Origin of the sequence: Phycicoccus jejuensis (assembly GCF_000720925.1) — a bacterium.
GTDB classification, from domain to species: Bacteria; Actinomycetota; Actinomycetes; order Actinomycetales; family Dermatophilaceae; genus Phycicoccus; species Phycicoccus jejuensis.
In genome coordinates, this window is the sequence record NZ_JOEE01000007.1 from 169,363 (window position 1) to 265,345 (window position 95,983).

Below are 95,983 nucleotides of genomic sequence, written 5' to 3' on the forward strand. Positions count from 1 at the left end.
CCGCCGAGAGACCGACCCGGAAGCCGGCCTCCGCCGTCACCTCCCGCTCGTAGCCGACGACGGCGACGCGCAGACCGCCACCGGCGCTGGAGCACAGGAGAGTCCGCTCGGGCGCCGCCCCGTCGGCGAGCGCGGCGCGGACGGCGTCGACCCCGTCCATGACGTCGGTGGCGACGGTCGTCGGGTGCGACGCGCGCCCGCGGACCTCGCCGTCGTCACCGACGAGCAACGCCTTCGTGAAGGTCGACCCGACGTCGACGCACAGGACCGCACCCACGCCCCGAGACCCTAGTGGCCGGGTCCGCCGCCGGGCGCACCTCCCCCGGTCGGCTGCGTCGTCGTGTCGACCGGGGCGGTGAGCGCGACCGTGTAGCCGCTGCTCGTGTCGCCGGAGACGGTGCCGAGCTGGTGCACGCCGCCGTCGTCGCCGAACACGTTGTCGCTCGTCAGCGAGATCTGCGCCAGGTTGCTCACCGACTGCTCGTACCCGCTCGTCGCGTAGACGGTGTCGCAGGTGGACTTCGGCAGGGCGACCTGCGAGGTGGCGATGGCGTTCGTGCTGTCGGTGATGCTCGCCTCGTCCGGGTACACCTCGAAGTGGATGTGCGGCCAGCGGCCCGAGTAGCAGGCCGGGAAGACGCTCGTGAACTCGACGACGCCGGAGTCGTCGGTCACCTGGACGCCGCGCAGGTAGTTCTCCTGCGTCACGCCGTCGGAGTACATCGAGTAGCGGCCCTGGCTGTCGCAGTGCCAGACGTAGACCGCGGCGCCGGTCATCGGGCCACCTCCGCCGGCGACGTCGAGGATGGTGAGCCGCAACGTCATCGGCACGCCCTCGGCCGTCGTCGTCGAGGTGCCGAAGCTGCTGCGGATGTCGGAGCGGACCACCCCGCTCTGCTCGAGGACGTCGGCCCCGTTGGAGCCGTCGCCCGGGTAGGGGCCGGCCGTCTCGTCGGGGATCTCGGTGAGCGACGTGTCGGCGGCGTCGCTCGCGGTGGCGGACGCCGTGGCGCTCGCGGATGCGGTCGCGGAACCCGTCGCCGTCGAGCCGCTCGACGACGTCGACGCGCCGCACGCCGCGAGCGCGGTGCCGGCGGCCCCGATGCCGAGGACGGCGAGCATCCGGCGGCGGTCGAGCAGCGTGCCGAGGTCGAAGGCGAGCCCCTGGTCGACGACCTCGTCGTCGGGGCGGGGCAGCGGGCGGCCCTCGTAGGTGGGCTGGTCGTCGGTGCGGGTCATCGGTCTACCTCCGGGTCGGTGTCGTCCCGACGACCGTAGGAAGCCTGCCGAGCCATCCGGTGTGCGTCCGCTGTCCGCCTCCTGTGACCGCCTCCGACCCGTCGAGAGAGGAGGACACGCCGTGCGGCTCGGGGCGCGCACGGCGTGTCCTGTTCACTCGACGGGTGGTGCTCCGCCGGCGGGGCGGGTCAGGTGAGGCGGTCGAGCGCCTGGCGCAGGTCGGCGACGAGGTCCTCGACGTCCTCGATGCCGACGGACAGGCGGATGAGGTCGGCCGGCACCTCGAGCTCGGTGCCCGCGACCGACGCGTGCGTCATCCGACCGGGGTGCTCGATGAGGGACTCGACGCCGCCGAGCGACTCGCCGAGGGTCCACAGCTGCGTCTCGCCGCAGACCTTGGCCGCGACGTCCTCGCCGCCCTTGACGCGGAAGGCGACCATGCCGCCGAACCGCTTCATCTGGCGGCGCGCGACGTCGTGGTTCGGGTGGTCGGGCAGGCCCGGGTAGTGCACGGACGCCACGCCGGGGTGGCTCTGGAGGAAGTCGACGACGGCCTCGGCGTTGTCGCAGTGACGTTCCATGCGGACTGCCAGCGTCTTGAGGCCGCGCAGCACCAGCCACGCGTCGAACGGGCCGGCGACGGCGCCCATCGAGTTCTGGTGGAACGCGACCCGCTCGGCCACCGACTCGCCGTCGCGCGTCGTGGCGCCCGGCGCGACGACGACGGCGCCGCCGACGACGTCGCTGTGGCCGCCGGCGTACTTGGTCGTCGAGTGCACGACGACGTCCGCGCCGAGCGCGATGGGGTTCTGCAGGTACGGCGACGCGAAGGTGTTGTCGACGACGAGCAGCGCACCGGCCTCGTGGGCGACCGCCGCGATCGCCTCGATGTCGGCGATGCCGAGCAGCGGGTTGGTCGGCGTCTCGACCCACACCATCCGCGTCTCCGGGCGCATCGCGGCCCGCACAGACTCGACGTCGGCGACCTTCGCGATGGAGTGGTCGACACCCCAGGCGCGGACGACCTTGTTGAACAGCCGGTAGGTGCCGCCGTACGCGTCGGACGGGACGACGACGTGGTCGCCCGGCGCGAGCAGCGCGCGCAGCACGGTGTCCTCGCCAGCGAGGCCGCTGGCGAACGCGAAGCCGCGCTCACCACCCTCCAGCGCGGCGACGCACTCCTCGAGCGCGGCGCGCGTCGGGTTGGCCGAGCGCGAGTACTCGTAGCCGCCGCGCAGGCCGCCGACGCCGTCCTGCTTGTAGGTGCTCACCTGGTGGATGGGCGGCACGACGGCGCCGGTCAGCGGGTCCGGCTCCTGCCCGGCGTGGATGGCGCGGGAGGAGAAGCCGAGGTTCTCGGAAGTCATCCTCCGAGCGTAGGGGCCGCCGGGGGTCCGTCGGCACCGCGGGGTGCGGTCATCCCCGGCCGAGGTGGCGCTGCCAGGCGCGCAGCCGGCCGCTCGGGCGGAAGCCCATCGCGCGGTTGACGGCGAGCATGTGCGCGTTCTCCTCGGCGTTCCACGTCCGGACGACGCGCACCTCGGGCAGCGCCTCGGCGAGCGCGCGCAGGTTGGCCAGCTTGAGCGCCATCCCCAGCCCGTGGCCGCGGTGCTCGCGGGTGACGAGCGTGTCGTGCTGGAAGGCGAGGTGCGGCGTCCCCTCGGGCAGCTGGATGCTCGTGTAGCCGACGAGCCGGCCGGTGCCGAGGTCGCGGACGAAGGTCGACACGACCCGGCGGCCCATGGCCCGGGTGCGCTCGTCCTCACCGCGGACGCGCTCCTCGTCCCACTCCTCCTCGTCGAGCTCGAGGTCGCCGAGCGGCGCGTCGGTCGACATCCGGCGGGCGAGGAACGCGCGGTCGGCGAGGTCGGCCTCGGGCATCGCGTCGACGTGGGTCTCGAGGCGGTAGCCGTCGGCCACGACCTGCTCGGGCACCTCGGCCTGGTGCACCGCGAGGTCGGAGCGCAGCACGGTCTGCGCGGACCCGAAGCCGTGCCGCTCGACCCATCCGGCGAACGGGTCGTCGTCGGTGTCGGCGCCCCACTGGGTCTCGGCGTGCAGCGTGGTGCGGCCCAGGTCGCGCGCCTGCTCCTCGACCCAGTGCAGCAGCGTGTCGCCGACCCCGCGGCGGCGGTGCGCCGGCAGCACGGCGACGAACACCTGCGCGGTCGACTCGTTGTCGAGCAGCGGGGCGATGACACCCGCGGCCCCCACGGGCTCGTCGCCGTCGACGGCGAGCACCTGGAGGCGACGCTTGGACGCCGAGCCCTCGAGCCCGCGCAGCTCCTCGGCGCTCCAGGCGTCGTGGTCCTCGCCCTGCTCGTCGCGGGCGACGTCCTCGAGCACACGGGCCCAGGCGTCGAAGCGGGCGCGGGCGGCGAGGTCGGTGTCGAGTCCGGAGACCGGGACGAGGGAGATCACGCGGAACACCGTGCCATCCCCGGCGGTTGGACCACACATGCTTTTCGGTTCGAGTGCGAAGACCACCCTCCCCACCCGCGAGGAGGCCCTGCCGGGCCGCGAGCACCGGATCTTCCCGGTGCCCACGACCCACGAGGTGCTCGGCACCCCCCTGGAGGGTCCGTGGCCCGACGGCACCGAGGTGCTGTACGTGGCGATGGGCTGCTTCTGGGGCGTCGAGCGCATCTTCTGGAAGCTGCCCGGCGTCGTGACGACGGCGGCCGGCTACATGGGCGGCTTCACGCCCAACCCGACGTACGAGGAGACCTGCACCGGCCGGACCGGGCACGCCGAGGCCGTCCTCGTCGCCTACGACCCCACCGTCACCTCCCCCGAGCTGCTGCTCAAGGCGTTCTGGGAGAACCACGACCCGACGCAGGGCAACCGGCAGTACAACGACGTCGGGACCGCCTACCGCTCGGCCATCTTCACGACGACCCCCGGCCAGGCCGCGGCCGCCGAGGCGACGCGCGAGGCGTTCCAGGGCGAGCTGACCAAGGTCGGGCGCGGCACCATCACGACGACGATCGCGACCGCCGAGCAGGCCGGCCCGTTCTACTACGCCGAGGACTACCACCAGCAGTACCTCCACAAGAACCCCGGCGGCTACTGCAACCACGGCCCGAACGGCCTGACCTGCCCCGTCGGCGTCGCCAACCTCCCGGCCCAGACGGACGTCGCGCCGCCGCGCGGCTGACCCCCTCCGGACCGTCCGACGAGGCCCCCTCCCGCCCGAGAGGGGGCCTCGTGTCGTCGTCCGGCCCCTCGCCGACCCCGATAACCCTGCACGTGCGGGGTTATCGCTGTCCGAACACCTTCCCGGTCACGAGAAGCCCGCACGTGCGGGGTTATCGCTGTCCGAACACCTTCCCGATCACGAAAGGCCTGCACGTGCGGGGTTATCGATGTCCGAAATCCCAGCCGACCTCGAAAAGCCCGCACGTGCGGGGTTATCGATGTCCGCGCGCGGTCCAGACCACGAAAAGCCCGCACGTGCGGGGTTGTCTCGTCAGGCGCTGCGGAGGTGACGCGGCCCGAAGTAGCGCCGCCACTCGTCGGACCGGGCCGTGACGCGTTCGCCACGCTCGGACAGGACCGTGGCCACGCGTTGCACGGTGGTCTCCGGCTCGACCCACAACCCGGGAGACGTCACGACGACCATACGCCACCCCCAGCCGTCGAACTCCTCGCGACGACGGATGTCCCCCGCCCACTGCTGGTCGTCCTCGGCGTGCTGGCGACCGTCGTACTCGACGCTGACCTTGCGTCGCCGATACCCCATGTCGGCGCGACGCATCAGGGTCCCGTCGGCGTCGTGGAAGCGCAGGTCCGTCTCGGGCTCCGGGAGTCCCGCGAGCGTCAGCAGCATCCTCGTCCGTGACTCGGGCGCCGAGTCGACACCCACCCGGACCAGTGCGGCGGCGCGCCGGGCGAGGCGCCGGTACCGGCCGATGGACGCGGCTGCGGACACGAGCGCGTCCGGAGTCGTCACTCCGGCGTGCACCAGGCTGTCGCCGAGGACGACGAGCTCGACGACGTCGAGGTCCTCGGCGCAGTCGAGGAACGTGCGCTCCGGTGTCGTGACCCGCAGGCCGTGGCGGGTCGTGATGCCCGAGCGGTCCGATGAGACGCGGGAGTCGACGCCGTCGACGTCCATGCGGCCCCACTCGAGCAGCCGGCGCGCCTGCGCCGAGCAGCCCGGACCGCCGCCCCTCGCCCGCGAACGCGCCTCCCGAGCCGCCGTCCGCTGGACGGCATCCGGTCGGAGCGTCGTCACGTGCGTCTGCCAGTCGTCGGGAGCGACGCCACCCCACAGCGCAGCCGCCGTGTGCCGCGAGACGACGGTCGCCGCCGGCGCGACGAGCATCGCTGCCTGCGCGCGGACGCGGGCGTCGACCGGGGCCTTGGCGTCCACGTAGACGCCGTGCACGAGGCGTCGGAAGCGCGGGCCCCGGAGCGATGCCTCGGTCGCGACGCCGCGCTCCATCGCCTCGACGCCCAGGAACGGGCGGGAGGTGTCGAGCGGCTGGTCGGTCACGGAACCGAGCCTGCCCTCATCCGGGCGCACGGCGTTCGCGTCATCCACAGGCCCGGCATCCCGCACGTGCGGGGATATCGCTGTCCTAACCCCCAGCCAACCTCGAAAAGCCCGCACGTGCGGGGTCATCGCTGTCGCGAGACCTTCCGGACCTCAAAAAGCCCGCACATGCGGGGTTATCGCTGTCCGAAGACCCAGCCAACCTCGACAAGCCCGCACGTGCGGGGTCATCGCTGCCTGGCCGGGAGATGCTTCCGCGCCCGGGCACGCAGGAGGCCCCCCGCTCCCTGTCCAGCGGGGGGCCTCGTCCGTGCGGGCGACCGGGGTCAGCGCACGGCGGGCTCCGGCTCCCTGCGAGCCGGGGCGTCGGTGGTGCCGCTCGTCTCCGACGCGCCGGCCGGGGTGGTCCGAGCCTCCGCGCTGGACTGCGACATCGTGTCGAGGAGCTCGTGGCCGGCGTGCTCGGCGCTCTCGGCCGGCGTCTCCGCGTGGTTGCTGTCGCGCAGCGGGAGAGCCTTGATGGCGAGCGTCGCGAGCAGCACGAGCGCGACGATCGGGAGACCGATGAGGAAGACCTCGTGCAGCTGGTCCGCGAGCCCCTGGCGCACGGCGGTCGCGACGGCCGGCGGCAGCTGCGAGAGCGCGGCCGGGTCGAGCACCGAGCCGGCGCTGGCGGCGCCCTCCGGCATCGAGGCCGCGGCCCCGGCCGGGAGGTGGGAGGCGATGGCGCCGCCCAGACCGCTCGTCAGCACGGTGCCGAACACCGCGATGCCGACCGTCGACCCGACGTTGCGGAAGAACTGGCTCGACGCGGTCGCGACCCCGAGGTCACGCTTCTCGGAGGCGTTCTGCACGACGAGCGTGTACTGCTGCATCGCCATCCCGATGCCGATGCCGAGCACGACCATGGCCAGCGTCAGCTGCGTCTGGCTCGACTCGAAGGTGAGGCGGGTGAGCAGCCAGATGCCGGCGCCCATGATGACGACCCCGGCGGCCATGAACGGCTTGTAGACACCGGTCCGCGTGATGACCAGGCCCGTGAGGATGCCCATGACGATGAGGCCGACCATGAGCGGCGCGAGGATGAGACCGGAGTTCGTCGCGTCGACCCCGAGCACGCCCTGCGCGAAGACGGGGATGTAGATGATCGAGCCGAACATCACCATGGCCAGGCCGAAGCTCGCGATGTTGGCCGCGGTGAACACACGCGACCGGAAGAGGCGCAGCGGGATGACGGGCTCCTCGGCGCGGCTCTCGGCGAACACGAAGGCCACGAGCCCGAGGACGCCGACCACGTAGAGGCCGATGATGGTCGCCGAGCCCCACGGGTACGAGGTGCCGCCCCACGAGGTGGCGAGCAGGACCGCGGTGAGCCCGACGGCGAGCGTGGCGATGCCCCAGCTGTCGACCTTCGCCTCACGGCGCTCGTGCGGCAGGTGGAGGAAGCGCAGGATGAAGCCGGTCGCGACGACACCGATCGGGATGCCTGCGAAGAACAGCCAGCGCCAGCCCCAGTGGTCGGTGATGAACCCGCCGGCGAGCGGGCCGGCGACCGAGGTGACACCGAAGACGGCGCCCATCAGGCCCTGGTACTTGCCGCGCTGACGCGGCGGGATGATGTCGCCGATGATGGTCTGCGACAGCGGCATCACGGTGCCCATGCCGAGGCCCTGGATGGCGCGCGCGGCGACAAGCACCCAGAACGACTGGGCGAAGCCGGCCACGAGCGAGCCGACCATGAAGACGACGAGGCCGGCGATGTAGAAGCCGCGGCGGCCGTAGAGGTCGGAGAACTTGCCGACGATCGGGACGGTGATCGCCGAGACGAGGAGGGCGGCGGTGGCGACCCAGCTGTAGTGGTCCATCCCGCCGAGCTCGGAGACGATGCGCGGCATCGCGGGCCCGACGATCGTCTGGCTCACGGAGGCGACGAGCATCCCGAGCATCAGGCCGACGAACACCCGCCGGGAGGCGGGGCTCAGCTTGTACGGCTGGGGAGCCGTGGTGGTCGCGGTGGTCATGCAGTGGTCCTCTCGCGGTCGGCCGCCTCGGGGGCGGGGTGGGCAGGGCCCGCGACGCTGCGGACGGGGTGGTCGTGGTCCCTCGCGACGCGCGCGAGGGAGGTCTGGAGGCGGCCGAGCAGGTCGGCCAGGGTGCGGCGGTCGGACTCGTCCCAGTCCTCGAGGGCGATGGCGACGAGCTCCTCGCGGCGGCGGCGCTCCTGGAGCAGCACCTCGCGGCCGGCGTCAGTGAGGCCGACGAGCTGGGCCCGGCCGTCGTCGGGGTCCGGGGTGCGCTCGAGAAAGCCGCGGTCGACGAGCGCGCTGACGCGTCGGCTCGTCGTCGACTGGTCGAGGCCGACGGCGTCGGCGAGGGCGCACGCGCGCCCGGGGCCGCGCTTCGCGGTGAGGGCCAGGAGGGTGTACTCGGAACGGGTCACCGGCCCCTCGACGACGTGGGCCCGGCTGAGGAGTCCGAACATCGCCGAGAGGTGCTCGGTGACGAGCGGGTCGGCGGTTGCTTGCATGACACAAGCATATGCCTGTTCTTGCAGAGTGTGCAAATTTGCTCGTCGTGCACACCGGGCATACTTGGGGGCATGGCACCGGGTTCCGCGACCGCCGAGGCGACCCCCTCCCTGCGCGACCGCAAGAAGGAGGCGACGCGCCAGCGGCTGCACACCGCGGCCGTCCGCCTCGCGCTCGCCCACGGCGTGCAGGAGGTGACGGTCGAGCAGATCGCGGCCGAGGCCGACGTCTCGCCGCGCACCTTCTTCAACTACTTCCCGACCAAGGAGGCGGCGCTCGTCGGCGCCGACCCCGCGCGCACCGAGCAGCTGCGGCAGGCGGTGCTCGCGCGCCCGGCGGACGAGTCGCTGCCGCAGGCGCTGCGGGCGGTCCTCACCGAGCACGTGCGCGGGTTCGAGGACGAGCCGGAGCTCTGGCGGATGCGCAGCGAGCTCGCCGCCCGGGTGCCCGAGCTCGAGGCGCGCATCGCCGGGGCGGGGCACCGCCTCGAGAGCGCGCTCGTCGAGGCCGCACACGAGCGCGCCGGCACCGACGCCGCCGACGACCTCGCGACCGGGCTCGCCGCCCGCACGGCGATGGCCGCGCTGCGCGCCGCGTTCCACCAGCACCGGGCGGCCGGCTCGACGGGCTCGCTCCTGCAGCGTCTCGAGACCGCGTTCGACGCCGTCGGCCTGCGCTGACCTCTGCTTTCCACGAACGCGTGTGAAATCGCCGGGGGTCCCCGGCGGGTTCACACGCGTTCGCGGGTGGCGACGCGGGTCAGAGGGCGGCGGCGACCTCCGTGCCCTGCCGGATGGCGCGCTTCGCGTCGAGCTCGGCGGCGACGTCCGCTCCCCCGACGACGTGGACCCGCACACCCCGCTCCTCGAGCTCGTCGGCCAGCGTGCGCACCGAGTCCTGCCCGGTGCAGACGACGAGCGTGTCGCAGGGGATGACGCGACGCTGCGAGCCGTCGTCGCCGAGCCGCACGTGCAGCCCCTCGTCGTCGATGCGCTCGTACTCGACGACGCCCGTCACCTGCTCGACCCCCTTGGCGCGCAACGACGCCCGATGCACCCAGCCCGTGGTCTTGCCGAGCCCCCGGCCGATGGGCGTGGCCTTGCGCTGGAGGAGCACGACCTCCCGCGGGCTGGCCTCCGGCCGCGGTCGCTCGACCCCGCCGCGGGTGCGCTCGGGGTCGCCGACGCCCCACTCCGCCCGCCACGCGTCGACGTCGAGCGAGGGCGAGCGGTCGGTCGTCAGGAACTCGCACACGTCGACCCCGACCCCACCGGCACCGATCACCGCGACCCGCTGACCGGCGACCCGCTCGCCGCGCACCAGCCGGTCGTAGGTGACGACCGAGGGGTGGTCGATGCCCGGGATGTCGGGCAGCCGGGGCGTGACCCCGGTCGCCACCACGACGTCGTCGACGCCGGCCGCGGCGAGCGCGGCGGCGCCGGCCCACGTCGAGAGGCGCACCGTCACGCCGAGCACCTCGAGGCGCCGCGTGAAGTAGCGGATCGTCTCGGAGAACTCCTCCTTGCCGGGGATGCGCATCGCGATGTCGAACTGGCCGCCGAGGTGGTCGCGCCCCTCGAGCAGCTCGACCTCGTGGCCGCGCTCGGCCGCGGTGACGGCGGCGGCCATCCCCGCCGGACCGCCACCGACGACGACGACCTTGCGGCGCACCGGCGCCCGGCCGATGACGAGCTCGGTCTCGCGGCCCGCGCGCGGGTTGAGCAGACAGGTGGCGCGCTGCTTGGCGAACGTGTGGTCGAGGCACGCCTGGTTGCAGGCGATGCACGTGTTGATCTCGTCGGCGCGCCCCTGCGCCGCCTTGCGCACGAACTGCGGGTCGGCGAGGAACGGGCGGGCCATCGAGACGAGGTCGGCGCCGCCGGCGAGGACGCGCTCGGCGACCTCCGGGGTGTTGATGCGGTTGGTCGCGACGACCGGGATGCCCACGTGCGCGCGCAGCCGGGCCGCGTGGTCGGCGAAGGCCGCGCGGGGCACCGAGGTGACGATGGTCGGCACCCGCGCCTCGTGCCAGCCGATGCCGAGGTTGAGGATGCTCGCGCCGGCCGCCTCGACCTCGCGGGCCAGGGCCGTCACCTCGTCCCACGTCTGGCCCTCCTCGACGAGGTCGAGCACCGAGATCCGGTAGACGAGGAGGAAGTCCGGGCCGGCGGCCTCGCGCACCGCGCGGACGACCTCGACGGCGAACCGCCGGCGGTTCTCGGCGCTGCCGCCCCACCGGTCGGTGCGCCGGTTGGTGCGCGGCGCGAGGAACTGGTTGATCAGGTACCCCTCGGACCCCATCACCTCGACGCCGTCGTACCCGGCCTCACGGGCCAGCCGCGCCGACCGCGCGAAGGCGCGGACCTGTCGGCGGACTCCCCTGTCGGACAACGCCCTCGGGCGAAACTTGCTGATCGGGCTCTTGACCGCCGACGGCGCGACGCACCACGGCGTGAACGCGTACCGGCCGGCGTGCAGCAGCTGGAGGGCGATGCGCCCGCCGGCCGCGTGGACGGCGTCCGTCACGAGGCGGTGGCGCGCCACCTCACGGCGGCTGCTCAGCTTCGAGGCGCCGGGGTAGAGCGTCCCCTCGAGGTTCGGGGCGAAGCCGCCGGTGACGATGAGCGACGCACCGCCCTCGGCCCGCTCCGCGAGGTAGGCGGCGAGCTTCGGGAAGTCCTTGGCCCGGTCTTCGAGCCCGGTGTGCATCGACCCCATGACGACCCGGTTGGGTAGCGTCACGTGGCCGAGGTCGAGCGGGGCGAGCAGGTGGGGGTAGTCGCTCATCGGGCCTTCCTCGTCGGGCGCCGGCAGCGACCGGGCCGCGACGGACGGCCGTCGGGTCAGTGCCGGCGGCGCCACCAGCGGCGCCTCGGGCGAGCCTCCCCCGTTGTTACCGGCGGGTCAACCTGCACCGGCTGTGAGGATGCTCGCAGCGCCCGCCACTGCTCGACGACGTCGTCGACGTCGACCGTCGGGGCCAGCAGCGGGGGCATCCGCGGGTCCGGCGGGCGCAGCCGGTCGCGGCGCACCCGCCGGTTGAAGTCCTCGAGCACGGTCCGGACCGACTCCTCGGTGTGCAGCTCCAGCAGCGAGCCGGGGAAGGTCGCGGCCTCCTTGCGGAGGGCGACGGCGGGCGGCAGCGCACCGGTGAAGTCGAGGTCCTCGCGCTCGGCGAGCTGCCGCACCCACCACATCGGGTCGTCGGTGTGCTCCAGGCGCAGCGGCTTGCCCGCGCCCGGAAGGTCGTCGAACTCGCCGCGCTCCTGGGCCTCCCGGATGGCGCGCTCGACCGGTGACTCGTACCGGGGCCGGTCCGCCATGCCCCCAGTCTCACCCGTGACGGGTCGGAGGAGCCCGTCAGTCGGCGAGGAAGGAGAGCAGGTCGGCCCGGGTCAGCACGCCGACCGGCTTGCCGTCCTCGACGACGAGCACCGCGTCCGAGCCCTCGAGCTCGTGCCGCGCGGTGCTGACCGGCTCGCCGGCGCCGACGAGCGGCAGGCCCGCGCTCATGTGCTTCTCGACCGGGTCGGCGAGGTGCGCCGAGCCGGTGAACAGCGCTTCGAGCAGCGCGCGCTCGGACACCGCGCCCGCGACCTCGCCGGAGACGACCGGCGGCTCGGCCTTGACGACCGGCATCTGCGAGACGCCGTACTCGCGCAGGATCTCGATGGCGTCGCGCAGCGTCTCGTTCGGGTGCGTGTGCACGAGCGCGGGCAGGTCGCCCGCCTTGGCGTGCAGCACGTCGCCGACGGTGCGCTGGTTCTCGGCCCTCATGAAGCCGTAGGAGGCCATCCAGTCGTCGTTGAAGATCTTCGAGAGGTAGCCGCGGCCGGAGTCCGGCAGGAGGACGACGACGACCGCGTCGTCCGGCAGCTCGCGGGCCACGCGCAGCGCGGCGACGACGGCCATCCCGCAGGAGCCGCCGACGAGCAGGCCCTCCTCGCGGGCCAGGCGGCGGGTCATCTCGAAGGAGTCGGCGTCCGAGACGGCCTCGACCCGGTCGACCTGGTCGGGGTCGTAGGCGCTCGGCCAGAAGTCCTCGCCGACGCCCTCGACGAGGTACGGACGGCCCGAGCCGCCGCTGTACACCGAGCCCTCGGGGTCGGCGGCGACGACCTGGACACGGCCGCTCGCGCGGTCGGCCGACACCTCGCGCAGGTAGCGGCCGGCGCCGCTGATCGTGCCGCCGGTGCCGGCGCCGGTCACGAAGTGGGTGATCTCGCCGTCGGTGTCGCGCCAGATCTCCGGGCCCGTGCTCTCGTAGTGCGAGAGGGGGCCGTTGGGGTTGGAGTACTGGTCCGGCTTCCAGGCCTTCGGCGTCTCGCGGACGAGCCGGTCCGAGACGGAGTAGTACGAGTCCGGGTGGTCCGGCGCGACCGCCGTCGGGCAGACCACGACCTCCGCGCCGTACGCGCGCAGCACGTTGCGCTTGTCCTCGGAGACCTTGTCCGGGCAGACGAAGATGCAGGTGTAGCCCTTGCGCTGGGCGACCAGCGCGAGCCCGACCCCCGTGTTGCCGGACGTCGGCTCGACGATGACGCCGCCCGGCTGGAGCTCGCCGGAGGCCTCGGCGGCCTCGACCATCTTCAGCGCGATGCGGTCCTTCACCGACCCGCCCGGGTTGAGGTACTCCACCTTGGCCAGGACGGTCGCCCCGATGCCCTCGGTCACGGAGTTGAGCTTGACGAGGGGGGTGTCCCCGACGAGGTCTGCGATGTGCTCGGCGTACTTCACGCCCGCCATCCTGTCACGGTCCGGGCGGGCACCCCCGCGCGCCGACGAGCGGAGGGTCAGCCGCGCCCGAGGCGGTCGACGAACCGCGCCGCGTCGACGACGACCCGCTCGACGGTCCCCGCGGCGAGGATGCGCCCCGCGGCGTCGTGGGCCTGCACCGCGAAGCGCAGCCGGCGGCCGTCGTGGCCGACGACCTCGGCCCGCACCGTCACCTGCTCCCCCACCGCGCTCGGAGCGCTGTGCTCGAGCTCGACCCGGGTGCCGACGCTCGTCGCGCCTGGCCCGAGGACGTCGGCCACCGCCGCCACCGTCGCCGCCTCGAGCCAGGCGAGCAGCCGCGGCGTGCCGAGGACGGGGAGGTCGCCGGACCCCACCGACCGGGCGGTGTCACCCGGTGCGACCGTGCGGGTCTCCTCGGCCGTCCGTCCGCTCCAAGTGTCCATCCGTCCACGGTAGGGGCGCGGCCGGGGGCATCCGGCCCGAGGTGTCGGCCGCCGGGGCTACGGTGGACGTCCACCCCGGCAGGAGGATCGATGGGCCGCGCACGCAGGGCTCGCAGGATCGCCGCCACCGCCGCGTACGGCGGGGGCGGCCTCGCCGCGGCCGGAGCCGCCCTCGGTGCGCTCGGCTGGGGCGTCATCAAGACCGAGGCGGCCATCGCGCGCCGCCTCATCGGCCGCCCGTTCGACACCTCGCCCGACGACGACGGCGTCTACGGCGCCGGGCACGGCACGCCGTGGGAGATCGTCGTCCTCGGCGACTCCTCGGCCGCCGGGATGGGCGCCGACGAGCCCCACGAGACCGTCGGGGCGATCGTCGCCAACGGCGTCGCGGCCCTGACGGGTCGCCCGGTCCGGCTGACCAACCGGGCCGTCGTCGGGGCGGAGTCCAGCGACCTCGAGCGCCAGCTGGCCAACGCCCTCGAGGACGTGATGCGGCCCGACGTCGTCCTCGTCATGGTCGGCGCCAACGACGTGACCCACCGGATCGAGCGCGCCGCCGCCGTCCGTCACCTCGAGCAGACGGTCCGGCGCATCCGGGCCCTGGGCTGCGAGGTCGTCGTCGGCACCTGCCCCGACCTCGGGACCATCGAGCCGATCCAGCAGCCGCTGCGCACCCTCATGCGGCGGTGGTCGCGCGACCTCGCCGCCGCCCAGACCGTCGCGGTCGTCGAGGCCGGCGGCCGCACCGTCTCGCTCGGCGACCTGCTCGGGCCGGAGTTCCGCGCCCGGCCCCGCGAGATGTTCAGCGCCGACCAGTTCCACCCCTCGGCGGCCGGCTACGCCCGCGCCGCCGCCGTGCTGCTGCCGAGCGTCTGCGCCGCCCTGCGCGTCTGGGGCGAGGACACGGGCGACCGCGCCCCCGAGCCGCGCCGCGGCGAGGGCGTCAACCCGGTGGCCGTCGCCGCCGGCCAGGCCGTGCGTGAGGCGGGCACCGAGGTGTCGCCGACCGAGATCGCCGGCCAGGACCGAGGCCCCCGCGGGCGGTGGGCGGTGCTCCTGCGCCGCCGTCCCGGAGGCGCTCCCCCGGCCGGGGGCCCTGCCGTCACCGGGGCCGACGAGGGCGCGAGCACCGCCGGCTGAGCCGCGGGGCGCGCGCCTCAGTCGTCGCCGACGATGGCGTCGAGCTCGACCTCGACGAGCCAGCGCTCGTCGATGAGCCCCGCCACGCGAACCATCGTGCTGGCCGGCCGGATGTCGCCGAAGATCTCGCCGTGCACGGCCGAGACGGCGTCGACGACGTCGAGGTCGGTCACGTAGTGCCGGGTGCGGACGACGTCCTCCGGCCGCCCGCCGAGCTCGGCGAGCGCGCCGAGCGCGATCTCCCAGCAGCGGCGGGTCTGCTGGCCGGCGTCCTTGCTGACCTGGCCGTTCTCACCGATCGGTGCCGTGCCGGAGACGGCGACGTGGTTCCCGACGCGGACGGCGCGGGCGAACCCGACGGTCGCTTCGTACGGAGACCCGGAGGATGCCCGGCTGCGCGAGGTGCCCATGGGGCCATCATGTCCCTCCGCGCCCGGATGCACGACCCCTCGCGGGCGCGCCCGACGAGACCCACCCCACGTGCCGTCCCGGTTCCCTCCTCCCGGGTCGCGGCCTAGGCTGGTGCGACCCGTGGTGAGCGCTCGCTCACCTCGCGAGGTGGGCCCGTGGCCCGCCCGTCGACCACCGCCAGGAGGACCCCGTGACCGAGGCCGTCATCGTCGCCACCGCCCGCACCCCGATCGGGCGCGCCTTCAAGGGCTCCCTGCGCGAGGTCCGGCCCGACGACCTGTCGGCGCAGGTCGTCCACGGCCTCCTCGAGCAGCTGCCCGGGCTCGACCCGACCACCCTCGACGACCTGTACTGGGGCTGCGCCGACCCCAGCGGCAAGGCCGGCAACAACATGGCGCGCGTCATCGGCGTCCTCGCCGGACTCGACGGCCTGCCCGGCGCCACCGTCAACCGCTTCTGCGCCAGCTCGACCCAGACGATGCGGATGGCCTTCCACGCGGTCAGGGCCGGCGAGGGCGACGCCTTCGTCGTCGGCGGCGTCGAGTCGGTCTCGACCAACGCGGCCTTCCGCGGCGCCGGCGAGTCCGACCCCGACGCGCTCAACCCGGTCTTCGCCGAGGCGATGGAGCGCTCCGCCGAGACGGCCGCCGCCAACACGACCTGGTCCGACCCGCGTGAGCAGGGCCTCCTGCCCGACGTCTACCTCGCGATGGGCCAGACCGCCGAGAACGTCGCGACGCTGCGCGGTGTCTCGCGTCAGCGCCAGGACGAGTGGGGCGTCACGAGCCAGAACCGGGCCGAGAAGGCGATCGCCGACGGCTTCTTCGCCCGCGAGATCCTCCCCGTCACGCTCGCCGACGGCACGGTCGTCTCCACCGACGACGGCCCGCGCGCCGGCGTGACGCTGGAGGGCGTGCAGGGGCTGCAGCCGGTCTTCCGCGAGAACGGCACCGTCACCGCGGGCAACTGCTGCCCGCTCAACGACGGCGCGTCCGGTGTCGTCGTCATGAGCGACACCCGCGCCAAGGAGCTCGGCCTGACCCCGCTCGCCCGCATTGTCTCGACCGGGGTCTCGGCGCTCTCCCCCGAGATCATGGGCCTCGGCCCGGTCGAGGCCTCGCGCCAGGCGCTCGCCCGCGCCGGCATGACCATCGACGACATGGACCTCTACGAGATCAACGAGGCCTTCGCCGCCCAGGTGCTGCCCAGCGCCGACGACCTCGGGATGGACCTCGACAAGCTCAACGTCCACGGCGGGGCCATCGCCCTCGGGCACCCCTTCGGCTCCACCGGCACCCGGATCATGACGACGCTCCTCAACGGGCTGCAGGCCCGTGACGGCCAGTTCGGCCTCGAGACGATGTGCGTCGGCGGCGGCCAGGGCATGGCCATCGTCGTCGAGCGCCTCTCCTGACGCCCGTCACCCCCGACTGGTTGCGCATCCGCCACCTCGGGACCTCCTCGGAGGCCTCCCGCAGGTGGCGGATGCGCAGTGAGTGGGTGCGCGTGGGCCGGGTCAGGGGAGGGCGCGGCGGAGGGCGACCAGCCGCTCGGTGACGTCGGCGGCCGCCTCCGGCCCGCCGGCTGCGACAGCGTCCCACGCGAGCACGGCCAGCTGATCGGGCAGTGCGGCCGGGCCGAGGTCCGGCAGCGGGACGCCGGGCGCCGTCAGGCCCGCGAGGTGCTCGGCGAGGGCGCGCAGGGCACTGCTCTGCTCCTGCGCCGTGGCCAGCGGCAGCTGCGCCCACCGACGCCGGATGCGCTCGAGCTCGGTGCGCGCCGGGCCGTCGAGGACGTCCGGGGACGACGACGCCGGGGCGGCGTGGGCCACCCCGGCGTCGTCGGTGCTGGGTCCGGTCAGTTGCGGAGCCGACCGAGAAGCCGGAGGAACTCGAGGTAGAGCCAGACGAGCGTGACGACGAGGCCGTGCGCGAGGAGCCACGAGTACTTCTGCGGGGCGCCGGTGCGGATGGCGTACTCGATGGAGTCGAAGTCGAGCGCGAGCATCGTCGCTGCGAGGCCGACGGCGAACAGGGAGATGCCGATGCCGAGCATCCCGCTGCCTCCGATGCCGAAGGGCTGACCGGAGATGAGCGCGTACGCCAGGTTGATGAATCCGAAGATCACGTACCCGAAGACCATCATCGTCACGATGCGGCGGAACTTGGCGGTGACCTTGATCAGGCCGGTCTTGTAGGCCAGGAACATGCCGGCGAAGGTCGCCAGGGTGGCCAGCACGGCCTGCGCGACGATGCCTTGGAAGGCCGGGGTGCCCGGGTCGTCGAAGGCGCCGGAGTAGGTCTGGCTGATCGCCCCGACGAAGAGGCCCTCGAACACCGCGTACGTGACGATGAGCGGGACGCTGAGCGTCTTCTTGACCGCGATGGCGATGCCCAGGCCCAGGATGGCGACCAAGCCGATGCCCCAGGCCGCGAGGCCGAGGACCTGGCTCGTCGCCGAGAGGTACCAGCCGACGGCACCGGTCACGAGGACGATGGCGAAGAGGCTCAGCGTCTTCATGACGACGTCGTCCATCGTCACGGCGCGCTCGGTGCCGGGGCGCATCGCCGACGGCGCGTTGTACATGTCCTGCAGCTGCTGGGGGCTCATCGGGTCGGCCTGCTGCGGGGCGGGGGTGGACCGGAAGCCGGCGTACCCGTTGCGGGCGTCCTGCTCCATCCGGTTGAAGGCCGGGTTGTTGGCCATCGTTCCTCCGTGCTGGTCGTGGCGGTGGGGGTCACCGTCGTTCGTACAGCCTAGACGTGCGAGCCCGTTGCTGAGTTCCCGCTGAGACCGCGTCGCACCCCTCCCCGCGAACGTGTGTGAAGAACATCGCCCCGCCGACGTTCTTCACACACATTCGGGGGAAGAGATCAGGGGCGCTGCGCACCCCCGACGGGAACCGTCGCCCTCACTCCGTTCGGGCTCCTCCCGACTCCCTGCGGGGGCGCTGCGCGCCCCCGACGGGAACCGTCGCCCTCAGGCTACGGGGGCGGGCACACCGTAGCGCGCCGGCCAGGTCGGCCGGCGCAGGCCTCAGGCGTCGCGCCCGAGGGCCGGGCCGGCGAGGACGGCCGCGACGGCCACCCCGGCGGGCAGCGCGACCGTGCTCAGGCCGAGGGTCGTGAACGCCTCCGGCCCGCCCGCGACGAGCCAGACGACGGCCGGCGCGAGGAGGACCGCGGCGGCCAGCAGCATCAGCACGCCCACCGCGCTCCCCCGGAGCGCGGCCGGCGCGGTGTCGCGCCGCAGCGACCCCGCGAGGATGACGCAGCCGACGACCCCGACGAGCCCGACGACCGCCCCCGCGAGCACGACGGGCAGCTGCGAGGTCGGGACGACGAACCCGAGCACCACGAGCGCCAGGGCGAGCAGCCCGGACAGCCCCGCCATGAGCCGCACGAGGAGCAGGTGCGTCGGCGGCCCCGTCCGCTCGTCCGCCTCGGCACCCATGGGCCGGGAGCCTGCCACAGCGGACGGCCCGCGTCAGGCGTCCGCGACCGACAGGGCGATGCCGTCGAGGATGTCGTGCTCGCTCGTGACCACCCGCACGCCCGGCGACCGGTCGGCGAGCCGGGCGAGCACCTCGTCCCAGACGAGTGCGCCGGCGCCGATGACGTCGACCCGGCCGGGGTGCATGTACGGCAGCGCGGCCCGCTCGGCCCGCGGCATCGCGAGGAGGGCCGCGCACGAGGCGCGGTGGCCGGCGAGCGGGACCTCGGCGAGGTGGATGGCGTCGCGGTCGTAGCCGCCGAGCCCGAGTGCGTGGGCGGTGACGGTCGTGATGGAGCCCGCCAGGCCGACGACCGCGGCGAGGCCGTGCAGGTCGACGGCCTCCTCGGCGGCGTCGAGCGCGGCCCGGACGTCGCGGCGCGCGGCGTCGGTCTGTTCGAGGGTCGGCGGGTCGCCGGCCAGGTGGCGCTCCGTCATCCGGACGCAACCGACGTCGACCGACCGCCCGGCCTCGACGTCGTCGGTGCCGCGGACCAGCTCGGTGGAGCCGCCGCCGAGGTCGACGACGAGGTAGGGCCCGGGGATGCCGAGCCGGCGCAGGTCGCCGGTGGCCCCGGTGAAGGACAGCCGCGCCTCCACCTCTCCGGCGACGACCTCGGGCGTGACGTCGAGGTCGCCGAAGGCGTCGCGCACCCCGGCGACGAACTCGTCGGCGTTGCGGGCGTCGCGCGAGGCGGAGGTGGCGACGAACCGCACGCGCTCCGCCCCCAGCTCGCGGCAGGTCGCGGCGTAGCCGGCCGCCGCGGCGAGCGTGCGCTCCATGGCCTCCGGCGCGATGACGCCGGTCCGGTCGATGCCCTGGCCGAGCCGCACGACCTCCATCCGGCGGACGACGTCGGTCAGGAGCCCGTCGTCACCGACGTCGGCGACGAGCAGGCGGATCGAGTTGGTGCCGCAGTCGACGGCGGCGACCCGACGGGTCACGCGCGCTCCCCCGCGGCGGCGTCCGCGGCGCAGGAGCCACGCTCCCACCAGGGGTCGAGCAGGTCGAGGGCCTCGTCGCCGAGCGGGTTGACGCCCGGGCCGGCGGCCAGCGAGTGGGCGACGAGGACGTGGAGGCACTTGACGCGCGTCGGCATCCCGCCGGCGGAGATGCCGGCCACCTCCGGCACGTCACCGAGCTCGGCGCGGCGCGCGAGGTAGTCGGCGTGCGCGGCCTCGTAGCCGGCGCGCAGGTCGTCGTCGGTGCCGAGGCGCTCGGTCATCTCGCGCATGACGCCCTGGCTCTCGAGCGTGGAGATCGCGCCGGTGAGCCGGGGGCAGGTGGCGTAGAACGAGGTCGGGAACGGCGTGCCGTCGGGCAGGCGCGGCTCGGTGCGCACGACGTCGGGCTCGCCGCACGGGCAGCGGTGGCCGACGGCGGCGACCCCACGGGCCGTGCGGCCGAGCTGGCGGGAGACGGCGTCGAGGTCCTCCTGCGCGACGGGCGGCAGGTCGGGGCTCGCGGTCATCGCCGGGCCCCGGGGGCGTCGGCGGTGCGGACGGACTGCCACACGCCGTCGTACCAGGGCAGAGCCGGGGTGGCCTCTCCCGCACCGGGACCCGTGGTCGCGGGGCCGGTGTCCTTCGTCGCCTCGGGGTCGAGGACGGTGTAGGCGCGCTCACCGGGGCGGACGAACTTCAGCCGCTGCCGGGCCTGCTGCTCGACGTAGGCCGGGTCCTCCCACCGCTGGCGCTCCTCGCGCAGCGACGCGACGTCGGCCTCCTGGCTGCTGACCTTGTCGCGCAGCGCGGCGATCTGCCCCTGCTGGTGCAGCCACGCGGCGACCGAGGAGGTGAGCAGCACGACGAGGAAGATGGCGATGCTCGCGAGCACCGCCGTGCGCCGCACCATCCGGTTCGACATCGCCCCGCCGACCTGGCCGCGCCAGCCGGTCGGGGTGCGCCGCACCACCTTCGCCGTCGTCGTGCCGGTGGTCGAGGGCCGCGGTGAGGCGGACGCCGACCGGGTGGACGAGCGCGTCGAGGACCGGGCGGAGCCGGCCTTCGACGCCGGGCGCGCCGCGGACCCGCGTCGCGGCGGGCGCGACGCGGGTCCGGTGCTGCGGCTGGTGGCCATCGGCCTGGTTCCTCCGGCTCGGCTCAGCCCTGGCGGGCGGCGAAGCGCGGGAAGGCGCCCGCGCCGGCGTAGACCGCGGCGTCGTCGAGCTCCTCCTCGATGCGCAGGAGCTGGTTGTACTTCGCGACGCGCTCGGACCGGGCCGGGGCGCCGGTCTTGATCTGGCCGCAGTTCGTCGCGACCGCGAGGTCGGCGATCGTCACGTCCTCGGTCTCGCCCGAGCGGTGGCTCATCATGCAGCGGTAGCCGTTGCGGTGCGCGAGGTCGACGGCGTCGAGGGTCTCGGTCAGCGAGCCGATCTGGTTGACCTTGACCAGGAGCGCGTTGGCGGTGCCGGTCTCGATGCCGCGGGCGAGGCGCTCGGGGTTGGTGACGAAGAGGTCGTCGCCGACGATCTGCACCTGGGTGCCGAGGCGGTCGGTCATCGCCTTCCAGCCCTCCCAGTCGTCCTCGTTGAGCGGGTCCTCGATGGACACGAGCGGGTAGGAGGCGACGAGGTCGGCGTAGTAGTCGACCATCTCGTCAGCGCTCTTCGTGCCGCCCTCGAAGGTGTAGGAGCCGTCGTCGTAGAACTCGGACGCGGCGACGTCGAGCGCCAGCGCGATCTGCTCGCCCGGGGTGTAGCCGGCCTTCTCGATCGCCTCGAGGATGAGGTCGAGCGCGGCGCGGTTGGACTCGAGGTTCGGCGCGAAGCCGCCCTCGTCGCCGAGACCGGTCGCGAGGCCCTTCTCCTTGAGCACCGACTTGAGCGCGTGGTAGACCTCCGCGCCCCAGCGCAGTGCCTCGCGGAAGGACTCGGCGCCGATCGGCGCGATCATGAACTCCTGGATGTCGACGTTGGAGTCCGCGTGGCTGCCGCCGTTGAGGATGTTCATCATCGGCACCGGCAGGACGTGCGCGTTCGGGCCGCCGACGTAGCGGAAGAGCGGCAGGTCGGCCGAGTCGGCGGCGGCGCGGGCCACGGCGAGCGAGACGCCGAGGATGGCGTTGGCGCCGACCTTCTCCTTGTTCGCGCTGCCGTCGATGGCGAGCATCTCGGCGTCGACGAGTCGCTGCTCGCTCGCCTCGAAGCCGAGGAGCTTCGGGCCGAGCTCGTCGATGACCGCGTCGACGGCCTTCTCGACGCCCTTGCCGCCGTAGCGACCCTTGTCGCCGTCACGGCGCTCGACGGCCTCGAAGGCGCCGGTCGACGCGCCGCTGGGGACCGCCGCGCGGGCGACGGTGCCGTCGTCGAGGGCGACCTCGACCTCGACGGTGGGGTTGCCGCGCGAGTCGAGGATCTCGCGCGCGCCTACTGCCTCGATGCTGGCCACAGGAACTCCTGGGGAGAAGGGGACACGTTTCCTGCCGAGCCTAGCCGGGGCGGAGCGGGTCGGCCGGGACCGACCCGCTCCCCGGACGCCCCGGGACGGCGGCCTCGAGCACGTGCGTCAGCCGACGCCCACGGCGTGCTCCGCCACGACGCGCGCGGCCATCTCGCGCAGGTCGGTCGGGCGCCGGCCGAGCAGCCGCTCGGTGTCGGCGAGCTGCGCCGGCGTGGCGACGACGGCCATCCGGCGGATGACCCGCATCGACGAGCGCCAGTCCTCGAGCCGGTGGCCGGTCAGGTGCGCGCGCAGGGCCCGGTCGAGGGCCTCGTCGTCGTCCCCGCGGTAGGCGACCGGGTGGCCGAGCGCCTCGGACCAGATCCGGGCGCACTCCGGACCCGTGAGCGAGCGCGGACCGACGACCGCGTGGGTGCCGGACGGGAACTCGGGGTCGAGGAGGATGCGCGCGGCCACCTCACCGAGGTCGCGCAGGTCGACCCGGTTGAGGCCCTTCGGGTGGGCCGGGTGGACGTGCTCGCCGGCGCGCAGCACGTCGAGGAGGACCTCGTCGTTCTGCATGAAGTTGGACGGGACGAGGACGACGGGGGTGGTCGCCGAGCGCTCGACCCGGCGCGCGAGCGCGAGCTTGCCGCGGTAGCGGGGCAGCAGCACGCCGTACAGGCGGCGCAGCAGCCACCCGTGCAGGGCGGTGCGACCGACGGCGTGGACCCCGGCGAAGACCAGCCGCGTCCCCGCGGCCTCGCACGCCTCGACGACCGTGGTCGTCAGCGCGACCTCGTCGGGCTCGTGCGGCGAGACGTGGAAGACGACGTCGGCGCCGGCGACGGCCCGGCGCACCGACGCGGCGTCGCGCAGGTCGCCCACGACGACCTCGACGCCCTCGCGGGAGCCCAGGCGGGCGGGGTCACGGACGAGGACCGCGGGGGTGGCGCCGCGCTCGCGCAGCGCCCGGACGACCTCCCGGCCCACGAGGCCGGTGGCGCCGATGACGAGGACGCGGCGCCCGGAGGGGACCGGGCGGCTGGAGGTGGTGGGCACGAGGGCTCCTTCTGGTGGTCGACGGGGTGTCGGGTCGACCCTCGTCGGCCCCGCTTGGGCGGCCCTTGCGGCGTCGCGGACCCACCGCCCAAGCCGCACCCAAGCGCAGCCGTCGACGGTGGTCGCACCACCACGACAGCGGGGCCCGACCCCCGACCACGAGGAGAGAGCGATGTCCACCACCACGACGACCACCCGGGGCCAGCTGGACCTGCCCGGCCAGACCCACGTCGCCGACGGTCCGCTGGACCACACCGGCATGTACGTGATGCACCACGCCTTCCGCCGGGACCTCGCCGCCTTCGCGTCGGCCGCCCACCGGACCCCCGTCGGCGAGACCGCCGTCTGGGAGGCGCTCGTCGCGCGCTGGGGTCGGTTCGCCTCGACCCTGCACCACCACCACACCGCCGAGGACGAGCTGTACTGGCCGGTCCTCGCCGGCGCGGTCGCAGAGCGCGGCACGCCGGCGGACGCGGCCGAGGTCCGCGCGATGAGCGAGGAGCACGAGGGCATCGACCCGCTCATCTCCGCGTGCGCCGACGCCTTCCGGGCGATGGCCGACCACCCGTGCGACGCCCACCGTCACGCGGTCGAGATCCGGGTCGCGGGCCTGCGCGAGGTGCTCGACGCGCACCTCCGGCACGAGGAGACCGTCGTCCTGCCGCTCGTGCAGCGGGTCATGACGCCGGCGGAGTTCGACGGCGTCGAGAAGGCCATCGGCCGGTCGTACAAGGCCGGCGACATCGGCTTCGTCGTCGGCTGGGCGCTGCACCGGCTCCCGCAGGAGGGCAGGGACCGGATGTTCGCGATGGCCGGGCCCGCGTACCGGGTGCTGCACCTCGTCGTGCGCCGCCGGTTCGAACGGCGCGAGGCGACGGCGTTCCGGTACGCCGAGGGCTGACCGGTCCGGCGCGGACGGGTCCGCTCGGGGTCAGAACCCGAGCCGGGCCCGCTCACCGGTCAGCATCCGCGTGTACGCGCTCATCCCCCAGCGGTCGGCCATGAGCTCGGCCCGGTCCGCGAGCCGCGCCGCCTCCTCCGTCTCGCCCAGCACCGCGAGCCCCAGGGCGAGGTAGCCGTCGACCGGCCCGTTGACGAGCGAGATCCCGGTCAGGGCCATCGTGCCCTCGGACGGGCGCAGCGCGTCGACGGCCTCACGCGCCAGGCGGGGGTCCCGCAGTCGCGCCGCGACCAGCACGTGGGCAGCGGCCTCGGCGGTGTGCCACCAGCGGTTGCGGAACGGCGGCATCGGGACCCGCTCGAGCTCGCTGCGGAGCGCGTCCTCACGGTCGACGAGGGCCAGGAGGTGGAGCATCGCCCACCGCCCGAGGTCGAACGGCTCGGCGACGAACTCGGCGTAGAGCGGGTCGACGAGCTGGTCGGCCACCCCCGGCCGCCACGTGGCGGTGCTGTAGAGGATCCCGAACTCGTTCTGCTCGAGCGCAGGCGTCGCGAGACCGTCCTGCATCGAGCGCATGGCCGCGGCGTGCGCGTCCGCCGCGGCGTCCTCGTCCCGCAGCGTCGCGAGCGAGAAGCGGACGAAGTGCAGGACGTACTCGACGTAGGCGAGCCGCCGGCGACGGGCGATCCGGTCCGCGGCCTTCGACCCGGCCACCCATCCGTCGAGGTCGCCGTGCTCGATCGCGGTGCCGGCCCGGGTCAGGTGGGCGAGCGCCTCGGCCGCGGCGTCCTCGCCACCCGCGGCGGCGGCGAGCTCCTCGTCCGCCAGCCGGGTGCGACGGGCGAGCTCGGTGGGTCGCCAGAGCGCGATCCAGCCGGCGTGCGCGGCCCACGCGAGCAGTGGCCGGTCGCCGAGACGCCGCGCCATCGCGGTCCCCTCGTCGACGAGGGCGTCCACCTCCGGCTCGCTCCCCCAGCGGTAGTACAGCTGCACGGCGAGCGCCAGCATGAGGACGCAGCGGGCCGGGGAGTCCTGCTCCCCCGAGGCCGCGAGCGCCGCGCGCAGGTCGTCGAGGAGGTCCTCGTCCACCTCGCCCATCTCCTGCGGCGTCCACACCGAGTAGCGGGTGAGCTCGGAGGCCGCGCGGGCCACGCGCTCCGGGTCCTCGGCCGCACGGGCCAGGGCCACCGCCTCGACGACGGCCTCGACGACTCGGCGCCACCGCCCCGAGTGGGCCGCCGCCTCGGAGTAGGCGAGCAGCAGGTCGTAGCGCTCCTCCCGCGTGCCGGCGGGGTCGAGGGCGTGGGCGTCGAGCGCGGAACGGTAGAGGTCGGTGGCCTCGACGTTGGCGAACAGGCGACGCGCGCGCTGGGCCGCACCCTCGGCGGCACGCCACGCGCGCGGTGCGTGGACGGGCCCCGCGGCGAGCCAGTGGTGCGCGAGGTCGAAGTCGCGCTGGGCCGCCGGCACCGCGGCGTCCGCCACGCTCGCGAGCGCGTGGGCGATGCGCGCGTGGGTGCGCGCCACCCCCGCCGTGGTCGCGGTGGCGAGGACGGCGTCCCGGGTGAGGGCGTGCTCGAACGCCAGGGACCCGTCGTCCCGGTGGTGCACGATCCCGGCCTCCTCCGCGGGCTCGAGGAGCTCGGCGACCCGGGCTGGGTCCCACCCGCCGACGTGCGCGAGCAGGAGCGGGGAGTGCGCCCGCCCGAGCGCCGCGGACACGAGCAGGACCTCGCGCGTGTCCTCGGGCAGGTCCGCCAGGCGACGCGCGACGACCACCTGCACCGACTCCGGGACCTCGCCCCGCCAGCCGCCGGGGGCGGCGGCGAGCCGCGCGAGCTCGACGAGGAAGAACGGGTTGCCGCCGGTCCGGGCGCACCAGTCGTCGACCTCCACGGCGGACGGCGCCCGGTCGGCCCCGGACACCGCCGCCACGAGCTCGCGGGCCTGCGCCGGGGCGAGGCCGACCGGCTCCAGCGTCCGGCCGCCGTGCCGGGCCAGGGCCGCGCCGAGGTCGGCGAGCGCCCCCACGGGTGCGGGCCGGCTGCGGCGGGTCAGGACGAGGGCGACGTGGTCCCCCGGGCGCAGCGAGGTGACGAGGTGCGCCAGGGCACGGAGGGTGCGCGTGTCGGCCCAGTGCAGGTCCTCGACCACGAGGAGCACCGGGTCGTCGCGCGACCGCCGCCGCACCGCCTGCGCCAGGGCGTCCTGGACGGCGAAGGCCCGGGCGGCGCCGTCGCCGTCGTCGCCACCGGTGTCGACCAGGTCCTCGGGCGGGTCGATGCCGAGGCCCTCGAGGAGGGCGAACCAGGGCCAGAAGGGCGGCGCGCCGTCGTCCTGCGAGCAGCGGCCGACGGCCGACACCATCCCCCGGTCGTGGGCCTGGTCGACGACGTCGTCGACGAGGCGCGTCTTGCCGGCCCCCGGGTCGCCGACCACGAGGAGGTGCCCGGGGCTCCCTGCGGCCGCGGCGGAGAGGAGGTCGACGAGGGCCGCCCGTTCGCGCTCGCGCCCCACGAGCGGCCAGCCGGCGAGGGCGACGGCCGGAGCCGGCCCGGGAGCGTCGGTGGCCGCCCGCTCCCGGGCGGCCGGCCGGTCGGGCGCCGGCCCGGCAGCGGGTGCGAGCCACCGGCCGAGCGCCGGGTCCTGGCGCAGCACCGCCGCCTCCAGGGCCCGCACCTCCGTCCCGGGGTCGAGGCCGAGGTCCTCGGCGAGCCGCCGCCGGTACCCGCGCAGCGCCTCCAGCCCCTCCGCCTGCCGACCGGTGCGGACCAGCGCGAGCGCGCGGAGGCAGTGGCTGCGCTCGCGCAGCGGGTGACGGGACACGGCCTGCTCGGCGGCCGCGAGCACCGCGGCGTGCTCCCCGAGCGCCAGCAGCCCGAGCGCGGTGTCCTCCTCCGCCGTCGCGCGCAGCTCGTCGAGGGCGCCCCGGTCCGCCAGCACGTCGGGGTGGTCGCCGAGGTCGGCGTACGCCGTGCCCGTCCACGTCCGCAGGGCCGCTTCGAGGGCCTCGACGTGCTCACCCACCTCGTCGCGCGTCGGCCAGCCGTCGTCCGGGCCGGTGGTCAGCTGCGACCACAGCGGCGCGAGCGCCGCGTGCCGCGCGCGCACCTCGCGGGCGAAGACCACGGCGTCGACCCGGTCGGAGTCGAGCGCGAGCCGGTACCCGGCATCGCTCGTCACGAGCACCGTCGGCCGGGCACGCGGGGCCAGGTCGGGCTCGAGGACGCGCCGCAGGCCGCTGATGTACGAGTGGAGGGTCCCGAGCGCCCCCGCCGGAGCCCGTCCCCCCCACACGAGGTCGACCAGCCGGTCGGCGCTCGTCGTCGCACCGGGTGAGAGCGCGAGGGCGGCGAGGATGCTGCGCGGCCGGCGCGCGGCGAGGACCACCGGCCCGTCACCGGCGTCGACGGCCGTGCTCCCCAGCACCCGCACCCTCACGGGCGTCACCCTAGCCAGCGGGCCCGCAGGTCAGAAGGGGTGCGAGGGCGAGTCCGCGCAGGACGTCGCGCGCGGTCGTCGGGGCCCGCCCTCAGGCGGTCGCAGCGTACGCGACGGCGATCGCGGTGCCGACGCGGGCGTTGTGGCGCACCAGCGCGAGGTTGGTCTCGAGGGAGCGGCCGTCGGAGAGCTCGACGAGCCGGCCGAGGAGGAAGGGCGTGATGTCCTTGCCGGTCACGCCCTGCTCGGCGCACTCGGCGAGGGCCCGGGCGATGACGTCGTCGATGTCCTCGTGGGACATCTCGTGCTCCGCCGGCACCGGGTTGGCGATGGAGATCCCGACGCCGAGCCCCAGCCCGAAGGAGGCGTGCATCAGCTCGGCGACCTGCTCGGGGGTGTCCACCCGCATCGGGACGGGCAGGCCGCTGGTGCGCGAGAAGAAGGAGGGGAACTCGTCGGTGCCGAAGCCGACGACGGGCACACCGAGGGTCTCGAGGACCTCGAGGGTGCGGCCGATGTCGAGGATCGACTTGACGCCGGCGGAGATGACGGCGACCTCGGTGCGCGAGAGCTCGGTGAGGTCGGCGGAGACGTCCATCGAGGTCTCGGCGCCCTGGTGGACGCCACCGAGGCCGCCGGTGACGAAGGTGCGGATGCCCGCGAGCGCCGCGATGCGCATCGTGCTGGCGACCGTCGTGGCGCCGTGCACGCCCGTGGCGAGGACGTGCGGGATGTCGCGGACGCTCACCTTGCGGATGCCGCCGTCGGCCCCGAACATCTCGAGCTCGTCGTCGGAGAGGCCGACGGTCGGGCGGCCGGCGATGACGGCGATGGTCGCCGGGACCGCTCCCCCGTCGCGGACGATCTGCTCGACCTCGCGGGCCATCGCGACGTTGGCCGGGTAGGGCATCCCGTGGCTGATGATCGTCGACTCGAGCGCGACGACCGGGCGGCCGGCGGCGAGGGCCTCGCGGACCTCGGGGGCGAGCGAGAGCATCGGGTGCGGGGTGGTGGTCATGCGGAGAGCTCCTCGGTGGGCGGTGCGTCGGGGGTCAGGTGGGCGGCGACGAGCGCCGGGGTGAGGTCGGCCCGGACGGTGTCCGGGGAGGCACAGGTGAGAGCGGCGACGACCTGGCCGAAGCGCGCGGCCTCGACGACGTCGGCGCCGCCGAGGAGCGCGTGGACGTAGCCGGCGGTCATCGCGTCCCCGGCGCCGGTGACGTCCTCGACGGTGGTCGGGGGCGCGGCGACGAGGACCACACGAGCCGGCCGGCCGGGGCGGGCGACCGAGAGGAGGCTGCCGTGCATCCCGCGCCGGACCCAGACGTGCTCGACACCGCGGTGGTGCAGCTCGGCCGCAGCGGCCGCGACGGAGGCCGGGTCGGGGTCGACGGGGCGGCGAAGCATCGCGGCGAGCTCGTCGACGTTGGGGGTGACGGTGTGGACCGGGACCGAACCGTCGAGGGCCGGGGCGGCGTCCGCGGCCTTGGCGACGCTGACGGTCTCGACGACGGCCGGGACGCCGGCGCTCGCGGCCGTCGTCAGGACCCAGCGCAGGACGTCGGCGTGGAGGTTGCAGTCGAGGACGAGGCGGTCGACCCCGCCGAGCAGGCCGGGCACGACGGCGAGGTCGGCGACGGTCAGCTCGTCGGTGGCGCGCATGTCGGCGACGGCGACGAGGAGGTCGCCGTCGTCACCGAGGACGGCCGTGTAGGAGCCGGTCGGGAACGGCGAGGTGACGACGTGCCGGCAGTCGACCCCGGCCGCCTCCGTACGGGCGACGACCGTGCGGCCCTGGAGGTCGTCACCGACCGGGGCGACGAGCATCGTCGGGCTGCCGAGCCGGGCGAGGCTCTCGGCGATGTTGCGGCCGACCCCGCCGACCGTGGCGGTGGAGGTGCCAGGGTTGCTCGTGCCGAGGACCGCGGGGACGCGGGTGCGGACCTTGGCGTCGAGGACGGCGCCGCCGACGACGAGGACGGAGGAGGCCTCGGGACGCAGGAGGTAGCCCCGGCCGAGGAGGACGCCCTTGCGGGTGAGGTTGCTCAGGTGCACCGAGACGGCGGCGCGGGTGGAGCCGAGGCGCTCGGCGAGCGCGGCGGCGTCGAGGAGCGGGTCGGTGCGCAGCAGCGCGACGATCTCGCGCTCACGCTCGGTCAGTCCCATACTTGCAGACCTTAAGCGCCCTTGGACTTCCGAAGCAAGTCGCCGTCCGATGTGTGTACTCCCGAAATCCATGCGCCGCGGAAGGAATCCCTTGCGCCCCGCAAGGAATCCCTTCCGGGACGGGAGCGAACCCTTGCGACCTGGAAGGGAGACCTTGCGCCGCGGAAGGGAGACCTTGTGAGCGGCAAGGACCGCTCGTCCTGCCGAGGTCGGATCGCCGCGCCGGGCTCGGATCGCCGCGCCGGGCTCGGATCGCCGTGCCGCGGCCCTGCCGCCCTGCCGCCGTGGCGTGTCACCCCGGCACGGCGAGGACGCACCGGCCCCGCATCATCGACCCGGCCCACGCTCAACTCCTTGCGGTGCGGAAGGGAAACCTTGCGGTACGGAAGGGAAACCTTGCGGTGCGGAAGGGAAACCTTGCGTCGCGTGACCAGCGGCGAGCCGCGTCGCGGGGGCGGCGGGATCCGGCTGCGCGCGAGCCCCCACGCGACCCGTGGCGCCAGCAGACTGTCCCGAACCACAACCCCCGGAGGTCGTCGTGCTCCCATCCGTCCGCAGGCTCGTCGCGACGCTCGGCCTGGTCACCGGCCTCGTCGCCTCACCCCTCGCCCTCGCCCCGGCGAGCGCCGCCACGACCACCCACCGCGTGGGGACGTTCAACATGTGCGGCTACGGCAGCACGGGCGGCTGCGGGGGCACGACCGCCCAGCGGGTGGAGTGGATGGCGCAGCAGTTCGTCTCCGACCGCCTCGCCGTCCTCACGCTCAACGAGGTGTGCTCGCCGGTGCCCGACGCCCTGCGGGCGCGCCTGGCCCAGCTCGGCGTCACCGTCCACACCGTGTTCCAGCAGACGTTCCCGGCGAAGCACGGCCGCTGCGGCGGCGCCGCCAGCGGCAACGCCCTGGTCTCGCGCAGCAGCCTCTGGTCGGTGCGCCGCGTGACGTTCACCGCGCAGGTCCCCAACGCCGTCGAGCTCCGCGGCGTGCTCTGCGCGCGGACCGCGCTCGGTGGCCCCACCGAGGTCTGCACCGCGCACCTGCTGCCCGGCGCGAAGAAGGCGGCCCTGCGCCAGCGGCAGATCGCCGAGACCCTGAGCGCCGCGACCGCCCCCGGACGGCCCGTCGTCCTCGCGGGCGACATCAACGACGTGCCGTCGGCGACGATGCTGGACCCGCTCTACCAGCCGCGCTACGGCGCGGGGTCGCGCGGCAGCTTCGTCGAGCCGTCCTCCACGCGGTCGGGCGCCCCCTGCCGCTGCGGCCCGGCCACGCGGGGCACCGCCAAGATCGACTACGTCTTCGGCAGCGCGGCCACCTTCTCCCCCGGCGCCGCCGCCACGCGGGACTCGCCCTGGTCGGACCACAACCTCCTGTGGGCCGACCTCATCCGGGGCTGACCGCGCCGCCCGCCAGCCGTCGCAACGCGGCGCGGGCCCGCTCCTCCGCCGCGGCGACGTCCGCCAGGGCCGCGTCCAGCGCGGCCGCGTCGTCGGGGTCGAGCGCCAACCCGCGTCGTCGCGCCCGCGCCCGGACCTTCGACGCGGCGAGATCGACCGGCAGCGTCGACGGGAGGCCGTGCCCCAGGTCGCTCGCGTCGCCTCCCCCGGTCGCCCCCTTCTCGACCGCCTTGATGCGCTCCCACTGCTGCTCGACCTGCTCGGGTGTCGTCGCGTCACCGTCGGCGAACACGTGGGGATGGCGCCGCACGAGCTTCTCGACGAGCAGGCCGGCGACCGTGTCGACGTCGAAGCCGTCCTCCCCGGCGTCCTCGGCGACCCGGGCGTGGAAGACGACCTGGAGCAGCACGTCGCCGAGCTCCTCCGCGAGCGCCCTCGGGTCCCCCGACCCGATGGCCTCGAGGACCTCGTGGGTCTCCTCGACGAGGTAGGGAGCGAGGCTCTCGTGCGTCTGCTCGGCGTCCCACGGGCACCCGCCCGGGGAGCGCAGCCGGTCCATCGCCGCGACGACGTCGAGGAGCCGCCCGCCCTGCACGTCCCACGAGCCGACGACGAGCTCGACCTCGGGCGGGGTCTCGAGCCGCGACACCTCGGAGGCGAGCGCGTCCGACAGACCGGGGTCCCCGTCGGAGGACCCGAGCCAGACGACGACGGCCTCGCCCGCCCGGTCGACGAGCAGCCGGGCCAGGGCGGCCGGCGGGTGGTCGCCCACCTCGAGCACCGCCAGCCCTGCCTCGGTCATGGCCTCGGCCAGCGGCTCGTCGGCGGACCGGGCGAGCAGGACGTCGGCCGCCGACACCGCGACCCACGCCGGGTGCGAGAGCAGCCCGGGGGCGACCCGCGGCGAGGTGAGGACGAGGCCGAGCCGGCCGGTGCTCACTGCTGCGGGGTGGTGACCGTCTTGATCCAGTCCGGCGTGCTCGTCGCCAGACCGGCGGTGCTCTGGACGGCGTCCCACTCGGTGAGCTTCGAGGCGTCGAACGCGCCGTAGCGCGGGTTGACGTCGACCTCCAGCTTCGTCAGCGCCTCGGTCGGGACCGACGCGCCGGACTGCGCGAGCTGCTGGATGGCCAGCTGCGCGCGCAGGACCTCGAGCGTCTCGTCGGCCGGCGCCTCGCCGTCGTAGGTGTCCTGCTGCTGGTACGCCGTACGGGCGAGCGACTCCGACACGGGCGCCCCCTGCTGCGCGATCTCGTCGAGGTAGACCGGGGCCCCGATGAGGCGGCCGAGCACCTGGTCGCCCGTGAGGTTGGCCCCCGGGAAGGTCTTGTTGATCTGGGCCTGGGCGACCTGGACCTCGTTCTCGGTGATGACGCGGCCGTCGACCGTGGCGGCGCGGCCGGCCTCGGTCGTCCCGCAGCCGGCGGTGACGAGCGCGGCGCCGAGGGCGAGCGCCGCAGCGACGCGGCGAACCGGAGTGGTCACGAGGGGTCCTTTCATCGGGTCATCCCCGGGCGGGGGCGGTCGCGGCCTGGGCGGCCTGACCGACATTGTCCATGACGACCGCCCGGATGACCTGGCTGGCCCAGTCGAGCACGGCCTGGTCGCGCAGCGGGCGCCCTCCGACGACGGCGGTCTTGGGTGCCGGGACGAGCACGGAGCCCGTCGCGGCCTTGAGGATCGACTTCGGGTAGAGGCGGTTGAGCCGCAGCTGCTGGCTCTCGCGCAGCTCGACCGGGCCGAAGCGCACGTGCTGGCCCTGCACCGAGATGTCGGCGATGCCGGCGGCGCGCGCGACGGTGCGCAGCCGGGCGACCTCGAGGAGGTTGCGCACGGGCTCCGGCACCGGGCCGTAGCGGTCGACGAGCTCGCCCTCGATCTCGGCGAGCTGCTGCTCGTCGACGACGGCCGCGAGCTTCTTGTACATCTCGAGGCGCAGGCGCTCGTGCGGGACGTAGTCGTGCGGCAGGTGGGCGTCGACCGGCAGCTCGATCTTGATCTCGGCCGGCGCCTCCTCGCCCTCGCCGCGGAAGGACGCGACGGCCTCGCCGACGAGCCGGACGTAGAGGTCGAACCCGACGCCCGCGATGTGGCCGGACTGCTCGCCGCCGAGGAGGTTGCCCGCGCCGCGGATCTCGAGGTCCTTCATCGCGACCTGCATGCCGGACCCGAGGTCGGTGTTGCTCGCGATGGTCTGGAGCCGGTCGAGCGCGGTCTCGGTGAGCGGCGTCTCGGGCGGGTAGAGGAAGTAGGAGTAGGCCCGCTCGCGACCACGGCCGACGCGACCGCGCAGCTGGTGCAGCTGGCTGAGGCCGAGCCGGTCGGCGCGCTCGACGATGAGGGTGTTCGCGTTGCTGATGTCGAGCCCGGTCTCGACGATCGTCGTGCAGACGAGGACGTCGAACCGCTTCTCCCAGAAGTCGACCACGACCTGCTCGAGCTTCTGCTCACCCATCTTCCCGTGCGCCGTGGCGACCCGGGCCTCGGGCACGAGCTCGCGGATGCGAGCGGCCGCCTTCTCGATCGTCGACACCTTGTTGTGGACGAGGAAGACCTGGCCCTCGCGCAGCAGCTCGCGCCGGATCGCCGCGGTGACCGTCTTCTCGTCGTACGCACCGACGTACGTGAGGACGGGGTGCCGCTCCTCGGGGGGCGTGGCGAGGGTGGACATCTCGCGGATGCCGGTGACCGCCATCTCGAGCGTGCGCGGGATCGGCGTCGCGGACATCGCGAGGACGTCGACGGACGTCCGCAGCGCCTTGAGCTGCTCCTTGTGCTCGACGCCGAAGCGCTGTTCCTCGTCGACGACGACGAGCCCGAGGTCCTTGAAGCGCACCTCCTTCGAGAGGAGGCGGTGGGTGCCGATGACGAGGTCGACGGACCCGTCGGCGAGCCCGGCGAGCACGGCCCTGGCGTCGGCGTCGGTCTGGAAGCGCGACAGGGCCTTGACGACGACCGGGAAGCCGGCGTACCGCTCGGCGAAGGTGTTGAGGTGCTGCTGGACGAGCAGCGTCGTCGGGCAGAGCACGGCGACCTGCTTGCCGTCCTGGACCGCCTTGAACGCGGCGCGGACCGCGATCTCGGTCTTGCCGTAGCCGACGTCGCCGCAGACGAGGCGGTCCATCGGGACCTCCCGCTCCATGTCGGCCTTGACCTCGTCGATCGTCACGAGCTGGTCGGGCGTCTCGACGTGCGCGAAGGCATCCTCGAGCTCGCGCTGCCACGGGGTGTCGGGACCGAACGCGTGCCCCTTGGACGCCATGCGCGCCGAGTAGAGGCGGATGAGCTCGGCGGCGATCTGCTTGACGTAGCGGCGCGCCCGACCCTTGGTCTGCTGCCAGTCGGAGCCACCCATCTTGTTGAGCGTGGGCTGCTCGCCGCCGACGTAGCGGGTGACCTGGTCGAGCTGGTCGGTCGGCACGTAGAGGCGGTCGGCCGGCTGGCCGCGCTTGGACGCCGCGTACTCGAGGACGAGGTACTCGCGGGTGGCGCCCTGCACGGTGCGCTGCACCATCTCGACGAAGCGACCGACGCCGTGCTGCTCGTGGACGACGAAGTCGCCGGGGCGCAGCTGGAGGGGGTCGACCTGGTTGCGCCGCTTGGACGGCATCCGGCGCATGTCCTTGGTCGAGGTGCCCGACCCGGCCGCGGCCCCGGTGAGGTCGGCCTCCGTGACGACGGCGAGGCGCTCGGCGGCCACGAGGAACCCGGAGCCGACGCAGCCGGTGGTCACCGAGACCAGGCCCGGCTCGAGCTCGGCCTCCGGCGAGGTGCGCGCACGGACCTCGTGCTCGCCGAGCACCTCGGTGACGCGCTTGGCGAGGCCGGCGCCCTCGGTGACGACGAGGACCGACCAGCCGTCACCGGTCAGCCGGGCCAGCTCGGCGACGGCGTCCTCGGTGCTGCCGCGGAACGTGGGCGACACGGCCAGGCCGAGCTCGACGGTGTCGTCGTCCTCGTCGCCGCTGAACGGCGTGAGGTCGAGCCACCGCACGCCGAGCTCGCGGGCCTGCTCGCGCAGGTCGGCGAGGCTGCGGAAGGACGCCGTGCCGAGCACGGACTCGAGGTCGATGGGGACGGCGCTGCCGCCGGCCGCGTTGGCCCAGCCGGCCTGGAGGAACTCCTCGCTCGTCGCGACGAGGTCGTGGGCCCGGGTGCGCACGCGCTCGGGGTCGCACGCGGCGACGACGGCGTCGGCGGGCAGGACCTCGAGGAGGGTCTCCATCCCGTCGACGAGGGCCGGCGCGAGCGACTCCATGCCCTCGACGGCGATGCCGTTGGCGAGCTTGTCGAGGAGGTCGGCGACCCCGGGCAGCTGGTCGGCCAGCGCCGCGGCCCGCTCGCGCACGGACGGGGTGAGGAGCAGCTCGCGGCACGGCGGCGCCCACAGGCCGTGCTCGGCGACCTCGAGGGAGCGCTGGTCGGCGACCTTGAACCAGCGGATCTCCTCGACCGTGTCGCCCCAGAACTCGACCCGCAGGGGGTGCTCCTCGGTGGGCGGGAAGACGTCGAGGATGCCGCCGCGGACGGCGAACTCGCCGCGCCGCTCGACGAGGTCGACACGGGCGTAGGCGGCCGCCGCGAGGTCCTCGACGACCTGCTCGAGCGGCACCTCCTGCCCGGCGGAGAGCGACACGGGGCGCAGCTCGCCGAGACCCTTGGAGATCGGCTGCAGCACGGCCCGGACGGGGGCCACGACGACCGCGAGCCGCCCGTGCGTGGTGTCCTCGGCCTCGGGGTGCGCGAGCCGGCGCAGGACCGAGAGCCGCTGGCCGACGGTGTCGCTGCGCGGGCTCAGCCGCTCGTGCGGCAGGGTCTCCCAGGACGGGAAGAGGCCGACGGCGTCGGCGCCGAGCGTCGAGGCGAGCGCGGTGGCGAGGTCCTCGGCCTCGCGCCCGGTGGCGGTGACGGCGAGGACCGGCGCGCCCGAGGGCCGGGGCGCGAGGGCGGCGAGGACCGCGTGGCGGGCGCCGGGCGGGGCCGAGGCCGTGACCTCGGCGGACGGCGCGGCGAGGGCGTCGGAGAGTCGGGCGAGGGGCGCGAGGGCGGCCAGCCGGGCACGCAGCGGGATGAGCGGGGGCATGTCGGTCTCAGGTTAGCCGGGGGCACCGACGGTCGTGACGCCCGTGGCGGCGGCTCAGCCGGGGACGCGAACCCGCTCGACGCGGCGGTCCTCGACCGTCCTCCCCGTCCCTCCGTCGTCGAGCAGCAGCATCGCCGACACCATCGTCGCGAGGAGGAAGAGCCCGAAGAAGAAGCCGCCGATGACGTCGGTCAGCCAGTGCTCCTGGTTGTACATCCGGGCGTAGGCCTGCACGGTCTCGAGCAGCGCCACGAGGGCCGCGCCCGCCGCCCACCAGCGCCGGCTCGTGGTCTCGGTCCACCGCAGGGCCAGGACGACGACCAGGCCGTAGACGACGATGACGCGGGCACAGCCGCCGGACGGGTAGGAGCCCAGCGTCGTCGGGGGGTGCCCGCGGTCGACGACGAGCTTGAGGAGCTCCTGGACGTTCTTCTCCAGCAGGTACCCGACCGGGAGGACGACGAGGGGGACCCACCACCGGCGCCGTCGCCACAGCACGGCGAGGACGAGCGCCGCGACGACGGTGAGGACCTGCGTCTGCTGGAGCCCGCCCACGTTGGTCAGCACCAGCCAGATGGAGTCCCAGGTGGCGTCGCGGCCGGCCGCGAACCACTCGAAGGTCGGGTGGTCGACGTAGGGCTCGATCGCCTGGAAGCCCTCGCCGAGCACCCACAGGACGAAGGTCATGGCGCCGCCGCCGAGGAAGACGGCCGCCGCGAAGGCGCCCACGCGCCCGAGCTGTGCGACGAGGACGTCGCCGACGGCCCGTGCCCGTGCCAGCACCGACCTGACCCAGCCCGGTGCGGTGGTGCGGTCGGCCCGCAGGACGAGGAGGGCGCCGGCGCCCACGACCAGCACCAGCGCGACGACTCCGACGAGCATTGTCCCCTTCACCCGCCCATCATGGCCGACCGGACCCCTCCGGCGGGAGCCTTTCCCGCAGGCCGGTCGGTGCCCCGTCGGGCACCGTCCCGGAGCACGTCCGGCCGGTCGGCACCAGCACCGCCGGACCGAAACCTGACCGAATTCTGAGTCCGCCGCCGGGGAATTGTTTCCCTTGGCGGCTCGAGCCACGTACCGTCACCGAAGTCCGCGCGTCCACTCCCTGCCAGAGACGCCGGCGCGGACGCGTGCCAACCCCTGCTCGTCGGTCGCTGCCCTCCCGGTGCCCGACCATGGCCGCGGCGTCACAGGAGCACCTGACCATGCCCACCTCTGTCACCAGCCCCCGCCACGCCCGACCCCGGCGCCGCCGCGGCCTCACGACCCTCGCCCTCGGCTCGGCCCTCGCGACCACCGTCGCGCTCGCCCCGGCCGACGCCGCGTCCGCCCGCCCCCTGGGCGACACGGCCCAGGCCACCACCACCGCCGCGGCGGCCGCCAGCCCGCTGTTCTTCGGCGGGGCCGGCGATGTCACGACCCTGACCAAGATGTCCGGCCAGACCGTGGCCACCCACTCCTACGGCAACTTCCAGGGCGGGGTCCCGACCGGACGGATGGTCACGGTCAACGCCAACGGCCTCCCGTGGCGCTCGGTCACCGCGGCCGCCCCCGGCAGCGCCCTGCACAACGACATGATCCGCTGGGCCAAGACGATCAAGGCGCGCGGCGGCACCATCCTCGTGGCCTTCGGCCACGAGCCCGAGGTCTCGGCGAAGATCAAGCAGGGGACGGCGGCCGAGTACCGCGCCGCCTACCGCAAGGTCGTCGACCTCTTCCGCGCGCAGGGCGTCACCAACGTCAAGTGGGTCTACCAGGCGACCGCGTGGTCCTACCGCGTCAAGAGCACGGACCGGATCGCGGCCGTCAACTGGTACCCCGGCGACGCCTACGTCGACGTCATCGGCGGCGACGCCTACAACTGGTACACCTGCGGCGAGGGCCGCAGCCGCGACGTGCCGCTGTCGACCATCGCCAGCGGGGTCCTCTCCTTCGCGAAGGCCCACGGCAAGAAGGCGGCCCTGCCCGAGTTCGCCGCGCACTCCACGGTCAACCGCAGCGCCTGGCTGTCGGCCGGCTACTCGTGGATGAAGAGCAACAGCGCGTACTTCGTCGCGGCGTTCTACTTCAACCGCCCGCCGACCAACGCCAGCAACAACGACTGCGCCTGGTCCCTCAAGACCAGCTCCGAGTACTCGTCGTACAAGTCCATCGTCGCCGACGGGTGGACGACCTCCTGACGCAGCGGCGATGACCACCGACGGGGTGGGCGGACGTCTCGACGTCCGCCCGCCCCGTCGTCGTCGGGGCCCACGCCCGCGCGTCAGGACGCGAAGGTCACGTCCCAGCAGCCCTTGGCGCTGCCGGTGGTCGCTGTGATGCGCCAGTCGCCGGCCGACGGGACGGTCAGCTGCACGAGGTGGTACTTGAAGCGGTCGGCGGTCTCGGTGGTGGAGCTCTTGACGGTGACGGCCCCGGAGCCGTCGCGCTGCGCGAGGGTGACCGACAGCGTCGCCTTCTCGTCGGACACGTCGGCCGGGATGACGTAGAGCGGTAACGCCGAGGTGGGGGACGCCGTGAACGCCGCCCGGGCGTCGGCGAAGTTGCCCGCGGCCAGCTCTCCCGAGCGCACGTCCCGCTGCGTGCCCACGGCCACGCAGCCGGCCTTGCTCGAACCGGGGAGCCGTTGCAGGGCACTGTCCTGGCGACCGGGTCGGTCGGCGGCCTCGCTCGGGGGTGCGGTCGCCGCCGAGGGGATCTCGTCCGGCGTGGTCGGTGCCGCGGAGGAGGGGCTCGCCGAGGAGGTCGACGTGGCCGTCCCGGAGCTCGGGGCCGCGGTGGGCGTGGCGTCGCCGCCGCCCCCCGACGTGCAGGCGCCCGTGGCGAGGACGACGCACACGGCGGGGACGCCCCACCAGGCCCTGCGGCGAGCGTGACGGACAGACGCGTTCATGATCGACCTCCGGACCCCGGCCGGCCGGTTGCCGGCTCCCTGCGCAGGACCCTGGCCCAACTCTAGGTCCTCCCCCCGACCGGCACCCCGAACTCGACACAACCCGGGCAAACGCCCCGGCGGACGCTCCGCACTGCCACACTGGGCCGTCGTCCGTTGCCGCAGTGAGGAGTACAGGGTGCTCGAGGGGTCCAGGTTCGTGTTCGTGGGGGGCCTGCACCGCAGCGGTACGACACCCCTCGCCCGTCTGCTCGCCCGCCACCCCGAGATCGCGGGCATCTCCGACAGCGGGGTCAGCGAGGACGAGGGGGTCCACCTCCAGGACGTCTACCCGCCGATCCGCGCCCACGGGGGGATGGGTCGCTTCGCGAACGACCCGCGCGCGCACCTCACCGAGTCCTCGCCCCTGGTCTCGTCGGAGAACGCGCAGCGCCTCGTCGACGCGTGGTCGCCCCACTGGGACCTCTCGCGTCGGCTGCTCCTGGAGAAGTCGCCCGGCAACCTCGTCATGGGACGGTTCCTCCAGGCGCTGTTCCCGGGGAGCGCCCTCGTCGTGGTCGTCCGGCACCCCGTCGTGGCCTCGCTCGCGCTCGAGAAGTGGAACCCGTGGCCGGTCTCGCGCAGCGGGCGCCGGCACTCGACCCTGCCGGACCTCGTCGGGCACTGGGTGCGGGCCCACGAGCTCCTCCTCGAGGACGCGCCCCACCACGAGCGCCTGCTCGTCCTGCGCTACGAGGACCTCGTGGCCGACGCCGAGGCCCGTCTCACCGACGTCGCCCGGCTCCTCGGGCTCGACACGCCCCTGCCGGCGGACGGCATCCGGGCGGGTGCGAGCGACCGCTACGCCCAGACCTGGGACGCGATGCGCACCGGCTCGCCCCTGGCCCGCCTCCGTCGCCGACAGGTGGAGGAGCGGTGGGGTGACGCCGTGGCCGCGTGGGGCTACTCCCTCGACGACCTCGGCGCGGTCGGTCCGCGCGAGTCGCTCCCGGCCGTCGTCCGCTGACGACGGCCGTCCTCCCCCGACCCGCGGCTCCCTCTCCGACGGCCCGCACGCCGCTGCGGCGCCGCATGATCCGCGCCCGGACGTGCGGACGGGGCCGGCTCCCGCAGGAGCCGACCCCGTCCGGTCGATCCGGTGGCCTCAGCCCGCCGGGTGGAGCACGACCGTCCAGAGGGCGGTCTTGTCGCTCGTGGAGTTGCTCGTGGCGGTGTTCCCGCCGACCTGACCGGCCGTGACCGGCCCGCCGGAGTCGGCGACCAGGACGCTGAACCGGGTACCCCCGGTGGCCTCGGTCTGCTCGAGCCTCGAGGTGACCGACGTCGGGAGCACCCAGTCGGTCGTGGTCGCGGACTTGTCGGACCAGTAGCTGACCACCCAGTCACCCGCCTGCGCCGTCGTCGTCGGCGTCGTGTGGGTGCTCGTCCCCGAGTCCCCGGTACGAACCGCGACCGGGAGGGCGCCGCCGACGTTGCGGTAGACCGCGACCGAGAGGTTGCCCAGGCGGAACCCGGTCGAGTCGTCGACCCGCACGGCCTTGCCCGCGTCGCCCGCCTCGGCCTGCTTGCGCCAGAGCGTCGAGCGGATGGTGCCGTTGACGAAGGTGTCGACCTGCGTCCAGCCGGTGACCCCGGTCGGCCCCGTCCACGTGACGGAGGACGGCGTGGTCAGCCACAGGAGCATCGTGTCGCCGACCTGGGTGGTCGCCGGCACGGTGGCCGCCTTGAACTTCGCCGCGCCCGCCGCGGAGCTGGCCGCCCCGACGAAGGACGCCGGGTTGGTCGGCGCCGGCACGGTGGCCGTGACCGACTTGGTGACGGTGTTGCTCCCGCCACGGTCGTCGGTGACGGTGAGCCCCACCGAGTAGGTGCCGCTCGCGACGTACTGGTGGCTCGGCGAGGCGGTCGTCGCCGTCCCGCCGTCCCCGAAGGTCCAGGCGTAGGACGCGATGGTGCCGTCCGGGTCGGAGGACCCGGTGCCGTCGAAGACGCACGTCCCGTCGGTGCACGACGAGGTGAACGACGCCGTGGGCAGGACGTTGGCCGGCTGGGCCGCGACGGTGACGCTGCGCGTCGTCGTCCCGGTGGCGCCCTGGTTGTCCGTCACGGTGAGGGTGACCGTGTAGGTCCCCGCCGCCGCGTAGGTGTACGACGGGTTCTGCGACGTCGACGTGCCGCCGTCACCGAAGGACCAGGAGTAGCCCGTGACCGTCCCGTCCGTGTCCGTCCCGGTGCCCGCGAAGCCGCAGGCGAGGAAGGTGCACGAGGGCGTGCCGATCGAGGCCGTCGGACGCTCGTTCGCCGGCGGGCCGCCGTAGAGGAACAGCGAGCGGTTGCGCCAGTCGACCCCGTCGACGCCGGCGCCGCTGACCTTGGTCGGCGACCCCGAGACGGCCGAGCCGTCGAACGGCACCGAGTAGAGCGCGCCGTCCGTCGAGCTGGCGTAGTAGAGCTTGCCACCGCTCACGAACATCCCGTCGGCGGCGGCGAACCCGACGCTCGAGGTGACCGTGCGCACGCGCTCGTCCATGATGCCGCTGTCCGGCGAGAACCACCGGGCGTACAGGGTGTTGTCGTTCTTCAGCGTGTAGTACATCCAGCCGGCCGAGTAGGTCATGCCGGTCACGCTGTTGAGCTGGCCGTACAGCGAGGGCACCGCACCGTTGTAGGTGCCACCCAGGTTGTTGTCGACGTCCTTCCACTTCGGGTCGTTGTACGGGTTGACCGTGACGTCGGCGCCGAAGGTCGTGCCGTCGAACGTCCGGCGGTGGAGGAACCCGTCCGTCGAGCCGTAGAACAGCGTCGAGCCGACCATGAACGCGCCGCGGGTCGAGGCCCAGGGCACGCCACCCGTGGGCTCGGTGCGGGGAGCCCCGCTCGTGCCCGTCGTGGTGAGCGGGACCGAGGCAAGCCCGTCGGTCGGGGGCGTCGGGGTGACGTCCGTGCGGATGATCTCGATGCCGTTGACGAGCGGGTTCTCGACGACGTGCGAGAAGTCGATGTTCACCGTGCCGTCGGAGACCTCGTCGAAGGCCTTCATCGTGCCCTTCTGGTCACCGACGCTCGCGACGATGTCGAAGTTGCTCAGCACCTGGGTGCCGTCGAGGGCCACGTTGAACGAGCGCTTGCCCGCCGTGTTCGTGCACGAGCAGCGGTTGGCGAAGTAGAGCCGCACCTGGATCGGTGTGCCCGCGGCGACCGGGAAGGCCCACTGCATCGCGGGGCTGTCGTTGGGCGACCAGCGCTCGCTGTCGAAGATGGCACCCGGCGTGGAGGCCGGGACCGTGGCGTCGACGGTGCGGTTGCTGTCCCAGCCCGCCGCGTTGCTGTTGCTGTTGCGGAAGGTGCTGGCGCCGCTGTCGTCGGTCCAGTCGGGGCCGGTGTCGGAGGACGGGACGCTGCCACCACCGGCGTTGACGCGGTAGAGGACGTTCGTCGAGCCTCCGGTCGAGCCGCCGAGGAAGACCCGGCCCGGCAGCGAGCCGGTCGCGGTCGTGTGCAGCTGCGTCCTGCCGTAGGGGAAGAACACGATGCGCGGACGCTTGTACTGCCGGTTGCCGACCCAGATCGAGTTGGACCCCATGTAGATGCCCTCGGGCGTGGCGAGCAGCGCGTAGACCGCGACGCCGGCGGGGTTGCGGCCCGGGTTCCACGACAGCGGACGGCCGCTGATCGGGTCGAGGGCGACGATGCCGGGGCGTGGGACGGCGCCCGGACCGGCGTAGTCGACGCCGGTCGGGTTGTTGGCCCAGCGCTGGTGACCGCCGACGAAGACCGCGTTCGTCGTGATCGCGTTCTCCCAGTTGGTGTCACCGCCGGACTCCGACACCCAGGTGGGCTGGGCGTCCGTGGAGGCGGTGTCGGTCTCGAAGCGGCTGGCCGCGTCGCAGAGGGTGCCGCGCACGCCGCCGCCGGTGCCGCTGACGACGAAGAAGGAGTAGTCGGGCGAGAACGAGACGTCGCGCACCCAGCTGTCGAAGGCCCAGTTGAAGCACTGGTCGCTCAGCCGGTTGGTGTTCCAGGCGGTGCGCACGGCCGCGGTCGCGCCGAGGTCGACCTGCACGATCTGGTCGCGCAGGAGCCCGTCGGCGTACTTGAAGTTGCCGACCGCCACCATCCGCGAGCCGTCCGCCGTGACGTCGAGCGCGACAACGCCGGTCCACCCCTGGGCCCCCGACCCGGTGTCGTTGTGGTGCCCCGTGAGCTGGACGTTCATGTACGGGTCGATGGCGCCGTTGGACAGGGCCAGGCTCGCGAGCCCGGCGTGGTCCTTGGCCGCCACCTTCGTGAAGGTCCCACCGATGTACACGCGGTTGCCGCGCACGACGATGTCGTTGACGAAGCCGAAGTTGTTGGTCGGCGGGTTCCACGACGCGACGGCCTGCCCGGTCGTCAGGTCGAGGAGGGCGATGTCGCGGCGGGTCGCCCCGCCGGCGCTCGTGAAGTCGCCGCCGACGAAGACCGTCGTGGCCGTCGGGCCCGGGTGCACGGCGTAGACCGGCCCGTTGACGTTGAAGTTCACCGGGCTGAGCGCCCCGGTGGACTGGTTGAACGCGGCGACGTTTGAGCGGGCGACCCCACCGATCGTCGTGAACGTCCCTCCGATGACCATCGTGGACCCGACCTTGGCGATCGAGCGCACGTCACCGTCGTCGACCGACGGGGTGGCCGTGGAGGGCACCTCGTCGACCATCGCGGAGGCCGTGGGCGGAGGGGCGGAGGGCACGGTCGCCGAGGCAGCCGGCGCGGACGTCACGAGTCCGGCCAGCACCAAGGACGCGATGCCCACGAAGGCCCCGATGGGGTTACCTTTCATGGAGTTCTCCCTGCACTGCTCCACGCGCAGCGGCGAGCCGCTGAAAGGTCCCCTGCAGACCCCGCGCCCCCGAATGGTGACACGCCCCCCGGCATTCGGGAAGCAGAATGCGTCAATTCGGTCACGGTTGCGTGTCGGGCAGCTCTCAGGGTCCGCACCGGTCACGCCGCACCGAGGTCGCTGGCCTACGCTCGGCGGACGACTCCGGGACCGGCGGGATGGAGACCTTCATGCGGGGCAGGGCGTTCCTGGCCGTCGTCGCGCTGCTCGCGGTGGCGTCCCTCGGCGGCTGCCGCCTGCCGTGGCAGTGCCCGCTCGGCGACGACGGACGTCCGAGCTGCGGGGGCGTCGTCCTCGGCACGACGACCGAGCGGCCCGAGAACGCGCTGCTCGCCGCCGCCGACGACTACGCCGGCCGGCCCTTCGGCATGGTCTACCGCTTCCACGAGATCGACGAGGCCTTCCCCACGGACGAGGAGCGGGCGATCGTGGCCTCCGGGCGGTTGCTGCACCTGTCGGTCGACACGCGTACCGGCAGCTCCCGCGAGGACCTCTCGTGGTCCGCGGTGGCCGAGGGGCGGCACGACGCCGAGCTCGAGGCGCAGGGACGGGCCATCGCGGCGCTGCGCGCGCCGGTCCTCGTCACCTACGAGCACGAGATGGACCAGGCGTCCAAGGCGGCCCTCGGCGGCCCCGAGGACTTCGTCGCGGCGTGGCGGCACGTCCACGACGTCTACGAGCGCGCCGGGGCCAGCAACGTCGTCTGGGTCTGGGTCGCCTCCGGGACGGTCCCCACCCTGGAGCGGGCCAGCCGCATGTGGCCGGGCAACGACGTCGTCGACTGGATCAGCTGGGACGTCTACAACCCGGCCGGGTGCCGCGCGGACCGGCTCTCGACGGACCGCCACGTGTCCTTCGAGGAGTCCTTCTCGGTGTTCGACGACTGGTTGCGCCAGAACGGCCCCGGCCTCGGCATCGACGTCACCAAGCCGAAGATGGTCAGCGAGACCGGCAGCGTCGTGTACCCCGACGACCCGGCCCTGACCGCCCGCTGGTACGCCGAGATGCCGGACGTGCTGCGCCGCCACCCGGACGTCGTGGCGGTCGGCCTGTGGGACCACACCGGCATCGCGAGCTGCGACTACCGCTTCAGCGCGGTCCCCGCCCTCCGGCCCGCCATCCGCGCCCTCGCCGCCTCCGACGTGTTCGCCGACCTCGACGTCCGACCCGTCCGCTGACTCAGCGGCGCCGCCGGGAGCGCAGCGCGGACGCCAGCTCGGTGAGGCCCAGGCGGCGCCGGAGGACGGCGCAGCCGGCCACGTACAGCACCCCGGCGACGAGCAGCCCGACGCCGAACGCCGCGAGGTCGTCGCCTATGAGGACACGGACGGCCGCCAGGGGCGCCCCGGCCGCCACGAGACCGAGCAGGGCCGCGGTCACCGTGGGCGCGCCGAACGGGTGCAGGCGCAGGGCCGAGGTGACCTGGGCGAGGGCGAGCAGGTTGCGCAGCACGATCGCGGCCGCCCACCCGACGGCGGCCCCGACGATGCCGTACCGCGGGATGAGCACGACGTCGAGACCGATCTGGACCCCCAGGCCGAGCAGGGTGTTGACAAGGGTCCACGTCGTCCGTCCGGACATCGTGAGCACCACCTCGACCATCCCGAGGAGCGAGGAGAGCATGAGCGAGACCGCGAGGATCACCACGACGCTCGCGCCGGCGTCGTAGTCGCCGCCGAAGATGTGGACGACCGTCGTCGAGAAGGCCGCGAGGGCGAGGTAGAGCGGCCAGGTCATCAGCACCAGCCACGCGGTGGAGGACCGGTACAGCTCGCCCACCGCGTCGCGGTCGTCGACGGCGAGGTGCTCCGCGAAGCGCGGCTGCGCCGCGAGCGTGACCGCCTGGCTGCCCATCTGCCCGGCGACGACGAAGCGCGTGGCCGCCGCGTAGACGGCGGCCGGGACGGCGCCGGCCAGGGCGGCGACGAGGACGATGTCGAGGCGCTGCATCGCCATCTGCGCCACCGCCATGATGGCGCGCGGCCACGTGAACGACCAGAACTCGCGCCCCCGCCGCCCGCTGTCGCCGGGCCGCGCCGTGCGCGAGAGCAGCCGGAGGGCCCACACCGTGCCGATGGCGGCCGTGACGACGTAGCTCGCCGCCCAGCCCCCCACCGCCCCGGAGGGACCGAGGGTCAGGGTCGCGAGCGCGACGAGGGCCAGCTGCGCCACCGGCCGGACCACCAGCGTGACGACGGCCGTCGGGCGCATCGTCCCGAGGCCGCGCGTGGCGGAGACCGCGAGGTTCTCGACCGAGGCGACGAGGAGGAAGGGGGCGAGGACGCGGACGGCCGTCGCCGTCGCCTCGGGCTGGTCGTCGCTGATCAGCCGCCCGACCGCGGGGGCCGCGACGACGAACGCGACCGAGAGCACGAGCGTCCAGGCGAGGACGGGGACGGCGGCGGCCCTCAGGTGGGCGTGCACGTCGCCCGGTCGGCCGAGCGCCCGCACGCGGGAGAGGAAGTACACCAGCCCCGTGTTCGTGCCGAGCTGGGCCACGGTGACCACGACGAGGAAGCCCGAGGTGGTGGCGAAGAAGACACCGGCCTCGGTCTGGGGCAGCGCCCGGGCCACGACGACGGTCAGGGCGAAGCCGACGACGGCGTTGACGACGGCACCCGCCAGGTTGGCGGCGCCGCCGCGGGCCACGCCGGCCGCGCCCCTGCCGGTGGCGGCGACGGGGACGTCGGCGGCGTCGTCGGGCGCGAGGTCCACCGGCGAGGTGCCGACGTCCTTACCGGCCACCGGGCCACCGTCCGGCGGTGAGTCCGGCGAGCGAGGGCTCGAGCCACTCCTCGAGCCGCGAGAGCCGCGTCTGGTGGTCGCCGGTCTCGAGGTACCCGAGGGCCAGCTCGACGAGGTAGAGGGCGAGGACGAGCGCGGGGTCCGCCGGCGACCAGGGCGCGAGCAGCCCGTCGGCCTCGCGCTCGAGCTCGGCGACGGCGGCGCGAGGGTGCACGCCGCAGACGACGACGAGCTCCTGCAGGCGGTGGTGGAGGAGGTCGCTGCCGGCCGGCACCGGACCCCCGTGACCCTCCCAGTCCCACACCGCGAGCCTGCCGTCGGCCGGCGCCATGTTCCAGGGGGCGAAGTCGCCGTGCCACGACGCCCACGGGACCGGGGTCCCGTCGGCCCCGGCCGCCATCCGGGCCAGGGTGCGGTCGAGCACCTGCCCCGGACCGGACGCGGGGAGCCGGCGCACCCGGTCCACGAGGTCGCTCCAGGGCCCCTGCGCTCCCACGGGCGACCGGACGGTGTCGTCGAGCCCGGCCAGCTCGACCGCCGCGGCGGACACCAGCGACGGCGTCACCCTCCCGCGGCCGCCCACCGGGGACTGCACGAGCACCGACAGACCCTCCCACCCCTCGTGGGCGAGCACCGTGGGCACCACCAGGTGGTGCACCTCGACCCGCCCGAGCCGCCCGAGGACGGCTGCCTCGTGGTCGACGAGGGCACGGGTCGTGGCGTCGACGCCGACCTTGGCGAACGCCAGCGTCGAGCCGTCGTCGCCGAGCACCCGCAGGACGGGCTTCTGCAGCGCGCGGACGCGCCCCACGCCCATCGCGAGGGTCACCGGCCGGCCGAGGACCTCCTCGAGGAGGATGTCGAGGGCCGGCGCTCCCGGTCGGGGCGCCACGACGAGGTGCGGCAGCAGGCCGAGCAGGCCGCTGCGGGCGGCGCGGCCGAGGAGCGACACCGCCACGCCCCGGGCACCGCCACCGCCGAGGCCGGACACCACGGCGCCGGCGACCGCGCGGTTCCGGGTCGGGACGAGCAGCCGCGGGTCGGCCGCCCGGGGGACGAGCGCCCACGCGCGGGCGTCGGCGTGCCGTGGCCGCCGGCCGACCGTGACCGAGGCGCCGGGGTACATGGACCCGACGACCCCGCGGACGTACTCCAGGCCCGGACGGCCGGCCCGCGGGCCGGCCGTCGTGGGATGCCGTGCGGCAGAGCTGCTCACGCGCCGCCCTTGGCCACCCGCAGGTCCTCGGACCCGGCGACGGGAGCGGTGTCCTCGACCTGCTTGGCGACGACCGGAGCCTCGTGCTCGCGCCGCGCGTACTGGACGCTGACGAGCCCGAGGACGGAGATACCGAGGTGGCCGACGCGGCGCACCGTCCGGCGGACGTCGTCACGCAGCGAGCGACGGTCGGCGGCCACGAGGACCACCCCCGTGGAGGCCAGGGCCAGCTCGTTGGTCTCGGAGAGGCTGATGACGGGCGCGGCCACGACGACGTACTCGTGCCGGGCGGCCAGGTGGTCCAGCACCTCGCGCAGGCGGTTGCTCGCCAGCTGCTCGCGGATCGACCGACCGACGGAGCCGCCCGTGACGACGTGGTAGCCGCCCCAGGCCTCGGCGACCGGGACGCGGACGGGACCGCTGTCGGCGATGGCGTCGGCGAGCCCGTAGCCGCCCTCCACGCCCGTCAGCTCCTCGATCGACCCGTCGGCGAGCGTCGCGTCGACGAGGCAGACCGAGTGGCCGCTCACCGCGATGCTCGTCGCGAGGTTGACCGCGACGCGGTGGCCGGCCCGCTCGAGGGTCTCGTCGAGACCGGCGACGACGACGACCGCGGGGGCCGGCGCCTGGGCGAAGAGCGAGGCACGGACGCCGCGGTAGGCGTCGGCCAGGGCCCCGCCGTCCTTGGTGACGATGCCCTGGTTGCCGTTGCCGAGCCCGGCGGGGACCAGCCCCATGACGGACAGCGACTCGACGTCGGCGTCGGCGGCCGAGCGGATGTGGTCATCGGTGCGCTCGCGCCAGATGGCGAGACCGAGGCCCAGCACGAGGCCGAGGAGCACGGCGACGACGACGAGGAGGACGACCGGCAGGCCGTCCTTCGCCGTGGCCAGGGACGCGGGCGTGACGACCGTACCCGGGGCGACGGGCGTCGCCTCGAGCGTCCCGATCTGGTCCTGCAGCGTGGCGAGGCGGTTGGTGTAGAGCTGCACCTGGGCGACGGCCTCCGCGGAGGGGTCCGTGCCGCCCGCCGAGGCGGCGGCCTTCTTCAGCCCCGCCGAGGCGGTGTCGGACTGCTGCTTGAGCAGGTCGAGCTGGCCGGTCACGTTGGACTCCGCCTGGTTGCGGCGGTACTGCAGGAGGGCGTCGGCGTAGGCCGACGCGAAGCGCTGCGCCGTGCGCGGCGAGTCCCCGGTGTACTCGATGCGCACGATCTGGGTGTTCGGCGGCACCGACACCTCGACCTCGGACGCGGCGGCCTCGATCTTCTCGCGCATCGCCACGGCGACGATGTCCGCGACCGGCGGGGACTTCACGAGCCCGGCCTCGGTCTGCATCGCGACGTTGATCTGGTCACCGCTGCGGGAGGAGTCGGTGGTCAGCGCGTTGCCCGGCGTCGGGTTGAGCAGGACGTCGGTGGTCGACGTGTAGGCGACCGGCAGCCGCAGGACGACGAGCGCCCCGAGGGCACCGACGAGGAGCGCCGTGAGCACGATCGTGCGCCAGCGGTTCCTCATCGCGTCGGCCAGCAGGCCGAGTCTCACTTCTTCGGTGGGAAGGGACTCCACTGGAGTTCCTTTCTGTTGGGAGTGATGGCTGCGCGGACCCGGGCACCCCAGCCCGGGCGACGGCGCTGGAGCAGGACGACCCCGACGACGTCGAGGTTGCTCCGACGGAGGCGGGCGACGCGTCGTCGCAGCCGTCCGAGGCGGGTGGAGGACGTGGCGACGACGATGACGTCGTCGTCGCTGCCGAGGCGGTGGACCGACTCCCGGCGCCGGTTCTGGTGGGCGTACCCGTCGAGGAGCTCGGCGACGAGGAGGGCCCGTGGGTCCTCCCCGACGGCGAGGACGGTGGCCGGCGAGTGCAGGCGGACGGCGTCGACGGCCGCGGCCCACGCGAGCTCGTGGTCGACGTAGGTGCGGCCGTCGGCGGTGACCGACCGGTCGGGCAGGGTCGCGAGGAGCGGGACCTCGGCGGCTCCGGACAGGTCGCGGACCCGGGCGATCCGGGCGCCCACGAGACCGCGCACCCGCGCGAGGAGCAGGCCGACGAGCAGCCCCGCGAACAGCCCGGTCCCGGCGGACACGACCATGGCGTCGCGTGACACGCTGACGCTGGGCGGACGCACCACCGTCCCGGCCTCGAGGGGCATGACGGCGGCGCGGGCTCCCTGGCCGGCGGCGCGGCCGGCCTTGTCGAGGAGGACTCCCCGCGTCTCGTCGAGCACGCGGAGGGTGGTGCGGTCGCCGGCGTCCTTGAGCTGGTCGAGCGAGCCGTCGACCGTGCTGATGGCCGCGATGCCCGAGGTGTACCGCGCGTCGAACTGCGCCACGGCGTCCTTGCGCTCGTCCTCGAGCAGGGCCCCCCGCAGGCGCAGGACGGTGTCGCCCGCCGCGTCGATGGCGGCGAGGGCGGCGCCGGGCTCGCTGCCGGCGTAGCGCAGGTTGAGGATGCGCGAGTTGGGGTCGGCGGAGACGTAGAGGTCGTCCGGGTCGATGGGGTGCTCGGCCGCGGCCGCCATCGCCGTCGTCACCTGGGTGTCCCTCGCCAGCTGGGCGAGCGTGTCGAGGGTGGCCTCGCGGCCGACGTCGGCGAGCTCGGACTCGCGGGGCACGACGATGCTCACCGTCGCCACCGACTGCGGGCCCTGCGCGAGCTGGTAGGCGACCCCGCCACCCAGCCCGGCGACGGAGGCCAGGACGAGCAGGAGGGCGTGGCGCCGGACGAGGCCGACGTAGCCGCCGAGGGTGTACTCGTCGTCCGGGCGCAGGCGGCTCGCGGCGCGCCGCCGCTCGTCGTCCGCACGCCAGATGAGGCCGACGGCGATGAGCGCGGCCACGGTCGAGATCCCGATCGAGTCGTAGAAGGGCAGGGTGACGGCCTGCGCCACCAGCACGCACACCCCGAGCGTCGCGGTGCGCGAGGGCAGCCGGAGCCCGCGCAGCAGCCACAGCCCGAGGAAGGACAGGTAGAAGACGAGCCCGACGACGCCCTGCGAGTACACGACGAGCCAGACCTGCCCCTGCGTCCCCAGCGCGGGCGGCGTGCACAGGGGACAGCTCGGCGAGGTCCCTCCCGCGATCGAGTAGAACGAGCTCACGGCGTCGCGGGTCGACCCGAAGCCGATGACCGGGGACCCCTCGACGACGCTCTCGACAGTGAGCGTCGCGAGCGTGGCCCGCCCGTCGTTGCTCGTCGGGTTGTCGAACCGGGACTGGACGAGCGCCCCGAGCGGGCTGAAGAGCACGACGCCGGCCAGCACGGTGACCGCCGCCGCGAGCGCCACGACGGAGCGCAGCCGGCCGTGCGCCGCCGAGCGCAGCGCCACGGTCGCGGCCATCGCGACCACCGCGATCCACATCCCGCGGTTGAGCGACAGCACACCGGGCACCGTCGCGAGCGCGAGGACGGGCAGCGCGAGGCGGCGGCGCCACCCGGCGTCGGGGCCGAACCAGGCGTGGAGGAAGAACGGGAGGAAGCAGGCGAAGTTCAGTCCCCAGATGTTGGCGTAGCTGAACGGCGCGCTCGGCCGGGGGTGGGACGTGACCGCCTGCGCGTAGTCCTGCACGACCTCCGGGTGGACGAGGAACTCGATGAACTGGACCTGCGTGAGACCACGCGGCAGGGCCATCTCGAGGACCGACGGGAACGCGAGCTGGGGCAGGAGGATCCCGAGCCAGCCCCCGGCCACGATCGTGAGGAACATCGCGGCGCCGGCCCGGGCGATGCGCGTCGTGGTCAGGTGCTCCCGGACGGCCCCGATGTAGACGAGGACGACCGTGGCGGAGGCGTACCACCCGAAGCGGTAGGCCCAGGAGAGGTAGCGGCCCATCGACGTCTCCGGCACGGTGTGCGGCGCCACGACCTGCAGGACGATGACCCCGGCCACCACCCAGAGGAGGAAGAGCAGCCACGTGCCCGTGCCCCGGGGGACGCGCAGCCGGCGCATCCGCACCATCTCGAGGACCATGACGACGGCGAAGACGTGGCCGACGAAGCTGCTGATGCCGAGCACCCACCACAGGGGGAAGCCCACGAGCATCCAGACGAGGGGCCACCCCGGGCGCAGGGCTCCGGACCGACGGACCGCCGGAGCGGTCGCCGGCGCGGGCAGCGGCGGGCGGAGTGCGCGGAGTGGGGTGACCGTCACGGCCGGCGGCCTCCGCCCCAGGAGGAGGTCCACCGACGCAGGATGACACGAACCGGGGCCCCGCGTCCGACGGTCTTGACTACAGTGGCGCAGCCGGAGGCGGCCCGACCGGGGCGAGCCCCGGACGACGACGAGGAGCGGCCGCGATGCAGCCGAACGGCGCAGGGGACGACGCCACGCAGTGGCCCGACGTGGGCGTGGTGCTCGCGACGCACAACCGCCCGCAGCTGATGCGCGAGGCCCTCGCCTCGATCCTCGGGCAGGACTACCCCGGCCGGATCCGCGTCCAGCTCGTCTACGACCGGAGCGAGCCCGAGACCGAGCTCGAGTCGGCGGAGCCGGGGCGCGAGGTCGCGGTGACCGTCAACCACCGCACGCCGGGACTCGCCGGCGCGCGCAACACCGGCGTGCTGGCGCTGGACACCGAGCTCGTCGCGTTCTGCGACGACGACGACGTCTGGCTGGAGGGCAAGCTCCGCCGGCAGGTCGAGCTCCTGGTGGGCTCTGCCGGAGCCGAGTTCGTGACCACGGCCATGCGCGTGGACTACGGCGACCGCAGCACGGTGCGCCTCGCGGAGCGCGACGTCATCACGGTGGGCGACATGGCCCGCTCGCGGATGGCGATGCTGCACTCGTCGTCGTTCGTCTTCCGACGGGACGCCATGCTCGACCGCTTCGGGCTCGTCGACGAGACCCTCCCCCGCAGCATGGCCGAGGACTGGGACCTGCTGCTGCGCGCGGCGCGCAGCGCGCCGATCGTCCACGTCGACGAGCCGCTCGTGGGCATCCGCTGGGGTGCCAGCTCCTACTTCAACGACGCGTGGCGCGACAAGAACGAGGCCCACACGTGGCTGCTCGCGAACCACCCGGAGATCGAGGCCGACACGATCGGCGCCGGGCTGCAGTACGGCAAGCTCGCCTTCGGCCACGCGGTCCTCGGCGAGCGGCGCGAGGCGCTGCGCTGGACGTGGCGCTGCGCCCGTCGCAACCCCCGCGAGCGTCGATGGGTCCTGGCGCTGCTCGTCTGCGCGGGCGTCTCGGGCGAGTGGATCCAGCGCGAGCTGAACCGCCGCGGCCACGGCGTCTGAGCCCCGGCCGCACGACGCGGGCGTCACCGCTGCCCGTCCCGACTGGTCGTCGTCGCGGCGTCGACCAGGAGCCGGACGGGCGCGGTGATGTCCTCGATGTCCCGGATCTCCGTCTCGGACAGGCGTCGACGCCACGACGTGGCCGCCTCGGCCGGCGAGCGGTCGAAGTTGTGGAGCTTGGTCGCCGCCTGCTCCGTCGCCCCCTCGCGCCCGAGCTCGGCGTCGACGGCGGCGCTCCACCCGAGCCCCAGCTCGTCGAAGAGCCGCGCGCAGGCGTCCCGGTCGGTGGCGAGGTCCTCGTGCGCCACGACGAGAGTGCCCGGCGCGCGTGACAGGTCGGCGACGGCCATCGCGTAGAGCGCCGACCAGAACCAGCCCATCGCCACCGCGCCGTCGAGGGCCGCACCCGCCGGCAGGTGCGGGACCTCGGGGTCGGAGGCGTCCCGCGTGGCGCGGTAGCGCTCGACGACGGGCCGGATCTCCTCGACGTCGGGCAGCCATCCCATGCGGCGGTAGCTGACGAGCATCGCGCCGGGGTGCCGGTGGATGACGACCGGCCGGGCCCCGGTCACCCGGTGGACCGCCGGCACGGAGAGGACCGCGAAGGGGTCCTTGACGACGAGCGTGCTCCACGGGAGGGGGGCCGCCCAGCGACGCACCCCGTAGCGGCTGTAGACCATCGGGGTCGTCGCCGTGTAGGCCCGCCGCAGCGCCCGGGCCTGCGCGGCGGTCGGCTCCTCCAGGCGCGTCCAGCCGTCGACGGTGCGCCCGAGGGCGTACTGCCGGCGCCCGCGCGTGTTCATCGGCTCGCGGCCGGCGAGCGCCCCGTTGGTCGAGAGCGCGAGGAGGCGCGCCAGCCACGTCGTCCCCGAGCGGGGCATCCCCGTGACGAGGACGGGACGAGCGGTCATCCGGGGGCGCGGCACCGGCCCATTGTGGGGCCGCCGGGTCTCGACGGTGTCCATCGCTCAGCCCTGGAGGACGAACGGACGAGGGGCGGCCGCCCTCCGCACACCGGCGGCGGACGCGGCGACGAGGTCGTGCTCGTCGAGGTCGGCCACCTCGCGACCGAGGGCGATGCCGCGCTCGTCGAGGTGGCGGCCGATCAGCTGCTGGTGGTCGTCGACGTGCTCGCCGTGCGAGGCACGGCGCGGGAGCAGGACGGGGACCCGCCCCGCGTCGAGGGCCACGAGCGCGGACCCGACACCGGCGTGCGCGACGACGAGGTCCGCCTCGCGGACGGCCTGGCGCAGCTCGGGTGCCGGCACGCGGTCGCGGCCCGCGATGCCGAGCCCGGTCACGTCGGTGGCCCCGGTCTGCCAGAGCACCTCGACGTCCGGGGCGCACACCCTGGGGAGCAGCGCGTCGAGCCGCTCGACGGCGCGCCGGAACCCGTAGGTGCGCATCGTCCCGAGGGTGACGACGACCTTCGACGGGGAGCGCTGCGGACGGTCGTCCGCGCGCTCGAAGCCGTCGAAGAGCGACCCCCCGTAGGTCCAGCGCCCCGAGGCGCCCCCCGGGTACTGGGTGTAGAGCCGCACCCCCGGGACCCGCTCGAGCACGCGACCCGTGGTGCTCGGGGCCTCGGCCCGCGCGGCGCTCTCGATGTAGTGGCACGGCAGGCCCCGTACCCGGGCCGCGGCGAAGAACGGCACGGCGACACCCGCCCCCGTCGACAGCACCTGCGCGTACCGGCCACGGCGCACCAGCGCCAGCGCGTCCTTGGTCACCCGGGCCGCCGCGAGGTAGCCGCGCGGCGGCACGTGCTCGACGTGGTGGACGCGCTCACCCTCGAGGAGGGTGCGGGACTGGTCGTCGTCGAACGTCACCCACTCGCAGTCGGCGGGGGTGAGGCCGAGCCGCTCGCGCAGCCGCATCATCTCCTCCAGGTGACCGCCGGTGGACGCCACGAGGAGGACCGGGAGCGACCCGCCGGGCCGGACGGACGGGGAGCCCGACGAGGTCACCGACGCCAGCCCGGGGTCCGCCCGAGCAGCCGTTCGAGGGCCTCGTCGTGCGGGACGAAGTGGGCGTCGAGGCGGGCCCGGACGTGCTCGGGCATCGGCTTGCTCGGCCGGGCGTTGTGCTGCTCGAAGCGGGGAGGCTGCCACGCGTCGAGACCGAGGAAGTCCGTCACGCGGCGGTACTCGTCGGCGGGGGCCGCGAAGAACGACTCGCTGTCGAGCACGTGGAGGCGGTCGGCCGGGACGTGCTCGAGGACCCGCTCCAGCTGCTCGGCGTACTGGCTGCGCCGGCGGTAGGCCTGGTGGCGGTGCGCGTGGCTCTCGTAGGTGACGTCGGCGGCCATCCGCTCGAGCTCGCCCTCCAGCCGCTCGTCCTCGAGGTCGAGGGCGCGCTCGAAGGAGGTCTCGGTCTCGAAGCCGCGGGCGAGCTCGTGCTTGTACGCCGAGAAGGCACGCTCGGCCGGGTCGCGCAGCATCGCGACCAGCTTGACGTCGGGCAGGTCCCGTACCAGCCGCTCGATCGCGAAGGGGTGGAACATGTAGTAGGTGCACGCCTCGAAGGCCTGCGGGGCACCGTGGCCCTGCGTGCGCAGCCGCGCGAGGCGCTCGACCGGGAAGTGCCCCCGGTACCAGTCGAGGTCACGGTCGTAGTGCAGCGAGAAGTAGTCGACCCCCTTCTCCACACCGGGCCGGAACACCTGGGGGTGCTCGGTCAGGTGCTTGAAGATCGTCGTCGTGCCGCACCGCTGCCCCCCGATGACCACGAAGGAGGGCAGCATCCGCAGCCCGGGGGTGGCCTGACCGAGCCTGGCGTACGACGTGCGCGCCAGACCGTGCAGCGGGGTGGGGACGCGCTCGCGCAAGGACATGCTCATCGGCCCCCCACCGCCTCGGCGGTCGTGCCTGTCGACGCGGTCATGGGTGTCTCCTCGGGGTCTTGCGGGTGGTGGGCCGGCGCACGCTTGCGGCCGGCGGGTCAGTATGCGCCGCTGCCCCGGACGACCGCCTTGACCGTCCGCAGGAGGATCTGGCCGTCGAGCGCGAGCGACCAGTTGTCGACGTACCAGAGGTCCAGGCGGACGGAGTCGACCCACGAGAGGTCGCTGCGGCCCGACACCTGCCACAGACCGGTCATGCCGGGGCGGACGCGGAGGCGGCGCACGGCGTCGCTCTCGTAGCGGTCGACCTCGTCGCGCAGCGGCGGGCGCGGACCGACGAGCGACATCTCGCCGCGGACGACGTTGATCAGCTGCGGCAGCTCGTCGAAGGAGAAGCGGCGCAGCACGGCGCCGACCTTCGTGACCCGGGGGTCGGTGCGCATCTTGAACAGGACGCCGTTGCCGTCGCTCTGCATCTCCAGGCCGGCGAGGTGCCGGTCGGCGTCGACGACCATCGTGCGGAACTTGTACATCGAGAAGACGCGGCCGCCCTCGCCGACGCGCTCCTGACGGAACAGCGCGGGGCCGGAGGAGTCACGACGCACCATCACCCCGAGGGTGATGAGCACCGGCGAGAGCGCGAGGAGGGCCAGGGCGCCGAGGATGCGGTCGGCGGCCAGCTTGGTCGTGTAGCGCCAGCCGCTCTGGACCGGACGCTCGACGTGGAGCATGGGCAGACCCGCCGCACGGCGCATCGTGAGGCGCGGGCCGGCGACCTCGACGACGCCGGGGGCGACGAGGAGGTCGACGTCGCGCTGCTCGAGGGCCCAGCCGAGGCGCCGCAGCGCGTGCCCGGACATCGTCGGGCTGCTCGCGACGGCGACGGCGCTCGCGCCGAGACGGTCGACGACGCTCAGGGCGTCGGCCTCGGTGCCGAGCACCTTGACGCCCGGGTCGTGCCGCAGCGCGTGGTCCTGGGGGTCCGGGACGCAGACGCCGAGGACCTTCATCCCCGTGGTCGTCGGGTCCTGCTCGATGCGGTGCGCGACCTCGAGCGCCGCCCGGGCGTCGCCGACGACGACGGTCGGCCGGAGGTTGCGCCCCGCGAGCCGGGCCCGGACCAGCCGGCGCCGCAGGGCGTGCCGCCCGGCGAGCGTCGTCACGGTCATCACCGGGACGGAGAGGAAGAGCGTCCCCCGGGAGAACTCCAGCTGGAGGGCGAAGGACGCGAAGGCCACGAGGGCCACGAGCCCCACCGCCGACCGCGTCACCGCGCGGTACTCCTCGGTGCCCGCCCCGATGTAGCGCGCGGCGTAGGCACCGTTGTGCGCCAGGACGACCAGCCAGGCGAGCGCGACGACGACGAGCGTCAGCTGTCCGGACTCCACCTGCCCCGGGATCGTCTGCGCGGACCCGAAGACCGCGTTGCGCCCCAGGATGCCGACGACGACGGCGACGACCGCCGCCAGCGCATCGACCGCGACGACCGCGCGTCGGTAGCGCTTCTCCCAGGCGGCCAGACCGGCCCTGACCTGGGCGTGGCCGAAAGAGGCCAGATCAATGTGCGGGACGCGCGTCGGTGACACCGAGGAACGTCCATGAGTTTCCTGAGCAATGCTCATCGAACCGTCGACCCCTGCAAATCGATGGTATTCGAAGAGCGACGATGGCGTCGGCCCCTGCTACCGGACAGCCACCTTCGTCGTTCCTCACGTCGCGGCCGGCCCTGCTTCCGGTCGTGACGTCTGGGGTGGACTCTAGCGCCTGCGGCAGACGCCCCGCAGACGTTTCGTGGAAGTTCACTGACGGAATCTTGACGGAACGCTGATCCGGAGCGGGTAGCGCGCGGGACGGCAGGTCCGTACAGGTCAGCGCGGTGCGTGCACCCGCTGCTGCGCGTCGAGGAGGCCGAGGGTGACGAGCTGCTCGACGGCGTCGGCGGCGTCGTCGAGGAGGAACGGCAGCTCCTTGCGCTCCGTCGGCGAGAAGTCACGCAGCACGAAGTCGGCGGGGTCCATCCGTCCCGGCGGACGGCCGATGCCCACCCTGACGCGGTGGTAGTCCTTGGTGCCGAGCGACGACGAGATCGACCGCAGCCCGTTGTGACCGCCTTCTCCCCCACCGCGTTTCAGCCGCACGGACCCGGCGTCGATGTCGAGCTCGTCGTGCACCACGACGAGCCGCTCGGCGGGCACGGAGAAGAACGACAGCAGCGCCTTGACCGGGCCGCCGGACTCGTTCATGTAGCACGACGGGACGGCGACGACGGCCGACGGGCCGGGCACCCCGCCCGGGCCGGTGCCGAGGCGCACCTGGGCGGCGGTGGCGCGCGCCTTGTGGGTGCGCAGGGTGTCGCCCGAGCGGCGGGCCAGCTCCTCGACCACCATCGCGCCGACGTTGTGGCGGTTGCCCGCGTAGCGCGGACCGGGGTTGCCGAGTCCGACGACGAGCCAGGGTCCGGTGTCCGTCACGGGGTCGATTCTGCCATCCGCGCCGCGGACGCCGACGGGGCCCGGTTCGTGCGGACCGGGCCCCGTGCGGGACGTGCGAGCGGAGCTCAGGACTCGTCGGAGCCCTCGCCCTCGGCGGACTCGTCGTCGGAGGACTCGGCGCCCTCGGCGGCCTCGTCCTCGGACTCCTCGCGCTCGATGCCGGCCTCGGCCTCGGCCTCCTCGAGCTCGGCCTCGAGCTCCTCGGCCGTCACCTGGGCGGTGACGTTGACGACGAGGGCCTCGGGGTCGGTGACCAGCGTGGCGCCGGCCGGGAGGGTCAGGTCGCTCGCGAGGACCTGGGTGCCGACCTGGGCGCCCTCGACGGAGTGCACGACGCTCTCGGGGATGTTCGTGGCCTCGACCTCGAGCTCGACCGTGCCCATGACGGTGGTGACGACGGTCTCCGGCGCGGCCTCGCCCTCGACGTGGACGGCGACCTCGACGGTGACCTTCTCGCCGCGGCGGACGACGACGAGGTCGACGTGCTCGATGACCGGCTTGATCGGGTCGCGCTGCACGTCCTTGGCGAGCGCGAGGTGCTCCTTGCCGTCGATGACGAGCGTCAGGAGGGCGTTGGTGTGCTTGAGCGCGAGCATCGACTCGTGGCCCGGCAGGGTGATGTGCACCGGCTCGGTGCCGTGGCCGTACATGACGGCGGGGATCTTGTGGTCGCGGCGGATCTTGCGGGCCGCGCCCTTGCCGAACTGGGTGCGCTGCTCGGCGACGAGCTTCGTGACGTCGGACATCGGGTACTCCTGGGGTGGATCGGGAAGCTGGACGGTGCGTCCTCGACGCGGGGCGTGGCACCGGACCGGCGCGCGAACGGCCCGCGGACCACCCCAGGGGGGTCTGCGCACCGCCAGCGTCGATCACGGAGGTCGCGGGCCCTGCGGCCCGGCCGGACCACTGCTCCGGTGCGACGTCCCTCGCCGAGGCAACCCCGAGAGTCTAGGCGACGGGAGAGGGTAGGTCGAAATCGGCGTCCCGGCGCCGCCCCGCCTCCTCCTGCCGCCGCTCCCCGACGCGCACCGCGGCGACCCCGGCGAGCACGACGAGACCACCGACGAGCTGCCACGGACCGGGCAGCTCGCCGAGGACGAGCCACGCGAAGAGCACGGCGAAGAGCACCTCGGTGAGGCCGACGAACGAGGCGAGGGTCGAACCGAGGTGGCGCGCCCCGAGCACACCGAGGACGTAGGCGACGGCCGCGGCCACGACGACGAGCTCGGCGAGGGCGACCCACGCCGGCACGCTCGCGCCGGCGACGTCGACGCGTCCGGCTCCCACCTTCATCGGGAGCACGCCGGTGCCGCCGAGGACGGCGAGCACGACCGCGCCGGCCAAGAGGCCGAGGGCGGCGAAGGTGAACGGGGGCAGCGTCGTCTCGCGCGCGGCGAGGACGTAGTGCCCGGCGAGCCCGGCCGCCGCGAGCAGGCCCCACGCGACGCCGACGAGGTCGGGCGTCCGCTGCCCGGTGACGTCGAGGACGAGCGCCAGCCCGGTGAGGGCGAGGACGATGCCGAGACCGGTGAGCCGGTGCGGCGCCCGCCGGGTGAGGAGCCAGACCCACAGGACGACGAGGACGATGCCGAGGTACTCGATGAGCAGGGCGACGCCGACGGCCAGCCGCTCGACGGCCTGGAAGTAGCCCAGCTGGGCGGCGGCCACCGCGAGGCAGCCGTAGGCGCCGACGAGGGGGAGCTCGCGCCGCACCTCGCGGAGCCGGTGACGCACCTGCCACAGCCCGACGGGCAGGAGGAGCACCGCGGCCCCGGCGATGCGCAGCAGCACGACGGCCCCCGGCGACCAGCCGGCCCCGATGAGCGACTTCGCGAACGGCCCCGACGTGCCGAACGCGGCGCTCGAGAGGAGCAGCGCGACGAGCCCGACCCCGACGTGCCGACGGACCGCCTCGACCATCCCGCTGCCTCCTGCGCCCGGACCCCTCGCCCGGCGCCCACCGGGATGTCAGGAGTCAACTGCTATGTTGCACCTGACAGTAGGGCCGCGACCTGTCAGGAGTCAAGATGGTTTTCACCCATGACACGGACCTCGTGCTGCGGCACGCGGCGGCCCTGGTCAACACCGCACCCGGGCACGGGTCGAGCGAGGACGAGGACCTGCCGGACGTCGCGGCCGTCCTCGCGTGGATGGACGCGTGGCAGTGGAGCGGCGGCCGGCCCGACGGCCCCGACGAGGTCGGCGCCCTCCACCGCGTCCGGGCCCGCATCGAGCGGCTGTGGACCGCCCCGCTCGCCGAGCAGGTCACCGAGGTCAACGCCCTGCTCGCCGACGCCGGCGCGACGCCCCGGCTCGTCGAGCACGACGGCCAGGGCTGGCACGTCCACGCGACCGACGACGACGCCCCGTTCGCCGAGCGCGTCGCCGTCGAGCTCGCGATGGCGATGGTCGACGTCATCCGCGCCGACGAGCGCGAACGGCTCGCGGTCTGCTCGGCCGACGACTGCGACGACGTCTACGTCGACCTCTCGCGCAACCGGTCGCGCAAGTTCTGCGACGGCACGTGCGGCACCCGCGCCAACGTCGCCGCCTACCGTGCCCGCCGGGCGGCCGCCGGGTCCTGACCCGGCCGGCGCCCGCGGGGGGAGGCTCAGGCGCGGCCGCCGAAGAGGCTCGTGACCGAGCCGTCCTCGAAGACCTCCTTGACCGCGGCGCTGATGAGCGGCGCGATCGAGAGCGTCGTCAGCCCCTCGAACTCCTTCTCGGGCGCGATGGGCAGCGTGTTGGTCACGATGACCTCGCGGGCCGCGCACGCCTCGAGGCGCTCGACCGCCGGCTCCGAGAGGATCGCGTGCGTCGCGGCGATGACGACGTCCTTGGCGCCGTCGGCCATCAGCGCGTCGGCGGCCTTGGTGATGGTGCCGCCGGTGTCGATCATGTCGTCGACGAGGACGCAGACCCGGCCGCGCACCTCACCGACGACGCGGTTGGCGACGGTCTCGTTCGGCCGGTTGATGTCGCGCGTCTTGTGGATGAAGGCCAGCGGCGCGCCGCCGAGCCGCTTGGACCACTGTTCGGCGACCTTGATGCGGCCGGCGTCCGGCGAGACGACCGCGAGGTCCTCGTCGCCGTACCTGCGCGCCACGTACTCCGAGAGCACGGGGATGGCCATGAGGTGGTCGACGGGGCCGTCGAAGAAGCCCTGGATCTGGTCGGTGTGGAGGTCGACGCAGATGAGGCGGTCGGCGCCGGCCGTGCGGAACATGTCGGCGACGAGGCGCGCGCTGATCGGCTCACGGCCACGGTGCTTCTTGTCCTGGCGGGCGTAGCCGTAGAACGGCATGACGACCGTGATGCGCTTGGCGCTGGCCCGCTTGAGCGCGTCCACCATGAGCAGGTGCTCCATGATGTTCTCGTTGATCGGGCTCGTGTGGCTCTGGATGACGAAGGCGTCCGAGCCGCGCACCGACTCCTCGAAGCGCACGTAGATCTCGCCGTTCGCGAAGTCGTACGCGCTCGTCGGCACGAGCTCGGTGCCGAGCTGCGCGGCGACCTCCTGCGCCAGGCCGGGGTTGGCCCGGCCCGAGAAGACCATGAGCTGCTTCTTCGGCCGCTTGCGGATGTTGGCCGAGGGGGGACGGTTGCTGCTGCTCACGAGGTGGGGCCCTCCGGGGTGGGGTCGGTGTCCGTGCTCTGCTCGGCGGCGCGGGCGCGCGCGGCGGCCTGCGCGGTGCGGGTGCCGGCGCGGGCGCGCTCGACCCATCCGTCGACGTTGCGCTGGCGCCCCCGGGCCACGGCGATCTGCCCCGGCGCGACGTCCCCGGTGAGCGCGCTGCCCGCCGCGACGTAGGCCCCGTCGGCGACGTGCACCGGGCTGACGACGACCGACTGCGAGCCGACGAAGCTGTGCGCCCCGATCGTCGTGTGGTGCTTGGCGACGCCGTCGTAGTTGGCGAAGATCGTGCCGGCGCCGATGTTCGCGCCCTCGCCGATCGTCACGTCGCCGGCGTAGGTGAGGTGGGGGACCTTGGCCCCCTCGCCGATGTCGGCGTTCTTCGTCTCGACGAAGCCGCCGATCTTGCCGTGCGCCCCGAGGCGCGTCCCGGGCCGCAGGTAGGAGTACGGGCCGACCGTGGCGCCGTCGCCGACGACGGCGAGGTTCGCGACGGCGCGGGTGACCTCGGCCCCCTCCCCCACCTCGGTGTCGGTGAGCGTGACCTCCGGGCCGATGACGGAGCCGGCGCCGATGCTCGTCGCGCCGAGCAGCTGCGTGCCCGGCAGGATCGTCGCGTCCCGGCCGATCGTCACGTCGACGTCGACCCACGTGGTCGCCGGGTCGACGATCGTCACGCCGGCGCGCATGTGCCGCTCGCAGACCCGGCGGTTGAGGACCCGCCCGAGCTCGGCCAGCTGGACGCGGTCGTTGACGCCCTCGGTCTGCCACGGGTCGTCGACGACGTGCGCGCTGACGACGCGGCCGGCCTCGTGGACGATCTGCACGACGTCGGTCAGGTACTTCTCGCCCTGCGCGTTGTCGGTGCCGACCTGCGCGAGCGCCTCGCGCAGCAGCGCGGCGTCGAAGGCGTAGATGCCCGAGTTGATCTCGGTGAGGGCGCGCTCGGCCTCGCTCGCGTCCTTGTGCTCGACGATGCGCGCGATGTGTCCGTCGGCGTCGCGGACGATGCGGCCGTAGCCGGTGGGGTCCTCGAGGTGGGCCGTGATGACGGACACCGCGCTGCCCGAGGACGTGTGCGCCTCGGTGAGGGCGACGAGCGTCTCGCCGGTGAGCAGCGGCACGTCCCCGTAGGTGACGAGCACGGTGCCGTCGAGGTCGGCGGGTAGGACCTCGAGCCCGCACTCGACCGCCCGGCCGGTGCCCTTGACGTCGTCCTGGTCGGCGATGAGGAGCCCGGCGTCGAAGCCGGAGCAGAACTCGACGACCCGGTCGCGCTCGTGGCGCACGACGACCGACACGTGCTCGGCGGCGGTGGCCCGCGCCGCCCGGACGGCGTGCCCGAGGAGGGTCGTGCCCCCGATGCGGTGGAGGACCTTGGGGGTCGAGGACTTCATCCGCGTCCCCTCGCCTGCGGCGAGGACGATGACGGCGGCCGGTCGAGTCGCGTTCACGCGCTGTGCTCCAGGTGAGGTCGGTGCCACGGGCCGGGCGCCATGCTACCGCCGGGCGGGAGGGACCCCGCCCGCCAGGGTGACCCGGCCCGCCGGTCCCTCAGCCCCGGCCCCGGTCGGCCCGCGTGGTGCCGAGACCCGGCCGGCCGGCGCTCCCGGCCGCCCGGACCGCGGCCCAGCCGGCGCGCTCCAGGCCGGTCTGCGGCTCCCCCGAGATGCGCGGGGGCATGACGACCACCGGGCAGGGCGCGGCGTAGACGAGCCGGTGGGCGAACAGCGGCGCGGACGCGAGCGAGCGGGGCGCGTCGACGACGAGCAGGTCCGCGTCCTCGGCCGCGTCGAGGAGGGCCCTGCGCCGGTCGCCGCGCACGACGCGGACGTCGACGTCGTGGCCCTCGCCGAGCACGGAGCCGACGTCGGCGGCGAGGCGCGCCATCGCGTCGTGCTCGGTGTCGGTGACGCTCGCCACGCGGGAGGCGGTGGTCCCGGAGGGGGTGGCCTGCGGGTTGGGGGTGCGCCAGGCCCGCACGGCGACGACCCTCCCGCCGTGCGCGCGGGCCTGCTCGTGGGCCCAGCGCAGGGCGGTCGGCGAGCTCGACCGCGGGCTGACCCCGACGACGACGGTGTACACGTGCTCGGTCATCCCAGGCCCTCCGATCACACCGGCAGCTTGACGGTCTCGTTGCCCTGCTCGTCGTAGCTCGTGAGCGGCGGCGCGATCTCCTCGAGGCTCTTGTTCTCGGCGTCCACGCCCCACACGTGGGCCACGAGCGCGCCGACGAGCATGATCCCCGTCGCGATCATGTAGCCCCAGAACATCGGCGTGCGGTCCTTCCCGTCGCCGATGAGCCAGCCGTAGAAGACCGGCCCGATCGAGCCGAAGACCTGCGCGATGGCGAAGAAGTACGAGATCGCCTGGCCGCGGACCTCGAGCGGGAAGATCTCGGACACCGTGAGGTACCCCGCCGACGCACCGGCCGAGGCGAAGAAGAAGGCCACGCACCAGAACGCGGTGTGCACGCCGGCCCCGATGGCGTCCTGCTGGAACAGCCAGGCCGAGATCGCCAGCACGACACCCGCGAAGGCGTAGCAGCCGGTGATCATCCGCCGGCGCCCGATCGTGTCGAACAGGGGCCCGAGGAGCAGCGGCCCGAGGAGGTTGCCGATCGCGAAGGGGAAGAAGTAGAGCGCCGCCTGCGACGGGGTCTTGTCGTAGAAGTTCTGCAGGACGAGCGCGTAGGTGAAGAAGATCGCGTTGTAGAGGAAGCTCTGCGTGATCATCAGCGTCGCGCCGAGCGCCGTGCGCGTCGGGTACATGTGGAAGAAGACGTAGCGCAGCTGCTTGAACGTCAGCCCCTCGCGCGCCTTGATCCACATCGCGTCGTCGTCCGAGTGGTGCGGCAGCTCCTTGCCCGCCGCGCGCACCTCGTCCTCGAGGTCGCCGACGACCTTCTCGGCCTGCTCCGTCCGGCCGTGCGTCACCATCCACCGCGGGCTCTCGGGGATGTGGCGGCGCAGGTAGATGATGCCGAGGCCGAGCACCGGGCCGATGAAGAACGCGATGCGCCAGCCGACGTCCTGGCCGAAGCGGTCGGTGTCGAGGAGGATCGTCGAGGCGAACGCGCCGATCGCCGCGCCGGCCCAGTAGGTGCCGTTGATCGCGAGGTCGACCCGGCCGCGGAAGCGCCCCGGGATCAGCTCGTCGACGGCGGAGTTGACCGCCGAGTACTCGCCGCCGATGCCCATCCCGGAGATGAAGCGGAAGACGAGGAAGAGCGTCATGTTCGGCGCGAGACCGGCGGCCGCCGCGGCGACGAGGTAGAGCGCCAGGGTCAGCGTGAACAGCCGCTTGCGCCCCCAGGAGTCGGTGAGGCGGCCGAACAGCACGGCCCCGACCACCTGCCCCACGAGGTAGACCGTGCCGGCCAGGCCGACGTCGGCCGCCGACATGTCGAGCGTCTTCTCGAAACCGCCCGCGGCGACGATCTGCGCCTCGAGCCCGTCGAGGATCCACGCCGTCCCGAGGCCGAAGATCACGAGCCAGTGGAACTTCACCCACGGCATGTCGTGCATCCGGGCCGGGATGAGGCTCTTGACCGGCTTCTCCTGCGTCTGCGTCGACTCCGTCGTCGTCACGTCACGTCCCTCCTGGTGCGTCCGGGCAGTGCTACTGACCCGGACGACGTCGTCCTCCCCACGGGAAGCCGGACGGCGAGGGAGCCGGGCATCCCTGCAACGTAGACCCGGCGGGGCCCGCCGGTGGGGCTGCGGTGCGCACGGGATCTGGCTGCGCCTCAGGCGCTTTGCGGACCCATGACGAATGTCATGGGTGACCGGGCGCGGACATGACCGCGCCCCGACGAGCGGCGGTGCAGGGGGTGCCGTCTGGGTCGGGGCGCGGCGTCGCGGGGTCGAGCTGTCAGCGGCGGCGGGTCACCCGGACCGGCTCGCCGTCGGAGGGCGCGCCGTCGCGCCCACCACGGAGCTTGTGGCGCACGTCGAGGGCGATGCCCACGTAGAACACGCCGAGGAGCGCGAAGCGCAGGGGAAGGGGGAGGTACGGGCCCGCCATGCCGAGGGAGACGATCATCGCGACGAGGGCGGCCGCGAGGTACACGAGGGACCAGAAGGTCCAGCGCAGGGCCGAGGTGATCGTGTCCATCGTCATGCCCTGCTCCTCCGGCTCGGTGCGGTTAGCACGATCTTGCCCGGTTGGCGAGGGTTTCGGGAAGATCCGAGCCGAATGTTGGACGATTTCTGGCCGGACGGCCGACCCCGTCCCGGGCGCCGTTCCTGCTCGCCCCCGATGCTCCCTCCCGGACGTGTGTGAAGAACGTCGGTACGCCGACGTTCTTCACACACGTTCGCGGTGGGCTCCCCGGGTAGGCGCCGCGTCTCCGCCCGGGTTCCTTCGTCACCCGTGCGGTGCCGCTCCCCGGATTCCTCCCCGGGGAGCCGGCTCGCTCCGCATCGCCTGCTCCCCGGGTAGGAATCGAACCTACGTCGCTTGTCCTGATTCAAAGTCAGGCGGGCCCTACCAGCAGACCAACCGGGGACCGCCGCCCGCAGGACGGCTGGGCCCGAGGGTAGTCGCTCGGCGGCCTCCCCCCGCACGCGCTCGGGCGCACCCACGGCCGGGGCGCGGCACGGCAGGGGCGGGCGAGGCGGCACAATGGCGCGGGTGAGCGACGACACGGGGGCCAAGAAGTCTCGGACCGCACGCGCGCGGATGACCGGCCGCGAGCGGCGGGAGCAGCTCATCGGCGTCGGCCGCAAGCACTTCGCGGACCGTGGCTTCGAGGGGGCGACCATCGAGGAGATCGCCGCCTCCGCCGGGGTGTCCAAGCCCGTCGTCTACGAGCACTTCGGCGGCAAGGAGGGCCTCTACGCGGTCGTCGTCGACCGCGAGATCGAGTCGCTGCTCGCCGGCGTCGCCGCCGCCCTCGACTCCGGCGGCACCTCCCGCCAGCTCATCGAGCGGGCCGCGCTCGCCCTGCTCGCGTACGTCGAGAACAACTCCGACGGCTTCCGGATCCTCGTGCGCGACAGCCCGACCGGCCAGGCCACCGGCTCCTTCGCGAGCCTGATGAGCGACATCTCGAGCCAGGTCGACCACATCCTCGCGGCGCAGTTCAAGAAGCACAAGCTCGACCCCAAGGCCGCCCCGATGTACGCGCAGATGCTCGTCGGGATGGTCGCGCTGACCGGTCAGTGGTGGCTCGACAACCGCAAGTTCAAGAAGCAGGAGGTGGCGGCGCACGTCGTCAACCTCGCGTGGAACGGGCTGACCGGCCTCGAGCCGAAGCCGTCCCTCACACCCGAGACGCTGGCCCTGGACTGACCCCGGGGGCGCGCCTCAGTCGTCGCGGTGCGCGACGGCGAACACGCGGCGGAACGGGAAGACGACACCGGCCGAGCTGCGGGGGTAGGCCTCGCGCAGGGCCGCCGCGTACGGCTCGAGGAACGCCGCCCGCTCGTCCTCGTCCTCGAGCAGGTCGAGGACGGGGCGCAGCCCGGTCGCGGTGACCCACGTGAGCACCGGGTTCTCGTCCTCGGCGTCCGGGTCGAGCAGGTGGACGTAGGTGGTCTCCCACGCGTCGACCTCGCAGCCCAGCCGCGAGAGCATCCGCAGGTAGGTGGCCGGCTCCCCCACCGCCGGCACGTCGAGGGCGGCCGTCAGCTCGCCGGCCCGCGGGTGACCCTCGGCGACATCGCGCATCAGCCGGTGGCTCGGCGCGTCGAAGTTGCCCGGGACCTGGAGCGCGAACCATCCGCCGGGCGCGAGGGCCTCGACCCAGGGGACGACGAGGTCGAGGTGCCTGGGCACCCACTGCAGCGTCGAGCTCGTGACGACGACGTCGGGTGCCTGGCCGAGGGAGGCGGGGTCCCAGTCGCGCAGGTCGCACTGCACCCACTCGACGCGGCCGGCGGTGTCGAGGTCGCGGGCCGCCTCGAGCATCGACTCGGCGGCGTCGACCCCGACGACGCGCGCGTCGGGCCACAGCGCGGCGAGCGCGAGGGTCGCCGGCCCGTGGCCGCACCCGAGGTCGACGACGAGCGCGGGGTCCTGCGCCCCGACCTGGGCGACGAGGTCCGAGAGCGGCCGCGAGCGCTCGCGGGCGAAGCGCCCGTAGGCGGACGGGTCCCAGCTCGACGTGCTCATCGCGGCCTCCTCGACACGGGCGACGGCCCGGCACGCCGGTTTCTCGACGTCAAGAAGTTTGACGAGGAGTAGCATCGCGCCATGGCCGCTGACGACGTCGACCGTATCGTCTCCGCCTGGCGGCGCGAGCGACCCGACCTCGACGTCACGCCGCTCGAGGTGCTCTCCCGCGTCTCGCGGCTCGCCCGGCGCCTCGACCTCGCCCGGGGCCGCGCCTTCGCCGGCACGGGCCTCGAGGGCTGGGAGTTCGACGTGCTGTCGGCGCTGCGCCGCCGCGGCGAGCCCTACGAGCTGAGCCCGGGGCAGCTGGTCGCCGAGACGCTCGTGACGAGCGGGACGATGACCAACCGGGTCGACCGGCTCCTGGCGCGCGGCTACGTCGAGCGGCGCCCCGACCCGGGCGACCGCCGCGGGGTCATCGTCCGCCTCACCCCCGAGGGCACGGCCGTCGTCGACGCCGCGCTCGACCGGCTGCTCGCGAGCGAGCGCGAGCTGCTCGCCGAGCTCGGCCCCGACGAGCGCGACGGGCTCGCCGCCCTCCTGCGCCGCCTGCTGCGCCCCTTCGAGACCGCGCGCTGACCGGCGGGGGCCGCCACGGTCAGTGGTCGAGCGCCCCCTCCACCCAGCGCAGCAGCCACGGCCCGTGGTCGGTGACCTCGGCGGCGTCGCCGATGCCCTCGGTGACGACGTCCCAGCCGTGGGCCGACCCCTCGAGGCGGACCCGCTGCTTGCGGGTGCTCGGCGAGGCCTCGACCGCGGCGTCGAGCACGTCGCCGTCGATGCCGTCGTCCCCGTCGGACGACACGACGAGGAGAGGGACGGTCGTCGCGCGGGCCGCCGTCACGGCGTCGGGCACACCCTCCCACCGCTCCGGCCCGGACAGGTCGACGACGGCGTCGGCCCCGGCGGCCTGACCGACCCCGAGGGCGCGGGCGCCGCCCATCGACGCGCCGACGACCGCGACCCGCTCGGCCCCGCTCGCGCGGGCCCGGTCGACCGCGGCCGCCACCTGGGCCCGTACGTCCGCCGTGGTGGCGTCCGTGCACCGGGACGCGCCGTGGACGCAGTCGTCGACCGCGAGCGCGAGCATCCCGTGCTCCCCGAGCCAGCGCGCGTACGGCACCCAGCCGCAGAACCCGCCGGCTCCCGTCTGGTGCAGCAGGACGACGGCCCGCCGCCCCGAGCCGTAGGTGGCCCCGGTCATCCCGGACCCGTCCGGCGCCTCGACCGCGACGATCCGGCCCGGGGCGCTGCTCAGACAGCGCTCGGCGACGGTCGTGACGGCCGCCGTCGGCAGCGGGGCCGGGGTGGTCGGCGACGTCGCCGTCGTGGGGCCTCCGCCCGCGCACCCGGCGGCGACGAGCACCGCCGCGACCGCCCCGACCCTCCGACCACGACCGCCCCGCCTCATATGTCGACTGTGACATATCGGGCTAGCCTGCGTCCATGCCCTCGGACCTCGGTCACGCCCTCCTCGGGCTGCTCGCCCGGCGTCCGTCGACCGGCTACGAGCTCGCGCGGCGGATGCAGCGTCCCGTCGGCTTCTTCTGGACCGCCGGCCACAGCCAGGTCTACCCGGAGCTCGCCCGGCTCGAGGACGACGGTCTCGTCGAGCACGACGAGGTCCCGGGGCGCGGGCCGCTGCCCACCAAGCGCTACCGCCCGACCGCGGCGGGGCTGGACGCACTGCGCACCTGGGTGGTCGCCGACCTCGCGCCCCAGCCGGTGCGCGACCTCGAGGTGCTGCGCCTGTGGTCGCTCTGGGTCGTCGAGCCCGAGGCCGCCGCCGGGCTCGTCGAGCGGGTGCGCGCCGGGCACGCCGAACGTCTCGCCGCCTACGAGGCCGACCTCGCCTCGCTCGCGGGCGACCCCGCCGCGCTCGAGCCCGACTCCCCCGCCTTCGCCAGCCGGCTGACGCTCGAGGGCGGGCGTCTGACCCGCCGCGCGGCCCTCGAGTGGTGCGACCTCATGCTCGCCGAGCTGCGCCGGCCGCGCTGAGCCCCGGCGTCAGCCGACGACGTCGGCGGCCTCGAGCCACTCGAGCTCGAGGACCTCGCGCTCGTCGACGACCTCGCGCAGCTCGCGGTTGAGCTCGAGGACGCGCCCGTGGTCGGTCGCGGCCTCGGCCATCGCCGCGTGCAGGCGCTCCTCGCGCGTCGCGAGGCGCTGCAGCTGCTTCTCGACGCGCGCCATCACCTTGCGCGCCTCGCGCACCTCGGCCGGGTTCGGGCCGGGGGCGGCCGCCGCCGCGGGAGCGGGCGCCGCACCACCGGGCACCTCGCGCACCCCGCCGCCGCTCTCGACGAGGGCGTGCCGCAGGCGCAGGTACTCCTCGACGCCGCCGGGCAGGTCGCGCAGGACACCGTCGCCGAGCAGCGCGAGCTGCCGGTCGCAGACCCGCTCGAGGAGGTACCGGTCGTGCGAGACGACGACGAGCGTGCCGGCCCAGCCGTCGAGGAGATCCTCGAGCGAGGTGAGCGTGTCGATGTCGAGGTCGTTCGTCGGCTCGTCGAGGAGGAGGACGTTCGGCTCGTCCATGAGCAGGCGGGTCAGCTGGAGGCGACGGCGCTCGCCGCCGCTGAGGTCGCCGACGCGCGTCTGCTGCTTGGGACCGGTGAAGCCGAGGCGCTGCGCGAGCTGCGAGGCCGTCAGCTCCTTGGGGCCGAGGCGCACGACGGCACGGACGTCCTCGACCGCCTCGATGACGCGGCGGTCCGCCCACGCGTCGAGCTCGCGGACCTCCTGGGTGAGGTGCGCCAGCCGCACGGTGACACCGACCTTGCGCTTGCCCGCCGCGAGCTCCGCCTCGCTGGCGAGGGCACGCAGGAGCGTCGACTTGCCGGCGCCGTTGACCCCGACGAGGCCCACGCGGTCGCCCGGCCCGAGCCGCCACGTGAAGCGGTCGAGCAGGACGCGGTCGCCGACGGTGAGGCGCGCGTCGAGCAGGTCGACGACGTCCTTGCCGAGGCGCGTCGTCGCGAAGCGCATCAGCTCGACGTCGTCGCGCGCCGGCGGCTCGTCGGCGATGAGCGCGTTCGCGGCGTCGATGCGGAACTTCGGCTTGCTCGTGCGCGCGGGCGGGCCCCGGCGCAGCCACGCGAGCTCCTTGCGCAGCAGGTTGTCACGCCGGTCGGCGATGACGCCGGCCATCCGCTCGCGCTCGGCCCGGGCGAGCACGTAGGCGGCGTACCCGCCCTCGTACTGGTGCACGGCGCCGTCCTGCACCTCCCACGTCCGGGTCGCCACCGCGTCGAGGAACCAGCGGTCGTGGGTGATGACGACGAGGCCGCGCGAGGGCCCCGCGAAGCGCTCGACGAGGTGCGCGGCCAGCCAGGCGACGCCCTCGACGTCGAGGTGGTTGGTCGGCTCGTCGAGGAGCAGCAGGTCCGGCGCGGCGACGAGGAGCGCCGCGAGGGCGATCCGGCGCCGCTCGCCGCCGGACAGCGGGGCGACCGGGCCGTCGAGACCGCCGACGAGGGGCGCGTCGAGGCCGCCGAGCAGCCCGACGAGGACGTCGCGGACCCGGGCGTCGGCGGCCCACTCGTGCTCGGCCATCCCCGAGAGGACGGACTCCCGGACGGTCGAGGCGGGGTCGAGGGTGTCGGCCTGGGTGAGGACCCCGGTCCGCAGCCCGCCGACCCGCGCGACGCGGCCGTCGTCGGGCTCGCGGTCGCCGGAGAGGACGCGCAGCAGGGTCGTCTTGCCGCCGCCGTTGCGGCCGACGACGCCGATCCGGTCGCCACCGGCGACGCCGAGGGAGAGGGCGTCGAGCACCTGGGTCGTGCCGAGGGCGAGGGAGGCGCGCTCGACGGAGACGAGGCTCGCCACTAGTCGACCCGGTGGTGGAGGACCTGGGCGCCGTGCACCGGGCCGGTGGCCCGCCGCACGTCGCGGACGACCCCGCTCGCCGTGAGCGCTACGGCGAGGTCGATGCCGGCCTCGGAGCCGTCGACGAGGAAGGCGATGGTCGGGCCGGAGCCGGAGACGATGCCGCCGAGCGCGCCGTACTCCATCCCGGCCGCGAGCACCTCGCCGAGGTCCGGGCGCAGGCTGACGGCGGCGTCCTGGAGGTCGTTGGTCAGCTGGGGCGCGAGCTCGTGCGGGTCGCCGGTGCGCAGCGCCGCCATGAGCGCCGGGGTCGCGACCGGGGCCGGGACGTCGGAGCCGGCGCGCAGCCGGTCGCACTCGGCATAGACGGCCGGGGTCGAGAGACCGCCGTCGGCGAGCGCGAGGACCCAGTGGTAGGTGCCGCGGGCCAGCACCGGCGCGAGGAGCTCCCCGCGGCCGCTGCCCATCGCGGTGCCGCCGGCGACGAGGAACGGGACGTCGCTGCCGAGCTGGGCGGCGACGGCCTCGAGCTCGTCGCGCTCGAGGTCGAGCTCCCACAGCTGGTCGAGGGCGACGAGCGTCGCGGCCGCGTCGGCGGACCCACCGGCCATCCCCCCGGCGACGGGGATGCCCTTGCGGATGCTCACGTGCACCGGGTCGGCGTCGCAGCGGCGGGCGAGGAAGCGTGCGGCGCGCAGCGCGAGGTTGTCGCCGTCGGTCGGCACGCCGTCGGCGAGCGCGCCCGAGACCGACACGCCCCACGCGTCGGCCGGCGCGACGGTGACCTCGTCGTACAGGCTGACGGCCTGGTAGACGGTGGAGAGGTCGTGGTAGCCGTCGTCGCGGACGGGACCCACGAGGAGCTCGAGGTTGACCTTGGCCGGGACGCGCACGGTGACGGCGCCGGGCGCGGTGGGGGCCGAGGTCATGGCTTCACCCTAGTCAGAGCCGGGGCGTGCGCCGCGCGCAGTGCGCGGCGCAGGCTCAGCCCTCGACGGCGCGCGACGCGGTGCGGGCGGCCGCGATCCGCGCGAAGGCCGCGACGTCGAGCTGCTCGCCGCGGGTGCGCGGGTCGACGCCCGCGGCGACGAGGGCCTCCTCGGCGGCGGCGGGCGACCCCGCCCACCCGGCGAGCGCGGCGCGCAGGGTCTTGCGCCGCTGGGCGAACGCGGCGTCGACGACGGCGAACACCTCCGGGCGGGTCGCGGTCGTCTCCGGCGCCGGGCGCCGCGTGAACGCGACGAGCCCGCTGTCGACGTTGGGCACGGGCCAGAAGACGCTGCGTGGCACCTGACCGGCCAGGCGGACGTCGGCGTACCAGGCGGCCTTGACGCTCGGCACGCCGTAGGTGCGCGAGCCGGGCGGGGCGGCCAGCCGCTCGGCGACCTCGAGCTGCACCATGACGAGGACCGTCCGCAGCGAGGGGAACAGCTCGAGCATCCGCAGCACGACGGGCACGGAGACGTTGTAGGGAAGGTTCGCGACGAGCGCGGTGGGCGGCGGCCCGGGCAGGTCGGTGACGACGAGGGCGTCGGCGGGGACCACCTCGAGCCGGTCCGCCAGGCCGGGCGCTCGCGCCGCGGCGGTGGCGGGCAGGGCGCCGGCCAGGGTCGGGTCGACCTCGACGGCCACGACCCGCCGGACGACGGGGAGGAGGGCGAGGGTCAGGCTGCCGAGGCCCGGCCCGACCTCGACGACCACGTCGTCGGGGCCGACGCCCGAGACCCGGACGATGCGGCGCACGGTGTTGCCGTCGACGACGAAGTTCTGCCCCCACTGCTTCGTCGGCCGGATGCCGAGGCGCGCGGCGACCTCCCGGACGTCAGCGGCCCCGAGGAGGGCGGCGTCGGGGGCGTTCTCGGGCTCGCTCACGCGGTCACCCTAGCCACGGCGCGGCGCGACGTCCGCCGCGGTCCCGGACGCGCGAGGACCCCGGGTCGCTCGACCCGGGGTCCTCGGACGGTCCGCGGCGCCGGTGGGGGCGCCACGGTGCGGTGTCAGGCCGCGTGCGCGCAGCCCCAAGGCGAGAGCCCGGCCTTGGCGTAGTAGCGGTTGGCGACCGTGATCTGCTCGGCGCGGCTCGCGAGGTCGGCGCGCGGGGCGAAGTCGTCGCCGCCGTAGGCCAGCCACGACGCGGTGGCGAACTGCAGGCCGCCGTAGTAGCCGTTGCCGGTGTTGATCGACCAGTTGCCGCTGGACTCGCACTGGGCGATGCGGTCCCACATCGCCGCGTTGGCGAGGTTGATCCCGGCGCCCGAGGTATTGCCGGCGCTGCGCGGGGCGGACGAGGAGGACGACGACGACGAGGAGACGGCGGCCTTCTTCGTGCCGACCTTGACGACGGCGGCGACGGGCTTCTTCGTGACGACGGTCTTGACGACCTTCGTCCCGCTCAGCTTGCCGTTGACGTAGCGCAGCTCGCGGGTGACCTTCTTCGAGCCGGCCTTGCCGGCGGTGACGGTCTTCGTCGTGCCCGCGGCCATCGAGGAGTCGTTCGTCCGGGTGGTCTTGAAGGCGACGGACTCGGACTTGGTCTGCGTCTTCGTCTCGATGCGCGTGAGGGTGATGGTCATCCCGTCGCGCACGGCGGTGGTGACCCCCGGGTCGACGGTGTCGTCGGCGTCGTGCTCGATGCCGAGCTGGCCGAAGACCGCGGCGACCTGCGGGGCGGTCGTCGTCACGGTGCGGCGCTTGCCGCCGTCGAGGATGGTCACGTCCTTCGGCGTCGTCACCGACAGGGCGAGGCCCTCACGACCGAGGGTCTGCGAGCGGGACGCGGTGAGGACCGCGCCGTCGGCGCGCACCCCGACGTCGCGCAGCGCGGCGTCGACGGTCGTGGCCGTCGTCCAGTACTCGCGGCGCTGGCCATCGACGGTCACGACGAGCTTGCGCCCGTAGCGGACCGAGATGTGGTCGCCGTCGGAGATGGCGGCGTCGAGCGACGGCACGACGACGTCGTGCTCACCGACCGAGATGTCGCTCTTCTCGAGGGCGTCGCGGACGGTGCCGCCGAACACGTGGACCGACCGGGGGGACCCGTCGACGGTCAGCGCGACCGCCTTGTCGAGGTGGGCGACCCCGACCGAGCCTGCGGCGACGGCGAGGGCGGCCACGCCCTGGGCGGCATGGCGGATCGTGCGAGAGAGCAAGAGGACTCCAGGGTTGAACGTCCCGGGCACCGGCGCCGGACGTCGACCCGATCGGGCCCCGACCGGTGGGGTCGGGTGTGCCGTCCCGGGCCCCGGCGGCACTGCCGGATCCTGGCCTGACACACGACGTCCGGGGCGTTCCGACCCCGGCCATCTGCCTCCACCGTGACGGACGCCCCACGCACAGGTCAAGTTTCGGTAACGGGGGGCTCTCAGGAAGACCCGTTCGGGGGACCTGGATCCGTCACACCAGTCACACGAGCCACATCCACCACTGTGGGATGTGTCACTCGCGATCGCATGCCCTCACCAGGGGCCGTAGAGCCGCTCGGCGTTCTCCGACAGCGCCTCGCAGAGCGTCGGCACGGCCACCCCGAGCACCGAGGCCATGACCCGCACGGTGAGCGGCACGAGCATCGGGCTGTTGCTCGCCCCGCGCCAGGGGTGCGGCGTCAGGTACGGCGCGTCGGTCTCGACGAGGAGCAGCTCGAGCGGGGTGACGGCGAGCGCGTCGCGCAGCTCCTTGGCGCTCTTGAACGTCACGGTGCCGCTGAAGGAGAGGTGGTAGCCCCGGCTCACGCACTCGCGGGCGGTCTCGACGCCACCCGAGAAGCAGTGCATGACCGTGCGGTCGGGGGCGCCGGCGTCGGCCAGGACACGGAGCACGTCGTCGTGGGCGTCCCGGTCGTGGATCTGGAGGGCCAGCCCGGTGCGCTTGGCGATCTCGACGTGCGCGCGGAACGACTCCTCCTGCACCGCGTGCCCGTCGGGGCCGGTGCGGTAGAAGTCCAGGCCGGTCTCGCCGACGACCCGCACCCGGGGCCGGCCGGCCAGCTCCTCGACACGCGCGAGCTGCGCGTCGAGCTCACCGCGCGCCGCGAGCCCGGGGACCTCGTTGGGGTGCAGCGCCACGCCGGCGAGCACGGACGGGTGCGCCTCGGCCGCCGCGACGGCGAACTCGTTGCCGGTCGGGTCGCAGCCCACCTGGACGACCCGGTCGACGCCGACGCGCGCCGCGGCCCGCAGGACCGGCCCCAGGTCGTCGACCCCGACCGTCTCGCCCTCCCGGCTGATGTCGAGGTGGGTGTGGTTGTCCACCACCGGGATCGGCAGCGGGTCCGGCGCCTCGGGCTCGCCCCGACGGCTCGGCTGCGACGTCATCCGGGCTCAGCCGCCGGCGCGGGCGAGCTCGTCGTCGACGACGGACTCGTCGAGCTTCGTGAACACCGGGGCCGGCTTGCTGATGGGGGTGCCGACGACGACCGGGCGTGACTCCCAGCGGGGGAAGCCCGAGTAGTCGCCGGTGATGACCGGCCACGAGCGGCCCTCGTCCTCGGGGTCGAGGCCGGTGACCGTCTCGAGCCGGGGCATCGGGACGAGCTCGCCCTCGCCGCCGAGGACCCCGTGGACACGGTTGGCCGCGTGCGGGAGGAACGGCGCGAGGATCGTGTTGAGGTCGCTGACGCACTGGACGAGCGTGTGCAGCACCGTGGCCAGTCGCTCGCGCTGGTCCTCGCCCTTGAGCTTGAAGGGCTCGGTGCGCGACACGTAGGCGTTGACCTCGCCGACGACCCGCATGGCCTCGGCGATGGCCGCCTTCTGCCGGTGCCGCTCGAGCAGCCCTCCGACGGAGTCGAACCCGGCGAGAACCGTTGCTCGGACCTCCTCGTCGACGGGCTCGAGGGTGCCGGGCTGCGGTACCTCGCCGAAGTTCTTCGCGACCATCGCCGCGGTGCGCGAGACGAGGTTGCCCCATCCGGCGACGAGCTCGGAGTTGTTGCGCTGGACGAAGTCGCGCCAGGTGAAGTTGGAGTCCTGGCTCTCCGGGCCGGCCGCGCAGATGAAGTAGCGGATGCCGTCGGGCCCGTAGCGGTCCAGGACGTCGCGCACGAGGACCGTGTAGCCGCGCGAGGTGGAGAACTGCTTGCCCTCCATCGTCAGGTACTCGCTGGAGACGACCTCGGTCGGCAGGTTGAGCTCGCCGAACGTCCCGGGCTCGCCTCCACGAGAACCCTTCCCGGCGTAGCCGAGGAGCTCGGCCGGCCAGATCTGGCTGTGGAAGGTGATGTTGTCCTTGCCCATGAAGTAGTAGGTCAGGGCCTCGGGGTCGTTCCACCACTCGCGCCAGCGCTCGGGCTCGCCGAGCCGGCGCGCCCACTCGATCGAGGCCGACAGGTACCCGATGACGGCGTCGAACCAGACGTAGAGGCGCTTGGCGGGGTTGTCGACCCAGCCGTCGAGCGGCACCGGGATGCCCCAGTCGATGTCGCGGGTCATCGCGCGCGGCTTGATGTCGTCGAGGATGTTGAGGCTGAACTTGATGACGTTCGGCCGCCACGTGCCGGACGCGTCGCGGCCCTCGAGCCACTCGCGCAGCGCGTCCGCGAGCGCCGGCAGGTCGAGGAAGAAGTGCTGCGTCTCGACGAACTCCGGCGTCTCGCCGTTGATCTTGCTGCGCGGGTCGATGAGGTCCTCGGGCTCGAGCTGGTTGCCGCAGTTGTCGCACTGGTCCCCCCGCGCGTCGGGGTAGTGGCAGATGGGGCACTCGCCCTCGATGAAGCGGTCGGGCAGGGTCCGGCCGGTCGACGGCGAGATCGCCCCCTGCTGGGTGCGCTCGACCATGTACCCGTTGAGCCAGTTCTGCCGGAACAGCTCCTGCGCGACGGCGTAGTGGTTCGCGGTCGTCGTGCGCGTGTAGAGGTCGTAGGTGCAACCGAGGTCGGCGAGCTCGCCGGCGATGACCGCGTGGTTGCGGTCGACGAACTCCCGCGGCGTGACGCCGGCCTGGTCGGCGAGGACGAGGATCGGCGTCCCGTGCTCGTCGGAGCCGCTGACCATGAGCACGTCGTGCCCGGCCATCCGCATGTACCGGCTGAACACGTCGGAGGGCACGCCGAACCCGGCGACGTGGCCGAGGTGACGGGGCCCGTTGGCGTACGGCCAGGCGACGGCGGAGAGGACCTTCATGCCCCGAATCCTAGGCGTCGGCGCCCCGGCGTCCGCGCCGACCACCGTGCGAGCGGGGCCGGTGTCACCGCGTCCACTCGTAGGGCGTCGTCGTCGTGACCCGCACGAGCCCGGACCGCTCGAGGATCGGCCGCGAGTACTCGGTCGAGTCGCTGTGCAGCACCGTCTTCCCCAGGCGCAGGGCCGAGCGGGCGCGGACGGCGGTCAGCGCCCGGTAGATGCCACGGCCCCGGTACGCGGGGAGCGTGGCGCCGCCCCAGACCCCGGCGACGTCGGTCCCCGGCACGGGCTCGAGCCGACCGGAGCTGACGACCAGCCCGTCGGCCTCGGCCACCCACAGCTCCATGTCGGGGTCGCGCGCGAGCCGGAAGAGCAGGTCGTCGGCCCGCCGTGTCGAGACGGGGTCGCCGAAGGCCTCGTCGGCGGCGGCGCTCATCCGGCGCACCTCGGCCTCGCCGGTCACCCGGCGCAGCGTCACTCCGTCGGGCAGGGGGACCTCGACGGCGAGGCCGGCGGCGGGGCCCATCATCACGGACTCGACCTCGCCCGGCACGAAGCCGTGCGCGAGCAGCGCCTCGTGCAGCCCGGGCGCGACGTCGTGGCCGCGGGTCTTCCACTCGACGTCGACGACGGCCGGGTCGGCGCGGAAGTGCTCGAGCGCCTCGCCGACCCAGGCACGCACGGTCGCCGCGTCGGCGCCCCCGAGGTCGCGGTAGCTGACGAACCCGCGACCCCCCGGGAACGTCGCGAGCCGCAGCGGGCCGCGCCGCTCCACCGAGACCGCGCCGGGGGTCTCGGCGTCGGTGCGCAGCTGGTCGTCGTAGACGCGCAGCAGCGCGGCCGGGTCGGTGTCCATGCCGCGATCCTCCCCCGCGGCCGTCGAGCAGGCCACCGAGTTCATGGCCGGCTACACCGCAGTAAGGGTCGCCGCAGCGACGCGTACTGCGGTGTAGCCCGCGACCGGGAGGGTCCGGCGGGTCCGAGCCACCGGGTTTCCGCTGCTCGGGGCTCGACGGAAATCGTTGGCGCGCTGCGGCATCGGCCTGCCAGGCTCCTCCACGGCCCGGACGGTCCGGGCCGCCATGACGCACACGACAGGACAAGGAGGTGCGTCACCGATGGAGAAGATCACCCCACGGCTCGTCAGCTGGGCCTCGCTGCTCGAGCCCTCGACCCTCGAGCAGGCCGAGCGCACCTCGCGCCTGCCCTTCGTCTTCCCGCACCTCGCGCTCATGCCGGACGCCCACCTGGGCCTCGGCGCGACGGTGGGCTCGGTCATCCCGACCGAGCGGGCCGTCGTGCCGGCCGCGGTCGGTGTCGACATCGGCTGCGGGATGATCGCCGTCCGCACCCAGCTGACGCGCGAGGACCTGGTCGGCCGCGACCTCGCGCCGCTGCGGCGGAGCATCGAGCGGGCCGTCCCGCTGTCGGCGGGCGCCGCGAACCGCACGGTCGTCGCGACCGCGCAGCCGCGGGTCGCCGAGCTCGAGGCGCTCGCCGCCGAGGCCGCGTTCGACCCGGACGCGCGCGCCGGCCGCTGGCGGCTGCAGCTGGGCTCGCTCGGCTCCGGCAACCACTTCATCGAGGTCAGCCTCGACGAGCAGGACCGGGTCTGGGCCTTCCTGCACTCCGGGTCGCGGGGCGTCGGCAACAAGATCGCGCAGCACCACATCGCGGTCGCCCGGCGCCTCATGGAGAAGTTCTGGATCGAGCTGCCCGACCGGGACCTCGCGTACCTCGTCGAGGACACCCCGGAGTTCTGGTCCTACCTGCGGGAGCTGCGGTGGGCGCAGCACTACGCGCTGCTCAACCGCGAGGAGATGATGGACCGGGTCCTGCGCCAGGTGGCGGAGTTCACGGGCACCGACCTCGTCGAGCACGAGCGGGTCAACTGCCACCACAACTTCACCCAGCAGGAGGAGCACTGGGGCCGGACGCTGTGGGTCACCCGCAAGGGCGCCATCGAGGCCCGGGAGGGCCAGCCCGGCCTGGTCCCGGGGTCGATGGGGACCCGGTCGTACGTCGTCGAAGGGCTCGGTGACCGGATGTCGCTCTGTTCCGCGCCGCACGGCGCGGGACGGGCGTACTCGCGGTCGGCGGCCCGGCGTCGGTTCACGCCGGAGGAGCTGCGGGCCGCGATGGCCGGCATCGAGTACCGCGACACCGACGCGTTCCTCGACGAGATCCCCGCGGCGTACAAGGACATCGACGCGGTGATGGCGGACGCCGCCGACCTGGTCCGGGTCCGGCACACGCTGCGGCAGCTCGTCAACGTCAAGGGCGACTGACGCGGGGCCAGGCCTCCCCGGCCCCGAGCCCGCACCCGGCTACACCGCAGGACGTGTCGTCACAGCGACACGTCCTGCGGTGTAGCGCGCGACGGGGAGGGCCCGGTGGGTCCGGGGGCGCCGGAACCGCCGGGGCTACCCTGACGTCGGAGCAGCGCTGTTCCCACCCGGGTGGCCCCGGTCGCCCCCACGCCGAAGGAGGACGCCGTGCTGGCTGCCCTCACCGGGACGGGCCTGTCGGCCGCCGCCGGCCTCAACGCCTACATCCCCTTCCTGGTCGTCGCCCTCGTCGCGCGCTTCACCGACCTGATCGTCCTGCCCGCGGGCTACGAGTGGATGACGAGCGGCTGGGCCATCGGCGTCGGCTCGCTGCTGCTCCTCGCCGAGGTCGTCCTCGACAAGATCCCGGCCGTCGACACCGTCAACGACGCGATCCAGACCTTCATCCGCCCGAGCGTGGGCGGGCTGATCTTCTCGGCGACGAGCGCGGCGTCCGAGATCGACCGGTCGACGTGGATGGCCGACCACCCGTGGGTCGGCGTCGTGCTCGGCGTCGCCGTCGCCGGGCTGGTCCACACCGGGAAGATGGCCGCCCGCCCGGTGGTCAACGGCGCCACCGTCGGGCTCGGCGCCCCGGTCGTCTCGACCGTCGAGGACGGCGCGTCGATCGGCCTGTCGGTCGTCGCGATCCTCGCGCCGGTCTTCGTCGTCGTCGCCCTCGGCCTGCTCGCCTGGCTGCTCGTGTGGATGTGGCTGCGGGTCCGCGAGTGGCGACGGTCCCGGCGCCCTCCGACCTACGCCGGCCCCTGAGCCGGGCTCAGCCGCGGTCAGCCCTCCGGGGCCGGCGGGACCTCGGGGGTCGGCAGGTCGGGGCGCTCCCCCGCGGCCGGCGGGGCCCACGTGCTGGCGGAGCCCCACGCCCCGAAGGCCAGGTCGACGGCCCCGGTGCCGGTGACGATGGCGCGCACCAGCTCGGCGCTGCCGTCGGCCGCCACGTAGAGCCGGGCCCCGGTGCGGGCCTCCCCGAGCCGCCACACCGCTCGCCCGTCGAGGTCGAGCGGCACGACGGTGCGGGTGCTGGCGCCGAGGCGGGCCACCGCCGGCGCGTCGAGCAGCCCGGTGAGGAGGGCGCGCAGCGCCTCGCCGCCCGCGCTCGCGGCGAGCGCGGCGTCGACCGGCACCCAGCGCCCGACGCGGGACGCTGCCGCGGAGCGCGGGACCAGGGCGCGCCACCACTCCTCGTCACCGGCCAGCCAGTGCGCCCCGTCGACGGTGAGGACGGCCCCGACGCCCCGCCCGCGGGCGGCCCGGACGAGCCGCTGGTCGGTGCCGTCGGCCGCGCCCTCGAGCGCGACGCGCACGATCGCCGTCCCGGCTCCGAGAGAGCCGACGACCCGGGCGGAGTCGGCCGACAGCGCGGAGGTGCGCACGTCGGCGAGCACCTTCGACTCGGTGGGCGGGGGCGCCTGCGGCGTCGGGGTCGGGGCCGCGGACGTGGGCTGCTCCAGCCGCAGCCCCGCGCACCCGCCGAGCACGCCCGTCCCGGCGAGCGCGAGCGCCGAGCGCCGCGTCACCACCGACCACTCCCCTCGTGTCACCGCTCCCCCCGCTCCGCTCACCGGTCGTGCAGCGCCCGCACGAGGAGGGGGACGGCCGAGCGCAGGAACGGCTCGCGCTCCGCGGCGGGCATCCGCACCGCCGTGACGAGCAGGCCCTCGACCGCCGCGACGACGACGACCGCGTCCTCGGCGGGGGACGCCTTGCCGGCCAGGACCCCCATCCGCTCGACCGTGCCGAGGAGGCCGCGGCGCCACCGCCCGAACACCTCGACGAGGTCGGGCTGGCGGGCGGCCTCGAGCGACAGCTCGGCCTGGGCGCGCACGAGCGCCGGCTCGCGGACCCAGCCGACGGTCAGGTCGGTCACCGCGGCGGAGACGGCGTCGGCGTCCCCCGCGCAGTCGGCGAGCTCCTCCCCCAGCTCCTCGACGCGGCGCTCCAGCGTGCCGCCGACGTGCTCGGCGAGGGCGACGAGGAGGGCCACCCGGGTGCGCAGGTAGGCCGAGCAGGTGCCCTCCGGCAGACCCGCCCGGCGGTCGACGGCCCGGTGGGTGAGACCGCGCAGACCGCTCTCGGAGACGACGTCGACGGCGGCGGCGAGCAGCTCGGCGCGGCGGCCGGTCGGCACGGCGGGGCGACCGGGCGGGGGCGTCGCGGCGGTGGGGGTCATCGGCGTCATTGTGCCTCCCGCCACCCGGTCGCCGAGGACGCGGGAACAACGGCTTGCCCCCGCACCTTCTACATCAGTAGAATCGTCTACAGACGTAGAAGGAAAGGACACCACCATGGGAACCCTCACCGGCCTCTCGGTCATCGCCACCACGCTCCTCTGGACGAGCCTCGTGCTCGGGGTCGTCGTCGTCGGGCTCACCCTCGCCGTCGTCCTGCCCGCCCTCGGCCGCACCCGTGAGGACCGCCGACGGCGCCACCTGGGCATCCCGGCCTACTACGGCCTGGCCGCCGCCCACTGACCCACCCCGACGCGGAGGGCCCCCGACCACGTGGTCGGGGGCCCTCCGCGCGTGCGGGCCGAGGTCAGGGCGTGACGACCTTGGAGGCCGGCGGCGCGGAGAAGGTGTCGACGTCGTCCCAGCTGTCGAAGGTGAGCTCGCCGGCGTCCTTGCCGCCGACGACGATCTTCACGAGGCGCTCGGTCTTCGGGTCCACCCAGATCTCGCTGCCCGAGCCGTCCGAGGCGACCCAGACCTCCTTGCCGTCCTCGGTACGCGTCTCGACCTCGCTCGTCAGCTTCTCGAGGGTCGAGAGCTCGCTCTCCTCGAACATCTGGTCCAGCAGCGCGCCCAGCGTGAGGTCGCCGAACTGCTTGGCGTCGGAGCCGGAGATCGCGACGTACTTGCCGACGAGCAGCTTGGCCGCCGAGGCGTCGCCGGTCTGCTCGGTCCAGAAGGCCTTGTCGGCCGACATGTAGTACTTCTTCTTGACGGTGAGGATCTCGGCGGTGCCCTTGCCGATGCCGATGGTCGTCTTCTGGTTCGAGCCGTCGGCCTGCCCCTCGATCTCGAGGGCGACCGTCTCGCCGCCCTGCGTGACCTTGCCGTCGAGGTGGCCGGACTTCGCGGCGAGGGAGGCGGTGCGGACCTTGGTGTAGAGCTCGCCCATCGAGGGCTGCTCCGGCTCCGAGGGGGCCGACGTCGTGGGGGCCGAGGAGCTCGCGGCGGCGGAGGCCGCCGTCGTCGAGGCGTCGGTGGAGGAGCCGCCGCAGCCCGCGAGGGCGAGCGCGACGACGGAGGCGGTGGCCAGGCCGGCGGCGGCGCGGCGGGCAGGACGGATCGAGGACATGCGAAGAACCTTCGGGGTGCGAGCCGTCGGAGGGGACGGCGGTCGTGGCGGCCCGCCCCACGCGGGCGAGCGGCGTCACTGTATCCGGCACGCGGGTCGGCGCCCGTCACGAACTGCGGGAACTCGCAGGGAGCCGGCGTCCAGCGACCTCCCAGCGACCGTGCAGGCCCGCGCGCGGGGAGGAGACCTACGCTGGCCCGCATGCCGCGCCGCCACCTCACCGAGACCTGGCTGGTGCTCGGTGTCTCCCTCGGGTCCTCCGCGATCTACGCGCTCCTGCGCATCGTCGACCGCCTGACCCGCCCCGAGGCGCTCTCGCAGCAGACCGCCGCGATGAACACCTCGGTCACCCCCGACCGGCCCTGGCTCGACGTCACCTACCAGCTCGTCGGCATCGGCCTCGCGCTCGTCCCGGTGCTGCTGGCCCTCCACCTGCTGCGGCGCGACGACCCCGACGAGCCGCACACGATGGGGTTCGACCTGCGGCGGCCCGCCCAGGACCTGTGGCGCGGGGCGGCGCTCGCGGCCGTCGTCGGCATCCCGGGTCTCGGGCTCTACCTCGTCGCGAAGGCGGTCGGGGTCAACACGACCGTGGCCGCCGCCAACCTCGTCGGGGCCGCGTGGTTCACCGTGCCGCTGCTCGTGCTCGCCGCCGCCCAGAACGCCGTGCTCGAGGAGACGATCATGGTCGGCTACCTCTTCCGCCGGTGGGGGCAGGCCGGCTGGGGCACCTGGCGGGTCATCGTCACCTCCGCCGTCATCCGCGGCAGCTACCACCTGTACCAGGGCTTCGGCGGCTTCGTCGGCAACGTCGTCATGGGCCTGCTCTTCGGCTGGCTCTACGCGCGGACCAAGCGCGTCATGCCGCTCGTCGTCGCGCACACGATCCTCGACGTCGTCGCGTTCGTCGGGTACGCCCTCGTCAAGCCTCACGTCTCCTGGCTCTGACGCGCCACCCCGCACACGCAGGAGCTCCCGCGGCGCGCACGAGGTCGTGCGTGCCGCGGGAGCTCCCGGGAGACCTCAGCCGCGCAGGGCCGCGCGCAGGTCCTTGTTGAGCGTGGAGATGACGTCCTGCGGGATGCCCTTGGGGCAGGCCTGCGAGCAGGCACCGACGTTGGTGCAGCCGCCGAAGCCCTCCTCGTCGTGCTGGTCGACCATCGAGACGACGCGGGCCATCCGCTCCGGCTGCCCCTGGGGCAGCTCGGAGAGGTGGGTGACCTTGGCGCCCATGAAGAGCATCGCCGAGGCGTTCGGGCAGGCCGCGACGCAGGCGCCGCACCCGATGCACTCGGCCGCCATGAACGCGCGGTCGGCCGCCGGCTTCGGGACCGGGGTCGCGTGGGCGTCGGGGGCCGCGCCCGTGTTGACCGAGACGTAGCCGCCGGCCTGGATGATCCGGTCGAACGCGCCGCGGTCGACGACGAGGTCCTTGATGACCGGGAAGGCGTTGGCCCGCCACGGCTCGATCGTGATGACCTCGCCGTCGCGGAAGCTGCGCATGTGCAGCTGGCAGGTCGTCGTCTTCTCGGGGCCGTGCGCCTCGCCGGAGATCATGAGCCCGCACATGCCGCAGATGCCCTCGCGGCAGTCGGAGTCGAACGCGATGGGCTCCTCGCCCTTGGCGTTGAGCTGCTCGTTGAGGACGTCGAGCATCTCGAGGAAGCTCATGTCCGGGCTGATGTCGCTGACCTTGTAGGTCATCAGCTCCCCCGTGTGCCGGGGCCCGGCCTGGCGCCAGATCTTGAGGGTCAAATTCACTTGTAGCTCCGCTGCTTGAGTTCGATCGCTTCGTACACGAGGTCCTCCTTGTGCAGGACCGGCTGCTGCATCTCGCCCAGCGCGTCCCCGCCGCCGAACTCCCACGCGGCGACGTAGAGGAACTCGTCGTCGTGGCGCAGGGCCTCGCCGTCCTCGGTCTGGCTCTCCGCCCGGAAGTGGCCGCCGCACGACTCGCGCCGGTGCAGGGCGTCGATGCACATGAGCTCGCCGAGCTCGAGGAAGTCGGCGACGCGGCCGGCCTTCTCGAGGCTCTGGTTGAGCGTGTCGCCCGAGCCGAGGACCCGGACGTTGCGCCAGAACTCCTCGCGCAGGCCGCGGATGAGGTCGATGGCCTTGAGCAGGCCCTCCTCGCTCCGCTCCATCCCGCAGTACTCCCACATGATGTTGCCGAGCTCGCGGTGGAAGGAGTCGACGCTGCGCTCGCCGCGGATCTCGAGGAGCCGCTTCGTGCGCTGCTCGACCGAGGTGCGGGCCTCGACGACCTGCGGGTGCTCCTGCGTCAGCTTGTCGAACGGCCCCTTCGCGAGGTAGTCGCGGATGGTGTTCGGCAGGACGAAGTAGCCGTCCGCCAGCCCCTGCATGAGGGCCGAGGCACCGAGGCGGTTCGCGCCGTGGTCGGAGAAGTTGGCCTCGCCGATGACGAAGAGGCCGGGGATCGTCGACTGGAGGTCGTAGTCGACCCAGAGGCCACCCATGACGTAGTGGACCGCCGGGTAGATGCGCATCGGCGTCTCGTACGGGTTCTCGCCCGTGATCCGGGCGTACATGTCGAAGAGGTTGCCATACTTCGACTCCACCGCGTCCCGGCCGAGGCGCTGGATGGCGTCGGCGAAGTCGAGGTAGACCCCGCGCCGGAAGTCGCCGACCATCGGGCCGACGCCGCGGCCCTCGTCGCAGACGTTCTTCGCCTGGCGGGAGGCGATGTCGCGCGGGACGAGGTTGCCGAACGAGGGGTAGATCCGCTCCAGGTAGTAGTCGCGGTCCTCCTCGGCGATGTCGCGCGGGTCCTTGTCGCAGTCCTCGCGGTTCTTCGGCACCCAGATGCGGCCGTCGTTGCGCAGGGACTCCGACATGAGGGTCAGCTTCGACTGGTGCTCGCCGGAGACCGGGATGCACGTCGGGTGGATCTGCGTGTAGCAGGGGTTGGCCATGTAGGCGCCCTTGCGGTGCGCGCGCCACGTGGCGGTGACGTTGCTGCCCATCGCGTTCGTCGAGAGGAAGAAGACGTTGCCGTAGCCGCCGGAGCCGAGGACGACCGCGTCGGCGAGGTGGGTCTCGATCTCGCCGGTGACGAGGTCGCGGACGATGATGCCGCGGGCGCGGCCGTCGACGACGACGACCTCGAGCATCTCGTGGCGGGTGAACTGCTCGACGGTGCCGGCGGCGACCTGCCGCTCGAGCGCCTGGTAGGCGCCGATGAGCAGCTGCTGGCCGGTCTGGCCGCGGGCGTAGAACGTGCGGGAGACCTGGACCCCGCCGAAGGAGCGGTTGTCGAGGAGGCCGCCGTACTCGCGGGCGAACGGGACGCCCTGCGCGACGCACTGGTCGATGATGTTCGCGCTCACCTCGGCGAGGCGGTAGACGTTGGTCTCGCGGGAGCGGTAGTCGCCGCCCTTGACCGTGTCGTAGAAGAGGCGGAAGACGGAGTCGCCGTCCTCCTTGTAGTTCTTCGCCGCGTTGATGCCACCCTGGGCGGCGATCGAGTGCGCCCGGCGCGGGGAGTCCTGGAAGCAGAACACCTTGACGTTGTAGCCGGCCTCGCCGAGGGTCGCGGCGGCCGACCCGCCCGCGAGCCCGGTGCCGACGATGATGACGTCGAGCTTGCGGCGGTTGGCCGGGTTGACGAGGGAGGCCTCGAACTGGCGCTGGCGCCACTTGCCGGCGATGGGGCCGGCGGGGGCCTTGCTGTCGGCGACGGGCTCGCCCTCGCGGTACAGGCCGTGGGCGATGCCGGCGTTGACGGTGGTCTCGGTCATCGGTCAGTGCCTCACTTGATCAGGCCGAAGAGGATGGACAGGGGCGGGATCAGGAACCCGACGACGATCACCGCGGCGACGACGTGGCCGATGGTCTTGGCGCGGCGGTAGGCGTGCGGGGTGGCGGTCCAGCCGAGGGTCTGCTGCGCGCTGAACGTGCCGTGCGAGAGGTGGAAGGCGAGCGCCACCATCGCGAGCACGTAGATGAGCGTGTTCCACGGGACCTGGAAGCTCGCGACGACGAGCTCGTAGGGGTTGTTCTGGATCGAGGCGCCTTGCTTGTCGCCGTTGACCGAGAACTTGAGGATCGTGAACTGCAGCAGGTGCCACACGAGGAAGAGGAGCAGGAAGACCCCGCCCCAGCGCATCCACGCGGTGCGCATCGCGGTCTTGACGGCCGCGTACTTGGTGCGGCGGGCGTTGCCGGCCCGGCTCCACAGCGTGAAGGCCGCGTACGCGTGGCCGACGAGGCTGAGGATCAGCACGACGCGGATGACCCAGAGCAGGCCGGCGTACGGGAGCATCGGCTCGCCGAGGGTGCGCAGGTGCTCGGCGTAGGTGTTGAACGACTCCTCACCGCCGAGCGCCTTGAGGTTGCCGTACATGTGCAGGAGCACGTACCCGATGAACACCAGGCCGGTCCCCGCCATGAGGATCTTCAGGCCGATGGTGGTGCGCCGGGCCGTCGCTGCAGGTCGCGAGGATGTCTTGGTGGCCACGAACGGAAACCCTATCCCCGGCCTCCGACGGGATCGAGCGGTGTCGAGGGTGGGACGGTGTGAGATGCGCCCGGTTACCCCGAGGTAGACCGGGCCCCGCGGCGGCCTCAGATGCGCCGGGCGGCGACCGCGGCGTCGTAGAGGACCTTCTTCGACAGCCCCGTGGCGGAGGCGACCTCGGCGCACGCGTCCTTGAGCCGCTCACCGGCGGCGGCGCGGGCGACGACCTCGGCCACGGCGTCCTCGAGGCTCGCCGACGGTCCGCTCGCCCCCGCGACGACGACCGTGATCTCCCCGCGCGCGTGCTCCTCCGCCCACCCCGCGAGCTCGGCCAGGCCGCCGCGGCGGACCTCCTCGTAGGTCTTGGTCAGCTCGCGGCAGACGGCCGCGGGCCGCTCGCCGCCGAACGCCTCGGCCATCGCCGCCAGGGCGCGGGCGAGGCGGTGCGGCGCCTCGAAGAAGACCATCGTGCGCGGTTCGGCGGCGAGCGCGGCGAGGGCGCGGGCGCGCTCGCCCTCCTTGCGGGGCAGGAACCCCTCGAAGCAGAAGCGGTCGACCGGCAGCCCCGACACCGCGAGCGCCGTGAGGACGGCCGAGGGTCCCGGGACGGCCGTGACGCGGACGCCGGCCTCGACGGCGGCGGCCACGAGCCGGTAGCCGGGGTCGGAGACGGACGGCATCCCCGCGTCGGTGACGACGAGGACGCGTGCGCCGGCGACCAGCTCGGGGACGAGGTCGGCCGCCCGGCCCGACTCGTTGTGCTCGTGGAAGGAGAGGACCCGGCCGGCCGGGGTGACGTCGAGCTCGGCGCACAGCCGACGCAGCCGGCGGGTGTCCTCGGCGGCGACGACGTCGGCGGTGGCCAGCTCCTCGCGCAGGCGCGGGGCCGCGTCGCGGGGGTCGCCGATCGGGGTGGCCGCGAGGACGAGGACGCCGGCGCTCATCCCGCGAGTCTCCCACGCTGCCGGGAACCCGCAGGCCACCCACCTACGATGTGCCGGTGACCCGGACCGAGGAGCTGCGCCACCGCCTGCTCGGGTACCGGCCCACCGACGTCCTCTGGGGCTGGCTCGGCCCGGGGCTCATCGCCCTCGTCGGCGGCCTGCTGCGGTTCTGGCGGCTCGACCGGCCCCAGGCCCTCGTCTTCGACGAGACGTACTACGTCAAGCAGGGCTGGTCGATGGTCCGCTACGGCGTCGAGATGCACACGCTGCGCTCGCTGCAGAAGCCGGACGTGCCCTTCGCGCAGGGCAACCCGGACGTGTTCTCGTCGACCGAGGGCGACTACGTCGTCCACCCACCGGTCGGCAAGTGGGTCATCGGAGCCGGCGAGTGGCTGCTCGGCGCCGACAACGGCTGGGGCTGGCGGTTCTCGGTCGCGCTGCTCGGGACGCTGTCGATCCTCGTCGTGGGGCGGGTCGCGCGGCGGATGTTCGGGTCGACCGCGCTCGGGTGCGTCGCCGCGTTCCTCCTCGCGTTCGAGGGCCTGCACTTCGTGATGTCGCGCACCGGCATCCTCGACATCGTCGTCATGTTCTTCGCCCTCTGCGCGTTCGGGGCGCTGCTCGTCGACCGCGACCGCAGCCGCGAGGTGCTCGCGACGAAGGTCGGGGCGCTGGCCCGCGGCGAGTGGCCGCGCGGCGGCGGCCCGTGGCTCGGCTGGCGGCCGTGGCGCTGGGTCGCCGGGGTGTCGCTCGGGCTGTGCACCGGCACGAAGATCTCGGGGCTGTTCTTCATCGCCGCGTTCGGCCTCATGACGGTCTGGTGGGACATGGGCGCGCGCCGGACCGCGGGGGTGCGGCACTGGGCCCGGGGCGCGCTGCTCGTCGACGCGCCGTTCGCGGTGGTCCAGACGGTCGTGACGGCGGCGGCGGTCTACCTCGTCTCGTGGACCGGCTGGTTCGCCACGAGTGTCGGCTACAACCGGCAGTGGGCGGAGGCGAACCCCGGGCAGGGCGTCCAGTGGCTCCCGCCGGCGCTGCGCAGCCTCGTCGACTACCACCGCCAGCAGTTCGACTTCAACACCACGTTGAGCAGCCCCCACCCGTACCAGTCGAACCCGTGGTCGTGGATGGTCCAGACGCGACCGACGTCCTTCTACTACGAGAGCCCGACCCGCGGTGTCGACGGCTGCACGGTCGACCAGTGCTCGCAGGCCATCAACCCGATCGGGACGATCTCGGTGTGGTGGCTCGGCATCCTCGCGCTGCTCGTCGTCCTCTGGTGGTGGCTCGTGCGCCGCGACTGGCGGGCCGGGGCCATCGCCGCGGGGATGGCCGGGGGCTACCTGCCGTGGTTCCTCTTCCAGGACCGGACGATCTTCACCTTCTACGCGGTCGCCTTCGAGCCCTACGTCGTGCTCGCCGTCACCTTCCTCCTCGGGCTGTGGGTGGGGCGGCGCGCCCCCGACCCCGTGCGCTGGCGGACGCGGGTGCTCGTCGTCGGCGGCTACCTCCTGCTGACCCTCGCGCTCTTCGCGTTCTTCCACCCGGTGTACGTCGCCGACACCATCCCGTACGAGCACTGGCACTGGCGGATGTGGTTCCCCAGCTGGATCTGAGCGCCGGCGCCGGCGTCGACGGGGCTGTCAGGGGCCCGGCGTAGGTTGCCGCCATGTTCCTCCTCGGCGACGACCAGCGGCTCGTGCTCAGCGCGAGCGACCTGCGCACGGCGTCGCAGTGCGAGTTCGCCCTCGTCGTGGGGCTCGACGTCGTCCGCGGGCAGCGCGAGGCCGTCGAGGACCCCGACGACGCGATGCTGCGCCGCGTCTCCCAGCTCGGCGACCAGCACGAGAACGCCGAGCTGCGGCGGCTGCACGCCCTGCACCGCGGGCGGGTGCGGCAGCTGCCGTCGCCGGCGTATACGCCGGCCGGGCTGGCTGCCGCGATGGACGCCACGCTCGAGGCGCTGGCCTCCGACGCCGCCGTGCTGTCGCAGGCCACGCTGTTCGACGGCTCGTTCGTCGGGCGCGCCGACTTCCTCGAGCGCAGCGACGCCGGATGGGTCGTCAGCGACACCAAGCTGGCCCGCCACGAGAACGTCCCCGCACTGCTGCAGGTCGCGGCCTACGCGGCGCTGCTCGAGGGGGCCGGCGTCCCGGTCGCACCGGTCGCCCGGCTGGTGCTCGGCGACGGCGAGGTGCGCGACGTGCCGCTCGGCGACGTGCTGTCGGTCTACCGGGTCCGGCGGGCTCGCCTCGAGCAGCTGCTCACCGACCACCTCGCCGGCGACGGCCCGGCACGGTGGGGCGACGAGCGCTGGCTGGCGTGCGGGCGGTGCGCCACGTGCACCCCCGAGGTCGAGGCCTCACGCGACCTGCTGCTCGTCGCCGGGATGCGGGGTCCGACCCGGGCCCGCCTGCACGAGGCCGGCGTCCACACGGTCGAGGAGCTCGCGACGCGGACCGAGCCGGTGCCCGACGTCCGGCCGCCGCAGCTCGAGCGGCTCGTCGCCCAAGCGCGGCTGCAGCTGCGCCAGGACGCCGACCCCGAGGGCGCCGTGTCGTACGAGCTCGTCGACACCGAGGCCCTGCGCCGGATGCCCCCACCCGATCCCGGTGACGTGTTCTTCGACTTCGAGGGCGACCCGCTGTGGCACGAGCGCGGCTCGGCCGACTGGGGGCTGGAGTACCTCTTCGGGATGGTCGAGGTCGACACCGGCGAACAGGAGTTCCGACCCTTCTGGGCGCACGACCGGGCCGGCGAGAAGCAGGCGCTCATCGACTTCGTGCAGCACGTGACGCAGCGCCGGCGCCGCTTCCCCGGCCTGCACGTCTACCACTACGCCCCGTACGAGACCTCGGCGCTGCTGCGGCTCGCCGCGCGGCACGGGGTCTGCGAGGACGAGGTCGACCAGCTCCTGCGCGACGGCGTGTTCGTCGACCTCTACGCCGTCGTCCGGGCCGCGCTGCGCGTCTCGCAGCGCTCGTACTCGATCAAGAAGCTCGAGCCGCTCTACATGGACGAGCGCGAGGAGGACGTCCAGGGCGGCGCCGAGAGCATCGTGGCGTACCACGAGTACGAGCAGGCGCTCGTCGACGGACGCCTCGACGAGGCCGCGCAGCGTCTGAAGTCCATCGCCGACTACAACGAGAAGGACTGCGAGTCCACCTACCTCCTGCGCGAGTGGCTGCTGGCCCGCCGGCGCGAGGTGTGGGGTGACGCCCCGACCCCGCCCCCGGAGCAGGTCGAGGAGGCGCCGGTGAGCGACCGGCGGCGGGCCGCCCTCGAGCTGGAGGCCGCGGTGCGGGCGCACGTCGACGGCGTCGTGGCCGCGGACCGGTCCGCCGAGCAGCAGGGGGTCGCGCTCGTCGGCTCCGCCGTGCTCTTCCACGCCCGGGAGGACAAGCCGAAGTGGCAGGAGCACTTCGAGCGCCTGCGGCTGCCCATCAGCGAGTGGCGTTCCGCGGAGGGCGTGTTCGTCGTCGACGACGTCGAGGTCGTCGACGACTGGCACCGACCGCCGCGCGCCCGCAAGGCCCGGCGTCGGCTGCGGCTGCACGGCGAGCCGACGCGCAACCTCCCGCTGCCGGTCGGCGCCAAGGTCGCGGCCGTGTACGCGACCCCGACCCCCGAGGGTGTCACCGCCGGGGTCCACGACGCGCACGGCGCGAGCGGCTCCGGCCTGACCGTCTGCGCCGCCGAGGACTCGCTCACCGCGTCCGGGTGGGTGCGCCAGGTGCTCGAGGTCGAGGAGACCCAGCCGGGGCCGTCGCCGCACGAGGTCGGCCCCGTGGCCCTCGTCCCCAGCGACCACGTGATGACGGCGAGCATCGACGACGCGCTCGCCGAGGTCGCCGAGCGGGTGCGTCCCGACGGTCGCCTCCCCACCTCGGCCGGCGCCGACCTCCTGCTGCGCCGCCCGCCGCGGCTGCGCGGCGGCGCCCCCCTGCCCGTCGCCGACGGGCCCGGCGGCTACGTCGACGCCATCACCACCGCGCTGCGGCAGATGGACGACTCCTGCCTCGCGGTCCAGGGGCCACCCGGGACCGGCAAGACCTACGTCGGGTCGCACGTCATCGCCCGGCTCGTCGCGCAGGGCTGGGCCGTCGGGGTCACCGCCCAGAGCCACGCCGCCGTCGAGAACGTGCTGACGACACTCGTCGCGTCCGCGGGGGTACCGGCCGACCAGGTCGGCAAGGCGGGTGCCCGGTCGGCCGACCCGCCGTGGACCGCCCTGGAGAAGGCCGACGACCTCGCCCGCTTCGCGGCCGAGCACCGCGCCGCCGGGCGCGGGTACGTCGTCGGCGGCACGGCCTGGGACCTCACCAACACCAAGCGCGTCGGTCGCGGCGAGCTCGACCTCCTCGTCATCGACGAGGCCGGGCAGTTCTCCCTGGCGAAGGCGCTCGCCGTGTCGGTGGCGGCGCAGCGCCTGCTGCTCCTCGGCGACCCGCAGCAGCTGCCCGGTGTCACGACGGGCGTCCACGCCGAGCCCGTCGACACCGCCGCCCTCGTCTGGCTCGCCGGCGGGGCCTCGGTCCTGCCCGCCGAGCTCGGGTACTTCCTCGCGACGACCTGGCGGATGCATCCCGCGCTCACCGCGCGCGTCTCCGACCTCGCCTACGAGGGGCGGCTCGTCTCGAACGCCGAGGTGACGGCCGGTCGGGTCCTCGAGGGGGTCGAGCCCGGCCTGCACGTGCGCCTCGTCGAGCACCGCGACAACTCGACGCACTCGCCCGAGGAGGCCGACGCCGTCGTCGACCTCGTCCGCGACCTCCTCGGCCGGGAGTGGACCGACCCCGGGGCCCGCGACGCCGACGGCACCCCCGTCGGCTCCCGACCGCTGGCCCAGCACGACGTCGTCGTCATCACGCCGTACAACGCGCAGGTCACCCTGCTGCGCCGGGTCCTCGACGACGCCGGCCTGCCCGACGTCGCCGTCGGCACGGTCGACCGCTTCCAGGGGCAGGAGGCCGCCGTCGCCATCCTGTCGATGGCCGCGTCGTCGCACTCCGACGTCTCCCGCGGGATGGGGTTCCTCCTCGACCGGCACCGGCTCAACGTCGCGGTCTCGCGCGGGCAGCACTCGGCCTTCGTCGTCCGCTCCCGCGTGCTCACGGACTTCTCGCCGCGCAGCGCCGACGAGCTCGTCGCGCTCGGAGCCTTCCTCCGCCTGTGCGAGGCCGCGGTCACGACCCGGACCGTGGGGGCGCCGCAGCCGGTCGCCTGAGCACGTCCGAGGCCGGCCTCCTACTCGCCGGTGCGCCCGTCGATGCACTCGCGCAGCAGGTCGGCGTGGCCGTTGTGCCGGGCGTACTCCTCGACGAGGTGGACGAGCACGTCGCGCACCGCCAGCTCCTCGTCGCGCCGGGTGACCGTCGAGCCGAGGTCCTCCGGGGCGAGGGTGTCGAGCCACGCGTCGGCGGCCTCGATCTCGTGCTGCCAGGCGGCGAACGAGTCCTCGACCATGGCGGGGTCGCCCGTCGCGCTCGTCAGCTCGAAGTCCGGGTCGTCGTCGTCCGCGTAGAGCGGGTCGGGCACCTCGAGCTGCTGCAGCACGTGCCGGAACCAGTACTGCTCGACGACGGCCAGGTGCCGGACGAGTCCGAGCAGGCTGAGGCTGCTCGGCGGGACCGACCGGCGCGCGAGCCGCTCGGCGTCGAGCCCCTCGCACTTGAGCCGGAGGGTGAGGCGGTGGAAGGTCAGGTAGTGGCGCAGCACGGCCAGCTCCTCGACCGGCGTGCCGACGGGGCGGGGGTCGGACGCGGGGTCGCTCCACATGTCGCTCATGCCGCCCACCCAACCCGGGCGGGCGACGAGCGGCAACCACATTCCCCGGGAACGACGAAGGACCCGGCGGACAAGCGTGCCGGGTCCTTCGTCATCGGTGGAGCTGAGGGGACCCCGCGCCGCTCCCGAATCCCCACTCCACTCGAGAGAAGGGCCGGCTGGCGCCGGCCCTTCTCTCGAGTGGAGCTGAGGGGATTCGAACCCCTGGCCTTCTCATTGCGAAGGCCTCCGGGGTCTTCGTCGCCAGTGGTCACGTGCTCAGCGGGGTCGTGGTTCGTCTGGTCCGGGTGCCTTCGCTGCAAGGTCGGGGGTACACGGGGGGTACACGAATCGGACCCTCGATGACCACTCCGAGCCAGCGACCCGATAGCGGAGCAGGTCGCTCGACGCAGTGGGCGTGTCCAGGGTGGCCGGAGGCCATCACGCAGTGACGCGAAGCGCCCTTGACGCGTCCCGGAGTCGAGCGGACAGTGACGCGTCGGGTTGGTGGCGACTGGCGAGCTGACCGCGCCTGGTTCCCGAGTAGATGGTCGGGGCCTGCGGTTCGCCGCCGCGCCCGGAACGGCCGGCAGGCCGCATGCCCGGCACGGCGGCGGGCCGTAGGCCCGCGCGCCGGAGGCGCGCCTTGAACCAGTAAGGAAAGTTCTCACGGCACACCGGGCGACCTGCTGGATCTTCACTCACATGCCGATGAGCGCGTACCGCCATCGCCCTGTGCCGCGGGCTACTCCGCAGCGGACAGGCTGAGGTCGCCCAGCGCCTCCCTCGCTAGGTTGTGCCAATGGGCGCAGCGCGTGTTGTCGACCGGCCGAGCGCACGCTTGGGGCTGCTCCAGGTCTGTACCGCCGGCGTGCTGTGGGGCACCGGTGGTCTCGTGGTTACCGTCCTGCACGACCGTGATCGCTTGGGGGCGATGACGGTCAGCGCCTGGCGAATGGCACTAGGGGCAGCAGCCCTGATTGCCTTCGCGATGCTGACGGGCCGATCGCGCGTGGCCCTACAGACGATGCGCACCCATCCGGGGCTAGCGACTGCAGTGGGGGTCGGCACGGCTATGTACCAGGGTCTGTACTTCGTGTCGGTGCTCCTCGTCGGGGTCAGCATCTCCACCGTGGTCTCGCTGGGCCTTGCCCCAGTCCTGGCTGCCACGTGGGAACACCTGTCTCTTATACACATCTCCGAGCCCACGAGACGGACTCCTATCTCGTA

The 95,983-nt window shown here is 74.0% G+C and carries 83 protein-coding genes and 1 tRNA gene (1 of these 84 cut by a window edge); 21 read left to right on the forward strand and 63 right to left on the reverse strand.

The annotated features are described in order from the left end of the window. The 4 genes from IG69_RS0114340 to IG69_RS0114355 form a co-directional block, all read right to left on the reverse strand. A protein-coding gene (locus IG69_RS0114340; protein WP_030528858.1) for a glutamate mutase L crosses the window boundary here: on the reverse strand, window positions 1–277 show its beginning. 1,040 nt of this gene lie to the left of the window's left edge; the window shows 277 of its 1,317 coding nt (coding positions 1–277); it begins with the start codon at window positions 275–277; its stop codon lies off the left edge, out of view. Window positions 278–288: 11 nt separating this feature from the next. After that, window positions 289–1,239 (reverse strand): intradiol ring-cleavage dioxygenase, encoded by a 951-nt coding sequence (locus IG69_RS0114345; protein ID WP_030528859.1) that lies wholly within the window; start codon window positions 1,237–1,239, stop codon window positions 289–291. Window positions 1,240–1,427: 188 nt separating this feature from the next. After that, the gene (locus IG69_RS0114350) at window positions 1,428–2,606 is read right to left on the reverse strand and encodes a cystathionine gamma-synthase (RefSeq protein WP_030528860.1); all 1,179 of its coding nucleotides are present in this window, start codon (window positions 2,604–2,606) and stop codon (window positions 1,428–1,430) included. A gap of 49 nt (window positions 2,607–2,655) precedes the next feature. Continuing rightward, the gene (locus IG69_RS0114355) at window positions 2,656–3,660 is read right to left on the reverse strand and encodes a GNAT family N-acetyltransferase (RefSeq protein ID WP_169742071.1); all 1,005 of its coding nucleotides are present in this window, start codon (window positions 3,658–3,660) and stop codon (window positions 2,656–2,658) included. A gap of 37 nt (window positions 3,661–3,697) precedes the next feature. On the opposite strand from IG69_RS0114355, the gene msrA reads away from it, so the two are divergent. Beyond that, window positions 3,698–4,396, forward strand: coding sequence for a peptide-methionine (S)-S-oxide reductase MsrA (msrA, locus tag IG69_RS0114360; RefSeq protein WP_030528862.1), 699 nt, complete (start codon window positions 3,698–3,700; stop codon window positions 4,394–4,396). Between the two features lie 312 nt (window positions 4,397–4,708). Here msrA and IG69_RS0114365 read toward each other — a convergent pair whose 3' ends face one another. The 3 genes from IG69_RS0114365 to IG69_RS21170 form a co-directional block, all read right to left on the reverse strand. After that, the gene (locus tag IG69_RS0114365) at window positions 4,709–5,737 is read right to left on the reverse strand and encodes a hypothetical protein (protein ID WP_036830213.1); all 1,029 of its coding nucleotides are present in this window, start codon (window positions 5,735–5,737) and stop codon (window positions 4,709–4,711) included. Between the two features lie 326 nt (window positions 5,738–6,063). Further along, a complete protein-coding gene (locus IG69_RS0114370; RefSeq protein ID WP_084696822.1) occupies window positions 6,064–7,758 on the reverse strand; it encodes an MDR family MFS transporter in 1,695 nt (564 codons plus the stop codon). Next, window positions 7,755–8,264 (reverse strand): MarR family winged helix-turn-helix transcriptional regulator, encoded by a 510-nt coding sequence (locus IG69_RS21170; protein WP_051750587.1) that lies wholly within the window; start codon window positions 8,262–8,264, stop codon window positions 7,755–7,757. The genes IG69_RS0114370 and IG69_RS21170 overlap by 4 nt, the downstream gene beginning before the upstream one ends. 72 nt (window positions 8,265–8,336) lie before the next feature. Here IG69_RS21170 and IG69_RS0114380 point away from each other — a divergent pair, with 72 nt between their 5' ends. Beyond that, window positions 8,337–8,945 carry a TetR family transcriptional regulator gene (locus IG69_RS0114380; protein ID WP_051750588.1) on the forward strand — a complete coding sequence of 203 codons (609 nt, stop codon included), beginning with the start codon at window positions 8,337–8,339 and terminating at the stop codon, window positions 8,943–8,945. Between the two features lie 79 nt (window positions 8,946–9,024). Here the strand turns inward: IG69_RS0114380 and IG69_RS0114385 are convergent, their stop codons facing one another. The 4 genes from IG69_RS0114385 to IG69_RS0114400 are packed head-to-tail and all read right to left on the reverse strand — an operon-like array spanning window position 9,025 to window position 13,445. Beyond that, window positions 9,025–11,052 (reverse strand): NADPH-dependent 2,4-dienoyl-CoA reductase, encoded by a 2,028-nt coding sequence (locus tag IG69_RS0114385; RefSeq protein WP_030528867.1) that lies wholly within the window; start codon window positions 11,050–11,052, stop codon window positions 9,025–9,027. 56 nt (window positions 11,053–11,108) lie between these two features. After that, window positions 11,109–11,588 (reverse strand): DnaJ family domain-containing protein, encoded by a 480-nt coding sequence (locus IG69_RS0114390; protein WP_030528868.1) that lies wholly within the window; start codon window positions 11,586–11,588, stop codon window positions 11,109–11,111. Window positions 11,589–11,625: 37 nt separating this feature from the next. Continuing rightward, window positions 11,626–13,002: a cystathionine beta-synthase gene (locus IG69_RS0114395; protein ID WP_030528869.1), complete on the reverse strand. Its 1,377-nt coding sequence runs from the start codon at window positions 13,000–13,002 to the stop codon at window positions 11,626–11,628. Between the two features lie 56 nt (window positions 13,003–13,058). Next, window positions 13,059–13,445, reverse strand: coding sequence for a thioesterase family protein (locus IG69_RS0114400; protein WP_030528870.1), 387 nt, complete (start codon window positions 13,443–13,445; stop codon window positions 13,059–13,061). Window positions 13,446–13,535: 90 nt separating this feature from the next. Between IG69_RS0114400 and IG69_RS0114405 the strand changes: the two genes are divergently transcribed. Beyond that, a complete protein-coding gene (locus IG69_RS0114405; protein ID WP_036830215.1) occupies window positions 13,536–14,585 on the forward strand; it encodes an SGNH/GDSL hydrolase family protein in 1,050 nt (349 codons plus the stop codon). 17 nt (window positions 14,586–14,602) lie between these two features. Here the strand turns inward: IG69_RS0114405 and IG69_RS0114410 are convergent, their stop codons facing one another. After that, the gene (locus IG69_RS0114410; RefSeq protein WP_030528872.1) at window positions 14,603–14,995 is read right to left on the reverse strand and encodes a RidA family protein; all 393 of its coding nucleotides are present in this window, start codon (window positions 14,993–14,995) and stop codon (window positions 14,603–14,605) included. Window positions 14,996–15,186: 191 nt separating this feature from the next. Between IG69_RS0114410 and IG69_RS0114415 the strand changes: the two genes are divergently transcribed. Then, window positions 15,187–16,410: an acetyl-CoA C-acetyltransferase gene (locus IG69_RS0114415; protein WP_030528873.1), complete on the forward strand. Its 1,224-nt coding sequence runs from the start codon at window positions 15,187–15,189 to the stop codon at window positions 16,408–16,410. Between the two features lie 102 nt (window positions 16,411–16,512). On the opposite strand, the gene IG69_RS0114420 is transcribed toward IG69_RS0114415, so the two are convergent. The 8 genes from IG69_RS0114420 to IG69_RS0114455 all read right to left on the reverse strand — a co-directional run bounded on the left by IG69_RS0114420 (window position 16,513) and on the right by IG69_RS0114455 (window position 22,934). Next, window positions 16,513–16,827 (reverse strand): hypothetical protein, encoded by a 315-nt coding sequence (locus IG69_RS0114420; protein ID WP_051750589.1) that lies wholly within the window; start codon window positions 16,825–16,827, stop codon window positions 16,513–16,515. Between the two features lie 26 nt (window positions 16,828–16,853). Continuing rightward, a complete protein-coding gene (locus IG69_RS0114425; protein WP_030528875.1) occupies window positions 16,854–17,702 on the reverse strand; it encodes a Bax inhibitor-1/YccA family protein in 849 nt (282 codons plus the stop codon). A gap of 330 nt (window positions 17,703–18,032) precedes the next feature. Next, entirely contained in the window at window positions 18,033–18,449 is a 417-nt protein-coding gene (locus tag IG69_RS0114430) for a hypothetical protein (protein ID WP_030528876.1), read from the reverse strand. A gap of 33 nt (window positions 18,450–18,482) precedes the next feature. Continuing rightward, the gene (locus IG69_RS0114435; RefSeq protein WP_030528877.1) at window positions 18,483–19,433 is read right to left on the reverse strand and encodes a Ppx/GppA phosphatase family protein; all 951 of its coding nucleotides are present in this window, start codon (window positions 19,431–19,433) and stop codon (window positions 18,483–18,485) included. Beyond that, window positions 19,430–19,960, reverse strand: a complete 531-nt coding sequence (locus IG69_RS0114440) for a DUF501 domain-containing protein (RefSeq protein ID WP_030528878.1) — start codon at window positions 19,958–19,960, stop codon at window positions 19,430–19,432. Before IG69_RS0114440 ends, IG69_RS0114435 begins: the two co-directional genes overlap by 4 nt. Then, window positions 19,957–20,568 (reverse strand): FtsB family cell division protein, encoded by a 612-nt coding sequence (locus IG69_RS0114445; protein ID WP_084696823.1) that lies wholly within the window; start codon window positions 20,566–20,568, stop codon window positions 19,957–19,959. The genes IG69_RS0114440 and IG69_RS0114445 overlap by 4 nt, the downstream gene beginning before the upstream one ends. A 23-nt stretch (window positions 20,569–20,591) precedes the next feature. Next, a complete protein-coding gene (gene eno / locus IG69_RS0114450) occupies window positions 20,592–21,881 on the reverse strand; it encodes a phosphopyruvate hydratase (RefSeq protein ID WP_030528880.1) in 1,290 nt (429 codons plus the stop codon). A gap of 117 nt (window positions 21,882–21,998) precedes the next feature. Continuing rightward, window positions 21,999–22,934 (reverse strand): SDR family oxidoreductase, encoded by a 936-nt coding sequence (locus tag IG69_RS0114455; protein WP_030528881.1) that lies wholly within the window; start codon window positions 22,932–22,934, stop codon window positions 21,999–22,001. 172 nt (window positions 22,935–23,106) lie between these two features. Here IG69_RS0114455 and IG69_RS21725 point away from each other — a divergent pair, with 172 nt between their 5' ends. Then, a complete protein-coding gene (locus tag IG69_RS21725; RefSeq protein ID WP_051750590.1) occupies window positions 23,107–23,835 on the forward strand; it encodes a hemerythrin domain-containing protein in 729 nt (242 codons plus the stop codon). A gap of 30 nt (window positions 23,836–23,865) precedes the next feature. Here IG69_RS21725 and IG69_RS0114465 read toward each other — a convergent pair whose 3' ends face one another. From IG69_RS0114465 to IG69_RS0114475, 3 genes are all read right to left on the reverse strand, one after another. Next, entirely contained in the window at window positions 23,866–27,276 is a 3,411-nt protein-coding gene (locus tag IG69_RS0114465) for an ATP-binding protein (protein ID WP_030528883.1), read from the reverse strand. 91 nt (window positions 27,277–27,367) lie between these two features. Continuing rightward, complete coding sequence (locus IG69_RS0114470) at window positions 27,368–28,294, reverse strand: pseudouridine-5'-phosphate glycosidase (protein WP_030528884.1); 927 nt, start codon at window positions 28,292–28,294, stop codon at window positions 27,368–27,370. Continuing rightward, window positions 28,291–29,442 (reverse strand): PfkB family carbohydrate kinase, encoded by a 1,152-nt coding sequence (locus IG69_RS0114475; protein ID WP_030528885.1) that lies wholly within the window; start codon window positions 29,440–29,442, stop codon window positions 28,291–28,293. The genes IG69_RS0114470 and IG69_RS0114475 overlap by 4 nt, the downstream gene beginning before the upstream one ends. Before the next feature lie 538 nt (window positions 29,443–29,980). Here IG69_RS0114475 and IG69_RS0114480 point away from each other — a divergent pair. Continuing rightward, complete coding sequence (locus IG69_RS0114480) at window positions 29,981–30,838, forward strand: endonuclease/exonuclease/phosphatase family protein (RefSeq protein WP_030528886.1); 858 nt, start codon at window positions 29,981–29,983, stop codon at window positions 30,836–30,838. Here IG69_RS0114480 and IG69_RS0114485 read toward each other — a convergent pair. Genes IG69_RS0114485 through IG69_RS0114500 form a run of 4 tightly spaced genes read right to left on the reverse strand, consistent with a single transcriptional unit; the run spans window position 30,825 to window position 36,815 of the window. After that, the gene (locus IG69_RS0114485; RefSeq protein ID WP_030528887.1) at window positions 30,825–31,778 is read right to left on the reverse strand and encodes a nucleoside triphosphate pyrophosphohydrolase; all 954 of its coding nucleotides are present in this window, start codon (window positions 31,776–31,778) and stop codon (window positions 30,825–30,827) included. The two genes, IG69_RS0114480 and IG69_RS0114485, sit on opposite strands and share 14 nt — an antisense overlap. Beyond that, entirely contained in the window at window positions 31,775–32,323 is a 549-nt protein-coding gene (locus IG69_RS0114490; RefSeq protein ID WP_030528888.1) for a hypothetical protein, read from the reverse strand. Before IG69_RS0114490 ends, IG69_RS0114485 begins: the two co-directional genes overlap by 4 nt. Before the next feature lie 19 nt (window positions 32,324–32,342). Then, window positions 32,343–35,921, reverse strand: coding sequence for a transcription-repair coupling factor (mfd, locus tag IG69_RS0114495; protein WP_030528889.1), 3,579 nt, complete (start codon window positions 35,919–35,921; stop codon window positions 32,343–32,345). A gap of 54 nt (window positions 35,922–35,975) precedes the next feature. Then, a complete protein-coding gene (locus IG69_RS0114500; RefSeq protein ID WP_157577612.1) occupies window positions 35,976–36,815 on the reverse strand; it encodes a phosphatase PAP2 family protein in 840 nt (279 codons plus the stop codon). 311 nt (window positions 36,816–37,126) lie between these two features. On the opposite strand from IG69_RS0114500, the gene IG69_RS0114505 reads away from it, so the two are divergent. Next, complete coding sequence (locus IG69_RS0114505) at window positions 37,127–38,101, forward strand: glycosyl hydrolase (RefSeq protein WP_030528891.1); 975 nt, start codon at window positions 37,127–37,129, stop codon at window positions 38,099–38,101. An 83-nt stretch (window positions 38,102–38,184) separates the two neighbouring features. Here IG69_RS0114505 and IG69_RS0114510 read toward each other — a convergent pair whose 3' ends face one another. Beyond that, window positions 38,185–38,814, reverse strand: a complete 630-nt coding sequence (locus IG69_RS0114510; RefSeq protein ID WP_157577614.1) for a hypothetical protein — start codon at window positions 38,812–38,814, stop codon at window positions 38,185–38,187. A gap of 178 nt (window positions 38,815–38,992) precedes the next feature. On the opposite strand from IG69_RS0114510, the gene IG69_RS0114515 reads away from it, so the two are divergent. Next, on the forward strand, window positions 38,993–39,820 hold the full coding sequence (locus IG69_RS0114515) for a sulfotransferase family protein (RefSeq protein ID WP_051750591.1): 828 nt from the start codon (window positions 38,993–38,995) through the stop codon (window positions 39,818–39,820). 138 nt (window positions 39,821–39,958) lie between these two features. Here IG69_RS0114515 and IG69_RS20375 read toward each other — a convergent pair whose 3' ends face one another. Beyond that, window positions 39,959–43,630, reverse strand: coding sequence for a PKD domain-containing protein (locus IG69_RS20375; RefSeq protein WP_157577616.1), 3,672 nt, complete (start codon window positions 43,628–43,630; stop codon window positions 39,959–39,961). Window positions 43,631–43,860: 230 nt separating this feature from the next. Here IG69_RS20375 and IG69_RS0114525 point away from each other — a divergent pair, with 230 nt between their 5' ends. Next, a complete protein-coding gene (locus IG69_RS0114525) occupies window positions 43,861–44,868 on the forward strand; it encodes a glycoside hydrolase family 26 protein (protein ID WP_157577618.1) in 1,008 nt (335 codons plus the stop codon). Window position 44,869: 1 nt separating this feature from the next. Here IG69_RS0114525 and IG69_RS0114530 read toward each other — a convergent pair whose 3' ends face one another. The 4 genes from IG69_RS0114530 to IG69_RS21175 are packed head-to-tail and all read right to left on the reverse strand — an operon-like array spanning window position 44,870 to window position 51,804. Next, window positions 44,870–46,435: an oligosaccharide flippase family protein gene (locus IG69_RS0114530; protein ID WP_051750593.1), complete on the reverse strand. Its 1,566-nt coding sequence runs from the start codon at window positions 46,433–46,435 to the stop codon at window positions 44,870–44,872. Then, a complete protein-coding gene (locus tag IG69_RS0114535; RefSeq protein ID WP_030528897.1) occupies window positions 46,425–47,651 on the reverse strand; it encodes a hypothetical protein in 1,227 nt (408 codons plus the stop codon). The genes IG69_RS0114530 and IG69_RS0114535 overlap by 11 nt, the downstream gene beginning before the upstream one ends. Continuing rightward, window positions 47,648–49,195, reverse strand: coding sequence for a Wzz/FepE/Etk N-terminal domain-containing protein (locus IG69_RS0114540; protein ID WP_030528898.1), 1,548 nt, complete (start codon window positions 49,193–49,195; stop codon window positions 47,648–47,650). Before IG69_RS0114540 ends, IG69_RS0114535 begins: the two co-directional genes overlap by 4 nt. Continuing rightward, the gene (locus IG69_RS21175; RefSeq protein ID WP_051750594.1) at window positions 49,192–51,804 is read right to left on the reverse strand and encodes a hypothetical protein; all 2,613 of its coding nucleotides are present in this window, start codon (window positions 51,802–51,804) and stop codon (window positions 49,192–49,194) included. Before IG69_RS21175 ends, IG69_RS0114540 begins: the two co-directional genes overlap by 4 nt. Window positions 51,805–51,950: 146 nt before the next feature. On the opposite strand from IG69_RS21175, the gene IG69_RS0114550 reads away from it, so the two are divergent. Next, window positions 51,951–52,892: a glycosyltransferase family 2 protein gene (locus tag IG69_RS0114550; RefSeq protein ID WP_051750595.1), complete on the forward strand. Its 942-nt coding sequence runs from the start codon at window positions 51,951–51,953 to the stop codon at window positions 52,890–52,892. Window positions 52,893–52,915: 23 nt separating this feature from the next. On the opposite strand, the gene IG69_RS0114555 is transcribed toward IG69_RS0114550, so the two are convergent. The 7 genes from IG69_RS0114555 to IG69_RS0114585 all read right to left on the reverse strand — a co-directional run bounded on the left by IG69_RS0114555 (window position 52,916) and on the right by IG69_RS0114585 (window position 60,146). After that, entirely contained in the window at window positions 52,916–53,818 is a 903-nt protein-coding gene (locus IG69_RS0114555) for a sulfotransferase (RefSeq protein ID WP_169742072.1), read from the reverse strand. Between the two features lie 42 nt (window positions 53,819–53,860). Then, on the reverse strand, window positions 53,861–54,859 hold the full coding sequence (locus IG69_RS0114560; protein ID WP_157577620.1) for a glycosyltransferase: 999 nt from the start codon (window positions 54,857–54,859) through the stop codon (window positions 53,861–53,863). Next, window positions 54,856–55,731: a sulfotransferase family protein gene (locus IG69_RS0114565; RefSeq protein WP_030528903.1), complete on the reverse strand. Its 876-nt coding sequence runs from the start codon at window positions 55,729–55,731 to the stop codon at window positions 54,856–54,858. The genes IG69_RS0114560 and IG69_RS0114565 overlap by 4 nt, the downstream gene beginning before the upstream one ends. 101 nt (window positions 55,732–55,832) lie before the next feature. After that, complete coding sequence (locus tag IG69_RS0114570) at window positions 55,833–57,320, reverse strand: sugar transferase (RefSeq protein ID WP_051750596.1); 1,488 nt, start codon at window positions 57,318–57,320, stop codon at window positions 55,833–55,835. Window positions 57,321–57,602: 282 nt separating this feature from the next. Further along, a complete protein-coding gene (pth, locus tag IG69_RS0114575) occupies window positions 57,603–58,205 on the reverse strand; it encodes an aminoacyl-tRNA hydrolase (RefSeq protein WP_030528905.1) in 603 nt (200 codons plus the stop codon). Between the two features lie 86 nt (window positions 58,206–58,291). After that, window positions 58,292–58,972: a 50S ribosomal protein L25/general stress protein Ctc gene (locus IG69_RS0114580; protein ID WP_030528906.1), complete on the reverse strand. Its 681-nt coding sequence runs from the start codon at window positions 58,970–58,972 to the stop codon at window positions 58,292–58,294. A gap of 202 nt (window positions 58,973–59,174) precedes the next feature. Then, window positions 59,175–60,146, reverse strand: coding sequence for an EamA family transporter (locus tag IG69_RS0114585; RefSeq protein ID WP_051750597.1), 972 nt, complete (start codon window positions 60,144–60,146; stop codon window positions 59,175–59,177). A 107-nt stretch (window positions 60,147–60,253) separates the two neighbouring features. Here IG69_RS0114585 and IG69_RS0114590 point away from each other — a divergent pair, with 107 nt between their 5' ends. Beyond that, window positions 60,254–60,811, forward strand: coding sequence for a CGNR zinc finger domain-containing protein (locus IG69_RS0114590; protein ID WP_030528908.1), 558 nt, complete (start codon window positions 60,254–60,256; stop codon window positions 60,809–60,811). A 26-nt stretch (window positions 60,812–60,837) separates the two neighbouring features. On the opposite strand, the gene IG69_RS0114595 is transcribed toward IG69_RS0114590, so the two are convergent. The 6 genes from IG69_RS0114595 to IG69_RS0114620 all read right to left on the reverse strand — a co-directional run bounded on the left by IG69_RS0114595 (window position 60,838) and on the right by IG69_RS0114620 (window position 66,370). Next, complete coding sequence (locus IG69_RS0114595; protein ID WP_281174741.1) at window positions 60,838–61,842, reverse strand: ribose-phosphate diphosphokinase; 1,005 nt, start codon at window positions 61,840–61,842, stop codon at window positions 60,838–60,840. Beyond that, entirely contained in the window at window positions 61,839–63,314 is a 1,476-nt protein-coding gene (gene glmU, locus IG69_RS0114600; RefSeq protein ID WP_036830220.1) for a bifunctional UDP-N-acetylglucosamine diphosphorylase/glucosamine-1-phosphate N-acetyltransferase GlmU, read from the reverse strand. The genes IG69_RS0114595 and glmU overlap by 4 nt, the downstream gene beginning before the upstream one ends. A 100-nt stretch (window positions 63,315–63,414) precedes the next feature. Beyond that, the gene (locus IG69_RS21180; protein ID WP_051750598.1) at window positions 63,415–63,957 is read right to left on the reverse strand and encodes a universal stress protein; all 543 of its coding nucleotides are present in this window, start codon (window positions 63,955–63,957) and stop codon (window positions 63,415–63,417) included. A gap of 14 nt (window positions 63,958–63,971) precedes the next feature. Continuing rightward, complete coding sequence (locus IG69_RS0114610) at window positions 63,972–65,450, reverse strand: MFS transporter (RefSeq protein WP_030528912.1); 1,479 nt, start codon at window positions 65,448–65,450, stop codon at window positions 63,972–63,974. A 283-nt stretch (window positions 65,451–65,733) separates the two neighbouring features. Then, window positions 65,734–65,982 (reverse strand): hypothetical protein, encoded by a 249-nt coding sequence (locus IG69_RS0114615; protein ID WP_030528913.1) that lies wholly within the window; start codon window positions 65,980–65,982, stop codon window positions 65,734–65,736. Window positions 65,983–66,291: 309 nt separating this feature from the next. Next, window positions 66,292–66,370 (reverse strand) — tRNA-Gln (locus tag IG69_RS0114620). Between the two features lie 173 nt (window positions 66,371–66,543). Here IG69_RS0114620 and IG69_RS0114625 point away from each other — a divergent pair. Continuing rightward, complete coding sequence (locus IG69_RS0114625) at window positions 66,544–67,155, forward strand: TetR/AcrR family transcriptional regulator (protein WP_030528914.1); 612 nt, start codon at window positions 66,544–66,546, stop codon at window positions 67,153–67,155. Between the two features lie 15 nt (window positions 67,156–67,170). Here IG69_RS0114625 and IG69_RS0114630 read toward each other — a convergent pair whose 3' ends face one another. Then, the gene (locus IG69_RS0114630; protein WP_030528915.1) at window positions 67,171–67,977 is read right to left on the reverse strand and encodes a methyltransferase domain-containing protein; all 807 of its coding nucleotides are present in this window, start codon (window positions 67,975–67,977) and stop codon (window positions 67,171–67,173) included. An 81-nt stretch (window positions 67,978–68,058) separates the two neighbouring features. On the opposite strand from IG69_RS0114630, the gene IG69_RS0114635 reads away from it, so the two are divergent. Beyond that, window positions 68,059–68,556 carry a MarR family winged helix-turn-helix transcriptional regulator gene (locus IG69_RS0114635; RefSeq protein ID WP_030528916.1) on the forward strand — a complete coding sequence of 166 codons (498 nt, stop codon included), beginning with the start codon at window positions 68,059–68,061 and terminating at the stop codon, window positions 68,554–68,556. A gap of 19 nt (window positions 68,557–68,575) precedes the next feature. On the opposite strand, the gene IG69_RS0114640 is transcribed toward IG69_RS0114635, so the two are convergent. Next, window positions 68,576–69,388 (reverse strand): alpha/beta fold hydrolase, encoded by an 813-nt coding sequence (locus tag IG69_RS0114640; RefSeq protein WP_157577622.1) that lies wholly within the window; start codon window positions 69,386–69,388, stop codon window positions 68,576–68,578. Window positions 69,389–69,423: 35 nt separating this feature from the next. Between IG69_RS0114640 and IG69_RS0114645 the strand changes: the two genes are divergently transcribed. Further along, the gene (locus tag IG69_RS0114645) at window positions 69,424–69,975 is read left to right on the forward strand and encodes a PadR family transcriptional regulator (RefSeq protein WP_030528918.1); all 552 of its coding nucleotides are present in this window, start codon (window positions 69,424–69,426) and stop codon (window positions 69,973–69,975) included. A 9-nt stretch (window positions 69,976–69,984) separates the two neighbouring features. Here the strand turns inward: IG69_RS0114645 and IG69_RS0114650 are convergent, their stop codons facing one another. The 7 genes from IG69_RS0114650 to IG69_RS0114680 form a co-directional block, all read right to left on the reverse strand. Next, window positions 69,985–71,805 (reverse strand): ABC-F family ATP-binding cassette domain-containing protein, encoded by a 1,821-nt coding sequence (locus IG69_RS0114650; RefSeq protein ID WP_030528919.1) that lies wholly within the window; start codon window positions 71,803–71,805, stop codon window positions 69,985–69,987. Continuing rightward, a complete protein-coding gene (locus IG69_RS0114655) occupies window positions 71,805–72,734 on the reverse strand; it encodes a 4-(cytidine 5'-diphospho)-2-C-methyl-D-erythritol kinase (RefSeq protein WP_030528920.1) in 930 nt (309 codons plus the stop codon). Before IG69_RS0114655 ends, IG69_RS0114650 begins: the two co-directional genes overlap by 1 nt. 55 nt (window positions 72,735–72,789) lie before the next feature. After that, window positions 72,790–73,677, reverse strand: a complete 888-nt coding sequence (rsmA, locus tag IG69_RS0114660) for a 16S rRNA (adenine(1518)-N(6)/adenine(1519)-N(6))-dimethyltransferase RsmA (RefSeq protein WP_030528921.1) — start codon at window positions 73,675–73,677, stop codon at window positions 72,790–72,792. Window positions 73,678–73,802: 125 nt separating this feature from the next. Then, window positions 73,803–74,954, reverse strand: a complete 1,152-nt coding sequence (locus IG69_RS23145; protein ID WP_051750599.1) for a resuscitation-promoting factor — start codon at window positions 74,952–74,954, stop codon at window positions 73,803–73,805. Between the two features lie 306 nt (window positions 74,955–75,260). Beyond that, a complete protein-coding gene (locus tag IG69_RS0114670) occupies window positions 75,261–76,115 on the reverse strand; it encodes a TatD family hydrolase (RefSeq protein WP_030528923.1) in 855 nt (284 codons plus the stop codon). A gap of 6 nt (window positions 76,116–76,121) precedes the next feature. After that, window positions 76,122–77,921, reverse strand: a complete 1,800-nt coding sequence (gene metG / locus IG69_RS0114675) for a methionine--tRNA ligase (protein ID WP_030528924.1) — start codon at window positions 77,919–77,921, stop codon at window positions 76,122–76,124. A gap of 64 nt (window positions 77,922–77,985) precedes the next feature. Beyond that, window positions 77,986–78,777, reverse strand: coding sequence for a GNAT family N-acetyltransferase (locus tag IG69_RS0114680; RefSeq protein ID WP_030528925.1), 792 nt, complete (start codon window positions 78,775–78,777; stop codon window positions 77,986–77,988). Window positions 78,778–79,039: 262 nt separating this feature from the next. Here IG69_RS0114680 and IG69_RS0114685 point away from each other — a divergent pair, with 262 nt between their 5' ends. Next, a complete protein-coding gene (locus IG69_RS0114685; RefSeq protein ID WP_030528926.1) occupies window positions 79,040–80,209 on the forward strand; it encodes an RtcB family protein in 1,170 nt (389 codons plus the stop codon). 207 nt (window positions 80,210–80,416) lie between these two features. Beyond that, window positions 80,417–81,019, forward strand: coding sequence for a DUF4126 domain-containing protein (locus tag IG69_RS0114690; RefSeq protein ID WP_030528927.1), 603 nt, complete (start codon window positions 80,417–80,419; stop codon window positions 81,017–81,019). A gap of 17 nt (window positions 81,020–81,036) precedes the next feature. Here the strand turns inward: IG69_RS0114690 and IG69_RS0114695 are convergent, their stop codons facing one another. Both IG69_RS0114695 and IG69_RS0114700 read right to left on the reverse strand, forming a co-directional pair. Continuing rightward, window positions 81,037–81,786: a hypothetical protein gene (locus IG69_RS0114695; RefSeq protein WP_030528928.1), complete on the reverse strand. Its 750-nt coding sequence runs from the start codon at window positions 81,784–81,786 to the stop codon at window positions 81,037–81,039. Between the two features lie 38 nt (window positions 81,787–81,824). After that, the gene (locus tag IG69_RS0114700) at window positions 81,825–82,436 is read right to left on the reverse strand and encodes a TetR/AcrR family transcriptional regulator (protein WP_051750600.1); all 612 of its coding nucleotides are present in this window, start codon (window positions 82,434–82,436) and stop codon (window positions 81,825–81,827) included. Between the two features lie 115 nt (window positions 82,437–82,551). Here IG69_RS0114700 and IG69_RS0114705 point away from each other — a divergent pair, with 115 nt between their 5' ends. After that, window positions 82,552–82,737 carry a hypothetical protein gene (locus tag IG69_RS0114705; protein ID WP_030528930.1) on the forward strand — a complete coding sequence of 62 codons (186 nt, stop codon included), beginning with the start codon at window positions 82,552–82,554 and terminating at the stop codon, window positions 82,735–82,737. Between the two features lie 64 nt (window positions 82,738–82,801). Here IG69_RS0114705 and IG69_RS20380 read toward each other — a convergent pair whose 3' ends face one another. Further along, window positions 82,802–83,566, reverse strand: a complete 765-nt coding sequence (locus IG69_RS20380) for a hypothetical protein (RefSeq protein ID WP_036830224.1) — start codon at window positions 83,564–83,566, stop codon at window positions 82,802–82,804. Window positions 83,567–83,767: 201 nt separating this feature from the next. Here IG69_RS20380 and IG69_RS0114715 point away from each other — a divergent pair, with 201 nt between their 5' ends. Beyond that, the gene (locus tag IG69_RS0114715; RefSeq protein WP_030528931.1) at window positions 83,768–84,514 is read left to right on the forward strand and encodes a CPBP family intramembrane glutamic endopeptidase; all 747 of its coding nucleotides are present in this window, start codon (window positions 83,768–83,770) and stop codon (window positions 84,512–84,514) included. A 75-nt stretch (window positions 84,515–84,589) separates the two neighbouring features. Here the strand turns inward: IG69_RS0114715 and IG69_RS0114720 are convergent, their stop codons facing one another. The 4 genes from IG69_RS0114720 to rsmI all read right to left on the reverse strand — a co-directional run bounded on the left by IG69_RS0114720 (window position 84,590) and on the right by rsmI (window position 88,987). Beyond that, a complete protein-coding gene (locus tag IG69_RS0114720; protein ID WP_030528932.1) occupies window positions 84,590–85,327 on the reverse strand; it encodes a succinate dehydrogenase/fumarate reductase iron-sulfur subunit in 738 nt (245 codons plus the stop codon). After that, window positions 85,324–87,324, reverse strand: coding sequence for a fumarate reductase/succinate dehydrogenase flavoprotein subunit (locus tag IG69_RS0114725; RefSeq protein WP_030528933.1), 2,001 nt, complete (start codon window positions 87,322–87,324; stop codon window positions 85,324–85,326). The genes IG69_RS0114720 and IG69_RS0114725 overlap by 4 nt, the downstream gene beginning before the upstream one ends. Window positions 87,325–87,335: 11 nt before the next feature. After that, on the reverse strand, window positions 87,336–88,043 hold the full coding sequence (locus tag IG69_RS0114730) for a succinate dehydrogenase cytochrome b subunit (RefSeq protein WP_030528934.1): 708 nt from the start codon (window positions 88,041–88,043) through the stop codon (window positions 87,336–87,338). Window positions 88,044–88,150: 107 nt separating this feature from the next. Beyond that, a complete protein-coding gene (gene rsmI, locus IG69_RS0114735; protein ID WP_030528935.1) occupies window positions 88,151–88,987 on the reverse strand; it encodes a 16S rRNA (cytidine(1402)-2'-O)-methyltransferase in 837 nt (278 codons plus the stop codon). A gap of 56 nt (window positions 88,988–89,043) precedes the next feature. Here rsmI and IG69_RS0114740 point away from each other — a divergent pair, with 56 nt between their 5' ends. After that, the gene (locus IG69_RS0114740) at window positions 89,044–90,603 is read left to right on the forward strand and encodes a dolichyl-phosphate-mannose--protein mannosyltransferase (protein ID WP_030528936.1); all 1,560 of its coding nucleotides are present in this window, start codon (window positions 89,044–89,046) and stop codon (window positions 90,601–90,603) included. Window positions 90,604–90,656: 53 nt separating this feature from the next. Next, the gene (locus tag IG69_RS0114745; protein ID WP_030528937.1) at window positions 90,657–94,214 is read left to right on the forward strand and encodes a TM0106 family RecB-like putative nuclease; all 3,558 of its coding nucleotides are present in this window, start codon (window positions 90,657–90,659) and stop codon (window positions 94,212–94,214) included. 20 nt (window positions 94,215–94,234) lie between these two features. Here the strand turns inward: IG69_RS0114745 and IG69_RS0114750 are convergent, their stop codons facing one another. Further along, on the reverse strand, window positions 94,235–94,774 hold the full coding sequence (locus IG69_RS0114750; protein WP_030528938.1) for a DinB family protein: 540 nt from the start codon (window positions 94,772–94,774) through the stop codon (window positions 94,235–94,237). 781 nt (window positions 94,775–95,555) lie between these two features. On the opposite strand from IG69_RS0114750, the gene IG69_RS0114755 reads away from it, so the two are divergent. After that, the coding region (locus IG69_RS0114755) for a DMT family transporter (RefSeq protein ID WP_030528939.1) at window positions 95,556–95,983 on the forward strand (428 nt) is incomplete at its 3' end.

Bases quoted from the DNA above. Each gene is read 5' to 3' on its own strand.
- IG69_RS0114345 (WP_030528859.1), bottom strand. From the start codon at position 1,239: ATGACCCGCACCGACGACCAGCCCACCTACGAGGGCCGCCCGCTGCCC.
- IG69_RS0114350 (WP_030528860.1), bottom strand. From the start codon at position 2,606: ATGACTTCCGAGAACCTCGGCTTCTCCTCCCGCGCCATCCACGCCGGG.
- msrA (WP_030528862.1), top strand. From the start codon at position 3,698: ATGCTTTTCGGTTCGAGTGCGAAGACCACCCTCCCCACCCGCGAGGAG.
- IG69_RS0114370 (WP_084696822.1), bottom strand. From the start codon at position 7,758: ATGACCACCGCGACCACCACGGCTCCCCAGCCGTACAAGCTGAGCCCC.
- IG69_RS21170 (WP_051750587.1), bottom strand. From the start codon at position 8,264: ATGCAAGCAACCGCCGACCCGCTCGTCACCGAGCACCTCTCGGCGATG.
- IG69_RS0114380 (WP_051750588.1), top strand. From the start codon at position 8,337: ATGGCACCGGGTTCCGCGACCGCCGAGGCGACCCCCTCCCTGCGCGAC.
- IG69_RS0114385 (WP_030528867.1), bottom strand. From the start codon at position 11,052: ATGAGCGACTACCCCCACCTGCTCGCCCCGCTCGACCTCGGCCACGTG.
- IG69_RS0114390 (WP_030528868.1), bottom strand. From the start codon at position 11,588: ATGGCGGACCGGCCCCGGTACGAGTCACCGGTCGAGCGCGCCATCCGG.
- IG69_RS0114400 (WP_030528870.1), bottom strand. From the start codon at position 13,445: ATGGACACTTGGAGCGGACGGACGGCCGAGGAGACCCGCACGGTCGCA.
- IG69_RS0114405 (WP_036830215.1), top strand. From the start codon at position 13,536: ATGGGCCGCGCACGCAGGGCTCGCAGGATCGCCGCCACCGCCGCGTAC.
- IG69_RS0114410 (WP_030528872.1), bottom strand. From the start codon at position 14,995: ATGGGCACCTCGCGCAGCCGGGCATCCTCCGGGTCTCCGTACGAAGCG.
- IG69_RS0114425 (WP_030528875.1), bottom strand. From the start codon at position 17,702: ATGGCCAACAACCCGGCCTTCAACCGGATGGAGCAGGACGCCCGCAAC.
- IG69_RS0114430 (WP_030528876.1), bottom strand. From the start codon at position 18,449: ATGGGTGCCGAGGCGGACGAGCGGACGGGGCCGCCGACGCACCTGCTC.
- IG69_RS0114440 (WP_030528878.1), bottom strand. From the start codon at position 19,960: ATGACCGCGAGCCCCGACCTGCCGCCCGTCGCGCAGGAGGACCTCGAC.
- IG69_RS0114445 (WP_084696823.1), bottom strand. From the start codon at position 20,568: ATGGCCACCAGCCGCAGCACCGGACCCGCGTCGCGCCCGCCGCGACGC.
- IG69_RS21725 (WP_051750590.1), top strand. From the start codon at position 23,107: ATGTCCACCACCACGACGACCACCCGGGGCCAGCTGGACCTGCCCGGC.
- IG69_RS0114470 (WP_030528884.1), bottom strand. From the start codon at position 28,294: ATGACCACCACCCCGCACCCGATGCTCTCGCTCGCCCCCGAGGTCCGC.
- IG69_RS0114475 (WP_030528885.1), bottom strand. From the start codon at position 29,442: ATGGGACTGACCGAGCGTGAGCGCGAGATCGTCGCGCTGCTGCGCACC.
- mfd (WP_030528889.1), bottom strand. From the start codon at position 35,921: ATGCCCCCGCTCATCCCGCTGCGTGCCCGGCTGGCCGCCCTCGCGCCC.
- IG69_RS0114505 (WP_030528891.1), top strand. From the start codon at position 37,127: ATGCCCACCTCTGTCACCAGCCCCCGCCACGCCCGACCCCGGCGCCGC.
- IG69_RS0114510 (WP_157577614.1), bottom strand. From the start codon at position 38,814: ATGAACGCGTCTGTCCGTCACGCTCGCCGCAGGGCCTGGTGGGGCGTC.
- IG69_RS20375 (WP_157577616.1), bottom strand. From the start codon at position 43,630: ATGAAAGGTAACCCCATCGGGGCCTTCGTGGGCATCGCGTCCTTGGTG.
- IG69_RS0114525 (WP_157577618.1), top strand. From the start codon at position 43,861: ATGCGGGGCAGGGCGTTCCTGGCCGTCGTCGCGCTGCTCGCGGTGGCG.
- IG69_RS0114550 (WP_051750595.1), top strand. From the start codon at position 51,951: ATGCAGCCGAACGGCGCAGGGGACGACGCCACGCAGTGGCCCGACGTG.
- IG69_RS0114565 (WP_030528903.1), bottom strand. From the start codon at position 55,731: ATGAGCATGTCCTTGCGCGAGCGCGTCCCCACCCCGCTGCACGGTCTG.
- IG69_RS0114580 (WP_030528906.1), bottom strand. From the start codon at position 58,972: ATGTCCGACGTCACGAAGCTCGTCGCCGAGCAGCGCACCCAGTTCGGC.
- IG69_RS0114585 (WP_051750597.1), bottom strand. From the start codon at position 60,146: ATGGTCGAGGCGGTCCGTCGGCACGTCGGGGTCGGGCTCGTCGCGCTG.
- IG69_RS0114590 (WP_030528908.1), top strand. From the start codon at position 60,254: ATGGTTTTCACCCATGACACGGACCTCGTGCTGCGGCACGCGGCGGCC.
- IG69_RS21180 (WP_051750598.1), bottom strand. From the start codon at position 63,957: ATGACCGAGCACGTGTACACCGTCGTCGTCGGGGTCAGCCCGCGGTCG.
- IG69_RS0114615 (WP_030528913.1), bottom strand. From the start codon at position 65,982: ATGACGATGGACACGATCACCTCGGCCCTGCGCTGGACCTTCTGGTCC.
- IG69_RS0114625 (WP_030528914.1), top strand. From the start codon at position 66,544: ATGACCGGCCGCGAGCGGCGGGAGCAGCTCATCGGCGTCGGCCGCAAG.
- IG69_RS0114630 (WP_030528915.1), bottom strand. From the start codon at position 67,977: ATGAGCACGTCGAGCTGGGACCCGTCCGCCTACGGGCGCTTCGCCCGC.
- IG69_RS0114635 (WP_030528916.1), top strand. From the start codon at position 68,059: ATGGCCGCTGACGACGTCGACCGTATCGTCTCCGCCTGGCGGCGCGAG.
- IG69_RS0114640 (WP_157577622.1), bottom strand. From the start codon at position 69,388: ATGAGGCGGGGCGGTCGTGGTCGGAGGGTCGGGGCGGTCGCGGCGGTG.
- IG69_RS0114645 (WP_030528918.1), top strand. From the start codon at position 69,424: ATGCCCTCGGACCTCGGTCACGCCCTCCTCGGGCTGCTCGCCCGGCGT.
- IG69_RS0114655 (WP_030528920.1), bottom strand. From the start codon at position 72,734: ATGACCTCGGCCCCCACCGCGCCCGGCGCCGTCACCGTGCGCGTCCCG.
- IG69_RS0114670 (WP_030528923.1), bottom strand. From the start codon at position 76,115: ATGACGTCGCAGCCGAGCCGTCGGGGCGAGCCCGAGGCGCCGGACCCG.
- metG (WP_030528924.1), bottom strand. From the start codon at position 77,921: ATGAAGGTCCTCTCCGCCGTCGCCTGGCCGTACGCCAACGGGCCCCGT.
- IG69_RS0114680 (WP_030528925.1), bottom strand. From the start codon at position 78,777: ATGGACACCGACCCGGCCGCGCTGCTGCGCGTCTACGACGACCAGCTG.
- IG69_RS0114685 (WP_030528926.1), top strand. From the start codon at position 79,040: ATGGAGAAGATCACCCCACGGCTCGTCAGCTGGGCCTCGCTGCTCGAG.
- IG69_RS0114700 (WP_051750600.1), bottom strand. From the start codon at position 82,436: ATGACCCCCACCGCCGCGACGCCCCCGCCCGGTCGCCCCGCCGTGCCG.
- IG69_RS0114705 (WP_030528930.1), top strand. From the start codon at position 82,552: ATGGGAACCCTCACCGGCCTCTCGGTCATCGCCACCACGCTCCTCTGG.
- IG69_RS20380 (WP_036830224.1), bottom strand. From the start codon at position 83,566: ATGTCCTCGATCCGTCCTGCCCGCCGCGCCGCCGCCGGCCTGGCCACC.
- IG69_RS0114715 (WP_030528931.1), top strand. From the start codon at position 83,768: ATGCCGCGCCGCCACCTCACCGAGACCTGGCTGGTGCTCGGTGTCTCC.
- IG69_RS0114725 (WP_030528933.1), bottom strand. From the start codon at position 87,324: ATGACCGAGACCACCGTCAACGCCGGCATCGCCCACGGCCTGTACCGC.
- rsmI (WP_030528935.1), bottom strand. From the start codon at position 88,987: ATGAGCGCCGGCGTCCTCGTCCTCGCGGCCACCCCGATCGGCGACCCC.
- IG69_RS0114745 (WP_030528937.1), top strand. From the start codon at position 90,657: ATGTTCCTCCTCGGCGACGACCAGCGGCTCGTGCTCAGCGCGAGCGAC.
- IG69_RS0114750 (WP_030528938.1), bottom strand. From the start codon at position 94,774: ATGAGCGACATGTGGAGCGACCCCGCGTCCGACCCCCGCCCCGTCGGC.